Raw genomic sequence first — 115343 nt, 5'->3', positions numbered from 1 at the left:
TAGCGAACAATACAGAAAATCGGGTGAACCATACATTATTCATCCAATTCAAGTTGCAGGTATTTTAGTTGATTTACACATGGATCCAGCTACAGTATCAGCAGGTTTCTTACATGATGTAGTAGAAGATACAGAGATTACATTAGAAGATATTGAACGGGAATTTAATAAAGAAATTGCTATGCTTGTCGATGGTGTGACAAAGCTTGGAAAGATTAAATATAAATCTCATGAGCAACAACAAGCAGAAAACCATCGCAAAATGTTTATTGCAATGGCTCAAGATATTCGAGTTATTTTAATTAAACTAGCTGATCGTCTTCATAACATGCGTACATTGAAACATTTGCCTCAAGAGAAGCAGCGTCGCATTGCGAATGAAACGTTAGAAATCTTTGCACCTTTAGCACATAGACTCGGAATTAGTACTATTAAATGGGAGCTAGAGGATACGTCACTTCGCTACTTAAATCCACAGCAATATTATCGTATTGTAAATTTAATGAAGCGTAAACGTGCAGAACGTGAAGAGTATTTAGAGGAAGTAATGACTGGTATTCGTGAGAAATTAGATGAAGTTGCAATTCAACCTGAAATTTCTGGAAGACCAAAACATATTTACAGCATTTATCGTAAAATGGCACTGCAAAATAAACAGTTCAATGAAATTTACGATTTATTAGCTGTACGTGTCGTTGTAAATAGTATTAAAGATTGCTATGCAGTACTTGGAATTATTCATACGTGCTGGAAGCCGATGCCAGGTCGTTTTAAAGATTATATTGCAATGCCGAAAGCAAACCTATATCAATCTCTTCATACGACTGTAATTGGGCCGAAAGGTGATCCGCTTGAAGTACAAATTCGTACGAAAGAAATGCATGAGATCGCAGAATTCGGGATCGCGGCACACTGGGCGTATAAAGAAGGAAAAACAGCAGAAACAGCAGGTACATTAGAGAAGAAACTTACATGGTTCCGTCAAATATTAGAATGGCAAAATGAAGCTTCTAATGCAGAAGAGTTTATGGAGTCATTAAAAATTGATTTATTCTCTGACATGGTATTCGTCTTTACACCGAAAGGCGATGTAATGGAATTACCACTTGGATCTGTTCCAATTGACTTTGCATATCGTGTGCATTCAGAAATTGGAAATAAAACAATTGGTGCAAAAGTAAACGGGAAAATGGTGACGCTTGATTATAAATTAAAAACAGGTGACATCATTGAGATTTTAACATCGAAGCATTCGTATGGACCAAGTCAAGATTGGGTGAAACTTGCTCAAACATCTCATGCAAAAAACAAAATACGTCAGTTCTTTAAGAAACAACGTAGAGATGAAAATATTGAAAAAGGCCGTGAACTTGTTGAGAAAGAAGTGCGTAGCCTAGAGTATGAGATGAAAGAAGTGTTAGCTCCTGACAATTTAAAACGAGTTGCTGAAAAATTCAACTTTGCAAATGAAGAAGATATGTTTGCGGCAGTTGGATATAATGGCATCACTGCATCGCAAATTGTTACGCGACTAACGGACAAGTTCCGTAAGCAACGTGAAGAAGAAGAGATTGTTGAAGTTAAAGAAGTTCGTAAACCGATGAAAATTCGAAAATGGGACTCTGGCGTTAAAGTAAGTGGTGCAGATAATTTATTAATTCGTTTATCAAAATGCTGTAACCCAGTTCCTGGCGATGATATCGTTGGATATATTACGAAAGGCCGAGGCGTATCGATTCACCGTCGTGACTGTGTAAATGTTCATACAGAAGAAGCTATAGAACGTTTATTAGAAGTAGAGTGGGAAGGTAGCCCTGAAAAAGAAATTGAGTATAACGTTGATATTGAAATTTCAGGTTACGATCGTCGTGGTTTATTAAACGAAGTATTACAAGCTGTTACAGAGACGAAAACGTACATTTCGGCAGTTTCTGGTAGAAGTGACCGTAATAAGATGGCAACAATTAATATGTCAATCTCTATTCGTAACTTACAGCACTTGAAAAAAGTAGTAGAACGCATTAAACGTGTTCCAGAAATTTATGCAGTACGACGCATGATGCATTAATAGGGAGTGTAGAAAAGATGAGAGTTGTTTTACAACGATCAAAGGAAGCGTCTGTCACAGTAGACGGTGAGATCGTAGGACAAATTCCGTTCGGTTTAACATTACTAGTTGGCATTACGCATGAAGATACAGAAAAAGATGCAACTTACATTGCAGAAAAAATTGCGAACTTACGTATTTTTGAAGATGAGAGCGGAAAGATGAACCATTCTGTACTTGATGTAGAAGGACAAGTTCTATCCATTTCGCAATTCACATTATACGGAGATTGCCGCAAGGGAAGACGTCCAAACTTTATGGATGCAGCTAAACCTGACTATGCAGAGCGTTTATATGATTTCTTTAATGAAGAAGTACGTAAGCAAGGATTGCATGTAGAAACAGGGAAGTTCGGAGCAATGATGGATGTTTCTTTAATCAATGATGGTCCGGTGACCTTAATTGTGGAAAGTAAATAGTGTTGCTGAAGAAGAGAGGGGATGAGCCCCTCTCTTCTTTTGTGGTTTTTAATGGTATATTTTGTTAGTTATTGTTATGATAGTTAAGAAAATAAACGATATAATCGGGGGATTATGGGAGGTAAATCTTATGGAAACATTTGTACTCGTTCATGGAGCATGGGATGGCGGTTATGTTTGGACAAAACTAGCTAAACTTTTAAGGGAAGAGGGTCATAGTGTATATACTCCTACATTAACTGGACTTGGGGAACGAACACATCTTATGCAACCTAATATAGGGCTGAAAATATTTATTCAAGACATTGTTAATACTATTAAATATGAGGGTCTAAGAGATGTAATTTTAGTAGGGCATAGTTATTCTGGTATGGTAATTACAGGTGTAGCAGAAGAGATTCCCGAGTTTATTAAAGAGCTAGTATACGTGGATGCAATGCTTCCGGAAAATGGTGATTCTGTTATGGATATTTCTGGGCCGGAAATGGCCGCACATTTTATAGAAGAAGTAAAAGTATACGGGGAAGGATGGCGTGTTCTTCCTAGAAATACAATAGATGAAAAAAAATCAGCGATGTCATTGTTGGCTTTTACACAATCGGTTGAAATAAAAAACTCTAAAGCGCAACTTATACCCCATATATACGTAGAAGTAAAGGATAATCCAGAATATTGGCCAATGACGCCTATCTTTTTAGAATCAGCAAAAAAAGCAAGGGATAGAAAATGGGAAGTTTTTTCTATTGAAGTTGGTGGGCATTGGGTAATGGAAACTAATCCAGAGACGTTGGTTCGTATATTGAATCAGTGTGTAGAAGTAGTTTAATGTATGCTGTATTTCCTGTGGAAGAAAGGGAAGTGCAAGGTATATTACATGTAATGTTAGAAATGATCGTATTTGGGCTAGGTATTGCAGTGTTGTTATATTCATTTGAAGCATCATATGCTAGCGAGTGGACTGGCCAATTATTATAAATACAATACTAATGTTTATTTTGAGTCAATAGCTTTTTCGTTTATGTATAACTCTCTAATTAATATGGAACAATAAAAAGTAAAACATCCATATTGAATGTGAGGGATATATGTATGCGTATGAATGAAAAAGGGCATTCTGTTACAAATGGTGCAAATCAACTGTTTAACGTAAATTTTCATGATTTTATTTCAAAAGAGCAAAACAATACTTCGATGGAGCTTGCTTCTGAGTTTGGCATTTCTCTTCAAGATGTAAAGCGCCTAAAGAAGCAGATTGAACGCTCTTAGAGCACTTGACAATCCTACTGAACAAACGTATAGTAATTTTATATTTACATATGAATATAACCGTTGATAGAGAAGAGTAAATGAGACACACATGGAAAGAGAAGAAATGTCTTAGGCTGAAAACATTTCTACATGATGACTAATTGAATGACACTCTAGAGGTTTCAACTTGAACGGCATATACGCTTAGTAGGGATGAACGCACATTTAAGCGTTATTAAAAAAGTGGAAGCATACGTGCTTCAATTAGGGTGGCACCACGGGTATAATACTCTCGTCCCTACTGTTCAAACAGTAGAGGCGGGAGTTTTTTTATTTTTATTAAGATTAAAACAATTTGAGGAGGAACTGAATATGTCTATTCAAATCCCACGCGGAACGCAAGATATTCTTCCAGGCACTGTTGAGTTATGGCAGTATATCGAAGGGCAAGCACGCGAAATTTGCCGTCGTTACAATTATAAAGAAATTCGTACACCAATTTTTGAACACACGGAGCTATTTTTACGTGGTGTTGGTGATACGACAGATATCGTACAAAAAGAAATGTACTCATTCCAAGATCGTGGAGAGCGTAGTTTAACATTGCGTCCAGAAGGTACTGCACCTGTTGTACGTTCTTACGTTGAAAATAAAATGTTCGGTGACGCAACACAACCAACGAAATTATATTATATCGGTCAAATGTTCCGTTACGAAAGACCGCAAGCAGGTCGCTATCGTCAATTCGTCCAATTTGGTATTGAAGCAATCGGTAGTAACGACCCTGCAATTGATGCAGAAGTCATTGCACTTGCTGTAGAGTTTTACCGCGGCATGGGCTTGAAAAATATTAAAGTTGTATTAAACAGTTTAGGTGACGCAGCAAGCCGTCAAGCACACCGTGATGCATTAATCGCACACTTTGAGCCACGTATCGGCGAATTCTGTTCTGACTGTCAATCTCGTTTAGAAAAGAACCCTCTTCGTATTTTAGATTGTAAGAAGGACCGTAACCATGAATTAATGGGAACAGCACCATCTATTACAGAATACTTAAACGAAGATTCAGCAGTATACTACGAAAAAGTTCAAGAACTATTAACGATGATGGATGTTCCATTTGAAAAAGATCCGAACTTAGTACGTGGTTTAGACTACTACCAACACACTGTATTTGAAATTATGAGTGAGGCAGAAGGTTTTGGTGCTATTACTACATTAAGCGGTGGTGGACGTTACAACGGACTTGTACAAGAAATCGGTGGACCAGAAATGCCAGGTATCGGTTTTGCGATGAGTATTGAACGTTTAATTATGGCACTAAAAGCTGAAAACATTGAATTGCCAATCGAACATAGTATTGATTGTTACGTTGTGGCGCTTGGTGAAAAAGCGAAAGACCATGCTGCAAAAGTTGCGTTTGATCTTCGTAAAGCTGGATTATCAGTTGAAAAAGATTATTTAGACCGCAAAATGAAAGCACAATTTAAATCAGCAGATCGTCTAAAAGCGAAATTTGTAGCTGTATTAGGGGAAGATGAGCTAGATAAAGGCATCATTAACTTAAAAGATATGGCAACAGGCGAACAAGAAGAAGTGGCGTTAGATGTATTTGCTTCATACGTAGCAGAGAAATTAATATAGGGGGAACTTACAGTGGCTGAAAGAACACATGCATGTGGAAAAGTAACAGTAGAAGCAGTTGGACAAACAGTTCAATTAAAAGGTTGGGTACAAAAACGCCGTGATTTAGGTGGGTTAATCTTTATCGACTTACGTGACCGTACAGGTATTGTACAAGTTGTATTTAACCCAGAAACATCAAAAGAAGCGCTAGAAGTAGCAGAAACAATTCGTAGCGAATACGTATTACACGTAGAAGGTACAGTTGTTGAGCGTGGTGAAGGCGCAATTAATGACAATATGGCAACTGGTCGTATTGAAGTACAAGCAACAAAGGTAAACGTATTAAACGCAGCGAAAACAACGCCAATCATTATTGCTGATGATACAGATGCATCAGAAGATGTACGTTTAAAATATCGTTATTTAGACTTACGTCGTCCTGTAATGTTCAATACATTCAAAATGCGTCATGACGTAACAAAAACAATTCGTAATTTCTTAGATACAGAAGAGTTCTTAGAAGTAGAAACACCAATTTTAACGAAGAGCACGCCAGAAGGGGCTCGTGACTATTTAGTACCAAGCCGTGTACATGACGGTGAATTCTATGCGTTACCACAGTCTCCACAGCTATTTAAACAGCTTCTTATGGTCGGCGGATTTGAGCGTTACTATCAAGTAGCACGCTGTTTCCGTGACGAAGATTTACGTGCGGACCGTCAGCCAGAATTTACGCAAATCGATATTGAAGCTTCATTCTTAACACAAGAAGAAATTTTAGATATGATGGAGCGCATGATGACGAAAGTTATGAAGGATGCGAAAGGTGTAGAGATTAGTGCACCATTCCCTCGTATGACTTACGCTGATGCAATGGCTCGTTACGGTTCTGATAAGCCAGATACACGCTTTGAAATGGAACTAACAGACTTATCTGAGTTTGCAGCAGGTTGTGGATTTAAAGTGTTTACAAGTGCTGTAGAAAGCGGCGGACAAGTAAAAGCAATTAATGCAAAAGGTGCTGCGAGCAAGTACTCTCGTAAAGACATCGATGCATTAACTGAATTTGTAAAAGTATACGGTGCAAAAGGTTTAGCTTGGCTTAAAGTGGAAGAAGACGGCTTAAAAGGACCGATCGCGAAATTCTTCGGTGAAGAAGATGCAAACGTGTTAATGACTACATTAGAAGCTACTGCTGGTGATTTATTACTATTCGTAGCAGATAAGAAGAGCGTTGTTGCAGATAGCTTAGGTGCACTTCGTTTACGTCTAGGTAAAGAGCTTGAGTTAATTGACGAAAGTAAATATAACTTCCTATGGGTAACGGATTGGCCGCTTCTTGAGTATGATGAAGATGCAGATCGTTACTTCGCAGCTCACCACCCATTCACAATGCCATTCCGTGAAGATGTTGAGCTATTAGAAACAGCACCAGAAAAAGCACGTGCACAAGCATATGACCTTGTATTAAACGGTTACGAGCTTGGTGGTGGATCACTTCGTATTTACGAGCGTGACGTACAAGAAAAAATGTTCAAAGCACTTGGATTCTCACAAGAAGAAGCGCAAGAGCAATTCGGATTCTTATTAGAAGCATTCGAATACGGTACTCCACCACACGGTGGTATTGCATTAGGTTTAGACCGTCTTGTTATGTTACTTGCAGGTCGTACAAACCTTCGTGATACAATTGCATTCCCAAAAACAGCAAGCGCAAGCTGCTTATTAACAGAAGCTCCAAGCCCAGTTGCAGAAGCACAGCTTGAAGAACTGAACTTAAAGTTGAACGTGAAAGAAGAGAAGTAAGAAAAAAGTCTAGATGGTTATACTATAGCCGTCTAGACTTTTTTTGAGAGGTTGTTTAAAAAGTCCGGTTCAGATGGCTGTCGCATCTCGTCGTTACGTATGCTAGTCCGGTGCTCGAGTAGTAACGCTACACTGCGCTCCTCCTGGCTTCAGTGCCTCGATCTGTTCGGCTCTCTGAATCCTCCTTTTTAAACGTGTATTTAGGAAGAAACAAAATCCCGGTTTACACTATGTTTTTATTTTCGAAATATGTATTTTTAGGAATTCTATAACTTTTTCTATACAAATAGTCGGAAAAACGCTAGAATACATGGTAGACCATTTTTGTAATAGGAGTGTAGAGCTGAATGTTACATCAATTTTCACGTAATGAATTAGCCTTCGGTAAAGAAGGACTTGAAATATTAAAAAATAGTACAGTCGGTATTTTAGGAATTGGCGGCGTAGGTTCTTTTGCAGCTGAAGCGTTAGCACGTTCTGGAGTTGGGCGTCTCGTATTAGTAGATAAAGATGTTGTAGATATTACAAACGTAAACCGTCAAATTCACGCTTTAGTATCTACTGTAGGACGTTCAAAAGTAGAATTAATGAAAGAGCGTATTGCAGACATTAACCCAGAGTGTGAAGTAATTGGACTAGAAATGTTTTATACAGATGAAACATATGAAGAGTTCTTTAAACACGGTTTAGACTTTGTAGTGGATGCATCTGATACGATTACGTTCAAAATTCATTTAATTAAACAATGTTTACGTCGTAAAATTAAAATTATCTCAAGTATGGGTGCAGCAAATAAAATGGACCCAACTCGTTTCCGTATTGCGGACATCTCTAAAACACATACAGATCCAATTGCGAAAGTCATTCGTACGAAGCTTCGTAAAGAGGGTATTAAAAAAGGTGTAAAAGTTGTCTTCTCTGACGAAAACCCAATCGTAATTCGTGAAGAAGTACGTAAAGAAATCGTACCAGACGAAAATGCAAAAATTCGTAAAGCGAAATTACCACCTTCATCAAACGCATTCGTACCATCTGTGGCAGGCTTAATTATGGCAAGTCACGTTGTACGTGAACGCATTAAAAACGTAGAAGTGAAACGTGTAGGGCAAGAATAAAAGAAAAGCATATATCCATTTCGGATATATGCTTTTTTATATGTGCTAAAAAAATAGGGGTATTTGCATTGCTACTAGTTCAAATGTAAGCAAGGCCAGTAAGTAATAATCATATTTGTCTGATTTATAACCTGAGGTCTTTTTTAAACTATGAATCGTAAAAAGGCCTAACGTTAGAACGAGAATACCGAGTGTTATTTTGAAGGCTACTAATGAAATGGCAATCAGCTCCTTTCAATCGTATATGTTTATAGTAACATTTAAGTAAAAAATATCCAGTTAATTCAAGGAGTTCTTTGTATAGCAGGTCTACTTATTTTGTAAATATTTGTCGGTAAATCGATATTCCTTGTCGAATAGTCGATATAATTAAAAAATCGTTGATATATTGTAAGTTACGATAGATATATTCGAAAAATCGCCGATATAATTTCATTTACCAATACGCTATCCATCGAAGAAACAAAAAAAGGATGTCACTTAGCCGGAAAATAGGGCTAGGTGACATCTTTTTTAATTCTCTGCAGAATAAATAATATCTAAATTTCCGTTTTGATCTGTCTTGAAAATGGGAGCGATCTGCTCTTCTTGTTCTTCAACTGAAACGAGTTTTCGAGCGCGGTCCATAATTCTAACGAGCATCGCATAATCTTCTTCGATTGCTTGTTGTTTTTTTGTGAGTACAGCTAATTTAGTTTCGAGCTCATCATTCGTTTTTTGCAAGGAAGTGAGCTGAGTTTGTAATACTTCATTTTCAGTTTGTAACTTTGCGAGTGAAGGATTATTGTGCTCCAAGTTTTGCAAAAACGAGATGACATTTTGCATTGTAAGTTCTTGTTTACTTGGTACAATATCTTCTGAAAACTCAGCATCGATTACGAGTTGTTTCGTTTTTGTGAACTGATCTTTTTCTATTTTAGCTTCAGAGCGCTTTAATTCTTTACGTTGTTTTTTCGCAAGCTGTACCGCATCTTCATAATTCGGTCTTACTTCAGCGTTCCATCTAAAACCGCAAGCTGCGGAAGTGCGGTTTAAAACATCGCCGACTTCATCGAATGCTTTTATTTGTGTACTGCCGCTGCGAATATGTTGTAAAACAGTTTCTGCTAAAAGGAGATCGTCTTCTTTTGTCCATGCATCTTGACGTGTTTTCATAAGCGAAGCCTCCATAATGGTGACGTTTTTGCTTATGTTACCCTTTATTTTTCGTTTTATTCGAACTTTGTAATCTTTCATATACAGTAGAAAGTGCTTGTTCAAATTTCCCTGTCATTTTCGGTTTATAATATTGTTTGTTTTTTATTTTATCAGGTAAGTATTGCTGCTGTACCCAACCATTTGGATGGTCGTGTGGATATAAGTAGCCAATGCCTCTTCCAAGTGCCTCTGCGCCTTTGTAATGACTATCTTTTAAATGACTTGGGATGTCACCTGTTTGCCCGTTCCGTAAATCGTGTAAGGCAGCGTCAAGTGCTTTATAAGCTGAGTTTGATTTTGGTGATAGGCAAAGCTCAATAACGGCATTTGCAAGTGGTATGCGCGCCTCTGGGAATCCAACGCGTTCAGCTGATTCTATAGCTGCTAGCGTACGCGGTCCAGCTTGCGGGCTAGCAAGTCCAATATCTTCATATGCCATAATAAGAAGACGTCTACCGATGCTTTGCAGATCACCAGCTTCAATAAGACGTGCTAAATAGTGAAGTGCTGCGTTTACATCACTTCCGCGCACTGATTTTTGAAATGCTGATAATACGTCATAATGAGCATCTCCGCCTTTATCGTGAACGAAGCTCTTTTTTTGTAAGCATTCTTCGGCGATTTCCAGCGTAATTTCCGCAGCTTTGTCATCAGTTGTAAAGCTAGATAAAACAGCTAGCTCCAGTGCATTATAAGCGGAACGCATATCTCCACCTGATGCATTTGCGAAGTGATGTAATGCTTCAGGTGTAACAGTTACATCATATTCCCCAAGACCTTTTTCTTTATCTTCAAGTGCTCGTTTTAAGCCAATTAAAAGATCATCTTCTGTTAATGCGTGTAATTCGAAGATTTGACACCGACTTCGAATAGCAGAATTAATAGCATGGAACGGATTACTCGTCGTCGCACCAATTAAGGTAAGGAGTCCACTTTCTAAATGAGGTAATAGAAAATCCTGTTTTGCTTTATCTAGACGGTGTACTTCATCTAAAATTAAAACGAGGTGTCGATGCATCTTTGCCTCTTGTACGACAACTTCCATATCTTTTTTATTGTGAGTAACAGCGTTTAATAGGCGAAAAGGGGTTCCGGTACTTCCTGCAATTGCGCTCGCGATGGATGTTTTTCCAGTGCCTGGAGGACCATATAAAATCATAGATTGAAAATGATTTGCTTGGACCATTCGCCATAAAATTTTTCCTTCACCAACTAAATGTTGTTGTCCGATAATTTCTTGAATATTTGTAGGGCGCATTCGATGTGCGAGTGGTTGTTTCATTTTTACCGTCTCCCTTAATATATAATCTCTTTCTATCGTATCATTTTTTTTAGTGGAATTTGAAATAGGATGCTGTTTTGTGGGAAAAATGAATATGAATATTTTCATTTTTCTTTCAATTGTAATAATTTCCGAGTTTTTCAATGTGATTTTATGTTATCATTTTGATACACAAGTTGAAATTTCTTATAATACTATATTATGCTATAATTTCATAGGATTTTAAATTGTGTTCTTTTATAAATAAGATATAACCAATAGAAGTGAAAATTTGAAAAGAGGTGCAAAATAGATGAAGATTTCAACGAAAGGCCGTTACGGCTTAACAATTATGATCGATCTTGCAAAAAAGTTTGGTGAAGGTCCAATTTCCTTAAAATCAATTGCGCAGGCACATGATTTATCGGAACATTACTTAGAGCAATTAATTTCACCACTTCGTAACGCGCGTCTAGTAAAGAGTACACGCGGAGCATATGGCGGGTATGTATTATCAGATCAGCCAGCTAACATTACAGCTGGGGATGTAATCCGTGTATTAGAGGGTCCGATTAGTGTTGTAGAAATGATAGAAGAAGAAGAACCAGCACAACGCCAATTATGGATGCGTGTTCGTGATGCGGTGCAAGAAGTGTTAGATAGTACAACGTTAGAAGATTTAGTACGTTATGAGGAAGAAAATCACGGGGGCTATATGTTTTACATTTAATTCCTTGTGAAACGATTTGGAAAGAAGGAGATTTAATGGAACGCATTTATTTAGATCATGCTGCGACATCTCCGACTCACCCGGAAGTGGTCGAAAAGATGATTCCATATATGACAGAAACATTCGGAAATCCGTCTAGTATTCACTTTTATGGACGTCAAACGCGCCATGCAGTAGATGAGGCGAGACGCGCATGTGCACGTAGCATTCATGCGAATCCGAATGAAATTATATTTACGAGCGGTGGTACGGAAGCTGATAATTTAGCGCTTATCGGTGTAGCGCGTGCGAACCGTCATAAAGGTAACCATATTATAACGACACAAATTGAACATCATGCAATTTTGCATACGTGTGAATTGTTAGAGCGTGAAGGATTTGAAGTGACATATTTACCTGTTGATGAAACAGGACGCGTTCAAGTTTCTGACATACAAAAGGCATTAACAGAAGAGACAATTCTTGTATCTATTATGTTTGGGAATAATGAAGTTGGGACGATGCAACCAATTGCGGAAATAGGTAAGCTGCTAAAAGAGCATCAAGCTTATTTCCATACAGATGCGGTACAAGCTTACGGTTTAGTAGAAATTGATGTGAAAGAGTTTGGTATTGATTTATTATCAATTTCGGCTCATAAAATTAACGGGCCAAAAGGTGTCGGGTTCCTATACGCTAGTGCAGACGTGAAATTTGAACCGTTATTAATAGGTGGGGAGCAAGAAAGAAAACGCCGTGCTGGTACTGAAAATGTGCCGAGCATCGTTGGGTTGCAACATGCAATTTTGCTAGCTGAAAAAACTCGTGAGCAAAAAAATGCCCAATATGAAGAGTTTAAAGATATAATGGTATCTGTCTTCAAAAATGAAGACATTACTTTCGAGGTAAACGGAAACTTAGAATATCGATTACCACATGTGCTTAATATTAGTTTTACAGGAATGAACATTGAACCGTTTCTTGTGAACTTAGACTTAGCTGGCATTGCAGTATCAAGTGGTTCGGCTTGTACAGCTGGTTCGATTGATCCATCACATGTATTGGTGGCGATGTTCGGAAAAGACTCCGATCAAATACGTTCATCCGTACGTTTTAGTTTCGGACTTGGAAATACGAAAGAGCAAGTTGAGAAAGCGGCGTACGAAACAGTGAAAATCGTGAAGCGATTAACACAAAATTAGCATGGGAGGTGACATGATGAACAAACTACCTCACGAAACACGCGTTGTCATCGGGATGTCCGGTGGCGTCGATTCATCTGTAGCGGCTCTTTTATTAAAAGAGCAAGGTTATGATGTAATCGGAATTTTTATGAAAAACTGGGATGATACAGATGAGAATGGTGTCTGCACAGCAACAGAAGATTACAATGATGTAATTGAAGTGTGTAACCAAATTGGTATTCCGTATTATGCAGTAAACTTTGAAAAACAATACTGGGATAAAGTATTTACGTACTTCTTAGATGAATACCGAGCTGGTCGTACACCAAACCCAGATGTAATGTGTAATAAAGAAATTAAATTTAAAGCATTTTTAGAGCATGCCATTGCGCTCGGAGCTGATTATGTAGCAACAGGTCATTATGCACGCGTTGCTTATATGGACGGCGAATATAAAATGCTTCGCGGCGTTGATGACAATAAAGACCAAACGTATTTCTTAAATCAATTAAGCCAAGAGCAATTATCAAAAACAATGTTCCCGCTTGGTGAACTGAAGAAACCACAAATTCGTGAAATGGCGAAAGAAGCTGGTTTAGCGACAGCGGCGAAGAAAGATAGTACTGGTATTTGCTTCATTGGTGAGCGTAACTTTAAAGATTTCTTAAGTAACTATTTACCAGCACAACCAGGTGTGATGCAAACATTATCTGGCGAAGTGAAAGGAAAGCATGACGGTTTAATGTACTACACAATTGGACAACGTCATGGCCTTGGTATTGGTGGTAACGGTGATCCGTGGTTTGCTGTTGGGAAAAACTTGAAAGAAAACATTTTATATGTTGATCAAGGATTCCATAACGAACTTCTATATGGCGACGAAGTTATTGCTACAAATGTTGGCTGGGTAAGTAATAAAGCGAAAGAGAAAGAATTTAAGTGCACAGCGAAATTCCGTTATCGTCAAGAAGATAATAAAGTAACGGTTCAAATCGTTGATGAAAATACAGTTCGTATTCTTTGTGACGAGCCAATTCGTGCAATTACACCAGGACAAGCAGTTGTTTTCTATGATGGAGATGAGTGTTTAGGCGGTGCTACAATTGATGAAGTGTACCGTAGCGGTAAGAAATTGGATTATTTAGGATAAAACGAGAAGCCTCTACCGATTCGCGGTTAGAGGTTTCTTTTACATAAGGCGAATTTTCGTTCGCTTGGAAAATACATTCTTTGTTATAATTTGTTGTAGAGGTGAAGGACATGTCAAACAAACTTGAAACAGGTATTCAATATATGCAAGAAGGAAACTGGGAAGAAGCTGCTAAAAATTTCAAAGAAGCAATCGAAGAAAATCCGAAAGATGCGCTTGGATATATTAATTTTGCAAACTTATTAGATGTACTAGGTGATAGTGAGAGAGCAATTTTATTTTATAAACGTGCATTAGAGTTAGATGATAAATCTGCGGCTGCTTATTATGGATTAGGAAACGTATATTACGGTCAAGAGCAATTTGCAGAGGCTAAAGCTGTATTTGAACAAGCGATGCAAGCTGGATTACAATCAGCTGATGTAACGTTTATGTTAGGTATTACACATGTGCAACTTGGAAATGATCGTCTTGCACTGCCGTTTTTACAAAGAGCAACAGAATTAGATGAAAACGATGTAGAAGCTTTGTTCCAGTGCGGACTTTGCTTTGCGCGACTAGAACATATTCAAGAGGCGAAACCTTATTTTGAAAAGGTATTAGAAATGGATGAAGAGCATGCAGATGCGTATTATAATTTAGGTGTTGCCTACGTATTTGAGGAAAAAAATGAGAAGGCTCTCGCTTTATTTAAGAAAGCAACTGAAATTCAGCCAGATCACTTTTTAGCGGGTAATGGTGTTCGTTTATTAGAGCAAGAAGCTGAATAAGAAAAATGTAGTTTAATGGGTAGTTATCCCTCATCTAAATAGGTGGGGGATGTACTGCTCATTAAAGTGAAGCGAAACCGGAAAGGAGAGGAAAGATGGGAAATCAACATGCAATGGATTTGTTTGAGGAAGAGAAAAAGTTTATAAAAGCGCAAGTTCTTCATACCATTTTCCACAACGAAGAAAACCTCTATTCCGTTGTCAGTATGAAAGTCATTGAAACGAATGAAACGTACGACGAAAAAAAAGTGATGATAAACGGTCATTTTCCCCGCATGCATGAAGATGAAGTGTTTACGTTGACAGGGCATTTTAAAGACCATCCGAAGTATGGGAAACAATATTTAGTTGAAACGTTTAAGAAAGAATTGCCGCAAACAAAAGCAGGTATGGTGCAATATTTAGCGAGTGATTTATTTAAAGGGATAGGAAAGCGTACAGCTGAAAAAATTGTGGACCATCTAGGGGAACATGCTATTTCTAAAATTATGGATGATCCTGAGGCTTTAAATGGTGTTGTAAACAAGCAAAAAGCGCAAGAAATATATGAGACAATTGTTGAACATCAAGGATTAGAGAAAGTAATGAGTTTTTTAAATGGTTACGGTTTTGGAACGAAGCTTTCTATCAAGATTTACCAGCAATATAAAGAGATGACATTAGAAGTGATTCGTAATAATCCATATCAGCTTATTGAAGAAGTGGATGGAATTGGATTTGGAAGAGCGGATGATATAGGACGTGCGTTAGGGATATCGGGTAATCATGATGATCGTGTACGTGCGGGATGTTTTTATACGTTAGAGAATGTATCATTACAACTTGGTCACGTTTATATGAGAAAAGATCAACTTGTAAGAGAAACGATGTCACTTTTAAATAATCAAGAAGGAAGAGTGACGGAGGAAGACATTGTAGGTTGTATTGAAATGATGCAAAGTGAAGGGAAAGTTATTATTGAAGAAGAACGAGTGTATTTGGCATCGTTATTCTACTCTGAAAAAGGTGTTGTAAAGTCTATTCGCAGGCTCATGAATCAGGAGGAAACACCTTCATTCCCTGAAGCAGAAGTGTTAAAGACGTTAGGTGAAATTGAAGAACAACTGAGCGTACAGTATGCACCACTTCAGCAAGAAGCAATTCAAACGGCACTTCATAAACCGATGATGTTATTGACAGGTGGACCAGGAACAGGAAAAACAACAGTTATTAAAGGAATTGTTGAAATGTATGCGTCACTTCACGGGCTATCGTTAAATCCGAATGAATACAGTGATGATAATCCATTTCCGATATTATTAACGGCTCCAACAGGAAGGGCAGCGAAGCGAATGAGTGAATCGACAGGACTTCCAGCTTGTACAATTCACCGTTTACTTGGCTGGACGCCAGAAGGGTCTTTCCAGCGTAATGAAACAGATCCGGTACAAGGGAAGTTGCTTATTATTGATGAATTTTCAATGGTTGATATTTGGCTTGCAAATCAGCTGTTTAAGTCATTGCCGACGAACATTCAAGTTATCGTTGTAGGTGATGAAGATCAATTACCATCTGTAGGACCTGGACAAGTATTGAAAGATTTATTGAATGCAGGTGCAGTTCCAACTGTAAAGCTTACTGAAATTTATCGTCAAGCGGAAGGTTCATCAGTAATTCAACTTGCTCATGCGATAAAAAATGGAACACTCCCACCAGATTTAGCGCAAAATCAAAAAGATCGTTCATTTATCGGCTGCACAGGAGCTCAAATTGTTGAGGTTGTTAAGAAGGTTTGTGAAAATGCTAAGACAAAAGGTTTTAGCGCAAGAGATGTACAAGTATTGGCCCCGATGTATCGTGGACCGGCCGGTATTAATGTACTAAACGAAGCGTTGCAAGAAGTATTTAATCCGAAAAGGGAAAAGAGTAAAGAAATTGCTTATGGCGATGTTGTATATCGAAGAGGCGATAAAGTTTTGCAACTCGTTAATCAGCCGGAGAGTCAAGTGTTTAATGGTGATATCGGAGAAATTGTTTCGGTGTTTTATGCGAAAGAAAACGTTGAGCAACAAGATATGATTATCGTTTCATTTGATGGAATTGAGGTAACATATACAAAACCAGATTTAAATCAAATTACACATGCCTATTGCTGTTCCATTCATAAATCGCAAGGTAGTGAGTTTCCGATTGTAATTATGCCGATAGTAAAAAGTTATAATCGTATGTTACGTCGTAATTTAATTTATACTGGTATTACAAGAAGTAAGAAGTTCCTTATTATTTGCGGGGAGGAAGCTGCTTTCCAGTCTGGTGTAAACCGCCTTGATGATGCAATGCGTCAAACGACTTTAGCGAGTCGATTGCAGGAATCGCAAGGAGAAGTACAGATGGTAACAGTGAATGGCGAAGAAATGGACGTGGAAAACATTTCACCGTATGATTTCATGTAAAAAGGTGAAATTATATAGTGAAACTTTCAAACGTATAACGTTGAAAGGCTCCAGCAATGTATAAATGAATGCAGTTTGGAAATAATGGCGAATAGAATCCGGGAGACTGTAAGGAGATGAACGCCATATGTTTATTTGTCCAAATTGCAAAGGAAAAGACATTGGGAAAATAGGTGTCAACCAATTTTATTGCTGGAATTGTTATATCGAATTATCGGTTTCAAAGGGGAAAATCCATACGCATCAAGTAGAAGAAGATGGTTCGTTAAGTTCTCTTGATGATTTATTTGATGAGAATGAAAGAACGATCGGATAACGAAAAGGGGGATTTACTTTGAATCTACGCAATTCATTAATCGCATTAGGTGTTGGAGCGGCAGCATATCAATATGCTCGCAAACAAGATGTCTTTTCAAAACGCAATATGAAAAAAGCACGTAAGATGATTAAATCTTATTTATAAGCGTAAAAAACTCCCTTCATCAACAAGGGAGTTTTTTTATGCATTTGTATGCAAATATAAAAGTCCAATTTCAGAGAAGAGATAAGATAGGCCGTAACATCCAACGCCAAGCATTCCGTAATGAAATAAATGCTTCGCTCTTTCTTTTCGTGAGGAACGAATAAAGAAACCTTTCCAAATACCAAACCCGATACAAATCCATTCAAGAATCATAAAAAGTGCTGATAATACGAGCATAAATAAAACCATTATGAGCCCTCCTGATTAAATTGTTTCACGCTGCGTTCTCAGGGGTGGTTGTCCTTGTTATGTATATATATGTGCGTCTTTACAAAACAGTATGGTCTGCACAAAAAGATTTTAAAACTTTTGCACATAACCTACCCTATTTATTTTCACAATAAAGGTGGAGGAGGTTTTTCGTGTGAAGAATCTTAAAATCATTTGGATATACCGTTTAGGATTATTGTTACTTGTCTTTCTTTGTTTGCTCGTCTTTTTAAAAATTAAGCCGCTATGGGCACCGATTATTTTTGTATGTAAAGTGGCCATTACACCGTTTCTTATCGCGTGTTTTATTGCGTATTTATTGCATCCTTTAATTGAAAAAATTCATAAAGAAGGGATGCCGCGCACACTCGCTATTTTGCTCATTTACATCCTTTTCTTTGGCGGAATTGGTTATGGAATTTATAAAGGAACGCCGGTTGTGATTAAGCAATTACAAGAAATCAATGAACAATTCCCGCAGTTTACAAAAATGTATGATTCTTGGATGGATGGTGTTACAGAACAAACAGCGAACTTCCCGTCATTTATTCATGAAAAGGTGAAACAAATTTTTGTTGGAGTAGAGACGAAGATACAAGCACTTTTAAATAAAGTGATGAGCACAGCTCGCGGTGTACTGGATTCGTTACTCATTATTTTCTTAATTCCGTTCATTGTATTTTACATATTAAAAGATTACGGCGAGTTTTATCATATTTTTTGGAAACTAGTTCCGAGTAAGTGGCGTAGTACGGGGCAAATGCTGGCGAAAGAAATTGATAAATCACTTGGAAGTTATATTCGAGGACAGTTATTTGTTTGTTTAGTATTAGGGGGCGTATCTGCTCTTTCCTTTTGGTTTATCGGTATGAAATATCCATTGTTACTCGGTATTATTATTGGGGTGACGGATATAATACCGTACTTTGGCCCTATTTTAGGGGCGATTCCGACATTAATGATTGCGGCAACGGTATCAACAAGTTTACTCATTAAAGCGGGGATTGCGATTGCTATTTTGCAATTCGTAGAAAGTAACATTTTATCCCCTTATATCGTTGGTAAGTCCCTTCGCATGCATCCTGTCATTATTATGCTTGCACTACTAGTTGGGGGAGAAGTGGGAGGAATTGTAGGGTTATTAATATCAGTTCCTATTTTAGCGGTTATTCGTACAGTAATCGTTCATGTAAGGCCTCTTTGGAAAAAAGAAGATGTGTAAAATGATTATCTACATTGACAAACTTAAGAGAATTCTATTATATTTAGTCATATAATACATTAAATCAATGACGGAACAAGTACGTTACAGTCCATTTATAGAGAGAAGCTTCCATATGGCTGAAAGAAGCTTTAAATGAAGGGTAACAGAAAGCTAATCCTGAGAGCAGCTAATCACTGCCGTTTTGCCACGTTACGGCACCATGAGGTGATGAATTGATTCATATAGTAATCAATTCATAATTAGGGTGGTATCGCGAGTTAACTCTCGTCCCTTTTATAGGGGCGGGAGTTTTTTATATTTAAGGAGGAAAATACAATGAAACAACTAACAGGCGCACAAATTCGTCAAATGTTTTTAGACTTTTTCCAAGAAAAAGGACATGCAGTAGAACCTAGTGCATCACTAGTTCCACATGAGGATCCATCTCTTTTATGGATTAACAGTGGTGTAGCAACATTAAAAAAATATTTTGATGGACGTGTAATCCCGCAAAATCCACGTATTACAAATGCTCAAAAATCAATTCGTACAAACGATATTGAAAACGTAGGGAAAACAGCTCGTCACCATACATTCTTTGAAATGTTAGGGAACTTCTCAATCGGCGATTACTTCAAAGAAGAGGCAATTACTTGGGCTTGGGAATTCTTAACGAGCGACAAATGGATCGGATTCGATAAAGAATTATTATCCGTTACAATCCATCCAGAAGATGAAGAAGCATTCACAATTTGGAATGAGAAAATGGGTGTTCCAAAAGAGCGTATCATCCGCTTAGAAGAAAACTTCTGGGACATCGGTGAAGGACCAAGTGGACCGAATACAGAGATTTTCTATGACCGCGGAGAAGCTTACGGTAATGACTTTAGTGACCCAGAATTATATCCAGGAGGAGAAAACGAGCGTTACTTAGAAGTATGGAACCTTGTATTCTCTCAATTTAACCATAATCCAGATGGTTCATATACACCACTTCCTAAGAAAAACATCGATACAGGGATGGGTCTAGAGCGTATGACATCTATCGTTCAAGATGTACCTACAAACTTTGACACGGACTTATTCATGCCGATGATTGGTGCAACAGAAACAATCTCTGGCGAGAAATATCGTAATGGTGACTTAGAAAAAGATATGGCGTTTAAAGTAATCGCTGACCATATCCGTACAGTAACATTCGCTGTTGGTGACGGCGCTCTTCCATCTAACGAAGGCCGTGGTTATGTATTACGTCGTTTATTACGCCGTGCTGTTCGTTACTCTAAGAAATTAAACATTAACCGTCCGTTCATGTTTGAATTAGTACCGGTTGTTGGAGAAGTAATGAAAGACTTCTATCCAGAAGTACTTGAAAAGAAAGATTTCATTGCAAAAGTTGTGAAAAATGAAGAAGAGCGTTTCCACGAAACACTTCATGATGGTGAAGCAATTTTAGCTGAAGTTATTGCAAAAGCGAAAGAAGAAAAAACAACTGTTATTTCTGGAGTAGATGCGTTCCGTCTATATGACACATACGGTTTCCCAATTGAATTAACAGAAGAATATGCAGAAGAAGCTGGTATGACAGTTGATCATGAAGGCTTTGAAAATGAAATGGAAAAACAACGTGAGCGCGCACGTGCTGCTCGTCAAGACGTTGATTCTATGCAAGTTCAAGGCGGTGTCCTTGGAGAAGTGAAAGTAGCGAGCGAGTTCGTTGGTTACGGTACGGTTGCAACAGAAAGTAACGTTGTTGCACTTGTGAAAAACGGTGAATACGCAGACAGCTTGCAAGCAGGTGAAGAAGGACAATTAATGCTTGATGTAACACCATTCTATGCTGAGAGCGGCGGACAAATTGCAGACCGTGGTTACCTTCTTGCTGATGGTGTGAAAGTTCTTGTAAAAGACGTACAAAAAGCACCAAACGGCCAAAACTTGCACAAAGTTGTAGTTGAAGAAGGTACATTAACGAAAGATGCGGCTGTAAAAGCTATTATCGATACGAAAAACCGTAGTAGTGTTGTGAAGAACCATACAGCAACTCACTTACTACACCAAGCGTTAAAAGACGTACTTGGAACGCACGTTAACCAAGCGGGTTCTCTTGTAACTTCTGAACGTTTACGCTTTGACTTCTCTCACTTTGGTCAAGTACAAGCTGACGAATTAGAAAAAATTGAGCGTATCGTAAACGAGAAAATTTGGGAAAGTATTGATGTTGAGATTTCTCAAAAAGCAATCGAAGAAGCGAAAGAAATGGGCGCAATGGCATTATTCGGTGAAAAATACGGTGATGTTGTACGCGTCGTACAAGTTGGCGACTATAGCTTAGAGCTTTGCGGTGGTTGTCACGTTGATAACACAGCTTCTATCGGTATTTTCAAAATCGTTGCTGAGTCTGGTATCGGTGCAGGAACTCGTCGTATTGAAGCAGTAACTGGTAAGTCTGCTTATGAATTAATGAACGATCAAGTAGGTTTATTAAAAGAAGCAGCTGGAAAAATGAAAACAAATCCAAAAGACATTTTAACAAGAGTAGATGGTTTATTTGCTGAAGTAAAACAACTTCAAAAAGAAAACGAATCTCTTGCAGCAAAATTAAGCAATATTGAAGCTGGAAACTTAACTGATTCAGTAATGACAGTTGATGGCGTGAACGTATTAGCGGCAAAAGTAAATGTTGCAGACATGAACAACTTACGTACGATGATGGATGACCTAAAAAATAAATTACAATCTGCAGTTGTCGTATTAGCGTCTGTAAATGATGATAAAGTAAACATCTTAGCTGGCGTAACGAAAGATTTAATTAGCCAAGGATACCATGCTGGTAAACTTGTGAAAGAAGTAGCTTCTCGTTGTGGCGGTGGCGGTGGTGGCCGTCCTGATATGGCACAAGCGGGCGGTAAAAACCCAGCGCAAGTTGAGGAAGCTTTAGCATTTGTACAAGAGTACGTTAAATCTGTTTCAAAATAAAGAGATAGTAGTGTACAATGGTAGGGAGAGGAGAAGTTCTTCTCCCTATACTTACTATATAAGTGAGGTGCTTGAAATGGACGGTTTTGATAAAACAATGAAGTTTAGCATTCAAGATGAAAAACAGAGTGTCCATGTAAATGATGTACTTTTAACTGTGTATGATGCACTTCAAGAAAAAGGCTATAATCCGATTAACCAAATCGTCGGTTATTTATTAAGTGGAGACCCAGCATACATACCTCGCCATAAAGATGCGCGAAGCATCATTCGCAAGCTTGAACGTGATGAATTAATTGAAGAGCTTGTGAAGTCTTACTTGAAACATCATCGTGAGGAGTAATTTATGCGGATATTAGGTTTAGATGTAGGTACAAAAACAGTCGGAGTTGCAATTAGTGACGAAATGGGCTGGACAGCGCAAGGGCTTGAAACAATCAAGATTAACGAAGAACGAGGTCAATTTGGTTTTGACCGCATTTCTGAGTTAGTAAAACAGTATGATGTGGACAAGATAGTAGTAGGTTTACCTAAAAATATGAATGGTACAATTGGCCCGCGTGGTGAAGCATGCCAACAATTTGCAGAAAACCTACGAGAGCTGTTACAATTAGACGTTGTAATGTGGGACGAGCGTTTGTCAACGATGGCAGCGGAACGTCTACTCATTTCAGCCGATGTAAGTCGTAAGAAGCGAAAGCAAGTAATCGATAAGATGGCTGCAGTCGTAATCTTACAAGGATTTTTAGATAGTAAATAAGAGGTGACCAAAATGGAAGAACGTCAAATTACAATTGTAGACGAAAAAGGTAACGAACATTTATGTGAAATTATTTTCACTTTTGATGCTGAAAAATTTGGTAAAAAATCATACGTAATCTTCTCTCCAATCGGTGAAGTAGATGAAGATGGAGACCCAATTTATGATGCAATGGCTTATGAGCAAAATGAAGAAGAGGGCGGAGTATTACTTCCAATCGAATCTGAAGAAGAGTGGGAAATGGTACAAGAAACATTTAACACTATTGCTGATGAGCAAGAAGCTGAATAATAAGTACTGAAAAGGTGGACGGTATATCGTCCGCCTTTTTTATATGTAAAATGAAAGATTTTTTGTCGAAACTGCGTAATCCTTTGTAGTATAATGAGACGGATTGTAGAAAATAAAGTATCTGTCAAAAATGATAGGTAAATGTATTGTGATTTTTCATCGTGTTGTATAGAAAGATGTACATATGGCCTACAATTGAATAAGGAGGAAGAGTTTTGGTAGAGAATCAAGTGAAAAAGAAGCGTAGACGCATTTTTTTATTCTCGATAATTGCACTGCTTTTAGTTTGTGGTTCAGTCTATGCGTATATTTCATCCGCATTAGGACCGGTTGATAGCGGGAATAAAAAAGAGATTGAAGTAGAAATTCCAAAGGGATCATCTACTAGTAAAATTGGTGAGATTTTAGAAGGAAAAGGTGCTGTGAAAAACGGTACAGTTTTTAGTTTTTATACAAAGGCTAAATCTAAAAATTTACAAGCGGGTACATATTTATTAAATCCTTCAATGAGTGCAAAAGATGTTATTGAGCAAATGTCATCTGGTAATGTACATCGTCCAGCTCTTTATAAAGTGACGGTAAAAGAAGGGGCGCAAGTAACTGAAATTGCAGAAACGGTTGCAAACGAATTAAAGTGGAATAAAGATGATGTTGTACGTCAATTAAACGATAAAGCATTTATTCAAAAAATGCAGCAAAAGTATCCCAAGCTGTTGACGGATAAAATTTTTGATAGCAATATTAAATATCCATTAGAAGGTTATTTATATCCTGCGACGTACTCTTTCTATAAAAAGGATACGACGTTAGAAGAAATTGTCATTCCAATGCTTGAGAAAACGAATGCAATCATTGTTCAAAACGAAGCAAAAATGAAAGCGAAAAACTGGGATGTTCATCAGCTTTTAACATTGTCTTCACTTATTGAAGAAGAGGCAACAGGCTTTACAGATCGTCAAAAGATCTCTAGTGTCTTTTATAATCGTTTAGCAAAAGGTATGCCGTTGCAAACGGATCCAACGGTATTATATGCACTTGGAAAGCATAAACAACGTGTATTATACGAAGATTTAAAGATAAACTCACCGTACAATACGTACGTTGTGAAAGGATTGCCGGTGGGCCCGATTGCAAACTCTGGTAAACATTCAGTGGAAGCAGCGCTAGAGCCTGCGCAAACAGATTATTATTATTTCTTAGCTGCACCAACTGGTGAAGTGTACTATGCGAAAACATTGGAAGAGCATAATGCACTAAAGCAAAAATATATTACGAAAAAACAGTGAAATGGGGAGGGATAGCGAAAAAGGTCGCACATCCCTCTTTTTTGTGGTAAAATATATCGGGTTAAAAACTGGCAGAAGAATCGTTTTTAATATCAAAACGGGACGTACAAGCTAAGGGTAAAGCTGGCTTGTATTTTTATTGCATTCTATGTGTGAAAAGACGTCATAGAGGCACTTCTCCATGTAAATAAGGAGGACCATTATGGAGGATGCAGTTAACGAGTACCTATTATCATTTATTGATCCGAAAGATAAATTAATTCTTGAAATGGAAGACTATGCGAAAGAAAATCATGTGCCAATTATGGATCGACTTGGAATGGAATTTATGTTGCAATTTTTACGTTTAATTGGACCGAAGAGCATTTTAGAGCTAGGTACAGCAATTGGCTATTCTAGTATTCGTATGATGCAAGCTATTCCAAATTCTCGCATTGTGACAGTTGAGCGCAATCGCGATCGATATGAAAAAGCACTTGAATATATAGAACGTTCACCAGTTAAAGAGCGTATTTCCGTTATTTACGGTGATGCGTTAGAAACAGGCGAGCAAGTAGAAGAACATGGAACATTTGACGTTATTTTTATTGACGCAGCAAAAGGACAATATCGTCGCTTTTTTGACTTATATGAACCGTTATTAAATCCTGGTGGCGTAATTATTTCAGATAATGTTATGTACCATGGCCTTGTAACGACGAAAGAGAAAATTGAAAACAGACGTACACGTGGTTTAATCCGTCGTATTAAGACGTACAATGAATGGCTTATGAACCATGAAGGCTATGATACAACGATTTTCCCAATTGGTGATGGAGTAGCTGTTAGTAAAAAGAAAGGGTGACCAAGGTATGAAGAAACCAGAATTGTTAGTAACACCAAAAGCAGTGGCGGATATCGAACCTCTTGCGAAAGCAGGAGCAGATGCGGTAATGATCGGTGAGCAAAAGTTTGGTTTACGTTTAGCAGGGGAATTTTCACGTGAAGATGTGAAACAAGCTGTGAAGATTGCACATGAAAATGGTGTAAAAGTATACGTAGCAATGAACGCTATGTTCCACAACGATAAAGTAGAAGAATTAACAGACTATGTTGCATTTTTAAACGAAGTACATGTAGATGCAATTGTTTTCGGAGATCCAGCAGTATTAATGGCGGTTCGCGAAGTAGCGCCAAATATGCAATTGCACTGGAATACAGAAACAACAGCAACAAACTGGTTTACTTGTAACTACTGGGGACAAAGAGGAGCAAAACGTGCTGTATTAGCTCGCGAGCTTAGCTTAGATGAAATTGTTGAATTAAAAGAAAATGCTGAAGTAGAACTTGAAGTGCAAATTCACGGTATGACTTGTATGTTCCAATCGAAGCGTTCGTTAGTAGGAAACTACTTTGAGTATCAAGGACGTCATCTTGACATCGAAAAGAAAAAATATGAAGAGAATATGTTCTTATATGACCCAGAGCGTAACAATAAATATCCAATTTATGAAGATGAAAATGGTACTCACATTATGAGTCCAAATGATATTTGTTTCATCGATGAGTTAGAAGAGCTAATTGATGCTGAAATTGATAGCTTAAAAGTTGATGGTGTACTAAAAAGCTCTGCATACATTATTGAGGTAACGAAGAAATATCGTAAAGCAATTGATTTATGTGTAGAAGATCGTGATGCGTATTACGACGTGAAAGACGACTTATATAAAGAGATAGAAGAAATGCAACCGGTGAATCGTCCGTTAGATACAGGATTCTTCTTTAAAGAGACGGTTTACTAAACGAGGAGGGTGTAGGAAATGACTGTACAAGAAATTTCACGAGTGATCGATGGCAAACGCGTTATTGTGAAGAAACCTGAACTGTTAATCCCTGCGGGTAACTTAGAAAAATTAAAAGTAGCTATCCATTACGGGGCAGATGCTGTATATTTAGGTGGACAAGAATTTGGTCTTCGTTCGAATGCAGGTAACTTTACACTGGAAGAAATGGCAGAAGGTGTGGAATTTGCAAAGAAATATGGAGCAAAAATATATGTAACAACAAATATCTTTGCACATAATGAAAATATGGACGGGCTAGAGGAATATTTAAAAGGGATTGAAAAAGCTGGCGTAACGGGAATTATCGTTGCTGATCCGCTTATCATTGAGACTTGTAAACGTGTAGCGCCTTCTGTTGAGGTGCATTTAAGCACACAGCAATCACTATCCAACTGGAAAGCAGCACAGTATTGGAAAGAAGAAGGTTTACATCGTCTTGTATTAGCTCGTGAAGCAAGCTATGAAGAAATGAAAGAGATTAAAGAAAAAGTGGATATTGAAATTGAAGCATTCGTCCATGGTGCAATGTGTATCGCATATTCAGGAAGATGTACGCTAAGTAACCATATGACAGCGCGTGACTCTAACCGTGGTGGTTGTTGTCAATCTTGTCGCTGGGATTATGATTTAGTTCAAACAGTATCACAACATAAAGATGCAAAAGAGCTTCCTCTATTCCAAGAAGAAGATGCTCACTTTGCAATGAGTCCAAAAGACTTAAATTTAATTTTATCAATTCCGAAAATGATTGAAATTGGAATTGATAGCTTAAAAGTTGAAGGACGTATGAAATCAATCCATTACGTAGCGACTGTAGCGACAGTATACCGTAAAGTAATTGATGCATATTGTGCGGATCCTGATAACTTTGAGTTTAAACAAGAATGGTTAGATGAGCTTGATAAATGTGCAAATCGTGATACAGCTCCTGCATTCTTTGAAGGGGTTCCAGGACATCAAGAGCAAATGTTTGGAAATCATAGTAAGAAAACAACGTATGATTTCGCTGGTTTAGTGTTAGATTATAATGAAGAAACGGGCATCGTAACGATTGAGCAACGTAATCATTTCAAACCAGGACATGAAGTGGAGTTCTTTGGGCCAGAAATAGAAAACTTTACGCAAACGGTGGAGAAAATTTGGGATGAGGATGGAAACGAATTAGATGCAGCGAGACATCCGTTGCAAATCGTGAAATTCAAAGTGGATCAACCAGTGTATGTGAATAATATGATGCGCAAAAGCATACTTCAATAAGAAAGAGTGATAGTCGAATGGGGACGAATAAGCCTGTTGTAATTGGAATTGCTGGTGGTTCAGGGTCAGGTAAGACAAGTGTAACGAAAGCGATTTTTGACCATTTTAAAGGTCATTCCATTTTAATCTTAGAGCAAGATTATTATTACAAAGATCAAAGCCATTTACCAATGGAAGAGCGTTTAAAAACAAATTATGATCATCCATTAGCGTTTGATAATGATTTGTTAATTGAACATTTGCAGCAGTTGCTTGCATATAAACAAGTAGAGAAACCTGTATATGACTATACATTGCATACGCGTTCAGATGAAATTATTCCAGTTGAGCCGAAAGATGTAATCATTTTAGAAGGAATTCTTATTTTAGAAGACCCACGTCTTTGTGAGTTAATGGACATTAAGTTATTCGTTGATACAGATGCTGACCTTCGTATTTTACGCCGCATGCAGCGTGATATTAAAGAACGTGGTCGTACGATGGATTCAGTTATTGATCAATATGTAAATGTTGTACGTCCAATGCACAATCAATTTATTGAGCCTTCTAAGAAATTTGCGGATATTATTATCCCTGAAGGTGGACAAAACCACGTTGCAATTGATATTATGGTTACAAAAATTGCAACAATTCTTGAACAAAAAGTAAATTTGTAATAGCATAGTAAAAGATATACGATAGGAAGGGATTTTTTCCCTTCCTATCGAATACAATGAAACATGCAACCTCATCTATATATAGGTGAGGGCATATTTATATCAACTTTCCATACATATCTTCTTTATATAAAGAAGAATTGGGAATACGGGGTTGTATGTGACAACTCCGCTAGTACAGGCGTGCTAGAAACCTCCGCTTTACATATAAGCGGGGGAGTTTTCATATGGAACTCCTCTTTTTTTCGGGGGATTGGTATATAAAAGGAGTGGAAAATATGGCAACAGAAAAAACATACCCTATGACGCAAGAGGGTAAGCAAAAGCTAGAGAACGAACTTGAGGATTTAAAAACGGTAAAACGTAAAGAAGTTGTAGAGCGCATTAAGATTGCACGTAGCTTCGGAGATCTTTCTGAGAACTCTGAGTATGATGCAGCGAAAGATGAGCAAGCGTTCGTAGAAGGACGTATTACACAATTAGAAAACATGATTCGTAACGCAGTTATCATCACAGATAACGGTGAAGAATCTACAGTTGTTACATTAGGTAAAACAGTAACATTTAAAGAACTACCAGATGGAGATGAAGAAGCTTACACAATCGTAGGTAGCGCAGAAGCAGATCCATTTGAAGGAAGAATTTCTAACGATTCTCCAATCGCAAAAAGCTTATTAGGTAAGCAAATTGGCGAAAAGGTAGCAATCCAAACTCCAGGTGGAGAAATGCAAGTAGAGATTATCTCTGTAAAATAATTAAAAATCACTCGTGTAAAAGCGAGTGATTTTTTTATCCCGCATTAACGGGCAGTAAGACCCCCACCTCAAAAATCAGCGAAAGTAAAGAAGTTAGGTGGGGGTCGGGCTGCTTAAAGTTTCACTTTATTTGTATAAAAAATGAAACACTCCGTCCAAACTATAGTAGACGAGGTGTTTTTTTTATGAAAATAAAACAGAGAATTACAATTGTTTTAATTTGTTTTATATGTGTCATGTTTATGTTGCTTTGTCGTTTAATTCAAATACAAATTATAGATACGGAATCATTTACGGATCGTAAGATTAACTTAATTGAAAAAAGTGTTACACAACGGACGCAATCCATTACAGTAGATGATAGACGCGGCCATTTTATAGATCGTAATGGTAAGGAGATAGGTGAGAAAAAGTATCCTGTTTTAATTGTTTTTCCATTTCTACAATTAAAAAATGACATGTTGGAGAAAATTGCGCATATCATTGGTATGTCGAGACAAGAGATTGAAAGTCAAATGAAACATAAGAAAAGTGCATTTATCCTGCAAAGAGGAAATGAACCACTTCGCTTGGGACGAGAGCAGATGGAGAAGGTGAATCAATTAAATGTATTAGGCATTGTAGCAGCTGAAGTTCGTTTACGGCAAACTAGCGTGATGAATCATTTAATTGGCAATGTGGGTGAGAATGAACGAGAATTTCAAAAACGATACGGAGAAGTTAGAAAAATTTCAAAACAAACACCGATTGGCATTTCAGGATTGCAGCAATCATTTGATGAATTTCTTTTGACCGATGGAGAGGCAAAAGTATTGTATCAAGTGGATCGGCAAGGAGAACCGATATTTGGAAAACAAGCGAAATATACATCGCCTGGAAATCCGTTTTATCCAGTGACGATTCAAACTACTTTACATAACGAGTTACAGAAAAAAGCAGAAGAAGTAGTTGAAGCAAGTGAGATTAAGAAGGGAGGAGTAGTGCTACTTGATGTAAAGAAAAATGAAATTTTAGCAATGGTTAGCAAACCATCTGTACAGGTGAAAGATGAGAGTTTATATAAAACTACACTTGAAAATCAAATGTTAACACCACACTTTCCCGGTTCTGTTTTTAAAACAATAATTGCGGCGGCAGCGATTGATCAAAATGAAAATGTTTTTAATCGCGTATTTAATTGTAATAAAGATTTATATGGTGAAGATCACCCACAAGTTAGGATGGGGACACTTAGTTTTAAAGAGAGCTTTGCTAGAAGCTGTAACAGGACATTCTCAGAGTTAGGAAATGAGCTAATACAAAAGGATAAGATGGTGTTAGAAACTTATGTAGCGGCTTTAGGAGGCGCTGAGAAGGTTGGATGGAGAGGTTCTGTATTTCATACAACTCATTTTGAGCAAATGCCAGAGGAGAAAAGTGTTACGATTTGGGGGAGTGAAGGAAATAAGAATAGTAAAAAAGCGGTAGCGCAAACAGCAATTGGACAGAAAGATGTACGTATGTCACCTCTAGCGATTGCAAATATGATGGCGACGATTGCTAGAGGGGGAGAAAAGATGGAAGTGAAAGCTGTTGAAAAAATAATGTATAAAAATGGAACGGATTTTTATACATTTGAAGACCATACATTAGGTGGAAAACAGCTTTCATATGAAACAGTGAAAACATTACAACAGTTATTAAGGAGCGTTGTAACAACGGAAAAAGGCACAGGATCAGCATTCAAGTCGTTACCACTAAGTGTCGCTGGAAAATCTGGGACAGCACAAACAGGAAAAGGAACGAAAGAGAATCGATGGTTTGCAGGTTATTTTCCATATGAAAATCCAAGGTATGCTTTAGTTGTCGTGGATATAGAAACGAATAGCGATGTAAATAAAGTTACACCTATTTTCAAATCTATCGTAGAATCAATCTATCGATTAGAGAATGAAAAGTAATCTTGCAATTTATAGTAAAATGTTTTCATTTCATGAAAATATTATTGTAAATGTTCAACCTTTCTAGATTTAATGTTACAATAGCAAGTATGAAAAACTGCATGGAGGTTTGAAGAATGGCAGGAGGATCTAGATTCCAACAGAAACAACAAAAACGTCGTCAAAACGGTGTTTTAAATATTGCAATCGCTATTGTACTAGTAGCAGTAGCTATTGTAGCATATCAATTGTTTGTTCCTGACACGAAAGAGCAAGCGTCTTCTAGCGATAAAAAGGTAGCTCAGCAAACAACGAAAGAGAATAAGTCTGAGAAAGCTAAAGGCAAAGAAGAGACGAAGAAGAATGAACAAGAGAAAACAGAGGCTAAGAAGAAAGAAGAAGAAGAGAAGCTAAAGGCTGAAGAAGAACAGAAAAAAGCTGAAGAAGAAGCGAAAGCTAACGAGAAAGTACCAGCTGAAAAAACACAGCCAAAGGCAACTGACGCTTATACGAAACCTTCTTGGAAGCCAGTAGGCACAGAGCAAGGTGCAACACCTGCGATGACGTTTAAAAAAGGTACAGCAGATTGGAATGAGATGAATCAAGCGATTTCAGCTGCAATTGACGTTCCAGTAGAGCAATTAATTATTCATCGAATCGGAAATAACGGTAAGAATAAAGCTTACGGTAACGTACAAGATAAACAAACAGGTAAAAGATATTATGTAAATATTGATTGGGTAGACAATGAAGGCTGGAAACCAGTACTTGTTCAAACTCTAAACTAAAAAAGAGAAGCTCCTAAGGAGCTTCTCTTTTTTAGTTAGCGTAATTTCTTTAATTTAAAATGAACAACCGCGCTATAATATGGTCTTTTACTTTCAGGATCCATAACCATTTGATGCGAGATGTGATGAACTTCAAGCATAAGTGCTTTATTATTATCGATTTGTTCACTGATTTTTCGTTCTAAAGAAGCTAAGTCTCCCGCTTCAAAAAATTCTACTTTATCTTCTAACATTTCAAAGGTAAATGACATGAAGACGGCCCCTCTCCTATGTAATCAACTATAGTGTAACAAAGAAAAGAAGGAAATACCATGTACATTTCAATTGACATTTTTAGAAAGAGGGAATATCATACTGATAAAACCGATAAGAAAAAGGGGAATTTTTATGGGTACAGAATTTAATGGTTTATTTGATGAGTGGGCTCATACGTACGACTCATTTGTACAAGGCGAAGATATACAATATAAAGAAGTTTTCGCCCATTATGAGGACATTCTAGAGGATGTAGTTAACAAGTCATTTGGTAACGTATTAGAATTTGGTGTCGGTACAGGTAATTTAACAAATAAATTATTACTTGCTGGCCGCACAGTTTACGGTATAGAACCGTCACGTGAAATGCGCATGATTGCAAAAGAGAAATTGCCAAAAGAGTTTTCCATTACAGAAGGTGATTTTCTTTCGTTTGAAGTCCCGAATTCCATTGATACCATAGTAAGCACCTATGCATTTCATCATTTAACAGATGATGAAAAAAATGTAGCGATTGCGAAGTATAGTCAATTGCTAAACAAAGGTGGTAAAATAGTGTTTGCTGATACGATATTTGCAGATCAAGATGCATATGATAAAACTGTTGAAGCAGCAAAACAAAGAGGTTTTCATGAGTTAGCAAATGATTTGCAAACAGAATACTATACACGTATTCCAATTATGCAGACTATTTTTGAAAACAATGGCTTCCATGTAACGTTTACGAGATTAAATCATTTCGTTTGGGTAATGGAGGCAACTAAGCAATAGAAAGAGGGATTAGATTGAGAATTGCTGTAATTGGAGCAATGGAAGAAGAAGTACGTATTTTACGTGATAAATTAGAACAAGCAGAAACAGAAACGGTTGCGGGTTGTGAATTTACGAAAGGACAATTAGCAGGACATGAAGTAATCTTGTTAAAGTCTGGTATTGGTAAAGTAAATGCAGCGATGTCAACGACAATTTTATTAGAAAGATATAAGCCTGAAAAAGTCATTAATACTGGTTCAGCTGGTGGATTCCATCATTCTCTAAATGTTGGGGATGTCGTTATTTCAACAGAAGTTCGTCACCATGATGTAGATGTAACAGCATTTAACTATGAGTATGGGCAAGTACCAGGAATGCCGCCTGGATTTAAAGCTGATGAAGCATTAGTTGCATTAGCTGAAAAATGTATGCAGGCAGAAGAAAATATTCAAGTTGTAAAAGGTATGATTGCAACAGGTGATTCATTTATGAGTGATCCGAACCGAGTTGCAGCCATTCGTGATAAATTTGAAAACCTTTATGCAGTAGAAATGGAAGCAGCAGCTGTTGCACAAGTATGCCACCAATATGAAGTTCCGTTTGTTATCATTCGTGCACTTTCTGATATTGCTGGTAAAGAATCAAATGTTTCATTTGATCAATTTTTAGATCAAGCAGCTCTTCATTCTACAAACTTTATCGTAAAAGTACTAGAAGAGTTAAAGTAATGTAACAAAAAGGCAACTGTCTCATATAAAGAAAATACATACAGTTGCCTTTTCTTTATTGGCAAATAAGGGGGAGAACACGATGAATGTATATCGTGGAGTTCATGAGTTAATTGGTCATACACCAATTGTGGAAATTACTCGTTTTTCACTTCCAGAAGGGGTCCGTTTATTTGCAAAGCTGGAATTTTATAACCCAGGCGGAAGCGTTAAGGACCGATTAGGAAGAGAATTAATCGAAGATGCGCTAGAAAAAGGGCTTGTTACAGAGGGCGGAACAATTATTGAACCGACAGCTGGAAATACTGGTATTGGACTGGCACTCGCAGCGTTACAACATGATTTACACGTTATCGTTTGTGTACCAGAGAAATTTAGCATTGAAAAACAAGAATTAATGAAAGCACTAGGCGCAACGGTTGTGCATACGCCGACTGAGCAAGGAATGACCGGTGCAATTGCAAAAGCAAAAGAGTTAGTAAATGAAATACCGAATTCATACTCTCCAAGTCAGTTCGCAAATGAGGCGAATCCTCGTGCATATTTTAAAACATTAGGACCTGAACTGTGGGACGCATTGAATGGAGAGATTAACATATTTGTTGCTGGAGCAGGAACTGGCGGTACGTTTATGGGGACTGCATCTTACTTGAAAGAAAAAAATATAGATATTAAAACAGTTATCGTAGAGCCAGAAGGATCTATTTTAAATGGTGGTAAGGCTGGTTCACATGAGACCGAAGGAATTGGACTGGAATTTATCCCGCCATTTTTGAAGACATCTTATTTTGATGAAATTCATACGATTTCTGATCGAAATGCATTTTTACGAGTGAAAGAATTAGCGCAAAAAGAAGGACTTCTTGTTGGGAGCTCTTCAGGAGCAGCATTTCATGCAAGTTTACTTGAAGCAGAGAAAGCGGCGCCAGGTACAAATATTGTAACGATTTTTCCTGATAGTAGTGAGCGCTATTTAAGTAAAGACATATACAAAGGATGGGAATAAAAAATGAGAGCAAAGACAAAGTTAATTCATGGTATTCGCATAGGAGAACCTTCAACTGGATCTGTAAATGTACCGATTTATCAAACGAGTACGTACAAACAAGAAGCAGTTGGTAAGCATCAAGGATATGAATATTCACGTACAGGAAACCCAACACGTGCAGCTTTAGAAGAAATGATTGCGGTATTAGAAAACGGCCATGCTGGTTTCGCATTTGGTTCAGGAATGGCGGCTATTACAGCTACGATTATGTTGTTCTCAAAAGGTGACCACGTTATTTTAACAGATGATGTGTATGGCGGAACGTACCGCGTGATTACGAAAGTATTAAACCGCTTCGGTATTGAGCATACATTTGTAGATACAACAAACTTAGAGGAAGTTGAAGAAGCGATTCGTCCAAATACGAAAGCGATTTATGTAGAAACACCAACGAATCCGTTACTAAAAATTACTGATATTAAAAAAATATCTACTCTTGCTAAAGAGAAAGATTTATTAACAATTATTGATAACACATTCATGACGCCATATTGGCAGTCGCCGATTTCTTTAGGAGGAGACATTGTACTTCATAGTGCAACGAAATATTTAGGAGGTCATAGTGACGTAGTTGCAGGTCTAGTAGTTGTAAATAGCCCGCAATTAGCAGAAGACCTTCACTTTGTACAAAACTCAACAGGCGGCATTCTTGGCCCGCAAGATAGTTTCTTACTACTTCGTGGTTTAAAAACATTAGGAATTCGAATGGAAGAGCATGAAACGAATTCACGTGCAATTGCTGAGTTTTTAAATAACCACCCAAAAGTAAATAAAGTATATTACCCAGGCCTTGAGTCACATCAAAACCATGAACTGGCAACAGAACAAGCAAATGGATTTGGTGCTATTATCTCATTTGATGTAGATAGCGAAGAAACATTAAATAAAGTGCTTGAGAAATTACAATACTTTACGCTGGCTGAAAGTTTAGGAGCAGTAGAAAGTTTAATTTCTATCCCCTCTCAAATGACGCATGCATCAATCCCAGCAGATCGTCGCAAAGAATTAGGAATTACAGATACATTAATTCGAATTTCTGTCGGTATTGAAGACGGAGAAGATTTAATTGAAGATTTAGCACAAGCGTTAGCGTAGTAAAGATGCACTGCTAGTATAGGCAGTGCATTTTTACTACATTATTTTGTGAAATATTTCACAAAATAGACATACACAAATAAAATGATTTCATGTATATTGAATTCATGAAGTGTTACTCACGAACAAACTTGTGAAATGTTTCGCAAACAATGAAGTTCATGTAGGAAAGCAATTCTATTTTTTTACGCTAATCGGGACTAATTATGACCTATAGGGCCTTATTTAGTCCAAGATAGCAGAATAGGAGGAATTTACATGGTAGTCAAAGAGAAAATTGTAAATGAAATGCAGGAAGTAAAAGAGATGATTGATACGTTAGTGAATAACGGTCGAAAGGCTTTACAAGCATTAGAAAGTTTTACACAAGAGCAAATTGACAACATTGTTCATGAAATGGCATTAGCAGGTGTTGATCAACATATGCCACTTGCGAAGTTGGCTGTTGAAGAAACAGGTCGTGGTGTATACGAAGATAAATGTATTAAAAATATTTTTGCTACTGAATATATTTGGCATAGCATAAAGAAAGATAAAACAGTAGGGATTATTCACGAAGATCCTCATGAAGAAATAATAGAAATTGCGGAGCCTGTCGGTGTAGTAGCTGGGGTAACACCAGTAACGAATCCAACATCGACAACAATGTTTAAAGCATTAATTGCGATAAAAACGAGAAATCCAATTATTTTCGCATTTCATCCTTCCGCACAAAACTGTTCTATTGCAGCTGCGAAAACAGTATACGATGCAGCGGTGAAGGCGGGGGCACCAAAATATTGTATTCAGTGGATTGAAAAGCCTTCTGTCGAAGCAACGAAACAATTAATGAACCATGAAGGTGTTGCGCTTGTTTTGGCAACTGGAGGGGCTGGTATGGTGAAATCAGCTTATTCTACTGGAAAACCAGCGCTAGGTGTAGGTCCTGGTAATGTACCATGTTATATAGAGAAATCAGCGCATATAAAACGAGCGGTTAATGATTTGATTTTATCTAAAACATTTGATAATGGTATGATTTGCGCATCAGAACAAGCAATTATTGTAGACAAGGAAATTTATGATGATGTGAAAACAGAAATGATTGCAAATGATTGTTATTTTGTAACCGAGGAAGAGAGAAGTAAATTAGAAAAGCTTGTTATTAATGAAAATACATGTGCAGTAAATAGTGATATTGTAGGGAAATCCGCACAGTATATTGCCAAATTAGTTGGAATTACTGTACCTAAAAATACAAAAATGCTTGTAGCTGAAATACAAGGCATCGGAGCCGCATATCCACTATCTCGTGAGAAGTTAAGTCCAGTATTAGCTTGTGTAAAAGCAAATTCATTAGAAGAAGGATTTACATATTGTGAAGAAATGTTAAACCTCGGTGGTTTAGGACATTCAGCAGTTATCCATTCTGTAAATAAAGAAGTGCAAAAGCAATTTGGATTACGTATGAAAGCTTGCCGCCTTATTGTAAATGCCCCTTCATCACAAGGTGGAATCGGTGACATATATAATGGATTTATTCCATCACTTACGCTTGGCTGCGGTTCCTACGGGAAAAACTCGATTTCTCAAAACGTAACAGCGACGCATTTATTAAATATAAAAAGGTTGGCAAATAGAAAAAAGAATATGCAATGGTTCAAATTACCACCAAAAATTTATTTTGAAAAACATGCGACAGCATATTTAGCAAATATGCCTAACATTTCACGTGCATTTATTGTAACGGATCCAGGAATGGTTGAGCACGGATATGTAGATACGGTCACGCATTATTTACGTAAACATGTAAATGATGTGAAAGTTGAAGTTTTCTTTGAGGTTGAGCCGGATCCATCAGATGAAACTGTGTTTAAAGGTGCAGAAATGATGAGAAGTTTTCAGCCAGATGTAATTATCGCACTTGGTGGTGGTTCAGCGATGGATGCTGCGAAAGGGATGTGGCTTTTCTATGAGCATCCAGAAACAACATTCTATGGAATTAAACAGAAGTTTTTAGATATAAGAAAACGAACATGTAAATATCCGGAATTAGGAAGTAAGGCGCAGTTTGTTGCCATTCCAACAACATCTGGAACAGGATCAGAAGTGACACCATTTGCGGTTATTACAGATAAGAAAAATAATATAAAGTATCCACTCGCGGATTATGAATTAACGCCAGATGTAGCAATTGTTGATCCACAATTTGTAATGACAGTACCACCACATGTAACAGCAGACACTGGCATGGACGTATTAACGCATGCAATCGAGGCGTATGTGTCTGTTTTAGCGAATGACTATACAGATGGATTAGCATTAAAGGCCATTGATCTCGTATTTAAATATTTACCAAGAGCATTTAAAGATGGAAATGATGAAGAAGCACGAGAAAAAATGCACAATGCTTCTGCAATCGCAGGAATGGCATTTGCAAATGCCTTTCTAGGTATTAATCACAGCTTAGCACATAAAATTGGACCAGAATTTCATATTCCACATGGGCGTGCGAATGCAATTCTTATGCCGCACGTAGTTCGCTATAATGCTATTAAGCCAAGAAAACACGCATTGTTCCCAAAATATGAGCACTTTGTAGCCGATGAACGCTATGCACATATTGCGAGAATGCTCGGGCTTCCAGCAAGTTCGACTGCAGAAGGTGTGGAATCACTTGTCAAAGCAATTATTGAGCTCGGAAAAAGTTTAAATATAAATATGAGTATTGCAGGACAAGGAGTTGCTAAAGACCAATTTGAAGAGGTTGTTGGATTATTGGCAGAAAGAGCTTTTGAAGATCAATGTACAACAGCTAACCCAAAATTACCTCTCATTTCAGAGCTGAAAGAAATTTATATGAAAGCATATAAAGGTGAGTAATGATTATGAAAGAGTCGCCATAAAGCGGCTCTTTTTCTTTTGGAAAACATCTCCCAGAATGGCTGTATTTACTTGTCTTTCAGTTTAATAGAATATGATACAGTGAGATGGAGGAGTGAGAATATAATGAAGGAATTACAAGAAAAGATAGAAGATTATACTCGGTTCGGACAAATTCTTCTCGCTGTCAGTACATTGTTAATGGTTGGCTTATTGATTCCGACTGGAGCAAAAGAAACGATACAATTTTTTGTTATGATGGGGAGCATCGTTATATTTTTAAGTTTATCTTTCTTTTTCTTTCAGCGTGTGAAAGTGATGCGAGACAAGTTAGAGGGAAACGAATGCGAATAATATTGATAAATAGTGCGTTACAAAAAGAAGGAATCTTTTTTGTAACGCTTTTTGTTTTTTTCTAGAAAATGTATGTGTTTTATATTGACAATGATAATCCTTATCAATTAAAGTAGAATAGTAGTTAATGATTATCATTATCAATTAGAGGTGGAAGAATGAAAAAATCTATTACGCTATTTACAGCGATTTTATCTGTTTTTTTCTTATTAATAGGTTGCAGTGCAAAAGGAGACGAAAAAGCAGCGGCAACAAAAACAGAAAAAGGAAAAGAGAAAATAGAAGTTACCGACCTGTCAGGGAGAAAGGTAACATTCGATAAAGTGCCAGAGAGTTTTGCAACATTAAGTATGGGAGACATGAATATTATTCATGCTTTAGGCGGAAAAATAGTGGGTCGTCCGGATGCAAAAATAACTCTTCCAGAGGATATAAAGAAAGTACAAGTAATCGGGAATGCACATCAGCCGAATTTTGAGCAAATTGCTAGCTTAAAGCCCGATGTACTTATTGCTAATAATGGGTTCCAAAAGAATGTTCCAACGGTTGAAGGGCAAGGAACGAAAGTAATGATTTCTTCTGCGAATTCTGTACAAGATATTCAAAAGAATATTGAACTATACGGAACGATAATGAAGAAAGAAGATAAAGCGAAAGAACTTAACCAAAAAATTACGAATCAAATGAAGACATATGAGAAAAAGAGTGATGTGAAAGCATTGCTAGTGTATGGAGCACCTGGTACTTATTTAGCAGCATTACCAACCTCTTTATCAGGTGATATTTTAGAAAAAACAGGTGGGAAAAATATTGCAGCTGATTTTCCAGAAATGAAGGAATATCCGCAATATGCACAGCTAAGTGTAGAACGCATTATTGAAGCGAATCCTGATGTAATTTATTTAATTACACATGGAGATCCAAATAGCGTTAAAAAAGCATTTGAAGGCGAAATGATGAAAAATGAAGCGTGGAAAAATTTAGATGCAGTAAAACAAAATCGCGTAGTTATTTTGCCACCAGACTTATTTGGATCAAATCCTGGAACAAAAGTTACAGAAGCGATGGACTTTATGTATAAAAGTATACAAGATGTAAGGAAATGATAAGTATGGAAAGTAGTGAAGTAGTAAGGGAAAAGGAACATCCTTTTGCGAAAAAAAGAGGGGGAATAGCAGTTACTTTAGTTGTATTAACGGTTTTATGTCTTTTTTACGGTCTTTTCGCAGGAAGCCTATCCTTTTCTTTACGAGATATTGTAACAGGGATACAAGATGAGGGTTCGACAGTTCATCGAATTGTATGGGACCTTCGTATACCGAGAGTGCTCGTTGGATTTATAGTAGGAACATGTTTAGCTGCATCTGGTGCACTGCTGCAAGGAGTGATGAGAAATCCTCTTGCAGACCCTGGTATTATCGGGGTGTCATCTGGAGCAGGCCTTGTCGCAATTGTAATTATGATTTTATTCCCTCAGCATATGGCGTTTTTACCACTTGGTGCGTTTTTAGGAGCTTTCATAACGGCGATGATCATTTATGCTTTATCATGGCAAAAAGGGGCACCACCTTCAAGAATTGTCTTAGTAGGTGTGTCAATTAATGCATTAATAGGTGCAGCGACGTCAGCATTAATGTTATTACATAGTGACAAAGTACAATCCGTGTTACCGTGGTTAGCGGGTGGTATTGGCGGTGTAAGTTGGGCACATTTAAACATGATTATTTATTATGCAATATTCGCTATTATATTGGCCTTCTTCGGTATCAAGCATATTCGAGTATTAATGCTTGGAGATGAAATGGCGAAATTATTAGGTCATAACGTGGAGAGAAGCCGTTTTTATTTAATAGTAGTAAGCACATTATTAGCTGGAATAGCAGTTAGTGTTTCTGGTCTTATTGGATTTGTCGGCCTTGTTGTACCACATATGTTACGTTTATTAGTTGGAAATGACTATAAATATTTACTGCCATTATCATGCCTTGGTGGAGGGATATTACTTGTTTTCGCGGATGCGATAGCTCGAAGTTGGTTTGATCCAATTGAATTGCCTGTCGGTATTTTATTATCCTTCTTAGGCGGTCCGTTCTTCTTATATTTAATTCATAGAGGGGGGAAACAGCGTGATTTCCGTTAATAAAGTGTTTTACGCACATCCTGAAAGATTTCAAATGCAAAATATGAATGTACATATTAAAGCTGGAGAGGTCGTTAGTTTAATTGGACCGAATGGATCTGGGAAATCTACTTTGCTTCGTTTAATAGCAAGACTACTTAAACAAAGCGAAGGGGATATCGTTTTAGATGGAAAAAGTATTCATACGATGAAAAGTGCCGATGTAGCGAAGCAATTAGCGATGTTACCACAAATGCATGATCATCAATTAGATTTAACAGTGAAAGAATTAATTGAATTTGGAAGAGGCCCTCATAAATCATGGAGAGATCGCTTAAATAAAGAAGATGAAGAAATTGTTGATTGGGCATTGTCTGTTACAAATCTTGAAGGGTATGAATATCGTCTTTTACAATCTTTATCAGGAGGGGAAAGACAACGTGCTTGGATTGCAATGACGCTAGCACAACGTACGAACGTCTTATTATTAGATGAGCCAACAACTTTTTTAGATATCGTTCATCAGTTGGAAGTAATGGAACTTGTGAAACGATTAAACGAGGAATTTGGCATGACAATTATAATGGTTTTACATGATATTAACCAAGCGGCTCAATATAGTGATCGTTTACTCGTATTAAAGCGAGGGAAGCTTCAGTATGACGGTATACCAGAAGAAGTGTTATGTCATGAAATGTTTCAACATGTATTTGGCATAGATGTAGATATTTTTCAAGGAAGCGACAAGCCATTTTTTACACCGAAGCGAATTTCTAAAAAAGGAGGAGCAAGATGCGAACAGAAGAACGTATTACCACTGAGTTAGTAAGGGAATTTGTTATGGCAGCTCACGGAGATTTAGAAAAAGTACAAGAACTGTTGGCTGAATCGCCAAGTTTACTTCATGCCTCTTACAATTGGGGCGGATCAGATTGGGAAAGTGCGTTAGGAGCAGCGGCACATGTAGGGCGTAAAGATATTGCTCTTTATTTATTAGAAAAGGGTGCTCGAATGGATATTTTCGCGGCCGCTATGCTTGGAGAATTAGAAGTTGTACAAGCTATTTTAGTAGCACAACCAGAAGCATTACGTGCATCTGGCCCTCATGGTATTTCTCTTCTTCAACATGCACGAATGGGTGGAGAAAAAGCACAGCGTGTATTTGACTACTTAATGGTGCTTTCTTAATGATCGCTAAAGTTCTTATGTGCGGTAAACTTTTCACTTTCATATAATTGGAAAGTTTACCGCCCGTTAGAACGGGATAAGTATCTAGTATATTTGAAAAGCCTACACCCCCCTCAATTGTAGTTTTCTTTATGCTAGTTATGATATGGAGGCAGTAGACAATATTTGTCTACTGCCTTTTTTAAATTATTTAGAGATTGAATATTCTGTATTTCGCCTTTGGTTCCTTTATAATAGATAGTAACATTAAGTATATATCCAAAACATGATCGTGTAGGTAAGTACAAATTCGTGGGAAGGAGTGCAGAAATGTTTCATACAGATCGTTTACAAATTCGTAAATATACAATGGATGATTTACAGTTCTACGCTTCATTATGGGGAAATGAGAAGGTAATGCGCTATATTGGAAATGGGACGTTAAAAACATATATGCAGTGTAAAAAAAGTTTGGAAGAGTGGGTGATTCCTAGCTATAAAAACGGTCTCGGTTTATTTGTATTGATTGAAAAGGAAACGGGAATACGAATTGGTCATGCAGGATTAGTAAAGCAGCAAATAGATGGAAAAGAGGAAATTGAAATTGGTTATTGGTTATTACCTCGGTATTGGGGAAAAGGGTATGCGAAAGAAGCAGCGGCAGCATTTCGAGATTATGGCTTCCAAGCGTTACGAATGAATAAATTAATTTCTCTTATTAATCCGGATCACCCCGCCTCAATCTTTGTTGCTAGAAAAACGGGGCTTAGTTATGAGAAAACAACTTCATTTCATGGGATGGATGTTCTCGTTTATTCCATTAGGCGCATTGAATGAAAAAAGGTTAATTGCATCTTTTGAAGAATGGTATATAAAAATAAAGGGGGGATTACATGTACATTTATCATAATGGACTTATTATTCGTGAGGGAACGAATGGTGTACCTGCATATGCAATTAAAACTTTATTCGAAGATGCCGGTTGGAGCAATGATAATATCCCTTCTTGGCAAATTGAAAAATTCACGATAGCATTTGAAAATTCAACATGGGCATTCACAATTTGGGATGAAGAAGAGATGATTGCGATGGTTAGAGTCATTTCTGATGGAATCATGGTCGCCAACATAGTAAATTTAGTTGTGAAATGTGAATATAGAGGGAAGGGATTAGGTAAGAAACTTGTTGCTCTTTGTTTGCAAAAATTGCCACATGGTGACTGGTTTGCGCATACTTCTGCGAGTAATTTTGATTTTTATAGAAGTTGTGGTTTTGAGGTGAGAGAATTATCGAGAAATGGAACATGTGCGTACTATGGATACCAAGCTGCAAAAAGAGATGGGCATCGGTAAAGGAGCGAAAAGTAAGGAAATAGTACAGCTATAAGTATTTTTCGTTCTTTTTATAATAGAAAATGAATTGAGACTCATTTTATGATAAAATGAAAGAAAATTCTGTTTATTATTAGAGGGATAAAAATGAGTATAAAAGTTGGGGATGTATTTAAATATGAAAGAAGATTTACTGAGGAAGAGGTTTTTGAATTTGCAAATATTACAGGGGATAAAGGCAGGCATCATATGGAATATGATGAAAATGGACGTTTAATGGTTCATGGTTTATTGACTGCTAGTATTGGAACGAAAGTAGGCGAAGAATTACATTACATAGCAAGAGAATTAGTAAGTGAGTTTATTAGACCAGTTTTTACAGGAGATACGATCACTTGTGAATTAACTTTAACAAATATTGAACAAATGGAAGGATACAAAAAGGTTTCAATCGAGTCAGTTTATCGCAATCAACACGAAAAGACTGTACTAGTTGGGACAAGCTATGGAGTTATAAGAGGATAAAAAGAAGCCTGATTTACAGGCTTCTTTTTGTTTAATAAACACGTTTTCGATTTTCTGCATGACTAGAGATGAGTAATAATGCAGTTTCTTCTCCTATATTACGAACGATATGAGGAACACATGCATTCCAGGAGAAAGAATCTCCTTCTTCTACAATTGCAACATCTTCTCCATGTTGAACTTCTAGTTTTCCACGTAATACAAGGTGACATTCTTCCCCTTCATGGGCATTTGGTGTGTTTTCTTTCGGAAACCCAGCAGGAATTTCTACGAGATTTAGGCGAAGGCCACCTTGCTCTGCAACATGCTCAATTCTTTGTTCATCTTTTCCGTATACACTATATTTACGTTCTACCTTTTTGACAACTTTCAATCGATCTTTTTGTTCTAACAATAAATAGGGAAGAGGAACGTTTAAAAAATTGGAGATCGTTTCTAAAGTTGAGATAGATGGTGATGTTTTATTATTTTCAACCTGACTCATAAACCCTTTAGAAAGACCTGTTCCTTCACAAATTTGCGCGATTGTTATGCCTCTACGCTGACGAATTTCACGTATTGCAGAACCAATATTCATAAAATCAAGCTCCTTTTTATAAACAACTATTTGTATCATAGCAAAAAAAATATATATTTTCCCAGTGAAAATGAATTGACGAATAAAAAAAATTAGTGTATGTTTTGTAATGTAAATAAAAGTTTTGTATAAGAAAACTATAAAGGAGAGAAAGAAATGAATCAACATATTGGTAACTTAATTATTCGTATCGTGTTAGGGGTAACGTTCTTTATGCACGGTTTAACAAAATTCCAATCAGGGATTGACAATATTGCAGGGTGGTTCACAAGCATTGGTTTACCAGGAGGACTTGCATACGGTGTAGCAACAGTTGAATTAGTTGGCGGTCTATTATTAATTCTAGGTTTAGGTGTAAGATATATTGGATTATTATTTGCACTAGTTATGGTTGGAGCAATTGTAAAAGTAAAATGGTCAGCTGGTTTATTAGGAGATGGAAAAAATCCTGGCTTCGAATTAGAGCTTGCATTGTTAGCAATGGGTGCTTACTTATTTGTTGCGAAAGTGGATGGTTTTGTAGATAATTTCTTAAAAGAGAAAATGTCAAAGAAGAACTAATTTAAATGGGAGGCTAACAAGATGAGTTTTCAACTTCATCCCGATACAACACTTGATGTTGTTCATTTATATGTATCAAATATAAAGAAATCACTAGAGTTTTATACAGAAGTACTAAGTATGAAAATACTAAAAGAAGATGAAATGGTCGTTACATTTGGGAATGAAAATAACGAACCACTCCTGATCATTGAAGAAAAGAAAGAAGCCTTACCAAAGCAAAGAGGGAGAACGGGTTTATATCATTACGCAATTTTATTACCGAGCAGACAGGATTTAGCGAATATCCTTCGTCATCTTGTAGAAATGGTATATCCACTGCACGGCGGAGCTGACCATTACTTTAGTGAGGCCCTTTATTTAGCTGATCCAGATGGAAACGGGATTGAAATTTATCATGATCGTCAAAAAGAAGTTTGGCGTGATGAGAATGGAGAGCTACCATTTGTTAGTAACCCGTTAGCTGGTGAAGAATTATTGCAGCAAGGAAGTACATGGAACGGATTTCCAGATGGTACTGTGATGGGACATATTCATTTCCATGTAGCTGATTTGGAAGAAGCGAAACGTTTCTATGTGGATGGTCTTGGTTTTGAAGTAACGATCCCAGCTCGTAATGGGGCGCTCTTTGTATCGGCAGGTGGCTACCATCACCATATCGGTTTAAATACGTGGCAAGGTGAAGGAATACTACCGCAAATGCCAAATTCCGTTGGCTTGAAATATTTCACAATTGTATTAGCAAATGAAAAACAAAAAGAGCAAGTATGTGAAAGCTTAAAAAATATTGGCAAGATTGCTACGTACAAAGATGGAATATTACAAGTAGAGGATCCATTTGGACATTGTATCCATTTCAAAATAAAAGGAAAAGCCTAATAAAGGCTTCTCCTTTTTACTTTCTTATAATGGCTTTTTCATTTTGGACAAATAGCTCATCAAATTGCTTCGCAAGCTCAAAATCGAGTTTCGTTAAACCTTTTGCATTCCAAGATGACAAAGTAATAATGACTGCTTTATACTGGATAAGGATAAATGGGTGGTGATTATGTTCTTCTGATAGTTTGGCGGCTTCAGAGACAAATTCGACTCCTTTTAAGTAGTCGGAAAACATATATTTTCTTTCAATCCATTTTTCATCTTTTACTACCCATTTATCTAACTTCAATAATTCCTCTTGAACTTCTTCTTCAGTTAATCGTAGCATCATTTTTCACATCCTTTACTGGAAGTAGCGTAAGACCATTGTTAATAAGACGTGTCACAGCTTCATCAGTTGTGAAAGTAGAAAGTTGTTGTAATAATGCTTCTGATGTTTCATGCCCTTTGTTATGTTCTAAAAGCAATTCTAATATTTCAAGGCGAAGTAACCATTCTTTCGGATACAATTTATTTAATACCTCTTGAATTGCTACTAATTGCTCGATATGCGCGTCGTGTAAAATACCTTCATTTCGAATGTCACGAACGGTTTGATACATACGTTCAAGTTCATTCAGTACAAGTGGAGCAGGTATTTTTTGAACTTCTTCATCCGTTGGGAAAAATGCTGCAGCATCTGCGGCACCTGGGAATACCGAAGTAATTGTTGAACCAACAGCCATATCAAATGCGCCCCATGAAGCATCAAATAAAACGCGGTCGTTATAAGTAACTGTGCAACTGATAAAGGAAATAAGCGCAATTTTTTTATCGTTTTTTACAATATCAGTCACTGTTCCTTTTACATGAATACCACTTGCAAAAGTAAACTCAGCAACATTTCCAATTGTAATTCCTAATGATTGTAATTGTTCATCTGTACAATTTTCTAATGCAATATTTTCAGTGAGTAATCCAATTGGTGTTCCAAACCCGTCACTGTGTACAGACGTAGAATGATTCGCTAGCTGTTTATTGTGAATTGCTAATGCTGTTGGCGAACTCGTTCGCATGTAGATCAATTCACCTGCATCGTTTTCAATTGTCTCGGTAAATGTGCCTGTAATTTGTAATCCGTTATTTAATTCAGCAGTTGCATGATTTTCAGAGCGAATTGCTTTTTCTAATCCTTCTTTACCACCTGTTTTAAAGGCCATCGTTTCAGAGAATTTCTCAAGTGCTTCTGTTAATTCTTCAAATGATTCGCAAACAAATAGTTGTGGTTGCATTTTTGTTACGTCATAAGTTGTACTTGTACATGCCTCTATAGAGAATGGAACCTTTTCTACAGCGTCTGTTAAGCAATGTTTGCTTTCGCCAACAGAAGAAAGGAGACCAGCACCATATATTTTTGGAGCATCTATATTTCCGATTAATCCATATTCTACTGTCCACCAGAAAAGACGTGAAATTTGTTCCGCTTCTGATAAGCCAGAAACTAACTTTTGTTTTTCAAGTACATTATTCTCAGCAGCTGTAACTTCATCAGGAGTAGAAGTAGGGCTTTCTTTTACAATTGTTAATGTACGAACAGCTTCGAATGCATCATGTTCTTCTTTTGTTGAGAAAGCTTTTGCACCAATTTGTCCAAATCGTTTCACATATTTTGCATATGTAGGATCAAGTAAAATAGGTGCGTGTCCTGCTGCTTCGTGTACAATATCTGGAGCTGGTGTATACTCGATATTCTCTACCTTGCGAATATCTGTTGCGATTGGTAATAATCCGTGTCCTTGAAAATCGAAGAAGGCTACGCCAGGAATAAGCCCGTCAATCGTTACAGCACCCCAGCCGCTTGGTGCTAAACACTCATTCATTTCTTCTACCTTTGGAATTGCATCTATATTAATACCAGATGATTGTAATCCGTTCACATAGGCTGGATGAGCAACGTCTTTTAAGAAACTATGATTTTGTCTCATAATGTAACGCCACACAGCGTGATTCACCGGTGTATATTGATCATAATGCTGTGTGGATACGAATGGTTTTAAATGCGATGGAATTTCTGTTTTCTTTGTCATTTAGACATCCTCCTTTTTTTAAATAAAATTAAGTATCGGTTTCGTATAGCTTGTATCACCCCCTTTCAAAATTGTAAGCGCTTATAAAATTTTATCATAAGATTCGGAATTATTTAACATTTGTTTCTGTGAGAAATAGAAAAAGCCCCTATCGGAAAATCCGATAGGGGCGAAAGAATCGCGGTACCACCCTATTTGTAAGTGAAAATATACTTACATCTCAATTAATGATAACGGAAAAACTCCGTCTTTTCCTTCATGCCTATAAGCACTACGAAAAAGAAGCTCCAGAATTGTAATTCATACTTATATATGTGCTAATTTCCACCGACCATTAGCTCTCTGTAACAGGGATATAAGATACTACTGCGATTCTTTCAACGCGTATATTATGAAATTATGTAAAAGGATGGACGCAAAAAAGTCCCTATCGGAAAATCCGATAGGGACGATAAAAATCGCGGTACCACCCTATTTGTAAACAAGTAATTGTTTACCACTCACTTTAAGATAACGGAAAGATCCGTCTTTCTCTTCATGCATAAAAAGCATTACGGGAAAGAAGCTCCAGAATTGTAATTCACGCTTGTATATGTACTGATTTGCACCAACCATCAGTTCTCTGAGACAGGGATATAAGTCGCTACTAGTATTCCTTCAAAGCCGATATATAATTCGTTCAACTAAACTATGTTTTGTATTATAAAACTATATTAAAAAAATTGTCAACAATAATTTTTTATTTCACATCTAAATCAACATTTAAATTAGATGTATTTCCAGCTGCATCAGTTGCTACAATATGAATTGTATTCTTTCCTTCTTGTAATTGACTACGATCGAAATAAATGCTGTAATTTTTCTCCCAAGGATTTAGGAACACACTTTCCCATACACCATTTCCGTTGATTTCATATTGCATTCTCACTGGAATACCAGGTGCTACCCAACCAGATTCTGTCATCCAATCTAGCAGGATATCATCCACTTTTCCTGTAATTACAAGGTTTTCTTGGTCAACTTCGTATGTTAACTTAGGTGCAGTTCGATCAAGAAATACAGCAGCTGTTTGTTTCGTTTCCCCACCAGAATTAGAGGCAACTGCTTCGATTTGGTATAGACCGTCAGCTAACGGAGTACCATCTGTTTTTGTACCATTCCATTTGAAAGGTTTGTATCCAGCTGTTTCATTTTTAGCTTGATGGATAATCCCTTGGTACGTTACACGTTCTTTTGTAACTAAATTTGCATGCAATGTTACATCATCTACAGGTGCAACTAAATAGTAGTTGATGAGATTATCGTCTAATATTTGGTCACCATTTGGACTAAAAGTAGAATTAATAATTTCGAGTCCATCTATACGTTTGTAATCTTTAGGATCGATACTAAATGTAAATGGAATGCGAGTTTCTTCATTCTTACCTTGTTCTTTTACATACACATTTCCAGTATATACACCTTGGGGTAGCGAACTATCGACAGTGATAGTAAATGGTTTTTCGGTACTACTATTCGGCTGTATGCTAATCGATGAAGGTACAGAAGTTTTTACTTTTGTTTTTGTGTTTGCATCTAGCAATTCCACACGAGTTGAAAAACTTTTCTTTTTACTAGATAGATTTTGTAACGTAATATTTTGCGTCAGTTTTACTTTACCACTGTTTGGCTTAATAAGACCGAAGCTCACATTGTTAGGTTTGACTAATACATCTGTTTGAGCTGCTTTCGGGATGTTAATTAAACCAGATCCTTGCGCCATGACAGGATATGTATTTTCATTTACATCTTTTAAAGTTTTTGCTGTATTGGAAAGAGATGCTTTCAATTGTTCTGGCGTCCAATCAGGGTGCATTTGACGTAATAAAGCAACAGCTCCAGCTACTTGAGGGGCAGCCATACTGGTTCCGTTGTGAGACTCATAGCCACCTCTAGGTACAGTACTCGTAATTTGTACTCCTGGTGCAACGATATCTGGTTTTATAAGCCAACTACCTTGTGATGGTCCTCTAGAACTAAAGTTACCAATTAATTCAGTTGGAACTGGTTGTCCAATTTTTATATTTTTCTTGCGCTTTGTAATTAAGTTTTTTAGCTCTTCACCATTTGAATTTGATAATTGCATAACTGGAAGAGCTAGATTTTCTCGTGCAAAGTATTCAGGCATAATATTGATTTCTTTTTCGTTAGAAATTAATAGTACACCAATTGCACCAGCTTGTTTCGCTTGTTCAGCTTTTACTAACGTACTTGAAGTACTTTGTAAAACAAGTGCAAACTTTCCTTTCACATCTTGTTTTGCATAATCGCTTGGATTACCATAGCCAACATATACAAGTGGAGAATCATTACCTATTGGGAAATCCGATCTTGATAACGGTAATCCTTGATATGTTTTGGTAGAACCAGCTACTTGGAATGTTGGAAACGGGATAGAAACTGTAGATGCTCCAACTGATATAACACTACTTGCATTGGCGGGGGCATCAACAGACCACGGTTTTGGGCCATCATTTCCATTTGAAACGACTGCAGTAACCCCAAGCTTTGCTGCACGTTCTAACGTTAAAGTTACAGGTTGATCAGGTACATTTAAATCTTGTCCAAGAGACAGATTTAACACATCAGCACCATCTTGAATTGCTCGTTCAATACCTTGAATAATATCGTCTGTTGTACCAGTTCCACCGTCATTCATGACACGATAGGCTAAAATAGAAGCGTTTGGAGCAACGCCCTTAATTTTTCCATTACCAGCAATAATTCCTGCTACATGAGTACCATGTACGTTACCATCCATAGGATCATTATCTTCATCGACTGTGTCATATCCACCAATATAATTTGCTTTTAAGTCAGGATGTGTATAGTCTACGCCAGAATCGATAATTGCTACTTTCATCCCTTTTCCATCAAGAGGTTTGCCAGATGGGTCTTTTAAATTCCACGCTTCAGTTGCACCAATTGTCGGTCCGCCGATGTTTGGTGCTTCTTCATTAGTAGTACTTTTTGATGTTTCATGTAGTTTATATGTTAAGTTCGGATAGACTGCTTTTACTTCAGGTAAAGAAGCAAGAGCAGTAATTTGATCTCCAGGAACTGAAATAGAGAATCCGGAAAATAACGTATTATACACTTCTTTAATTTTTGCACCAGGTGCTTTTTCTTTTATTTTCTTAGTCGTATCTTCTTGTGCTTTTTTTAGCTCGGCATGATAAGACTGTGCATGATTACTTTGTAAATCTGGAGCATGCTGAATATTACCTTGTGCTGCGAGAGGTGCATGTTGCAATTCTACAATGACTGAAATTTCTTTTGCAGTTTTTGTTTCAACATTTTGCGCAATTTTATTTTCTCCCCACTGTTCAATCGTTGTTTTTAGTTGTGGACTAAATTGCTTCTCCTTTTGCAGTGATTCAGCATGTGCGCTTAAAGCTCCAAAACTGGAAAAGACGAGCGCCATACTTAATAGTGTAGATGTAGTTTTTTTCATTGAAACTCCCCCTAATAAAAAGTGCTAATATTCCGAAAAATAATCTTGCAAATTTATCCGACTTTAATGGGCAGTAAGACCCCCACCTCAAAATGCAGCGAAAGCAAAGAAGTTAGGTGGGGGCCGGGCTGCCCATAAAAGTCCGATTGGTTCAACTAATAATCAGTGGGGGATGAAGAAAACCCCCACTGATTAAAGTTTCACTTTATCCCGAATTACATAATCGGATGTTAGCTAAACTATATTTTCGACATAATTCATACCAATCCTCTATGAATTTGAAATTTCTTGGGAAATTTTTTCTGATTATGTCGAATAGGTATTTTTTACATATTGTAGGTGGACATTGAGGAATGCTAGGAAGGAAATGGAGGGGTGTTATGAAAAAGGTTATAGTAAGTGCCATCGTAGTATTATTTATATTTTTAAGTTCAATTACTATTATTAAAGCAGAAAATAGTGGTGTGAAAATTGCTTTTGTTCGTCATCATGACCTTTGGATTAAAATTGATGGAAAGGAAAAACAAATAACAAAAGGTGAATACATAATAGGGCCGAAATGGTCTCATGATGGAGAATGGATTGCCTATGTTAAAGGGAAGAAACAAAACACCTTGGAATTGTACCGACTGGAAGATGGAAAAAAAGTTAGGCCATTGCAATCTGAAGTATCAAATTATCAATGGTCACCGAAAGAGAATACAATTGCATTTGTATTTGCGAATACGTTAAATACGTTTGATGTTCAAAAAAAGAATGTGGATTTTGAAAATGTATCGGCAGGTGTAGGAGATTATGCATGGTATCCTGATGGAAAGAAGTTTTTTGTATCCTCTGAAGCACACTTACTTCCAACAGGATGGACAGGAGCACAGCTATATGAAGTGCAAAAAGATGCCCATATGAACCCTCATAAAATGAAACATTTGTATGCATTGCCAAATGAACATGATGATTTCCTAGCGCTAGTTGCAAGTGGCTTTAAGTGGTCACCAGATCAAAAGTGGATTTCATTTTTAGCAGTACCGACAGCTTCATGGTCAGCTGATAGTAATACGCTTTGCTTAGTTCGTGCAGATGGCAGTCGGTTTGAAAAAGTAGATCAAATGTTATTAAACGCACAATGGTTTCAATGGTCACCATCAAAAAATATATTAGCTTATATTGAAGGGAGCGGAAGAGTTGCGTTAGAGAATAAACATTTAAAAGTAAAAGAACTGCCGGCACTTCAGCAAAATACTTTTACGCCGAAAGGATATGTCGATTGGGATTTTGCATGGAAGAACGATAACATAATTATCGTCTCTCGAGCAAAAGAGGGAGGATTTGAAACATTGCCAGAAAAAAGGCCACTACCATCTTTATATGAGGTTGATAGTACAAGCAATGTACAGCATCGAATCACAAAGCCACCTCATAAGCAGGGTGATTATCATCCAATCTTTATGAAGAAGAGCAATCAATTAATATGGATACGTTCAGACCGTAAGAAAGCAGATGTATGGCTTGCTCATAGAGATGGAAAGCATGAAATGAAGTGGATTGAAAATATAGATGTACCAGAGTGGTATTATGAGAAATGGAATTGGGGAAATGTTATCTCGGTAAAAGAAGAATAAAAAATGTGCCTAAAAGATAATTTTAGGCACATTTTTTATTGGTTATTTATGCGTTTTATTTGGCTTTTTTTTCGCTGGGTTGCCGTTTCCCTGACGCTTTCTGTTCTGTTCATCTTTTGCTTGTTTTTCATGCAGTGTATCTAAAAAATCATTCGAGTTACTCATTTTTCTATCGCTCCTTTCATTTCGTCCTAATTACTATAACCATTTAGGAGGATAATCATGAGATGAAAGTTAAGCACTTAGTTTTCTTCGATAGTATACGTAAAATATACCATACGTAATAAATAGCATAAATAAAATTTGTAATTCTACATTTTCTTTTAAAATAGTTGCGATAGAAGATGGTAAGTAAGGTGATGTATCGCTCGTTCCTGCACCTAACCATTTGTTTAAGAGGTTAATGGTACAAAACATAAAAACACCAGACCAGCTTGCAATAATTGCTTTCTGTTTAATTTTTGTTTCCCGTTCATCATCTGTAATCCAAGGATTAGCAGTTTTATCACTGCTGAAAAATCCGTTTATATATCCCCATATAATCATGCCAATTAAGATGGTTATCCATTTCATATGTATGCTTCTCCTCTCCCCTGTAAAAAGTATTTGACATATACAATTGTAATGTTTTCCAATTATTTATGTCAAATATTTTTTACATATCGGTTTTGTATATAGCAGGAATAAAGGATCAAATAGGGAAGAAATATGTGAGAGAATTTCATAGTGAGAGGAGGATGGGCATGAAACTCGTCTTTGTTCGGCACGGTGAAGGAGAACATACAAAAGATTTGCCGGTAAGTTTACAAAGGTTGAATCCATCATTAACAGATGAGGGAAGGAATCAAGCTAAATTACTTCAATGCAATGTACCCTTGCAAGAAACGGATATATTAATCGCTAGCCCTACACTTAGAACTTTGCAAACGGCGGCGATATGGAGTGAGAAGGTAGCTTGTCAAAAAATTGTCCATCCATATGTATCCCCGCGTATTTTTCCTTATCGAGAAGGAGCGAAAACATTACCATGTGATCACATAGTAGATCAGGGAATAATAACAAATTCATTTCCACATTTTTCGATAGAGAAAAACACAAATCAGCAGTTATGGACGGAAGGTATAAATACTATTTCAGAACATAGCTTTCAGCAAATAGTAGATGAATTTCTTCTTTTATGTTATGAGCTCGGTGCGGAAAGAGTTTGCATTGTATCTCACGACGGGACAATTACAGCATATAGGAAATATTTACAGAAGGTCGTTTTAACTAGAGCTGATTTTTTGCAAGAAACGGGTATATATGAAATGGATGTATCCTTTAAAAGTTGGATTGAGGAGATCTAATGATAGGATGGAGGGTGTATGTTGAATGTTGCACTAGTAGTTGGCTTTAATTCGGATTTAGAGGCGCAATCAATCAGAGCATCACTTGAATATTTTGGGGCGAAAGTTATAACGTACTGGATCGGTAGACCGAAAGAGTTCGTCGATATTCTTTCTGGAAACGGTTTATATAATGATATCGATTATGTTGTCTTTTGCTTCCATGGTGAGGAAGGAAAATTTGTCATGGAAGAGTTAGGTGAAGATATATATGAACAAGATGAACCGCGGGGATACTTTGGTGCAGCAGAAATTTATAAATATGCAAAATTGCATAATGTAAATATTGTAAATAGTGGGTGTACGTTAGGGGAGCGAAAATTAGCAGAATCTTTCTTACGTAGTGGCGCAAAATCGTATATTGGATCAATAGATTATGTAGATGGGAATGCAGCACTTATGTTTACAATACGCTTATTTTACGGGCTTATTAACCATGAAAAAACGTTAGGAGAGGCTTTTGAAGAAGCACGGTTAATTGATAAAGAGACACATACATTTCAATTATATAAGTAGTGTGAAACACGTTTATTCTATATTCGAATAAACGTGTTTCACATTTAACTCACATTTTTTTTACATTTTCTTCAATGAAAACCATTATCACTTATGGTATGATATGTTCAAGTTTTTACAGGTAATAAAAGTTACTATATAAACGTTAGTTTTTAATGTTTTATACACATGTCACGGATTATTCATAATTAACGTTTGAAAAATAAGTAACTAATGTTATTATATTATCTGTAACTAACTTAATTACAACTTTAGGAGGAAGATATGGTTATTCAATTTTTAAGAGGAAACAAAGCAGTTTCTTTTGTGTTAGCGGTAATTCGAGTGTATCTTGGTTACACATGGTTAATGGCTGGAATCGGTAAACTACAAGGAAAAGGATTCGATGCAACTGGTTATTTACAAGGTGCAATTGAAAAATCTAAAGGAGCACAACCGGCTGTTCAATCTTGGTGGGCATCATTTTTACAAGATTTCGCAATTCCAAACGTTGATCTATTTAATACACTTGTAACGTGGGGAGAAATTTTAGTCGGAATTGGTTTAATTGTAGGCTGTTTAACAAAAACAGCGGTCTTTTTCGGTCTTGTAATGAACTTTTCCTATATGTTTAGTGGGTCAATTGGTGTGAATCCTGAAATGGTTATTTTATCAATGTTCGTTCTAGTTTCTGGTATGAATGCTGGTAAATTTGGAATAGATGGTTTCGTTATTCCGAAAGTATTAGGTTCAAAAACTCAAAAACGCCAAAAGCAAGCTGCTTAATATATGAAAGCGGGTATCTCAAAATGAGATACCCGCTTATTTTTCAGCTATTATAGGGTTTTTGTCAAAGAAGTCTTTCACATACCCTACAAACTCTTGTGGTTCCTGACGAAATGGTGCGTGATAACCTTTTTCGATAATATGGAAAGTACTATTTTTTAAAAATTGATGATACGTTTCTCCCTCTTTCCAAGAAACGCTACTATCATTTCTTCCCCATATAATTAAGGTTGGCTGTTTTATTTCATCTGCATTAATTTGAAGACGTCTCGGCCATAATTTCATTTTATTGTAATGCTCTTCATCATTACGTTTAAATTTCACTTTGCTCTCATCATAATCTGTAATAGCAGAAACGGTATTTAAATCAGTCGACAACTGTGGTCTTGGTGATCCTTGTTTATTAACGAGTGTATGAGGACCGCCTGTAGCATCAGTTAAAATAAGGTGGGTAACGGCTTCTGGATATAAATATGTTAAATTAAGAGAAATTTCTCCACCCATTGAGTGGCCCAGTATTGCAAACGAATCGTAACCTAGTTTTTTCATTAATTTATAATACAAATTTGCATGGGTTGGGAAAGAATAATAAAAATCCATTGGCTTTGATGAGCGTCCGAAGCCTAAAGCATCTACAGAAATAATTGTATGATTTTTTGCTAAGTCTGAGTAAATCTTTTGAAAACCATCTGATGATCCCCCAAATCCATGGATCATAAGTAAAGGTGGTTTTTCATTACCAATCTTTTTGAAGTAAATGGTTTGACCATCTATTTCTATCATTTTTTCCTCGGTAGCTAGTTTTGCTGTAAGTGTATTTTTAACTTGTTTTACTTGTTCTACTGGTTTTTCTGCTGCACTACATCCTACTAATAGTGTAAGAGTAAGACAACCTACCATAAAATAGCTAAATCGCCTCAATTAGGTGTCCCCTTTCTAACATAACGCTGTATCTATCATAGCAAATAGCATATTACGATTTCCAGGAAGTTGGCTACCATTTTTGATCATAAGAGGTGAAAGGAGCGTTTCTTGGAAATTTTCTGTTTGAAGCAATTTGCGAAATGAAAATTGTGAATGTGGGACATCAATCCTTACTGTGCCATTCCAACATTCACATATCTTTTGTAGTAATTGAATAGCATCTTCTTCTCGTTTGGCGATAAGTGGATTGATACATAATATATTACCTTTTTGTATGCATAAGGAAAAAGCTTCTATACAGTTATGTCTCTCAATTTTAAAAGAGTGACTTGTTCTTGGTAATAGTAATGAATACAGTAAAGAACGATCGGCACCAGTTGTACTTTGATCGAGAGAAATAAGCGATATAATGTCTTTTTCTTTTACTTGTTGCGTATGAGTAATATGTGTTTTAGTAGTTTGTTTCTCAAAACGATGAATCGTCGTTACTGTTTGAAATCCGCATGATGTATAAAGAGGCTCACCAGCTTTTGTTGCAATAAGTGCAATTGGTTGTTTTGGGTGAGTGTGTGCTAAGCAATGATTTAGCAATGTTCGCCCGATGCCCTGGCCTTGAAAATCAGGATGGACGATTAACATGCCAATAGTAGAAAAACTATCTTTAAAAGGAAATACTCCTCCAGTTGCAATCAGCTTATTGTCATGCATATAACCGATAAGTGTGCCAAGAGAAAAGTACATTTCAAATTGTTTTTTCATAAATGTTTTCTCTTGTAACCATCCAACAGCTTTACAAAGGTCGAGTAGATCGAAAATAAAAGATTCATCTAGCTGTATTGTTTTCATAAATGCTCACCACATTTCTATTAATTTTTATAAAAGTAGATGGAAAATGTTAAATAAGAGATTTACGTTAAATGAAATCCAACTTGTTTATATTTTGATTGTAAAGGTGAAGATGGTTGATATAAAAAGACAAACTTATACAAATTATAACTGATATTTACATAAGTTAACAAAAAATTTACATATAACTAATTTTCTCTTAATAGTCTTCTATTAAATTTGATAGTGGGAAATGAATAACCTAATTAGGGGGACAAGACAGTGAAAAAGTTTGTGAAAAAAGCATGGCCATTTGCAGTTGTGGCATCATTAGCAGTTACTTCGGTAGCAACATGGAATTTTACACGTTCTAATGAAGTGAGTGCAGATGAGAACGGAAGCAATGCAAAGATTAAAAATGTCATTGTATTAATTGGGGATGGTATGGGCCCTTCATATATGACAGCTCACCGTTATATGAAAGATAACCCAAAAACTTTTGAGATGGAATCTACAGAGTTTGATAAGCATCTTGTAGGAACACAAAAGACATATCCAGAAGATGAACATGAAAATATCACAGACTCTGCATCTGCAGCAACAGCTATGTCAGCAGGAATTAAAACATATAATGCGGCAATTGCAGTTGATAATGATAAAGCAGAAGTGAAAACTGTTCTTGAACAAGCGAAAGAAAAGGGGAAATCGACAGGACTCGTTGCTACTTCTGAAATTACACATGCTACACCAGCTGCTTTCGGTGCGCATGACATTAGTCGTAAAAATATGGACGCAATTGCAAATGATTATTTTGATGAGAAAATCAAAGGGAAGCATAAAGTAGATGTTATGCTTGGCGGCGGCGTAAAAAACTTTGTTAGAAAAGATCGCAATCTTACAGAAGAGTTTAAGAAATCTGGTTATAGCTACGTAACAGATCGAGATCAATTGTTAAATGATAAAAATGATCAAATCCTTGGTTTATTTGCACCAGGCGGTTTAGATAAAATGATTGATCGCACTGATAAAACACCTTCATTAGAAGAAATGACAAATGCAGCAATTGAGCGTTTGAACAAAAATAAAAAAGGTTTCTTCTTAATGGTTGAAGGAAGTCAAATTGACTGGGCAGGACATGATAATGATATCGTTGGCGCAATGAGTGAAATGGAAGACTTTGAAAAAGCATTTAAAGCAGCGATTGAGTTTGCGAAAAAAGATAAAAATACGTTAGTCGTTGCAACGGCAGACCACGCTACTGGTGGATTATCTTTAGGTGCAAATGGTGAGTATAACTTTAAAGTAGATCCAATTAAAGCTGCAAAACGCACACCAGACTTTATGGCAAATGAGATTGCAAACGGTGCAAATGTAGAAGAAACATTGAAAAAGTATATTGATTTACAATTAACACCGGAAGAAATTAAAGCGGTAAATGATATTGCTCCTTCAAAAGATGTAACAAAGATTGATAATGCGATTGAAGATATTTTCAATAAGCGTTCGGTTACAGGATGGACAACAGGTGGACATACAGGAGAAGATGTAAACGTATATGCATTTGGCCCTGGTAAATACTTGTTCTCTGGCGTTCAAGAGAATACAAATATCGCTAAACGTGTCTTTGATATTGTTGGCGGTGGCGATCCGAATAAAGGAAGACGCTAATTATAAACGAAAGTGAGGCGAAATGCCTCACTTTTCTTTTTAGGAGATGGGAAGATGAGAGCTTTTTTCATAGGGATATTATCCTTTCTAATAGGTGTATTATTGCTAGTTGGATGTCAATCCAAAGAGAATCAGATAGAACAAAAAGCTACTACTACAAAAGCTGAAGGAAAGGTACAAATAACGAAAGAAGAAGAGAAAACGATTCAAGGTGTGATAGAGAAATTTGTACGGACGACAAATGAAAAAAATCTTACTGAACATATGGAGTTATTTTCAAAGAACATGCCTAGTGCTGAAGACTTAAAAACGCAAAAAGAAGCAGCTTTTCAAAAGGGAAATAAAAAAATTGAATTGGAACATATAGACATAAAAGCTAGTAAAGCAGGATATGTTGTTGTTGAAACAAAAGAAAAGGAAATAGAAGGAGAGGTCACTATTCAGAAGAAAGTACAGTATGCACTTGGAAAAGAAGAGGATGGCTGGAAAATTGAAGAGGTTCGCACGATAGAGAAGAAATAAAGTGAAACTTTCCGTAAATAGCGCAAAAAAGGTTCTCATTGGCGAGAACCTTTTTTTATAGTGGTAACATAATTTGATCTGAGCATGCCTCGATATCATCAATATCTTGGCGAATGGTTGCCATTTTATTATCAAGATCTTCAGCTTTCATTGCGGCATCATGTAGTTCATCTTTTAAATACTCAGGTATTTTCCCTTCATATTTATAATAAAGTTTATGTTCTAAACTTGCCCAAAAGTCCATTGCGAGCGTACGTAACTGAATTTCTGCAAAGACTTCTTTTGTACCAGAATTCAGTGATAAAGGATATTTAATAATCATGTGTAAACTTTTATATCCATTTTGTTTTGGATTAGCGATATAATCTTTTACCTCTATGATTTCCATATCTTCACGCTTTTGAATAACTTCTTTCAAATGATAGATATCTTCTACGAAGCAACATGTAATACGAATGCCGATGATGTCTTGTAAATGCGTTTGCGCATTTTCAACTGTCGGTAATAAATTTTTACGTTCAAGCTTTTTAATAATACTTTCAGGTTGTTTTAATCTTGTTTTTATATGTTCAAACGGGTTGTAATCCTCTAAAAATTGGGCTTCCCGGTTCATAATTTCAAATTTAGTTTTTAACTCTTCTAAAGCAAATGTATATGGTAGTACAAAAGCTTTCCAGTAGTTAACTGTTGATTGATTATATTCCATTTATATACACACCTTTTCCTATTTACAAGTGAGGTTGTTATTATACTAAACACCAAATCATGTAGGCGCAAGCAGCAAATGATGAGATCATAAAACGATATTTAGTTTTCATACTTTCAACTCCTTTCAAATAAAATTTTATATAAATAAACGTGATTGTTAATAAGTTCACTATGTACAATTTCTATAGTAATAGATTCGTGTGAATTTCGTATGAACTAATTGTTTCAGCTTTTTGTCTTTTTTTTGCAAATCATCATTATTCTCCATAATTTAAAGTGTTTTTATTTGATTTATTCATTTGTATAAATTAATGTATATTTGAATTTATAGTTATTAAGGAGGCTATACGGTGAACTTTGAAGAATTAGCAATTGCTAGACGTTCTGCAATGAAATTTGTACAAGGAATAGAAATCCCAGATGAGGACTTTAAAAAAATATTTGAGCTCACAAAGCTTTCTCCATCTTGTTACAATTTGCAACATACACATTATGTTGTAATTCGTGATCAAGAGCGCAAAGAAAGATTAAAAGAGTTAGCCTTCGGACAATATAAAGTATCGAGTGCATCTGCGGTAATACTTGTTTGTGGTGACAAGAGAGCATACCAAAATGTCGAAAATATTTATTTCGGTATGAAGGTTTTAAAGATGATTGATGAATGTGAGTATGAAGATACAATTAGGCAAACGAAAGGGCTATATGAAGGAAAAGGAGAACGCTTCATGGAAGAGGAAGCGATAAGAAATGCTTCGTTAAGTGCGATGACTTTTATGTACGCAGCTAAGTATTATGGATATGATACGTGTCCAATGATCGGTTTTGATGAAAAAGCAGTACAAGGTGAATTGAATATGCCAGAGCATGTAGTACCTGTTTTAATGATTACGATAGGAAAAAGTGATACTACTAAAATTCGTCCACGAGGATATAGAAAACCAATTAGTGAGTTTGTTACATATGAGACATTTTAATAAAAAGTATAAAGTACTAAAAATAAAAGGGGGCTGTCCCATAAGTCTCTTTCGAAGTAAGATCACATGAAATTGAAAAGGCAGAAACGTTATAAAATCAACATTTCTGCCTTTCACTTTTTATACGATGTTGGCTAAAAAGCACCTTTTGGGACAGCCTCTTTTTGTTTTGCAATTGACAAATAGAATGAAGTTATATATTATTTAAATCGTAATCATTACGTTTTAGTTTGCGATCTTTAAAAGAAAGGAGAATTACATATGCGTGTAAATATTACATTAGCTTGTACAGAGTGCGGTGATCGTAATTATATTTCTAAAAAAAATAAACGAAACAATCCAGAGCGCATCGAACTAAAAAAATATTGTCCACGATTAAAGCGAGTAACGTTACATCGTGAAACGAAGTAGAAGACTAGAGATATCTCTAGTCTTTTTTCGTTTATCCCGCTATTTGCAGGACAGTAAGACTCTTACCTCAAAATTCAGCGAAAGCAAAGAAGGTAGGTGGGGGTCTTACTGCCAGTAAAATCCCGATTGGTGAGGGCTGATTAAAGTTTCACTTTATATTTCTTTTGTTTGTTATAATTACCTTAAATTGTAATAAAGGGAGCGGTATGATGAATCAAAAAGATAAAGAAAGAAAAGAGCAAGTGGCTCATATTATTGACATTCCAGATGATTATAGGCTTGTTGTAGATGATCAAGAAGGTGTGGATGACCCATATCATCTATTATGGTGGGAACATAAAGGGGATGGGGAGAGAACAATACAGATTACGTTGAATAGACATACTGGTAATTTAATTGACTTTAGGATAGAGGATGAAAAAGCTTTTTCGAGCGGTAAGGAAGCGATAGAAGAGAATAAAGCAAGAGAGGTTGCAAATACATTCTTAAAAAAATATACAAAAGAAGGATATGAATTTTATACATATGTAACTGTTAAGGATGATTGGCGCGGTTGGAAAGAAGTAAATTATATGCAAGAAGTGAATGGCTATCCATTGCCGAATACGGGGTGTGTTGTGCTAGTACATCCATTAGGTGATGTGATGCATTTTCATTATAATGGACAAAAAGCTATCGAGAAAAAACCGTTATGGCCAAGTGATATTGTTGAGGAGAACGTCGTCTTAGAAAATTTGAAGGCTAGACAAGATATGAGACTTGCATTTGTAGATTTAACACACTCCTCATGTGAGTATGAAAATGGAGAAGAAGTAAAAGGGTACCATCTTGTATATGAACCAGATCCAAGTCATGCGTTTATTGATGCGCATACTGGGGAGAAATTTTGGAGTAAATAAACTTTTAAATAGGGAAAAAGGTCTTCGAGAGAAGACCTTTTTTTAGAAAGAACGATTATTCTTCGTATGTATCAATTTTATATAACCACTTCTGTACACTAGCAGGCGGTCCTTCTGTTCTCCACTTTATTGTACACATTCCACAAGAACAGTGAACTTTTCCTTTTGCAAAAATACCGGCAATTTCAGGAGTATATCCCCATGCGTGTTTTGCAATATTCATTTTTCGACGCATTGTACGTTGACGTTGGTGTCTTGTATAAGCACGTGTTCTTTCAAATTTCATATTTGTAATCCCTCCTTGTAGTACAAGTAGCTTGCAAGAGCGTACAAGGAGTTCATCTCTTACAAGCTACTCGTGTACAAGAGGGAAATGAAATATTTCATATTCCACTCTCCAATCTTTTGTTTAAGTATACGTAGTGAAGCTTTATGAGACAATTATTATGCTTAAAAACATATGGGAATGATATCGTACAGACACAAACAACCTCACGCCCACATACACTTAGTAAAGACCACTATTTTGGCGGAGGTGAAAGGTTTGAGTCTATTCGCCGCAATTGGATATATGGTTCGAGAAGTGTTTGTTTTTGTTTCTTATGTGAAGAACAATGCGTTTCCGCAGCCGTTATCATCAGACGATGAGAGAAAGTACTTAGAGTTAATGGAGCAAGGTGATGCTCAAGCGAGGAATCTGTTAATTGAACATAATTTACGGCTTGTAGCTCATATCGTTAAAAAATTTGAAAACACAGGGGAAGATGCAGAAGATTTAATTTCAATTGGTACAATCGGGCTCATTAAAGCAATCGAGAGCTATTCAGCAGGAAAAGGCACAAAACTTGCGACATATGCAGCACGCTGTATTGAAAATGAAATTTTGATGCATTTACGTGTACTAAAGAAAACGAAAAAGGACGTTTCACTTCATGATCCAATCGGGCAAGATAAAGAGGGGAATGAAATATCGCTTATTGATATATTAAAATCAGAGTCTGAAGATGTAATTGATATGATCCAGCTGAGTATGGAGTTAGAAAAGATTAAAGAGTATATCGATATTTTAGACGAACGAGAGAAAGAAGTTATCGTGAAGCGTTTTGGACTGGGGCTTGATAAGGAGAAAACACAACGAGAGATTGCAAAGGCGCTTGGTATTTCCAGAAGCTACGTATCAAGAATTGAAAAGCGCGCTTTAATGAAAATGTTCCATGAATTTGTAAGAGCAGAGAAAGAGAAAAAAGCAAAAGAATAATGTACATTGCAAGCAGCCGTATTTTAAAATGGGCTGCTTTTCTTTTTGTAAATAAGGAAAGAAAAAGAGTTGTGTTCAGAAGAAATCCATGTTCACTGTTGAAAATGACGGATTCTATCTGTAATATTAGAAGGTGCTAAACAATTTAAGAATAATACCATACTTAGCTTTCTGCATCTATACTGAAACAGTTCTATATGATATGTGGGAATAAGAACCAATTTTACATATGATATAGGAGGAAAAGAAGGGAAAGCTAAAGTTATAGACTAATTAGGAGGTTCCGCAATTTGCGACGTACATTATATCGACTTATGATCGAACTTACAAATGGTCGTTTTACTTCTTATATATTACGTAAATTTGCACAATCTCGTTTAAGCTCTATCATTATTCCATCGTATGCGAAAGTGTTTCAAATTAATCAAGATGAGATGGAAAAGGGTTTGAAGGAATATAGAACATTGCATGAATTATTTACGCGTAAGCTAAAAGAAGGAAAGCGTAGTATTGATACAGATGCATCGAGTATTGTTAGTCCTGTTGATGGTGTTTTTGCTGATCACGGTCCTATTGAGGAGACAAAAACATTTGATATTAAAGGCAAGCGTTATTCGATTGTGGATATGCTAGGTAATGAAGAACGTGCACAGCGATATGCAGGTGGTACATACATGGTTATTTATTTAAGCCCAAGTCATTATCATCGTATTCATAGTCCGCTTTCTGGTTCTGTGACTGAAAGATTTGTACTCGGTAGAAAATCATATCCGGTAAATGCAGCTGGTATGGAATACGGGAAAGAACCATTGTCAAAAAATTATCGTTCTGTTACAGAAGTGAATAGTGACGGTGAACATATGGCGCTTGTAAAAGTAGGAGCTATGTTTGTAAATAGTATTGAGCTGCTGCATGAAAGAGACACTGTTCAAAAAGGTGAAGAAATGGCATACTTTACATTCGGCTCAACGGTTGTGTTATTGTTTGAAAAAGATATGATAGAAGTAGCGCAAGAATTGAAGAGTGGACAAGAACTTCGCCTTGGTGAAAAAATTGCTACTCGATTGGCTCATAAGTAAAAAAGATTTTATAACTGTAAGCAAGATTTATGGACAAAGATGCGTAATGATGAAATTCCCTAGATGGGAGTACTTGTTTATTCGAGAGCCATCGCAGGATGGCTCTTTTTACAAGTTAGTTACTTAAAATTTCACTTTATATGTAATCAAGACGATTTGACGAGCTTGTCCTCTAATGAGCGTCTAATAATTTCTTGTTTTATAAGTAAAATGAAGTCGGGATTTAATTTTAGTTCTTTTGCTTTATAATAAGACTCAGTGAGTAACTCAGTAGATAACTGTTCCATATGTTTTGTTTTCAAGGTGAGTCACCTCCTAATAATATAAGGATTGATTCGTTGTTGCATTTAATGTACCAAAAAAATATGACAGTCACAAACGAGTGGTTATCCACATACCTAGGTGGATAAAATGTGTATAGATTGTTAGTAAATTCCAAATTAACTGAAAAATTAATGTGGAAAATGTGTACAATTTTATCCACAGGCCATATATCGAAATATGTTGTCGAAAAATTTTTATGAAAACTCCTCAAAGAGGTGAAAGAAATTGAAACTATTTTTACCAAATGAATATGTGAAAAATGTATATCATGTTCAACCAGAAGATTTGAAAAAACGTGGAATTAAAGGTGTTATTACTGATTTAGATAACACTTTAATTGAATGGGATCGTCCAAATGCAACGCCACAACTTGAAGAATGGTTTTTGAAAATGAAAGAGCAAGGCATTCAAGTAACGGTCGTTTCAAATAATAATGAGCAACGAGTGAAAGACTTTGCTGATCCATTAGGCATTCCATTTATTCATAGTGCACGTAAGCCATTTGTCCGTGCGTTTAAGCGTGCGATACAAGACATGCAGTTGCAGCCAGATGAAGTTGTAGTAATTGGAGATCAATTACTAACGGATGTGCTAGGTGGAAACCGAGTTGGACTTCATACAATTTTAGTTGTACCAGTAGCACAAACGGACGGATTAGTAACGCGCTTTAATCGAAAAATTGAACGAAGAATCATGAGAAACATGAAGAAAAAAGGTTTAATTAACTGGGAGGAATAAAGTTTGACTGAAACAATTAAATGTATTGGTTGCGGTGTAGAAATTCAAACAGAAGATAAAAATGAAGTGGGATATGCTCCTGCCTCATCTTTAGAAAAAGAACAAGTCATTTGTCAACGTTGTTTTCGATTGAAACATTATAACGAAATTCAAGATGTATCATTAACAGATGATGATTTCCTACGTATTCTAAACGGTATTGGAAAATCAGATGCGTTAGTAGTTAAGATTGTAGATATTTTTGATTTTAATGGTAGCTGGTTACCTGGCTTACATCGTTTCGTGGGAAATAATAAAGTATTACTTGTTGGGAATAAAGCTGATTTAATTCCTAAGTCAGTAAAACATGATAAAGTAAAGCATTGGATGCGCTATAGTGCAAAGCAGCTAGGATTAAAGCCAGAAGATGTCTTTTTAATTAGTGCAGCAAAGGGACAAGGGATTGCTGAGCTGGCAGATGCGATTGAGTATTACCGCGGCGGAAAAGATGTTTACGTTGTTGGATGTACAAATGTAGGGAAATCAACATTTATTAATCGTATGATTAAAGAATTTAGTGATGAGACTGAAAATGTAATTACAACATCTCATTTCCCAGGAACAACGCTTGATTTAATTGATATCCCGTTAGACGAAGAATCTTCTTTATATGATACGCCAGGTATTATTAACCACCATCAAATGGCTCATTATGTTGGAAAACAAAGCTTAAAGCTTATTACACCAACAAAAGAAATTAAGCCGATGGTATTCCAATTAAATGAAGAACAAACATTGTTCTTTAGCGGACTGGCACGTTTTGATTACGTAAGTGGCGGTCGTCGCGCATTTACTTGTCACTTCTCAAATCGTTTAACAATCCATCGTACGAAGCTTGAGAAAGCAGATGAATTGTATAAAAATCATGCAGGGGATTTACTAAGCCCGCCAACACCAGAAGAATTAGAAAATATGCCAGAGCTAGTGAAATACGAGTTTAATATTCGTGAACCAAAAACGGATGTTGTATTCTCTGGATTAGGATGGGTTACTGTGAACGAACCGGGAGCAAAAATTGTTGCACACGTACCAAAAGGAGTAAGTGTTTCATTGCGTAAATCTTTAATTTAATATGGAGAGGGATTTATGAAACAATTATATGGTGTAATCGGAAATCCAATTGGACATTCATTATCACCCGTTATGCATAACGATGCATTTGAACACTTGAATATGGATGCCCATTATCATGCCTTTCTTGTTAAAGAGGAAGTGCTAGGGGAAGCAGTAAGAGGTTTAAAAGCGTTAGGTATTTCAGGATTTAATGTAACAACTCCGCACAAAGTTGCGATTATGGATTATTTGGATGAGATTGACCCGCTAGCAAAACAAATTGGTGCAGTAAATACGGTGGTTCATAAGGATGGGAAATTGATTGGCTACAATACAGATGGAATTGGTTTTGTCCGAGCACTGCAATCCATTAGTAGTGAACCACTTCAAGAGAAACGTATTTTATTACTTGGCGCAGGCGGTGCTAGTCGAGCTATTTATTTTTCACTTGCTGATGTAGGTGTGAAAGAGATTGATGTAGCGAATCGTACGGTAGATAAGGCGAAGGAACTTATTACTGCATGTAAGGCTACTGTCCATTCTGTTGCTTTATCGCTAGAGAAAGCAACAGAAGAACAAGGGAATTATGATATTATCATTCAGACGACAACAATAGGTATGCATCCACGCGTCGAACATACGCCGTTACAAATTTCTTCGTTGAATAAGGGAACGATTGTATCAGATATAATTTATAATCCATTTGAAACGAAAATTTTATGTGAGGCGAAAGAGCAAGGTGCAATGATTCAAAATGGTATTGATATGTTTGTTTATCAAGGAGCGCTTGCATTTGAAATGTGGACAGGGCGTACGCCAAATATCGAACGAATGAAACAATTAGTTATAAGAAAGCTTGGAGGCTAACATATATGTTAACAGGAAAACAAAAAAGATTTTTACGTGCACAGGCACATCATTTAACACCAATTTTTCAAGTAGGAAAAGGCGGAGTAAATGAAAATATGATTAAACAAATCGCAGATACTTTAGAAGCTCGTGAGCTATTTAAAGTAAGTGTGCTACAAAACTGTGAATTCGATCGCCGTGAAGTTGCAGAAGAACTTGCAAAAGGTGCACGTGCTGAAATCGTTCAAGTAATTGGAAGCACAATCGTTTTATACAAAGAGTCAAGAGAAAATAAACAAATTAAGCTTCCTCGATAAAAAGATTAGCATGCGCTATTTTTATCGTTGATGCGTAATGATGTAGAGAGCGAAACCAATTGAACTTTTATTAATAGCAACTCTCTTCTGTTAGGAATGAAGAGAGTTGCTGTACGTAAAAGGAAGGGGCGTTTCTTTTGAGGAAAATTGGCATCATTGGCGGTACATTTGATCCGCCACATTATGGACATTTGCTCATTGCAAATGAAGTATATCATGCTTTGAATTTAGAAGAAGTATGGTTCTTACCGAACCAAATTCCGCCGCATAAACAAGGGCGGAATATTACAAGTGTAGAAAGTCGTTTGCAAATGTTAGAGCTTGCGACTGAGGAAGAGGAACATTTTTCTATTTGTTTAGAAGAGCTAAGCAGGAAGGGCCCATCTTATACGTATGACACTATGCTACAATTGACGAAGAAGCATCCGGATGTGCAGTTTCATTTTATTATTGGTGGAGATATGGTTGAGTATTTGCCGAAGTGGTATAACATTGAAATGTTACTTGATCTTGTAACGTTTGTTGGGGTTGCAAGACCTGGGTATACATTGCATACACCTTATCCTATCACTACTGTGGAAATTCCGGAGTTTGCTGTTTCTTCATCTTTATTACGTGAGAGATATAAAGAGAAGAAAACATGTAAATATTTACTTCCTGAAAAAGTACAGGTATATATCGAGAGGAATGGGTTGTATGAATCGTGAGAAAGCACTTCATATTGTGAAACAACAAATGCATGAAAAACGTTATATACACACAATTGGTGTAATGGAAACAGCAATTGAACTTGCTAAGTTATACGGTGTGGATGAAAAAAAAGCTGAAGTTGCAGCTATATTTCATGATTATGCGAAGTGTAGAGCGATTTCAGAGATGGAAGAGATCATTAAAAGTGAAGATTTGCCGAAAGATTTACTTTGTTATAACAAAGAGTTATGGCATGCACCTGTTGGGGCATACTTAGTAGAAAAAGAAGTAGGTATTACAGATCCTGAAATCCTGCAAGCTATTACATATCATACAAGTGGTCATGAGAAAATGACGATGTTAGATAAAGTAATTTATGTAGCTGATTACATTGAGCCTGGGCGAAAGTTTCCAGGGGTGGAGGAAGCTCGTAAACTTGCATATACGGATATAGATCAAGCTTTATTATTTGCGCTAAAGAGAACAATTCAATTTTTAATGGAAAAAGATCAAACGATTTATCCATTAACATTCCAAACATACAATGCAGTTATCAAGGAGGAAATGAGTAAATGAAAGATAAAGATTTATTAGTATTAGCAGCAAAAGCAGCTGATGATAAGAGAGCGGAAGATATGGTTGTCCTAAATATGCAAGGTATTTCACCAATTGCAGATTATTTCATTATTTGTCACGGTAACTCAGATAAGCAAGTGCAAGCAATTGCGCGTGAAATTAAAGCGAAAGCACACGAGTTCCAAATCGACGTACAACGTATGGAAGGTTTTGACGAAGCTCGCTGGGTATTAGTTGACCTTGGAGATGTAGTTGCTCATGTATTCCATAAAGATGAGCGTAATCACTATAATTTAGAGCGTCTATGGGGCGATGTGCCACGTGAAGATATTACAGAAGAGTTAGGCCAATGAACTACGAGCAATTTGCGTTGCTGTACGATGAACTAATGAATGATGTCCCCTATGATAAATGGGTGGAATTCACAGAGGAAAGCTTACAGCAAGCGGATGTGAAAGAGGCGAAGATTCTTGATGTAGCATGCGGTACTGGTAATGTAGCGCTTCCGCTTGTACAAAAGGGTTACGATGTAATCGGTGTCGATCTTTCGGAAGAAATGTTAGCAGTCGCACAGCAAAAACTAGGCGAGGCAGGATATTTTATTCCTTTTTACCAACAAGACATGCGAGAGCTTGATGTTCCAGGTGAGTTTGACTGTGTAACGATCTTTTGTGATTCATTAAACTATGTATTGCAAGAAGATGGAGTGCAAGAAACATTCCGAAGAGTGTTTCATCATTTACGTCAAGATGGTTTGTTTTTATTTGATGTACATTCTTTATATAAAATACATCATGTATTTCAAAATGAAACATACACAGTGAATGGAGAAGAAATATCTCTTATTTGGAATTGCTTCCCTGGTGAAGATTCAAACAGTGTAGAACATGATTTAACATTCTTTGTTCAAGACCCAGAAGAAGATGTGTACCATCGTTTTGACGAATGTCACGTACAACGTGCATATCCGGTTGAAGAGTTAACGAAATGGCTTGAAGAAGCTGGTTTTACAGTGCTTCGTGTAACTGGTGACTTTGAGCGACTTGAAGTTACAGAACAAACAGAGCGTATTTTCTTCATGGCGAAGAAAAACGGATAAAACAAAAGCAACCGAGAAGGTTGCTTTTGTTTTGTAAAGAAGCTGTAATTTTAGTTCTAGGATAATAAGAAGATGATATACGTAAAGTGTAAAAATGCTAGTTTAAGTGAAAGTGTAATGTAAAAAATTAAGTATTTATAAAAAGGATTTGGAATGACGATGACGTATTTATTATGTGTGTTTATTGAATTGCTGATCAACGCATTTTAAATCTTCATCAAATTTCTCGTGTGTCCGCTCGATTAATTTATGAAACATATCCCCAACATGTTCTTCTAAAACCCGAATGCCTTCTCCTGTAACGCCGCCTTTCACACATACTTTTTCTTGTAAAGTAGGCAATGTGAAAATCCCTTTTTCGAGTAGTTTCCCCATTCCGACGACCATTTCACTTACTAAAGTAGTGGCTTCCTCATGTGTAATATTTGTTTTATCTACAGCAGCATTAATGAAACATTGTAATAAATAACTAAAGAATGCAGGGCCGCAGCTTGCTATATCAGATGAAACGCGCGTTATATCTTTTTCTATTACAAGGGGAGTAGAAATGTTTTTGAATAAGCGAAATAGTTTTTGTTGCCATTCTTCAGAGCAGTTACTTCCAAATGTAAATAGTGATGCGCCGGATAGGGCGCGGTTTGTAATGCTCGGAATAATACGAGCAACATGGCAAGGTACAAGTGTCTCTAATTGTGATGGAGATATTGGACTTGTGATAGAAACTAAGCACTTTTCATCAGAAAAATGTTCAGCGTATTTTTGTAAGATTGGGTATATATCTATCGGCTTTACACAAATAAAAATAAGATGTGATCGTTCGATTGCCTCATCAATAGTTTTGGCTATATGAACAGAAGGGTATTTTTCCTTTATATGATATGCTTTGGCGGGCGTTCGATTAATGATCGTAAGGCACGAAGGTTTGACAGCACGGGTTTCTAAAAATGCATCGATTAGTATATTCCCCATGTTTCCTGTCCCTATAATTCCTATGTTCAATGTTTCATCCCTCCTTCGTAACAGCTTTCTCCTAAACAATATGAATGATGTTATAAATTTATGATTAGAGGTGAAAAATGATGTGGGGTTTTCCAAAGAAATGGTTAGGATTAGCAGCTATTATTGGAACTGTGCTTTTTCTTATTTTCTGGAAAACGAACGAGCATACAGAGCGATCAGCTATTGCAACGGATGTTCAAGCGAAAGATATGGAGAAGAAAAGTAAACCGAAAATATCGGATACAAAGCAGCAGAAAAAAATAATTGTAATTGATATGAAAGGGGCTGTTGTTAAAGAAGGGGTGTATGAAATGAAAGAAGGGGACCGGGTCAAGGATGCCATTGAAAAAGCAGGTGGTTTTTTGCCTGAGGCAGATAGGATGAAGGTAAATTTAGCGCAAATGGTACAAGACCAAATGCTTCTTTATGTACCGAATAAAAACGAACAAGTGCAAGAAATAGCTGCTGTTTCAAAGGGAGAGGGAAAAGTTCAAATAAATGCAGCTTCTAAAGAACAACTTGAAAAAATTACAGGTATTGGTTCTCGGAAAGCAGAAAGTATTTTGAAATATCGAGAGGAACATGGTCCGTTTCAAAAAATAGAAGATTTGTTAGAGATTGATGGGATTGGTGTGAAGTCTTTGGAGAAAATAAAAGATCAAATTATTATTCCGTAAAAGATTGACGAAGTTTTTCTTCATTCGCTACACTACAAGTAGACAAAAAAGTAGGTGAAGAATATGGAACGAATTTCATGGGATCAATATTTTATGACGCAAAGCCATTTGTTATCTTTACGTAGTACATGTACAAGGCTTGCAGTAGGAGCGACAATTGTTCGTGATAAACGAATTATTGCTGGTGGATATAATGGTTCAATTAAAGGTGGCGTACATTGTATAGATGATGGATGCTACGTTATTGATAATCATTGTGTTCGTACAATTCATGCAGAAATGAATGCTTTATTACAGTGTGCAAAATTTGGCGTGAAAACGGAGGAAGCGGAAATTTATGTTACGCATTTTCCTTGTTTACAATGTTGTAAGGCGATTATTCAAAGTGGTATTACAGCAGTTTATTATGCACAGGATTATAAAAATCATCCGTATGCTGTAGAGTTATTTGAAAAAGCGAATGTAACGGTGAAACACGTTCCACTAGAATATGATATTGCAGCATTAGAGGATCAAAAGCGTCATATGGAGTTAAAAGAACTATTTGCATCTTTAGAAAAAGAGAACTTATCAATGGAAGAATTACAGCATGTATTCACGAAAGCAAAAATGATGCTATAAGGAGTGAGTATGAGTTGCAAGGACAATGGGGCTATGTTGCAATCTCATTTATAATAGGGATTGCAATTGCCTTCTCTTCTTCAGTTGTATGGCTGACTTGTTGTCTCGTTCTAAATGTTTTCTTTTGTTTGTATCGTACTCCGCGTAAAACTTTCTTTTATTGTATGGTAGCGTGTTTAAGTGGCGCTATGTACACCACGTATGTTCAAGGGCAAAACAAGCCTCTGGGAGAGTCCTACGAAGCTACAAGAGGAGTGATACATAATACACCTCTTATTAACGGAGATCGCCTCTCATTTCAAGTTGAAGATCAGAATAAAAATATAGTGCAGTTAAGTTACAAAATGAAATCAGCCTTGGAAAAGAAACAAATGCGACAATTACATGCAGGAGTATCATGTGTATTCGAAGGTGAGAGGAAAGAACCGCAAATAGCTCGGAATTTCCATGGGTTTAATTATCGTGATTATTTATATAAGCAAAATATTCATTTCATATTGGACGCTACATATATTTCTGAATGCCATAAAACATCGTTGTCACTCGTGCAATGGATTCTTCTCTTGAGGCAACAAGCAATCTCAGAAGTTGCAGAAATGTTTCCAGAGCAATCAGGCGCTTTTATGAATGCGTTAGTATTTGGTGATAGACAACAAATGACATTTGAAGTTGAAGAGCAATATCAACAATTCGGTCTCGTGCATTTATTGGCGATTTCAGGATCGCATATCGTATTGTTAATGGTAATCGTGTATTTTATTTTGCTAAGAAGTGGTGTGACAAGGGAGGTAGCAACGGTATGTCTTATCTTCTGTATTCCTCTGTATATGATTTTAGCAGGAGCGTCACCATCTGTTATAAGAGCTTCTATAACAGGAGTTTTTATGTTAATTGCTTTTATGTGTTCTATTCGTTTATCTAGCTTAGATGCTTTAAGTATAACAGCTATATGTATGCTTATATTTGATCCATATCTCGTGTTTAATATTGGCTTTCAGTTTTCTTTCGTCGGTAGTTTTGCTTTACTTTTATCTGCCCCGCTTTTACTAGAGAGTGGTAATGGAGTAATTCGAAATTCTATTTATATTTCTTTCATTTCACAGCTCGTTAGTACTCCGATTTTGTTATATCACTTCGGTTATTTTTCTCCATATAGTATTTTCTTAAATATCCTATACGTTCCGTTTTTATCTCTCGTTGTATTGCCGTGCAGTATTGTTATTTTGATATGTATACCGGTCATCCCGTTTCTTGCAAAAAGGCTTGCGAATGTACTATCAATAGGTTTGAATCTTTCTAATGATTTTTTAAGTTATTGTGAAAACTTACCATTTACCCGTCTTAATTTCGGACAAACGTCTATACTTCTTGTGGTCTTATATTGCGTGAGTATTATTAGTATATTGATGGTTTGGGAAAGGCGAATGGCGAAGGGAATTCTGTTTATATCTGCAGGCGTATTTCTTTTTATCAGTACATGCCATTATGTATATCCGTATTTTCGAGAAAGTGGGAGTGTTACCTTTCTCGATGTTGGACAGGGAGATGCAATATTAATTCGCCTTCCGTATGATCAAGAGATTTACCTTATTGATACTGGTGGAACAATTCGGCCAAACAAGGAAGAATGGCAACGGAAAAAGCATGAATTTTCTGTCGGAAATGATATTTTGATTCCTTATTTACAAAAGGAAGGTATTAAAAAGATCGATAAATTAATTATAACGCATGGAGATGCGGATCATATAGGTGCTGCGCAACAGTTATTATCAAATATAACCGTAAAAGAAGTTGTATTTGGTCGAAAGGAACAAGATGCGGAATTAGAAAAAATAGTAAAGAAACAGGCTTTAGAAAAGAAAGTGAAAATAAGAGAAGTGAGAGAAGGAGAAAGTTGGAGCATAAATGGAGCGGAATTTTTCGTATTAGCGCCAACAGGAAAGGAGAGCAGTGAAAATAACGCTTCAATTGTAATGTTGGCAAAATTAGGAGGACTAACGTGGTTGTTTACAGGTGATTTAGAAGAAGAAGGCGAGAAGTTTTTAGTAGCTACGTATCCAGAGTTGCGAGCGGATGTTTTAAAGGTTGCTCATCATGGAAGTAATACGTCATCTACAACGCCTTTTCTGAGCGTCGTACAGCCTAATATAGCGGTTATTTCTGTCGGTGAGCGTAATAGGTATGGGCACCCTCATAAGGACGTTATAGAGCGTTTTGAGAAGAGGGGGATTGAAATATGGCGTACGGATAAGCAAGGGGCTATCTCCTATGTTTTTAAAGGGGAAAACGGAACCTTTCGCAGCAAAATCACATATGATGAAACACATAATAGATAAAAAAGACTGCCAGTAAGCAGCAGTCTTTAAGAACCGATAAATTTAATAACAGTTGCAATGATGAAAAGTGTTGCGAAAAAACCAAATGAGACGATAAATCCTACCCCTGAATCAATAGCGTCATTGCGTTTACTTTGAACGTTTTGTTCAAAATCATTCATTTAGAATCCCTCCCCAACATTCCACTTTAGTATAAAATATTGTCAGAAAAAAATCTACAATTTCCATATGAAGAGAAATATAGCGTTTTTACTACTTTTAGATCATGAAGTAATGTGAATTTTTGTTTCCAAGCATGTTAACAGTTGGCACTTATACTCGAATTTTTATTGCGAATAATAAAGGGAAGGTGATTACCGCACACCAATAAGAAACCCGGGGCTTATTGCGTGGCGTTTAATATAAATAAAGGGACGGGTTATATTGCCTGTTCCTTTGTACTTGTAAAACAAAAGCTAGGGCATTAGTATAAATATATATTGCCAAGTTAGGGAGTAGGAAAAAGTATGAGTGATATACATAAAAAGATTAAAAAGAAGCAGTTTGCTCCGTTATATTTACTATATGGAACAGAAGCGTTTTTTATAAATGAAACGATAAAGCTTATTACAACAGAAGCGCTTGAAGAGGAAGATCGCGAGTTTAATGTTGTGACATATGATTTAGAAGAAGCATATTTAGAAGATGTGGTTGAGGATGCACGTACACTTCCTTTTTTCGGAGAACGTAAAGTGTTATTAATAAAATCACCACTCTTTTTAACTTCACAAAAAGAAAAGTTAGAACAAAATATAAAAATTTTAGAAGAATATATTGGGGAACCTTCTCCCTTTTCTATTCTTGTTTTTGTTGCGCCTTACGAAAAGCTGGATGAACGAAAAAAAATTACAAAACTATTAAAGAAAACAGCGGATGTAGTAGAAGCGAATGCAATGCAAGTGCAGGATGTTCAGAAGTGGATTGTTGCTCGGGCAGATGAAGTGCATGTGCATATTGATCATGCGGCTGTTAGTTTGTTGTTAGAGCTTGTGGGAAGTAATGTAACGATGTTGGCGAAGGAAATGGACAAGTTAACGTTATATGTCGGTATGGGCGGAGATATTACACCGAAACTCGTTGCAGAGCTTGTGCCAAAATCAGTTGAACAAAATGTGTTTGCTTTGACAGAAAAAGTGGTGAAAAAAGATATCGCGGGTGCGATGCAAATTTTGGATGGATTATTTACGCAGCAGGAGGAACCTATTAAATTGCTTGCGTTATTAGTAAGTCAATTCCGTTTACTGCATCAAGTGAAAGAGTTACAGCAGCGTGGTTACGGTCAAAATCAAATCGCGTCTCATATTGGTGTGCATCCATATCGTGTAAAATTAGCGATGAATCAAACGAAGTTTTTCTCTTTTGAAGAATTAAAAAAAGTGATAATGGAATTAGCGGAAGCTGATTATAGTATGAAAACGGGAAAAATGGATAAGAAACTTGTGCTCGAGTTTTTCTTAATGCGGTTAAATCATATGTGATGAAACAAAAAAAGTTCACGTGCTAAGAGCGTGAACTTTTTTGTATATAAAAAAACGATCCGAATGGATCGTTTTTTAAACGCCTTACGCGTTTACTTGTTTCGCTAAGCGAGATTTTTGACGAGCTGCAGCGTTTTGGTGGATAAGACCTTTACGAGCTGCTTTGTCAAGTTTTTTAGAAGCAGTTTTGAAAGCTTCTTTAGCATTTTCAAGATCGTTATTAGTAACTAAAGCTTCTACAGTTTTAACAGCAGAACGCATGTCAGACTTGATAGAAGCGTTATGTGCACGACGCTCTTCGCTAAGTTTAGCGCGTTTGATAGCAGATTTGATGTTTGCCATACTTTTCACCTCCCTGGTGCAATCGAATGACTCGATTCTTAACATAGAACAAGTGATATTCTATCAAACGGTGAAGAGAATTGCAATAGTATATCTATGAAATTTCACGTAAAGGAAAGAATGACCTTATATAACTTTGGGAAATCTAACGATATTTACTATGAATGACGGAGGAGATACGATGAAAGAACCATTAGATTTAAGTAAATATAGTGTTAGAACGGACCTTGCTGTAGAGGCGCATCAAATGCTGCAAGAGCGTCAAGAAGAGCAAAAAGGGATAGAAGGCGTTATTGTAAAAGAGAGGGAAGAAGAAGGTATTACCGTTACAAAAGTTACAATTGATGAAGCTGCCTCTGACTCGATGGGTAAAAAACCTGGAAATTATTTAACGCTTGAAGTACAAGGTATACGTCAACAAGATACGGAGCTGCAACAAAAAGTAGAGCGTATTTTTGCAAAAGAATTTTCTTATTTCTTAGAAGAGGTTGGCGTTACGAAAGAAGCGAGTTGTTTAATTGTTGGTCTTGGAAATTGGAATGTAACGCCGGATGCGCTTGGACCGATAGTTGTAGAAAATGTATTGGTAACGAGACATTTGTTTCAATTGCAGCCTGAAAGTGTAGAAGAAGGGTTTAGGCCTGTTAGTGCAATTCGGCCGGGGGTAATGGGAATTACAGGGATTGAAACGAGCGATGTTATTTATGGAATCATTGAGAAGACAAAACCAGACTTTGTCATTGCAATTGATGCATTAGCTGCTCGTTCTATTGAAAGGGTAAATAGTACGATACAAATTTCTGATACAGGAATTCATCCTGGGTCGGGTGTTGGGAATAAACGTAAGGAACTCAGTAAAGAAACATTAGGTATTCCTGTTATCGCAATTGGTGTTCCGACTGTGGTGGATGCCGTTTCGATTACAAGCGATACAATTGATTTTATTTTGAAACATTTTGGCCGGGAGATGAAAGAAGGAAATAAACCTTCCCGATCTTTGTTGCCGGCTGGTTTTACATTTGGAGAAAAGAAAAAATTAACAGAAGAGGATATGCCGGATGAAAAGAGCCGGAATATGTTTTTAGGTGCTGTAGGTACACTGGGAGATGAAGAGAAGAGAAAATTAATTTATGAAGTGTTATCTCCTCTTGGTCATAATTTAATGGTGACTCCGAAAGAAGTAGATGCCTTCATAGAGGATATGGCAAATGTAATAGCAAGTGGTTTAAATGCAGCGCTGCATCATCAAATTGACCAAGATAATACAGGAGCATATACACATTGATGGGAAGTGACGATAATCATGTAAGTCGCTTTTCGCTTTTATGTATATGTAGTGTGGCTATATGCTTACTTATGGTAATAGCAGGGGTGGCACTTGCAAATCATGGGTTGAAAAGTATGAAAGGTTATCAGCAAATGTCGTATGAACAAATCGCTCATATGACAGGAACAAAAGGTGAGGCCACTGAATCAGAAACTTTGGAGAGTTCGTTTTCCGCTACTGAAAAACAAAAACAATTAGAAAGCTTAAAAAGTTTTAATATTGTAGAAGGAATGGGTATGGCGATAGCAAGCGTTGCCTATGAAATAACAAAGTTTGGAACAGATATAGTTGTTGGGAAAGTAAAAGGGATTTTTAGTTAAGAGTCAAACGGAGGACGGTTGTTTTACAGGTTTGTAAGACAGCCGTTCTTTAATTTGAAAAAGGTTTGTCTCTTATGGTTTGTTCGCATAAGATATAAATAGAATGATTTGTATCGTAAGCAGCACGAGTTTTCATTGAATCTTTGCTGCTCTATTGATATAATCAGTGCTAGTGTATATTGGCGAGACTATTAGGAGTTGAGAACATAGATGAACAAAGAAGAAAGAGCAAAAAGACAGTCCAAAATTCGTAATTTCTCTATCATTGCTCATATTGACCACGGAAAGTCAACGTTAGCAGACCGTATTTTAGAGAAAACAAACGCGTTAACACAACGTGAAATGAAAGCTCAGTTGCTTGACTCTATGGATTTAGAGCGTGAGCGTGGTATTACAATTAAATTAAACGCAGTACAATTAAACTATAAAGCAAAAGACGGCGAAGAATATATTCTTCACTTAATTGATACACCAGGACACGTCGACTTTACGTACGAAGTATCTCGTAGTTTAGCGGCTTGTGAAGGTGCAATTCTTGTAGTAGATGCAGCGCAAGGTATTGAAGCGCAAACGTTAGCGAACGTATACTTAGCGCTTGATAACAATTTAGAAATTTTACCGGTTATTAATAAAATCGACTTACCAAGTGCAGACCCAGAGCGTGTACGCCAAGAGGTGGAAGATGTAATTGGGTTAGATGCATCAGAAGCTGTACTTGCTTCGGCAAAAGCTGGGATTGGTATCGAAGAGATTCTAGAACAAATCGTTGAAAAAGTGCCAGCACCAACAGGTGATTCAGAAGAACCGTTACAATGTATGATCTTTGACTCTTTATATGATCCATACCGCGGTGTAATTGCGTATATCCGTGTTGTAAATGGAACGGTAAAAGTTGGCGATAAAGTACGTATGATGGCAACTGGAAAAGAATTTGAAGTAACAGAAGTAGGTGTGTTTACACCGAAAACTACGCAACGTGATGAGTTAACAGTAGGTGATGTAGGTTTCTTAGCGGCATCGATTAAAAATGTTGGTGACACACGCGTTGGTGATACGATTACACATGCGAAACGTCCAGCAGCTGAGCCATTACCTGGTTACCGTAAATTAAATCCAATGGTATTCTGTGGTCTGTATCCGATTGACTCTGCACGTTACAACGACTTACGTGATGCGCTAGAGAAATTAGAATTAAACGATTCTGCTCTTGAGTTTGAGCCAGAAACATCTCAAGCGCTAGGATTTGGTTTCCGTTGTGGATTCTTAGGACTTCTTCATATGGAAATCATTCAAGAGCGTATTGAACGTGAATTTAAAATTGATTTAATTACAACAGCGCCAAGTGTTATTTATAAAGTATTCTTAACGAATGGTGAAGACATGATTGTCGATAACCCGTCCAATATGCCGGATCCACAGACAATTGATCGTGTTGAAGAGCCATTTGTTAAAGTGGCAATTATGGTTCCGAATGACTATGTTGGAGCTGTAATGGAAATTTGCCAAGGTAAACGCGGAACGTTTATTGATATGCAATATTTAGATGAAACGCGTGTTACATTGACATATGAAATCCCATTATCAGAAATCGTATATGACTTCTTCGATCAGTTGAAATCAAATACGAAAGGATATGCATCATTTGATTATGAGTTAATTGGTTACAAACCATCTAAACTTGTGAAAATGGATATTCTTTTAAATTCTGAGCAAGTCGATGCTCTATCATTTATCGTACACCGTGATTCAGCGTATGACCGTGGTAAAGTAATCGTAGAAAAATTAAAAGAATTAATTCCAAGACAGCAGTTCGAAGTGCCAATTCAAGCGACGATCGGAAACAAAGTTGTAGCGCGTTCTACAATTAAGGCGATGCGTAAAAACGTACTTGCGAAATGTTACGGTGGTGACATTTCTCGTAAGCGTAAACTTCTTGATAAGCAAAAAGAAGGTAAAAAACGTATGAAGTCTGTTGGTTCTGTAGAAGTACCGCAAGAAGCATTCATGGCTGTACTGAAAATGGATGACAACTAATAGTTGGAATGAAAAAAGAAGTCGTTTATGCGACTTCTTTTTTACGTATAATTACTTTTTAGACATCTGAGTAGCTCTCATTTACAATAGTGAGAGAGCTTTTTAGTTCATATAGAGTTAGGAGTTTGTTAATGTCTGAAAATATTCGAAAAGATATTCAAGAAAAAATACAAAATGGCAATTTTAATTGTGAAAAGGAATTGACGCTTTCTATTATTAGTGGAAAGTGGAAAGTTGTAATATTATGGCATCTTGGTGTGGAAGGGCCTCATCGTTTTAGTGAATTACAACGATTATTTCCGAGCATTTCTCATAAAGTTTTGTCAAACCAATTAAAAGAGTTAATGGAAGATGGGATTGTTGATCGAACAGTATACCCAGAAATTCCTCCGCGAGTGGAATATTATATGACGGAATTAGGCATGTCGCTTTTACCAATCGTTGAAATGATGTATGATTGGGGAAAAATGCGAATGGAACAAATTCGTAATACGTTAGAGAAGTAAAAGAAGCCTCCCGAGCGCGGAGGTTTTCTTTTTAGAAAGGTAGGAGTTATTTTTGGTGCAAGCTGCATATATTCATATTCCGTTTTGTCAGCATATTTGTCACTATTGTGATTTTAATAAAGTGTTTATTGAACGCCAGCCGGTCGATCAATATTTAGAGTATTTAGAGAAAGAAATAATAAATACAGTTCAAAAGGTACCGTTTGATAGTATGAAAACGATTTTTGTTGGCGGGGGAACTCCGACAGCATTAAATATGGAACAGACAAAGAAATTATTAGATATTATAAATCGTCGTTTACGTCCGTTTGCCCCGAATTGTGAATTAACATTTGAAGCGAATCCAGGTGATTTGCCGAAAGAGAAATTAAATGTATTGCTAGAAGGTGGAGTGAACCGAATTAGTTTTGGGGTGCAAACATTTCGAGATGAATTGCTTGAGAAAATTGGACGTAAGCATACGAGAGAAGATGCGTTTGTAGCAATTAGAGAAGCGCAGGAAGTAGGCTTTAAAAATATAAATGTAGATATTATTTATGCTCTGCCAGGACAGACGATAGAAGATGTAAAAGAAACATTAGACATTGCTTTTACGCTTGGTGTACAACATTTCTCGGCATATTCATTAATTGTGGAACCGAAAACAGTATTTTATAACTTAATGAATAAAGGGAAATTAAGACTTCCAGGTGAAGACCATGAAGCGAAAATGTACGAAATGGTAATGGATGAAATGGAGAAACATGGCTATACCCAGTATGAAATTAGTAATTTTTCAAAAGGTAATAATGAAAGTAGACATAATCTCACATACTGGAATAATGAAGAGTATTATGGATTTGGAGCTGGAGCGCATAGTTATGTAAATGGAGAACGTATCCAAAATGTAGGGCCGCTCAAGCAATATTTCAATAAGATCGATGAAACCGGATTTCCGTATTTAGATGTTCATGTGGTGACGGAGAAAGAAAAAATGGAAGAAGAGTTGTTCTTAGGACTCCGAAAAACAAAAGGTGTATCTAAAATAGCGTTTCAAAAGAAATTTAATATGGAAATGGATCAAGTTTTCGCGAAGCAGTTACAAAACAACCAAGAACAAGGATTGCTTGAAGAGAGCGATGGATATGTTCGTTTAACGCGAAAAGGAAAATTATTAGGGAATGAAGTATTCCAATCATTTTTGATTGACTAATTAAATGTTCCATTAACGTGAAAAAGTTTCATTATTTCGTGACGTTTCCGTTGACAATTGAATGTCAATTTTGGTAAGTTATTAATAGATTTAGCACTCGAAGACAAAGAGTGCTAACAGAGGTGATGATGAGATGCTTACGGAACGTCAGCTCTTAATTTTACAAACAATTATTGATGACTTTATTGGATCAGCGCAACCTGTTGGGTCAAGGACGTTGGCTAAAAAAGATGAAATTACATTTAGTTCAGCTACTATACGAAATGAAATGGCTGATTTAGAGGAACTAGGATTTATTGAGAAAACGCATAGTTCTTCTGGACGTGTTCCTTCTGAAAAAGGATATCGATTTTATGTAGACCATCTTTTAGCGCCGCAAAATTTACCGAACGATGAAATTGTACAAATTAAAGATTTATTTGCTGAAAGAATTTTTGAAGCGGAAAAGATTGCACAACAATCAGCTCAAATTTTATCAGAGCTTACAAATTATACGGCCATTGTTCTTGGACCGAAGTTAAGCACAAATAAACTTAAAAACGTACAAATTGTTCCGCTTGATCGTCAAACTGCAGTCGCTATTATTGTAACGGATACAGGGCATGTACAAAGCAAAACGATTACCGTTCCGGAATCTGTTGATTTATCAGATTTAGAAAAAATGGTTAATATTTTAAATGAAAAGCTATCGGGCGTACCAATGTCGGAACTCCATAATAAAATCTTTAAGGAGATTGTTACGGTATTGCGTGGGTATGTTCATAATTACGATAGTGCAATAAAAATATTGGATGGTACATTTCAAGTTCCGTTATCGGAAAAGATATACTTTGGAGGGAAGGCAAATATGCTTTCGCAACCAGAGTTTCATGACATTCAAAAAGTTAGATCTTTACTTACCATGATTGATAACGAAGCTGAGTTTTATGATATTTTGCGTCATAAACAAGTTGGTATTCAAGTGAAAATTGGTAGGGAAAACTCTTCAACGGCTATGGAGGATTGCAGTTTAATTTCTGCAACATATTCAATCGGAGAAGAACAGGTTGGAACAATTGCAATTTTAGGTCCAACGAGAATGCAATACTCTCGTGTAATTAGTTTGTTGCAGTTATTTACAAGGCAAATTACAGACGGACTAAAAAAATAAAAAATAAAGAATAAAGAAGAATACATTCGCTCAAGTGATAAGCAATACATCACTGTGTGTAATATATAACTATACTTAGGTAATCATGCTATGCATGATACCTAATACCTTTTAAGGAGGTGAAAATTGTGGAAGAGCGTAACGAACAAGTTGTAGAAGAAGTGAAAGAAGAAGTAAAAGAAGCACAAGTTGAAGAAGCCGTAACATCTGAAGACAGCGAAGAATCTGTTGAAGAAAAAAGTGAGGCTGCTCTTTTACAAGAAAAAGTAGATGAATTGCAAGCGAAACTGACGGAAACGGAAGGCCGTATGCTACGTCTACAAGCTGATTTTGAAAATTATAAGCGTCGTGTTCAAATGGATAAACAGGCTGCTGAAAAATATAGAGCACAAAGTCTTGTTTCAGATATTTTGCCAGCTCTTGATAATTTTGAAAGAGCGATGCAAGTGGAAGCAAATGATGAGCAAATGAAGTCCTTATTACAAGGGATGGAAATGGTATATCGTCAATTGTTAGAAGCGATGACAAAAGAAGGTGTAGAAGCGATTGAAGCTGTTGGTAAACAGTTTGATCCTCATGAACATCAAGCTGTTATGCAAGTAGAAGACAGCGAATTTGAATCAAATGCGGTTGTGGAAGAATTCCAAAAAGGTTATAAATTAAAAGACCGTGTAATTCGCCCATCGATGGTAAAAGTAAATCAATAATTTACATAAAAGTAGGAGGATTCGCCATGAGTAAAATTATCGGTATTGACTTAGGTACAACAAACTCTTGTGTAGCTGTTATGGAAGGTGGAGAACCAAAGGTTATCCCAAATCCAGAAGGAAACCGTACAACACCTTCTGTTGTAGCTTTCAAAAATGAAGAACGTCAAGTTGGGGAAGTAGCAAAGCGTCAAGCAATTACAAACCCAAATACAATCATGTCTGTTAAACGTCATATGGGTACAGACTACAAAGTAGAAATCGAGGGTAAAGAATATACACCTCAAGAAATTTCTGCAATCATTTTACAAAACTTAAAAGCTTCTGCTGAAGCATATTTAGGTGAAACAGTAACGAAAGCTGTTATTACAGTACCTGCATACTTCAACGATGCAGAGCGTCAAGCAACGAAAGATGCTGGTCGTATCGCTGGTTTAGAAGTTGAACGTATCATTAACGAACCAACAGCAGCAGCGCTTGCTTACGGTTTAGAAAAACAAGATGAAGAGCAAAAAATCTTAGTATATGACTTAGGTGGCGGTACATTTGACGTATCTATCCTTGAGTTAGCAGATGGAACATTTGAAGTTATTTCAACTGCTGGTGACAACCGTCTTGGTGGAGATGACTTTGACCAAGTTATCATCGATCACTTAGTAGCTGAGTTCAAAAAAGAAAATAACATTGATTTAAGCCAAGATAAAATGGCACTTCAACGTTTGAAAGATGCAGCTGAAAAAGCGAAAAAAGATCTTTCAGGTGTAACACAAACACAAATTTCATTGCCATTCATTAGTGCTGGAGCTGCTGGTCCATTACACTTAGAATTAACATTAACAAGAGCGAAATTCGAAGAGCTTTCAGCAAACCTTGTTGAAAGAACATTAGAACCAACTCGTCGTGCTTTAAAAGATGCTGGTCTATCTGCAAGTGAATTAGATCGCGTTATCCTTGTAGGTGGTTCTACTCGTATCCCAGCTGTACAAGAAGCTATTAAACGTGAAACTGGTAAAGAACCATATAAAGGTGTAAACCCGGATGAAGTTGTAGCATTAGGTGCTGCAGTTCAAGGTGGCGTACTTACTGGTGATGTAGAAGGCGTACTATTATTAGATGTAACTCCACTTTCTTTAGGTATTGAAACTATGGGTGGTGTGTTCACGAAACTAATCGAGCGTAACACTACAATTCCAACAAGTAAATCACAAGTATTCTCAACAGCTGCTGATAACCAACCAGCAGTAGACATTCACGTATTACAAGGTGAGCGTCCAATGTCAGCTGACAACAAAACGTTAGGACGTTTCCAATTAACGGATATCCCACCAGCACCACGTGGTATTCCACAAATCGAAGTAACATTCGATATTGATGCGAACGGTATCGTTAACGTACGTGCAAAAGATTTAGGAACAAGCAAAGAACAAGCTATTACAATCCAATCTTCTTCAGGTCTTTCTGATGAAGAAGTAGATCGTATGGTAAAAGAAGCAGAAGCAAACGCTGACGCTGACCAAAAACGTAAGGAAGAAGTTGAACTTCGTAACGAAGCTGACCAACTTGTATTCCAAACAGATAAAGTTGTAAAAGATTTAGAAGGTAAAGTAGATGCAGCTGAAGTTGCAAAAGCAACAGAAGCGAAAGAAGCATTACAAGCTGCGATTGAGAAGAACGAGCTTGAGGAAATCCGTGCGAAAAAAGACGCTTTACAAGAAATCGTACAACAACTAACTGTTAAACTATATGAGCAAGCTCAAGCAGCTGCAGGGCAAGCAGAAGGTGCACAAGGAGCACAAGATGCTGGCGCGAAGAAAGACAATGTAGTAGACGCTGAGTTTGAAGAAGTAAAAGAAGACAAGTAATTCAACTGTAAACATAATAAGTAAGATGACAAAAAGTCAAAGTCAAGCGTGCCTTGGCTTTGGCTTTTTTCACGAATGAGAAGGAATGTGTGAGGGTCTTAAGTTTTTTACTTTGCATACTGTAAGTGAGGAAACTTTGTTGCAAAGCACTTTCTTTCGGTGTTAAAATTACGTTTATGTGAAAGATTCGGGGGTTGTAAATTTATGAGTAAACGAGATTATTATGAGGTCCTTGGACTTAGCAAGGGTGCTTCAAAAGATGAAATAAAAAAAGCGTATCGTCGTTTGGCTAAAAAATACCATCCAGACGTAAGTAAAGAAGAAAATGCAATTGAAAAGTTTAAAGAAGTGCAAGAAGCATACGAAGTATTAAGCGACGATCAAAAGCGTGCGCAATATGATCAATTTGGTCATGCTGGTGCTAATCAAAGCTTCGGTGGCTTTGGCGGCGGAGGAGACTTCGGCGGTGGCTTCGGTTTTGAAGATATCTTTAGTTCATTCTTTGGCGGCGGTGGCGGCAGACGTCGTGATCCAAACGCTCCGCGTCAAGGTGCTGACTTACAATATCAAGTTACTTTAGATTTTGAAGAAGCTATTTTTGGTAAAGAGTTAAATGTTGAGATTCCAGTAGAAGATCCATGTGATACTTGTAAAGGTAGCGGGGCAAAACCAGGAACTTCAAAAGAAACATGTAAACATTGCTCAGGATCAGGGCAAGTAAGTGTAGAACAAAATACACCATTTGGTCGTATCGTAAACCGTCAAGCTTGCGGTCATTGTTCAGGAACTGGGCAAATCATTAAAGAAAAATGTACGACATGCCACGGTTCTGGTAAAGTTCGTAAACGTAAAAAAATCAATGTAAAAATTCCAGCAGGTATCGATAATGGTCAACAAATCCGCGTATCTGGAAAAGGGGAAGCGGGCGTAAATGGCGGCCCAGCAGGAGATTTATATGTTGTTGTTCATGTAAGAAATCATGAATTCTTTGAGCGCGAAGGAGATCACATTATTTGCGAAATGCCATTAACATTTGCGCAAATGGCACTTGGTGATGAAGTAGAAGTTCCTACTGTTCATGGTAAAGTGAAGCTGAAAATTCCAGCAGGAACACAAACAGGAACAGAATTCCGCCTAAAAGGAAAGGGTGCTCCGAACGTACGTGGATACGGTCAAGGAGATCAATATGTAGTCGTTCGTGTTGTTGTACCGACGAAATTAACTTCACAGCAAAAAGATTTATTGCGTGAATTTGCAGGACAAGAAGAGCAGGATGATAGTTTATTCGGAAAGCTTAAACGTGCTTTCAAAGGGGAATAATGGAAATAAAAATTGGAGTTGGTAAATTGTGAAATGGTCAGAAATTAGTATTCATACAACAGAAGAAGCAGTAGAAGCTGTCTCTCATATTTTACATGAAGCTGGTGCTAGTGGAGTTGCGATTGAGGATCCGGCAGAGTTGACGAAAGAGCGCGAGCAACAATATGGTGAAATTTATGCATTGAACCCAGATGAGTATCCGGCGGAAGGTGTATTAATAAAAGCATATTTCCCGCAAACGGATTCTTTACATGAAACAATTGCAGGTGTAAAATCATCTATTGATGTGCTTCCATCTTACGACATCGAAATTGGTACTGGAAATATTACCGTTAACGAAGTCAATGAAGAAGATTGGGCTACTGCTTGGAAAAAATATTACCATCCAGTACAAATTTCTGATACATTCACAATTGTGCCGACTTGGGAAGAATATACACCATCTTCTCCGGAAGAAAAAATTATTGAATTAGATCCAGGTATGGCATTTGGAACGGGAACTCATCCGACAACAACGATGTGTATCCGTGCTTTAGAAAAAACAGTACAGCAAGGTGATACGATCATTGATGTAGGAACAGGTTCTGGTGTACTGAGTATTGCAGCAGCAAAATTAGGTGCGTCTTCTGTTCAAGCATATGATTTAGATCCGGTTGCGGTTGAAAGTGCAGAAATGAATGTACGTTTAAATAAAACAGATGATATTGTATCTGTTGGACAAAATAGTCTTTTAGAAGGTATTGAAGGTCCTGTTGATTTAATCGTAGCTAACTTATTAGCAGAAATTATTCTATTATTCCCTGAAGATGCAGCGAGAGTTGTGAAGTCAGGCGGATTATTTATTACATCGGGCATTATTGCTGCGAAGGAAAAAGTAATTTCTGAAGCGTTAGAAAAAGCTGGATTTACAATTGAAGAAGTGTTACGAATGGAAGATTGGGTAGCAATTATTGCACGAAATGCGTAATATAGATTTTAGTCTATAATGAAAAGGGGAGTCTCTCACTATAAGGTGAGGGACTTGCCGTTTGTTATATGAAAAATGATAACGTTTCGTTCTTTTCGTAAGTATTGGCTTACGAAAGGAACGAAACTCTACTAAGGTGATTATATGCAACGTTATTTTGTAGAAGAGAAATATGTAAATGAGACAAGTATTCGCATTGTAGGTGATGACGTCCATCATATCGCAAGAGTAATGCGTATGTCAGCTGGAGATCACATTTATTGCTGTGTAAACGGAAAAACAGCCGTATGTTCAATTGATGAAATTACCAGTGAATTTATTAATACGGCTATTGTAGAATGGGTAGAGGCGTCAAGTGAACTTCCTGTTTTCGTGACGATTGCAAGTGGACTGCCGAAAGGAGACAAGCTAGAGTTAATTTTTCAAAAAGGAACTGAGCTTGGGGCAGCTGCATTCTTACCATTTCAAGCATCTCGCTCTATCGTAAAATGGGATGCAAAAAAAGCTGATAAAAAAGTTGAGCGTTTAAGAAAAATTGTGAAAGAAGCTGCGGAACAATCACATAGAAGTGAAATTCCAGAAGTACACGCCCCAGCATCGTTTAAACAATTGCTGTCAATGAGTGGTGAGTATGATGTTTGCCTTGTTGCTTACGAAGAGGAAGCGAAACAGGGCGAGAAATCTAATTTTGCGAAAGCTTTAACGATGATGAAACCAGGTCAAAAGTTATTGATTGTATTTGGCCCAGAAGGTGGTTTGGCTGAGGAAGAGATTACAGCGCTTCGTGAACATAAATTTGTACCATGTAGTTTAGGACCAAGAATTTTAAGAACAGAAACGGCGCCGTTATATGCGTTAAGTGCTGCTTCGTATCATTTTGAATTGATGGGGTGATGATCAATGTCAACTGTTGCGTTCCATACGTTAGGTTGTAAAGTAAACCACTATGAAACAGAAGCCATTTGGCAATTGTTTAAACAAGGTGGATATGAAAGAACTGAATATGAAAAAAAAGCTGATGTATATGTTATTAATACATGTACAGTAACGAATACGGGGGATAAGAAAAGTCGTCAAGTTATTAGACGTGCTGTTCGTCAAAACCCAGATGCGGTTATTTGTGTAACAGGATGTTATGCACAAACATCTCCAGCGGAAATTATGGCGATTCCAGGTGTAGATATTGTAGTTGGTACACAAGATCGTGAAAAGATGTTAGGATACATCGAAGAATTCCGTAAAGAGCGTCAGCCAATTAATGCTGTGCGTAACATTATGAAAACACGTGTATATGAAGAACTTGATGTACCTTACTTCACGGACCGTACACGGGCATCTTTAAAAATACAAGAAGGTTGTAATAACTTCTGTACATTCTGTATTATTCCTTGGGCGCGTGGTTTAATGCGCTCTCGCGATGGGAAAGAAGTTATTAAACAAGCGCAGCAATTAGTAGATGCAGGCTATAAGGAAATCGTATTAACAGGTATTCATACAGGTGGATACGGTGAGGATATTAAAGATTATAACTTAGCTGGATTACTTCGTGATATGGAAGCGGAAGTAGACGGATTAAAACGTCTTCGTATTTCTTCTATTGAAGCGAGTCAGATTTCAGATGAAGTAATTGAAGTGTTAGATAAGTCTGAAGTAGTTGTACGTCACTTACACATTCCGTTGCAATCTGGATCTAATACTGTATTAAAGCGTATGCGTCGTAAGTATACGATGGAATTTTTCCAAGAGCGCTTAGATCGTTTGAAAGAAGCGTTACCAGGTCTTGCGATTACATCAGACGTAATCGTTGGTTTCCCAGGTGAAACAGAAGAAGAATTCATGGAAACATACAATTTCATTAAAGAGAATCGCTTCTCTGAGTTGCACGTATTCCCGTACTCAAAACGTACAGGAACACCTGCGGCGCGTATGGAAGATCAAGTTCCTGAAGATGTGAAGAACGATCGTGTTCACCGTTTAATTGAACTATCTAATCAATTAGCGAAAGAGTATGCATCACAGTTTGAAGGAGAAGTACTTGAAATTATTCCAGAAGAACAATTTAAAGAGGGCGACCGTGAAGGTCTATATGTGGGTTATACAGATAACTACTTGAAAATTGTATTTGAAGGATCAGAAGAATTAATCGGTAAACTAGTGAAAGTAAAAATCACAAAAGCTGGTTATCCATATAACGAAGCGCAATTTGTTCGTGTCCTTGAAGATGATGTGAAAAAGGAATCAGCAAGCGCATAAAGTGAAACTTTAATGAGCGTGGGATTCATTCCCCGCTCATTATTAGCCCGGACCAATCGGGATAAAAAAGCATGCAAACGGAAACGATTTGCATGCTTTCTTTTTTAGTGGAGAAGTTAAGTACTGAAAATGTATGAAATGAGTAGTTGTTTCGTACGTTCCTGCATGAAAAAAGGTGTAATGATAAAAATATAGTTGCCTTCAGGGGAAAGGATAACAGCTATCTGCATAGTTTTTGAAAAAGGAAGAGCATCTATTCTTCTTTTATTCTGCCAAATAGTTGACCTGAAGTGATAAAATGTATTATAATCGTAAAAGACATGCTGAAGAAGTGTTTCTTTTTGCATGCTGGAGTTAGTATGTAAGTGTGATGTTTCGGAGGGAGGGAAAGAGAATGTCAAAAACAGTCGTTCGTAAAAACGAGTCTTTGGAGGATGCACTTCGCCGTTTTAAAAGATCGGTTTCTAAAACTGGTACACTTGCTGAAGCAAGAAAGCGCGAGTTTTATGAAAAACCAAGTGTAAAACGTAAGAAGAAATCTGAAGCGGCAAGAAAGCGTAAATTCTAAGAGAGGGTGTAAGTTATGAGTCTTCTCGGTCGTTTAAACGATGATATGAAACAAGCGATGAAGAATAAACAAAAAGAAAAATTAACCGTCATTCGTATGGTTAAGGCTGCTTTACAAAATGAAGGTATTAAACTACAGCATACTCTTACTGAAGAAGAGGAACTAACAGTTTTAGCTCGTGAAGTAAAACAGCATAAGGACTCCCTCCTTGAATTTAAAAAAGCTGGTCGTGAAGACCTTGTTAATAAACTGCAAAGTGAAATTCAGATTTTAAGCGCATATTTGCCGGAGCAATTAACGGAAGAAGAGCTAGTTGATATAATCAAGCAAGTTATTTCTGAAGTTGGTGCGACTTCTAAAGCGGATATGGGCAAGGTGATGACTGCTGTTATGCCGAAAGTAAAAGGTAAAACAGATGGATCGCTTGTGAATAAGCTGGTTATCCAGCTATTAGCATAAAAAAACGTCTCATTTCTTATGAGACGTTTTTTTATGCTTTTTTTCAGTTTGGACGTGATATTACAAGCTCTTTTTTCATACATATGGGATGAGAGGGGGTCTTTTGGGATGAAAAAATTAGAACAAATGAAGAATTGGTTAACGAAGCAAATAGACCTACCAGTGGATGTGCTAATGGATCTACCTCGGATCACGCTTGTTGGGCAAGTGCATATCTATATAGAAAATCATCGAGGTTTATTAGTATTTTCAGATAAAGAAGTAAGATTGTTGTTAAAGCATGGTCAGTTATTAATTAAGGGGCAGTCCTTTGTTATTAAAACAATCCTTCCGGAAGAACTTTTGCTTGAAGGGATAATTGAGCAAGTGACGTTTTTAGAAGACGAACAGAAAGAGAAGTAAGGGAAACTTCCGTATGTGAAGTTTTTCTTCTTTATTCTAATGATTTGCCCCTACTATTTAGTTTATCCCGCTTTCATGGGCAGTAAGCCTACGCCTCAAAATTCAGCGAAAGCAAAGAAGTTAGGTGGGGGTCGGGCTGTCCATTAAAGTCCGATTGGTGAGGGCTGATTAAAGTCTCACTTTATCCCGCTATTTATGGAAAATAAAACTCTTTATTTCATTTTCGTACGAGCTATTTTGCTAATTAAAGTGAAAAGTAGTGTGTCTACTTTTGGAAAGGTAGTGAAGGTAGTAGATGAAAAATAAATGGTTTATAAAGTGGCTTGGATATGTAAAGGTACGAATTGAAGGTAGAGGAGCGGAACGGTTCGTTAATGAATGTGTGCGTAGGAAATTATTAGTTTGGGACGTTAAGAAAATTGCCGATGAAACGTTAGTCTTCTGTATGCTATTACGAGATGTGAAAAAAATAAAGCCGATTTATAGAAAAAATGAGTGTAAACTATATTTTATTGGGCGTTACGGTTTTCCTTTTTGGAATAAACGTCTAATTAAAAATAGTGGATTCTTAATTGGTTTTTTAATTTTCTTCTTTGGCATGATTGCATTATCGAATATGGTTTGGAAAATTGAAATTACAGGAGCGAAACCTGAAACAGAATATATATTGATGAAAGAATTGGACAAAATGGGTATTAAAAAAGGAAAATTACAATTCCAAATGCCTAGTGTAGAAGATGTACAACGTCATTTGACGGACAATATTAATGCGATTACTTGGGCAGGACTAGAAGTAAGGGGAACGACGTACCATTTTAAAATTGTTGAAAAAAATGAGCCGAAAAAAGAAAAAGAACAAAGGCCGCAAAATTTAGTGGCAAAAAAAGAAGCGATTGTTACAAAAACATTTGTTGAAGTTGGAAAACCAGTCGTTTTAAAAAATGATCATGTAGAAAAAGGTCAGCTTCTCGTATCAGGGATATACGGTAATGAGGAGAGTCCAACGATTGTTTCGGCGAAAGGTATTGTATATGGAGAAACGTGGTACACATCTGAGGTGAATGTACCACTCAAGACGCAATTTCAAGTATATACTGGTAATACGTATAATGAGCATTACCTTACATTTGGGAGTACGAAAATAAAAATATGGGGATTTCAGCATGATAAGTATAAACGTTCTCGTACGGAAAATGTAAAACATGATGTGAAATTATTTGGTTTTACACTGCCGATTGCATATGAAAAAGATGTAGTGCGAGAAGAGGAAGAGGCGAACCGAGAATATACAGAAAAACAGGCAATGAAAGTAGCGAAAGAAATGGCTGAAAAAGAACTAAAGAAAAAATTGGATGAACATGCTATGATTGTAAGTGATAAGATTTTGAGTAAAGAGGTTGAGGCGGATCAACTAAAAGTCACTTTGCATTATACTGTGATTGAAAATATTGCAGAGCCACAACCAATATCCGAATCCGATATTCAAGGAGACTGAGTAATGGCAGAACAATTAGTAGAAATGAACCAACAATTGGAAAATACTAACGAAGCAATCGCTCTTTTTGGAGTCAATGATGCTCATTTGAAAGTAATTGAACGGGAACTGAATGTATCAATCGTAACTAGAGGTGAAACTGTTCATGCATCTGGAGCAGTTGAAACTGTGACACTCGTAGAAAAAATCTTACAACAACTACTTGTTGTTATTCGAAAAGGTGTGTCAATTACAGAAAGAGATGTTGCGTATGCAATTCAGCTCGCACAACAAGGGAAAATTGCTCAATTTGAAGAGTTATATGAAGAAGAAATCTTTAAAACGGCAAAAGGTAAATCCATTCGTGTAAAAACGATGGGACAAAGAAGATATATTCATGCAATGAAGAAAAATGATATTGTATTTGGAATAGGACCTGCCGGGACTGGGAAAACATACTTAGCTGTAGTAATGGCTGTAAGAGCTTTAAAGCAAGGGTATGTAAAGAAAATCATTTTAACGAGACCGGCTGTAGAAGCTGGAGAAAGTTTAGGATTTTTACCAGGTGATTTGAAAGAGAAGGTAGATCCGTACTTACGTCCATTGTATGATGCTCTGCACGATATTCTTGGACAAGAATATACGCAGCGTATGATGGAGAGAGGTGTAATTGAAATCGCGCCTCTTGCTTATATGAGAGGACGTACGCTCGATGATTCATTTGTTATTTTAGATGAAGCGCAAAATACAACGGGTGCACAAATAAAAATGTTTTTAACAAGATTAGGTTTTAGTTCTAAAATGGTTATTACGGGGGATCCCTCACAAGTAGACTTACCAAAAGGGGTAAAATCAGGGCTTACGCTAGCTGCTAACATTTTATCTGGTGTATCAGGTCTTTCATTCATTACGTTAGAACAAACGGACGTTGTAAGGCATCCACTGGTACAACGTATTATTGAGGCATATGATAAAATGGAATGATCCTATTTGTCAGGATCATTTCTTTTTGTATTAAGGTTGGCGAACGGCATATTTTTTACTATCATAAAAGATAAGAGAAATAAACTATAGGTACTGGTGTATAAAAATGTTACCTAAAAGTATCGTTGGCTAGAAGAAATGAAAGCTATAAATAGTTTCACTTTATTTCTAGAGAGGAGAAGGTATTGAAATCATGTTAAGATCTCAAGAAATTTCTAAGTGGTTTCGTAATTTACAACATTCGAAAAAACTAAGTTGGATTTCTTACGTTTTATTAGGGGCAGTGCTATTTTTTGCACTTATGAATAATGTGAAACCAGAGCAATTAGATGTTGATATGTATTCTATTGCGAAAAAAACAATTCATTCTCCTATTAAAATTGAAGATAAGGTTATAACGGAAAGAAAAAAACAAGAGGCCGCTCAAAAAGTCGGGGATCAATATACATATAGAAGTGAATATAAACAAAATAGAGTAGATATTGTAAATGATGTTTTTGCTAAGGTGAATGAAGTAATTCAGGAGATGAAAGCTGCTGGACCTGAAGAGCAAAAAAAGATGACCGATGCGAATAAATTAGAAAAGTTGAAGAAGAAGTTGCCATCTAATTTAACGAAGGAATTATCGGATGAGAATTTATTATACTTTATTAATGCAGAACCGGATCAATTAGAATTAGCAAAGAATGCGGCTTTAACGTCTGTTAGCGTTATCATGGGTGGAAATATTAAAATGTCCGAAGAAATGGCAGCGAAAGAGCGATTTGTTAATGAAATGAAAAGCCTGAATGTGAATAGCGGATTGAAAGAAGCTGTGAATGCACTAGGATCATATGCGATTACAGCAAATTATTTCTATGATCCTGCTGTAACGAAAGAGAAGAAGAAAGCAGAAGAAGATTTAGTTCCACCTGTTTATATTCTTCAAGGACAAGTTATTGTTAGAGAAGGTGAAACAATTTCAAGTGATATGTATAATCAGTTGAAATTAGTCGGTTTATTAGAGAAGGGTAATAGTTTTCAGCCTTATGTTGGATTAGCTGTGCTCATTGGTGTGTTACTATACTTTATGCATAAGCAGTTTGAAGTATTTTTACAGCGGAAAAGAGAAGACAAACCGTACATTTTAGCGTATATTACAATTTTGTCTATCACGATTGTTTTAATGAAAATTATTAGTTTGTTTCAAAAGCTTGAATATGCAGGAATTGCGTATGTTGTCCCAGTTGCGATGGGAACGATACTTGTAAAACTAATGATTGGCGATCGATTTGTATTTTTAACAAGTATGATTTTTTCTGTGTGCGGAAGTATTATGTTTAATGAAGGAGTAACAAGTACACTAAATTATAGTGTGGGTATTTATGTGTTATTAAGTTCATTATCAGTGAGTATTTTCTTAAGAGAAAAAAATCGTCGTACGATGATTTTACAAGCTGGTATACTCGTATCTATCTTAAATGTAGTCGTCTTGGCGGCGTTATTATTATTACGTAATGGGAATTTTTCACCTCTTGAAATTGGTACGCAATTATTAATGGCTTCCCTTTCAGGAATTATCTCATCCGTTTTGGCTATGGGGATATTACCGTATTTAGAAAGTGGACTTGGAATTGTATCGAGTATGAAGCTTATGGAATTATCAAGTCCGAATCATCCGCTTTTGCGTAGAATTTTATTAGAAGCGCCAGGAACATATCATCACAGTGTAATGGTAGCGAATCTCTCTGAGGCAGCTTGTGAAGCAGTTGGAGCAAATGGTGTATTAGCACGTGTAGGGGCGTATTATCATGATGTAGGAAAAACAGTACAACCGCAATTCTTTATTGAAAACCAGATGGGAATTGAGAATCCACATGATAAATTAGATCCTGTGACGAGTAAAGATATTATCATTGCTCATGTAACCGATGGAGTAAAGATGCTCGAAGAATACCATATTCCGCAAGAAATTATTGATATTGCTGGGCAACACCATGGTACAACGCTTCTTAAATATTTTTATTATAAGGCGATTAAAGAAGATAAAGAAAAATATACAGAAGAGATGTTCCGATATCCGGGATCAAAAGCAACTTCTAAAGAATCGGCAATCGTTGGTATTGCGGATAGTGTTGAGGCGGCGGTACGTTCTATGAATCACCCAACGCCAGAGCAAATTAATAATTTAGTACAAAGTATTATTAAAGATCGCCTGCAAGATGGGCAATTTAGTGAATGTGATTTGACATTTAAGGAACTACAAATCGTTGGAAAAACGTTATGTGAAACGTTAAATGGTATTTTCCATTCGCGTATTACATATCCGGAACCACCGGAAGAAAAGGAGAAAGAATGAGTTTATTAATTGATTTCATTGATGAAACAGAAGAAGTGAAAGAAGAATATGTGAATTTAATTCGTGAGATATTAGGAAAAGCAGCTCAAATGGAAAAAATAGAGGATGGTGCGGAGTTATCAGTGACATTTGTAGATAACGAACGCATTCGCGAGATTAATCGTGATTACCGAGATAAAGATCAGCCTACTGATGTCATTTCCTTTGCCATGGAAGAAATGGGAGAAGGGGAAATGGAAATTGTGGGCGCAGAAATGCCGCGTATGTTAGGTGACCTTATTATTTCTATTCCGAGAGCGAAAGAACAAGCTGAAGAGTATGGACATTCTTTTGATCGTGAACTTGGCTTTTTAGCGTTACATGGCTTTTTACATTTGCTTGGTTATGACCACATGACAGAAGAGGATGAAAAAGAAATGTTTGGAAGACAAAAAGAAATTTTAGAAGCATTTGGATTAGGACGATGAAAAAAGGAAAACTTATAGATAGTTTTGGATATGCTATAGCAGGTGTATTCTTTTGTCTTCGTCATGAACGAAATATGAAAATTCATTATGTAGCCGCAGTCATTGTTATATGCTGCGGCTTTTATTTCCATATTACGAAAGTAGAGTGGATGATATTACTTATTGTAATAGGAATTGTAATGAGCTTAGAGATGGTAAATACGGCTGTGGAAAAAACAGTAGATTTAGCGACTGCTGATATACATCCGTTTGCGAAAGTCGCAAAGGATGTCGCAGCAGGAGCGGTTTTATTGTTTGCGATAATAGCCGTTATAATTGGTGCTATTATCTTTTTACCGTATGTGGTATAGTTGCATTCCAAAGCTTTTATTAAGCTTTGAAGGTGCCGTAAAGGCCTTTAATAAGAGAGTGTATCTATTCACAGCTGGGAACAGGAAGGATGCGGGAATATGAATAGTAAACAATTAATTCAAGAAGCAATCGAAGCGCGTAAACAAGCGTACGTACCATATTCTAAATTTCAAGTAGGTGCAGCATTATTAACGCGCGATGGAAAAGTATATCGTGGATGTAATGTTGAGAATGCATCATATGGTTTATGTAACTGTGCAGAAAGAACAGCTTTATTTAAGGCGGTTTCTGAAGGAGATAAAGAGTTTGTAGCTATCGCAATTGTGGCGGATACGAAGCGTCCAGTACCTCCTTGTGGAGCATGTCGACAAGTTATGGTAGAATTATGTAAACAGGATACGAAAGTATACCTATCAAATTTACATGGTGACGTTCAAGAGACAACAGTCGGAGAATTGTTACCAGGAGCATTTTTAGCGGAGGATTTACATGAATAGAAAAGGTTATAAATCAGGTTTTGTCTCTATTATTGGCAGACCGAATGTTGGGAAATCTACATTTTTAAATCGTATTATTGGTCAAAAAATTGCTATTATGAGTGACAAGCCACAAACAACTCGTAATAAAATTCAAGGCGTATATACAGAAAATGATTCACAAGTAATTTTCATTGATACACCAGGAATACATAAACCTAAACATAAACTAGGCGACTTCATGGTGAAGATGGCGCAAACGACATTAAAAGAAGTTGATATCGTTCTGTTTATGGTGAATGCTGTCGAAGGCTTTGGTCGTGGTGAAGAATTCATCATCGAGAAATTAAAAGAAACGAAACAACCAGTATTTTTAGTTATTAATAAAATTGACCAAGTTCACCCAGAACAATTATTAGAGCTAATTGATCAATATCGCAAATTACATGACTTTGCAGAAATCGTACCAATTTCTGCATTAGACGGTAATAATGTGGAAGCTCTAATTGGAACAATTAAAAAGTATTTACCGGAAGGACCACAATACTACCCGGATAATCAAGTAACGGATCATCCGGAGAGATTTATTATTGCAGAGCTTATTCGTGAAAAAGTACTACATTTAACACGTGAAGAAGTGCCGCATTCTGTGGCTGTTGTTATCGATGCAATTCAAAAACGCGAAGGCGGGGCAGTTTATATCAATGCAACGATTGTTGTTGAACGTCCGTCGCAAAAAGGGATTATTATCGGAAAACAAGGGAAGATGTTAAAAGAAGTCGGTAAGCGAGCTCGTTTTGATATTGAAGCATTACTTGGTTCTAAAGTATTTTTAGAAGTATGGGTAAAAGTGCAAAAAGATTGGCGAAATAAAATGTCTCAGCTTCGTGACCTTGGTTTCCGCGAAGACGAGTATTAAAATAGAGTAAAGCTGTAATCAGCGGATGTTTTGTTCATCCGCTGATTATTGGTTTTTATGAGTTTTGATAAATTAGGAAAAATTTTTCTCACATGAAAATGGACAAAATGGGTCAATTTAATAACAACAAAGGAAATTGGTTTATAGGCTACGCTTATTGAGAAAGGTGGATTCTTATGCTAGATTTTACCTGGAAGTTTTTCTCCAAAACAGGAAGCATTGAGACGTATTTGCTTTTGAAAGAAATGGAAAAAGACGTAAACGATGAGATGGATCAACATGAAGAGGAGCTAGCGCATCTAGACTCTCCAATTTCTTGACCCGTTTTGTTCAAACCTTGGATGGTGACGAACATGTTTCAAAAAGTTGAGGGCATCGTTATCCGTACGACAGATTACGGAGAAACGAACAAGATTGTTACAATATTCTCAAGAGAATTGGGTAAGGTAAGTGCAATGGCAAGAGGAGCGAAAAAACCGAAAAGCCGGTTAGCATCTGTTTCGCAACTTATGACACATGGTCATTTTCTTATTCAAATGGGATCTGGACTTGGAACTTTGCAACAAGGCGAGATTATTTCAACTATGAAAGAAATTCGCGAGGATATATTTTTAACTGCTTATGCATCATTTATTGTTGAGTTAACTGATAAAGCAACAGAAGATAAAAAACATAATCCATATTTATTTGAAATGTTATATCAAACGTTGCATTATATGTGTGAGGGTGTTGATCCAGAAGTATTATCATTAATTTATCAAACGAAAATGCTTCCGGTATTAGGGATGCGCCCGTACTTTGATACATGTGCGATTTGTCATCAAGAAACAGATTTTGTCGCCTTCTCTGTTAGGGAGGGCGGTTTTCTGTGCTCACGTCATGCTGAGCAAGATCAGTATCGTATACCAGTGGGGGAAGCCGTTCATAAATTATTGCGTCTTTTCTACCACTTCGATTTACATAGACTTGGCAATGTATCAGTGAAGGATAGTACAAAAAAACAAATGCGTTTAGTATTGAATACATATTATGATGAATATTGCGGGATTTATTTGAAATCAAGACGTTTCTTAGAACAACTTGATAAGTTTCAAATATAATTTGGGGCCGTATACGGTCCTTTTTACATCCTTTCTTTTTCGAATAGCATATTTAGTATATAATATTTAAGAGATAGTATAACTTTTTTCGTTGTGCATTAAAGGTGGTGATTATCATAGAGCTGAATAAACGGCAAGAACATATCATTCAGATTGTAAAAGATCACGGTCCTATTACAGGGGAGTCAATTGCTGCGCAATTGGGATTAACACGTGCAACGCTAAGACCAGACTTAGCAATTTTAACGATGGCTGGTTATTTAGAAGCACGTCCACGCGTAGGTTATTTTTATACGGGTAAAACTGGGGGGCAGTTATTATCTGAAGCTGTTAAGAAAATTAAAGTACAAGATTATCAATCTAGACCGGTTGTAATTGATAAAAATGTATCGGTATACGATGCGATTTGTACTATGTTTTTAGAGGATGTAGGTACATTATTCGTTGTAGATCAATCGACTCTATTAGTAGGCGTTGTATCTCGTAAAGATTTATTACGAGCTAGCTTAGGGAAGCAGGATTTAACCTCACTTCCGGTTAATATTATCATGACAAGGATGCCAAACATTGCGATGTGTCGTAGAGAAGATTCTTTATATGATATTGCGATGGAATTAATAGAAAGACAGATTGATGCGATGCCAGTTGTAAAAGATACGAAACAAGGTTTAGAAGTGGTTGGACGAATTACAAAAACAAATATTACACGTGCGTTTGTAAACTTAGTAAATAACGAATAAGTGTAATTTGTTTAAAGTGAGGTAATGTAATGGATAATAAAATCGTATATGTCGTATCTGACTCTGTAGGAGAAACGGCTGATTTGGTTGTTCGAGCAGCAATGGGGCAATTCCCATTTGCTCCTGATATTAGACGTGTGCCGTATGTAGAAGATACAGGGACATTAAAAGAAGTGATTTCGATTGCTAAGAGCAATCAAGCACTTATTTGTTTTACGTTAGTAAAGCCTGACATGCGCCAATATTTAGTGACAGAGGCTGCAAAAGAAGGTGTAGAGGCATATGATATTATTGGCCCTCTAATCGATCAAATTGAAGAAATTACCGGGCAAGTGCCTAGATATGAGCCTGGTGTTGTTCGTAGGTTAGATGAAGAATACTTTAAAAAGATTGAAGCGATTGAGTTTGCTGTGAAGTATGATGATGGTAGAGATGCACGTGGTATTTTAAAAGCAGATATCGTGTTAATAGGGATTTCGCGCACATCAAAAACACCACTTTCTCAATATTTAGCTCACAACAAACGTTTGAAAGTTGCCAACGTACCACTAGTACCAGAAGTAGATCCGCCTGAAGAATTATATCAAGTGGCTAAAGAAAAATGCTTCGGTTTGAAAATTACGCCAGAGAAGTTAAATCATATTCGAAAAGAGCGATTGAAATCACTTGGACTAAGTGACGGAGCAACATATGCCAATATTAATCGTATTAAAGAAGAGATTGATCACTTTGAGAATGTAGTTAGTAAAATAAATTGTCAAGTAATTGATGTATCGAACAAAGCGATTGAAGAAACAGCTAACATTATTGTGAATGCAGTGCAAAACCAAAAAATGTTTTAGCACATTTACCAAAGGTGAATGTGCTTTTTTCGCTCGTGAGAAACACAGTGCCTACTGATTTCGTAATAGATGATAGTGAAGTGGTTATACTTATATTCTTCTGTCTTTTTATTATGTTAAAAGTAGGGTTTCGCTATCCTGAAATAGAAGATGAAAAAATAAAGGGATATGTAGCGTAGTTGAAGAAAATATATTATAATAAAAAATTGTGATAAAAACCTATATTTTACGTTTAGACTTTAATTTTTCAGAATAAACTAGGGATAGGATTTAAGAAATGACATGTAATTACGTTAAATCGACAAAATCTATACAAGAAAACGCACATTATGGAAGGATTCGCAGAAGGGATGTAGAATACAGAAATATGCAAAACATCAATATGGTATGAGTTGATGCAGATGCATATACTGTGAAGGCTGACAATTGTGCGAGTTGGAACGAAATTTCATGTCAAAATTTTGTTTGTCACATCGTATGCTCATCGTTTAAGGAAGTAGCGAGGGAATTTGGATCTATGTAGATACTGAATAAGCAAAAGTTGATTTCTTTATATGTATCAACATGCAAAAAACAGATCTCGTGATCACATAGGATATGGTGCTTGCTAGTCTTCTTGTGAAAAAGTGCATATGTATTGTCTCCATGAGGTACATTTGTAATAGATGAGCAAATGGATACAATTTTATATAGTAGGTACGTATCTGCGAAGTTACGCAGAAAAGGGTCTGCAAAATCGCTTGATAACGTGATCGACAACATTTTTTAATAAGTTTAGAAAAAATATTGTCGAATTATAAAGGAATTTTTTAATTTATATCGAATACAAAATACGACACGGAGATGGAGTTATGGGGAACAGAATTCCTGAAGAAGTTGTTGAACAAATTCGGACATCATCCGATATTGTCGAAGTGATTGGTGAATACGTTCAACTTAGAAAACAGGGACGTAACTATTTCGGCCTTTGTCCGTTTCATGGTGAGAATTCTCCTTCATTCTCTGTTTCATCTGACAAGCAAATTTTTCATTGCTTCGGATGTGGAGAAGGTGGAAATGTATTTTCCTTTCTAATGAAAATGGAAGGACTGGCTTTTACCGAAGCTGTTCAAAAGTTAGGTGAAAGAAATGGAATTGCGGTTGCAGAGTATACATCAGGGCAAGGACAACAAGAAGACATATCTGATGACACTGTCATCATGCAACAGGCTCATGAACTTTTAAAAAAGTATTATCATCATTTATTAGTAAATACAGAAGAAGGAAATGAAGCACTTTCGTATTTGTTAAAACGTGGTATTACAAAAGAGATGATTGAGAAGTTTGAAATTGGTTATGCGTCACCTGCTTGGGATGCAGCAACGAAAATTTTACAAAAAAGAGGTTTATCGTTGTCTAGTATGGAACAAGCTGGTCTTCTCATAAGAAGCGAGAAGGATGGTAGTCATTATGATCGCTTCCGTGGAAGAGTTATGTTTCCAATCTATACGTTACAAGGTAAAGTGATAGCGTTTAGTGGAAGGGCGTTAGGAGATGACACTCCGAAATATTTAAATAGCCCAGAAACACCAATTTTTCACAAAAGTAAATTGTTGTATAACTTCCATCAAGCAAGGCCGTTTATTAGAAAACGTGGGCAAGTGGTCCTTTTTGAAGGGTATGCCGACGTACTAGCTGCGGTAAAAAGTGGTGTGGAAGAAGCTGTTGCGACAATGGGAACAGCTTTAACTGAAGAACAAGCAAAACTTCTGCGACGTAACGTTGAAACTGTTGTTCTTTGCTATGATGGTGATAAAGCAGGGCGAGAAGCGACGATGAAAGCAGGGCAATTATTGTTGCAAGTTGGTTGCCAAGTGAAAGTTACATCCTTGCCAGATAAGCTTGATCCTGATGAATATGTGCAACAATATGGGACAACTGCTTTTGAAAATCTTGTGAAATCAAGTATAAGTTTTGTTGGTTTTAAAATAAATCATTTGCGTTTAGGGAAAAATTTGCAAGATGAGTCGGGCAAAGAAGAGTATGTGAAAAGTGTTTTAAAAGAGTTATCGTTGTTACAGGATGCGATGCAGGCAGAATCATATTTGAAGTCATTATCGCAAGAATTTTCGTATTCAATGGAAACACTTTTGAATCAATTGCACCAATATCGCAAAGAACAAAAGGTACAACAAAAACAAGTAAAGCAGGTTTCTAAACCGTCTCAAATTGTTCAAGCAAAACCGAAGTTAACAGGTTTTGAAAGGGCTGAAAGAGAAATTATTTACCATATGTTGCAAAGTCCAGAAGTGGCCGTTCGTATGGAATCCCACATAGAAGATTTTCATACAGAAGAACATAAAGGGATTTTATATGAACTATACGCATATTATGAAAAGGGAAATGAACCTTCAGTCGGAACATTTTTAAGTTGGCTCTCTGATGAAAAGTTGAAAAATATTATTACTGATATTTCGACGGATGAATTTATTAATCCAGAATACACAGAAGAAGTGTTACAAGGCCATTTGGAGACGCTTAGACGTCATCAAGAAAAACTTGAAAAGATGGAAATCATCTTCAAGATAAAACAAATGGAAAAGACAGATCCTGTAGAGGCTGCTAAATATTATGTAGCATATTTACAAAATCAAAAAGCGAGAAAATAGCTTTTTTGATAAATTTTTAGTATAATGAATGTTTGTATCTCGCGTAAGGAGGGGAACAGATGGCTGACAAACCAGCTCGTTCTAAACAAATTGAAACTGAAATGACCCTTGAGCAAGTGAAAGAACAACTCACTGAGCTCGGAAAAAAACGTGGCGTTCTTACATATGAAGAGATTGCAGAACGCATGAATGGATTTGAAATTGAATCCGATCAAATGGATGAATACTATGAATATTTAGGTGAACAAGGGATCGACTTAGTTGGCGACAATGACAACGACGAAGGCCCTAATAATCGCCAAATAGCAAAATCGGAAGAAGAATTCGACCTCAATGATTTAAGCGTACCACCAGGGGTTAAAATCAACGATCCTGTTCGTATGTATTTAAAAGAAATTGGTCGTGTAGATTTACTATCTGCAGAAGAAGAAATTCGACTTGCAACGCGTATTGAAGAAGGCGATGAAGAAGCGAAACGTCGTCTTGCAGAAGCAAACTTACGTCTTGTAGTAAGTATTGCAAAGCGCTACGTGGGCCGTGGTATGCTTTTCTTAGACTTAATTCAAGAAGGGAATATGGGTCTAATTAAAGCGGTTGAAAAGTTCGATTATCGTAAAGGTTTCAAATTTAGTACGTATGCAACTTGGTGGATTCGCCAAGCAATTACACGTGCGATTGCAGACCAAGCAAGAACAATTCGTATCCCAGTTCATATGGTTGAAACGATTAATAAGTTAATTCGTGTACAACGTCAATTATTACAAGATTTAGGACGTGAACCATCTCCTGAAGAGATTGGTGAAGAAATGGATCTTGCTCCAGAAAAAGTACGTGAAATCTTAAAAATTGCACAGGAGCCAGTTTCTCTTGAAACACCGATTGGTGAAGAAGATGACTCCCATTTAGGTGATTTCATTGAAGACCAAGAAGCAACATCGCCTGCGGACCATGCAGCGTATGAATTGCTAAAAGAACAATTAGAAGATGTGTTAGATACACTAACAGATCGTGAAGAAAATGTTCTACGTCTTCGTTTTGGTTTAGATGATGGACGAACTCGTACGCTTGAAGAAGTTGGGAAAGTATTCGGCGTAACGAGAGAACGTATCCGTCAAATTGAAGCAAAAGCACTACGTAAATTGAGACATCCAAGCCGTAGTAAGCGCCTTAAGGATTTCTTAGAATAGGCTACCTTTAAGTTTACTTCACTTTTGTGAAGTAAACTTTTTTATTTTGTTAATTTTTGTTAAACTTTAGCTGTCAGCAACGATTACAATTTCTTGTAATTTATTTTACAGAATTGTCTTTTGATTTGCAAATGCTCATTTTTCGATTTTTCGATTAATTTTGTTTATTCTATACAAAAATATATGTAGAAAAGTGAAAAATATGATGAGAAACGTTAATAATTATCGAAATAATAAGCGATATAACAATAAAAAACAATAAACTGAATTTATGGAATATTTTTAACGATTAGTAGTTTACTCTTTTCTGATAGAGCGTTTTCAAGTACAATGGAAATGACTGAATCATCTAACTATTTAGGGGTATAGAGGGGGGAGAAGAGATATGAAACGTAATCCGCTGATTCCGTTCGCTCTTATTGCAGCATTAGGTATTATCGTTATGTTTGTATTTTCATTTCAGGGGCTAAATAAATCTAAAGAGTTAGCTGATGCAAAAAATGGCGGGAAACCAGCACAAACAGCATCCAAGCCAGAGGATATTGTGAAGCAAAGCTGTACGAGCTGCCACGGTGATCAGTTACAAGGGGCGGTAGGACCTAATTTACAAAAAATTGGTGGGAAACTTTCAAAGGATGAAATTAAAGAAATTCTTTCGAAAGGAAAAGGCAATATGCCTGCCAATATAGTTCCAGCTGATCAAGCCGCTAAAGTAGCTGATTGGTTATCAAAGAAAAAATAAAGTTCCGTATGACAAGCCTTTTGCTTAAGCAAAAGGCTTGTTTTTCTATATTTTCTAAAATACGATGAATGATAGAGAAGTGAATTGTTGTTATAGGCTTGCAACAACTACTATAAATTCATTATCATGGAGACAGACTGACAAGAGAAGGAGTAATGGAAATACATGAATGAAGTAAAGCTTTCAAAACGATTAGAAGAAGTTGTGCGTGAAATACCAGTAGGATCTACAGTTGCTGATATTGGATCGGATCATGCTTATTTACCGTGTTATACAATTATAAATAATATTGCTACTAAAGCAGTTGCTGGAGAGGTTGTAGATGGACCATTTCGCTCTGCGCAGGCAACTGTAGCTGAAAGTGGCTTACAAGATAAAGTAGATGTGCGTAAAGGGAATGGATTAGCTGTTATCGCGCCAGGAGAAGTAGATGTAATTACGGTTGCCGGAATGGGCGGAGCGTTAATTCGTGATATTTTAGAAAGTGGTAAAGAAAAATTAGAAGGTGTAACACGTTTAATTTTACAGCCGAATATTGCAGCGCATCACATTCGTGAATGGTTTATTGAGAATGGATGGGAGCTTATCCATGAAAAAATCGTAAAAGAAGATGGAAAAATTTATGAGATTTTAGTAGGGGAGCGAGGAAATATCACGGTTCCTTACTCTGAAAATAAACAGGCTGAATTATTTATGGGACCATTTTTAATGAAAGAAAAAAGTGAAGCTTTCGTTGAAAAGTGGGAAGGAGAATTAAAAAACTTCCAAAATATTTTAAAGCAGTTAGAACGTGCGGCTGATTCTGAAGAAACAAAAGCGAAGCGTGCGGAAGTAGAAGCGAAAATGAAAATGATAGGGGAGGTTTTATCATGAGTAAAATTCCAAATGGCCATGAAATTATTTCGTTATTTGAAAGTATGTATCCGAAGCATTTGGCGATGGAAGGAGATAAGATTGGGCTGCAGATTGGAGCGCTTAATAAACCCGTGCAGCACGTATTAATTGCGTTAGATGTAACGGAAGAAGTTGTGGATGAAGCAATTCAATTAGGAGCGAATGTCATTATTGCGCATCACCCTTTAATTTTTAACCCGCTAAAAGCGATCCATACAGATAAGGCGTATGGGAAAATTATTGAAAAGTGTATGAAAAATGATATTGCAATCTATGCAGCACATACAAATGTGGATGTTGCTAAGGGCGGGGTAAATGATTTACTTGCTGAGGCGTTAGGATTGCAAAATACAGAAGTTTTGGCACCGACATATGCAGAAGAAATGAAAAAAATTGTTGTGTTTGTGCCTGAAACTCATGCAGAAGAAGTACGAAAAGCATTAGGAGACGCAGGTGCTGGTTATATCGGTAATTATAGTCACTGTACGTTTAATAGCGAGGGTATAGGTACGTTTGTACCTCAAGAGGGGACAAATCCTTATATCGGGGAAACTGGACAGTTAGAGCGCGTAGAAGAAGTGCGAATCGAAACGATTATTCCAGCTTCACTACAACGAAAAGTGATTAAAGCAATGGTAATGGCACATCCATATGAAGAAGTAGCCTATGATGTGTATCCACTTGATAACAAAGGTGAAACGTTAGGGCTTGGAAAAATAGGATATTTACAAGAAGAAATGACACTTGGACAGTTTGCGGAACATGTAAAGCAATCGTTAGATGTAAAGGGTGCGCGAGTTGTTGGGAAATTAGATGATAAAGTGCGCAAAGTAGCTGTACTTGGTGGCGATGGTAACAAATACATCAATCAAGCTAAATTTAAAGGTGCGGATGTATATGTAACAGGTGACATGTATTATCATGTTGCCCATGATGCGATGATGCTCGGTTTAAATATCGTCGACCCAGGACATAACGTTGAAAAGGTAATGAAGCAAGGTGTACAAAAGCAATTACAAGAAAAAGCAGATGCAAAGAAACTGAATGTACATATTCATGCTTCGCAATTACATACAGATCCATTTACATTTGTATAAGAAAAATAAAAACCGTTGCTCATATAGGCAACGGTTTTTATTATTGTTCTTTTTTCACTTTTACACGAGGTAATATTTTTTGTAACGGTACTTTTCGAACTCTTTCCCATGTAGCAGGATTCATTGGGTCATACTGCTCTAAGAAAGCGATAACCTCTTTTGTAATTGGTGTTGGAGTAGAAGCGCCTGCTGTAACAGCTACGTTCTCGACACCTTGTAGCCATTCTAATTTGATTTCACTTACGTCTGCAACGCGGTATGCTTTCGTACCAGCGATTTCTTGTGATACTTGTGCTAAACGGTTTGAGTTATTACTTTTCGGATCACCAACAACAATTGTTAAGTCTGCAACATCAGCTTGTTTGGCAACCGCTTCTTGGCGAACTTGAGTTGCTAAACAAATTTCCTTATGGAATTCTGCTGTTGGGAATTTCTTCTGAATGTCCTCCATTAAATGTTGAACATCCCATTGACTCATCGTTGTTTGATTTGTAACTAAAATTTTATCCGTTGGAATTTCTAATGTCTTTAAATCATCGGCTCTTTCGATAAGATGAACGATATCAGGTGCGATACCAACTGCGCCTTCTGGTTCTGGATGATTTTTTTTGCCGATATAAATGACATGGTAACCTTCAGCTTTCTTTGCTTCAATAAGGTCATGTGTTTTTGTAACATCTGGGCAAGTGGCATCAATTGTTGTTAAACCTTTTTCTTTTGCACGTTGTTTAACTTCTGGAGAAACACCGTGTGCAGTGAAAATAACAGTACCAGAATCGATTTTATCTAAAATGTCTAATCGACTTGGACCATCTAATGTGATGATGCCATCTTCTTCGAATGCATCTGTTACATGTTTGTTGTGAACAATCATACCTAAAATATAAATAGGTCTTGGTAATGATGTATCTAATGCGGCGTTACGTGCAATAACCATCGCGTCCACAACACCGTAGCAATAACCACGAGGGGAAATTTTAACAATTTTCATATGAGTAATCCTCTCCTTCTAAACAAGGGATACTTTTGTGCATAGTCTTTTACATTATAAAGGAGGAGTGGATAGAAAACAAAGGATTGTTACACATATAGTTTTGGTTTTGTTGCTATTTTTTGAACAGGCTCCTCTCGTACTTCTTTTTCTATGACTGGCTCAATCACCATTTTTTTTCTTTTTCTTTTTTTGGATGGAGGATGTGGAGTTGCTACCTCAACCTTTTCTGTTACGTCTTCAGTTTGATCTTCGGTTGGATTTTCTTCCGTACTTTTTCCAGAGGTGAGAATTTTAACAATGCTTGGTAGGTTACGCATAATGGGACCGTACTGTTCGACGACAGGGCTTACAGATTGAACGACTTGTGATACTTTTTCGATATTATTTATCATAGTAGTTGGATTCGAAATTAAATTCGAAAAAAAACTACCGATGCCGCTACTTGATGTGGCTGTAGTTGCTGCACCGCCGCGCGTGTCGTTTGATTCATACATTTGAGGAGGGATCATTTGCTCGGGATGCTGCTGCATGTATGGTTGATATTGCTGTTGATATTGCTGCGGGTATTGGTGTTGGTATTGTTGCTGATATTGCTGCGGGTATTGAGGTGGCGGTTGCTGGTGCATCATTGGCGGTCCTTCCATTTGTCGATAAGGCGGAACCATTTGCATGTAAGGTTCGGTTGGATCGTGTTTTTTAAAGAGTTTAGCAAGAAATCCTTTCTTTTTTTGTGCCATCGGTGGTAGTTGTGGAATTGGATATGGTGTATAAGGTTGCTGCCCTGGATTCGGATACATTTGTCTCATGGGGGATTTTGGAAACATGTGAGAAATCCTCCTTTCTTCAGTTAGGTATATACACATACAATATGCAATAAGAGGAAAGAAGGTTAGTTTTTGAAGTAAAAACCTAAACTAAAGATGGATTTTACTTGTAGATTTCGATATAATGTAGACTTGACTGATTTGTGCGCGCAGTAGAAATTTAGAAAGAAGGTGTAACTTATGACACAACAAACTTTTACACAGTATGATTTTAAACCATTTTTAATAGATGCAGTTCGTGAACTACGCTTTACAGAGCCGACAGGAATTCAACAGAAAATTTTCCCGGTCGTGAAAAAAGGTGTAAGTGTAATTGGACAATCCCAAACAGGTTCTGGGAAAACACATGCATACTTACTTCCTACATTGAACAGAATTAACCCAGGTCGTGAAGAAGTACAACTTGTTATTACAGCGCCTACTCGTGAGTTAGCACAACAAATTTACGAAGAAATCGTGAAATTAACAAAGTTCTGTGCGGAAGATCAAATGATTACAGCACGTTGTTTAATTGGTGGAACTGATAAACAACGATCAATTGAAAAGTTGAAAAAACAACCTCATATTGTAGTTGGAACGCCAGGACGTATTAAAGACTTAGTAGAAGAACAAGCACTGTTTGTTCATAAAGCAAATACAATTATTGTCGATGAAGCAGACTTAATGCTTGATATGGGATTCATTCATGATGTAGACAAGATTGCAGCACGCATGCCTAAAAACTTGCAAATGTTAGTTTTCTCTGCAACAATTCCTCAAAAACTAAAACCGTTTCTGAAGAAATACATGGAGAATCCAGAGCATATTCATATCAATCCAAAACAAGTTGCGGCTGGAAATATTGAGCATTATTTAGTGCCTTCTAAACATCGTAACAAAATCGATTTAGTGAAAAGAATGTTACTACAATTTAAACCGTATTTAGCAGTTGTTTTCACGAATACGAAGAAAATGGCAGATCAAGTTGCTGACGGATTAACGGAACGCGGCTTAAAAGTTGGACGAATTCACGGAGATTTATCACCTCGTGATCGTAAAAAAATGATGAAACAAATTCGTGACCTTGAATTCCAATATATTGTTGCAACTGATTTAGCAGCACGTGGTATTGATATTGAAGGAATTAGTCATGTTATTAATTATGAACTTCCATCAGATTTAGATTTCTTCGTTCACCGTGTTGGAAGAACAGCACGCGCAGGCTATTCAGGTATTGCAGTGACGATTTATGATCCAGCAAACGAAGAAGCGTTAGATAGTTTAGAAAAACAACGTCATATCGAGTTTAAACATGTAGATTTACGCGGAGATGAGTGGGTGGATTTAGGTGAACGTCGTCGTCGTAAGAGCCGTAAAAAACCAAATGATGAACTTGATGTTATGGCAACGAAAGTTGTTAAAAAACCGAAAAAAGTAAAACCAAACTATAAACGTAAACTTGCAACAGAACGTGACAAAGTGAAAAGAAAATATAGCAATAAAAAAAGATAAGGGATTTCCCTTATCTTTTTTTATCCCGCTATTTACGGGGATAATAATCAGTGGAGAATGGAAAAAACAATTCACTACATATTTCTACAAATTATGCTATCATTATATCTATTGTATATTGAAGAGGTGATTGTATGTTAAAGATTGGATCTCATGTTTCTATGAGTGGTAAGAAAATGTTATTAGCAGCAAGTGAAGAGGCTGTTTCATACGGTGCAACGACGTTTATGATTTATACAGGTGCACCGCAAAATACAAGAAGAAAACCAATTGAAGAATTGAACATAGAAGCAGGAAGAAAACATATGGAACAAAACGGTATCGAAGAGATTATCGTACATGCGCCATATATTATTAATGTTGGAAATACGACGAAGCCAGAAACATTCCAATTAGGTGTAGATTTCCTTCGTATGGAAATTGAGAGGACATCAGCATTAGGTGTGGCGAAACAAATCGTTCTTCACCCAGGTGCGCACGTTGGTGCAGGGGCAGACGCTGGTATTCAACAAATTATTAAAGGACTGAATGAAGTATTAACGCCAGATCAGACGGTGAACATTGCGTTAGAAACGATGGCAGGAAAAGGAACAGAATGCGGCCGTAGCTTTGAAGAAATTGCAAAAATTATTGATGGTGTAAAATATAATGAAAAACTATCCGTATGCTTTGATACATGCCATACGCACGATGCAGGATATGACATTGTAAATGACTTTGATGGTGTATTAAACGAATTTGATAAGATTGTTGGTATCGATCGTTTACAAGTACTTCATATTAATGATAGTAAAAATGTACGCGGCGCAGGAAAAGACCGTCATGAAAATATCGGTTTCGGTCATATTGGCTATAAAGCGTTGCATCATATTGTGCATCATCCGCAGTTAACGCACGTACCAAAAATTCTGGAAACGCCATATGTAGGTGAAGATAAAAAAGATAAGAAGCCACCGTATAAATTAGAAATCGAAATGCTGAAAAATGGTACTTTTGATGAAGGACTTCTTGAGAAAATTAAAGCGCAATAAGCAATAAGGAGGGGAATATCCCCTCCTTATTTTAGTAGTTGCTGAAATAAAGTATTTACTTGTTGGGCAGTAGCGGGCGAGGTTACTTGAGCTATTTGTTTTAAGAGCGCTAGTCGTTCGTCATTATCGTAAATGTTAATATTCTTTCCTTTCATAAGTCCAACAATTTGATCAGCTTGTGCAGTCGTAATTGGAACGTCATATTCTTTACTATATTTCAATAATTCCTTTGTAGAAATATGATTTAATTTTTTATTTACAAGTTGTTTAATGAGGTTCATCGAGTTATCCTCCTTCACACGTTCTTCTATCGAAATATATGAGTACGTAGCTTGTACATATTCGTATAGAGTTTCTTTTTTCATGAGAAAAAGAAGCGTATGTTATAATATAAGGACAAAACTATAGAAAAAGAGTATAGGGAGGACTTATGGAGCAAAAGCAACATCGAAAAGAAAGTGTTATCCATCTTATTTATCGTTTAGTTATGATTATTTTTGGGGCAGCATGCGCAGCAGTAGCAATTGAATTATTTTTAATGCCAAATAAAATTATTGACGGTGGAATTATTGGTATTTCTCTTATATTAGATTATCTTACTCCTAATATTTGGTGGTTAAGTTTTTCTACTTTGGTCGTTATTCTCAATATCCCATTTATGTATTCGGGTTATAAGCAAATCGGAAAAACGTTCATGCTATCTTCGGCGTTCGGTATTGTAGCTTTAGCGTTTATTGAATCAACGTTACATGCTGTGCCGCCATTTACAACAGAGCCAATTTTAGCTACAGTGTTTGGTGGTCTTATTTTAGGTCTTGGTGTAGGGCTCGTTATTCGTCATGGTGGATCAATGGACGGAACAGAAATTATGGGTATTTTATTAACGAAGAAATTACCTTTCTCCGTTGGCGAATTTGTAATGTTTGTGAACTTATTTATTTTTGCATGGGCAGCATTTGTATTTGGTGTTGAACAAGCGATGTATTCTGTTATGACGTACTACATTGCATTCAAAACAATTGATACAGTCATTCAAGGTTTAGATGAAACGAAAGCTGTTTTAATTGTATCAGATCAATATGAGGAAGTATCAAATGCGATTTTACATCGTCTTGGTCGTGGAACTACAAAGCTTGTAGCGAAAGGCGGTTACACGGATAAAGAAAAAGAAGTGATTTATGCAGTTGTAACACGTCTAGAAGTGACAAAGCTAAAATCAATTGTGTATGAAATTGATGCGAATGCGTTTGTTACGATTATGAGTACACAAGAGACAAATGGTGGTAAGTTTAAATCAGCCATTCACTAAAAAATTATTTATAATATCTTTTGAAAGCAGAGAATTTTTCTCTGCTTTTTGTTATAATAGTAAGATTTCTTGAAAAAGTAGATATATTTTAGGCAGATTGGTTTACAACTATAATAAGCTGTACTATAATTCAAATAGATATAAATCGGAATCATTCTGAATTAAAATAGGTGAGATGCTATGAATAATATATTAGAAATAGAAGGATTGTCATTTCGATATGAAGATCGAAATGTGTTAGAAGATATAAATTTGCAAGTTCCGAAGGGAGCTTTTTTAGGTTTAGTTGGGCCAAATGGTTCAGGGAAATCAACTTTGCTAAAATGTTTATTAGGCGTTTTAAAGCCAAAACAGGGAAGCATTCGTTTGTTTGGTGTTGATAGTAAGAAGTTTAAAGAATGGAACAAAGTTGGTTATGTGTCGCAAAAGGCAAATAGCTTTAATTCTGGTTTTCCGGCAACTGTGTTTGAAGTTGTGTCAATGGGACTCGTTTCGAAAAAAGGGTTGTTTCGCTTTTTTACGAAAAACGATAAGAAAAAGGTAGAAAAAGCGATTGCTGATGTAGGAATGAGTGAGTTTCAAGGACGTAATATTGGAGAACTTTCTGGTGGACAACAACAGCGCGTATTTATTGCTCGTGCGCTCGTTAGTGATCCTGAATTACTTATTTTGGACGAGCCCACTGTTGGAATCGATGTGAAGAATGTAGAAAGTTTTTATGAGATATTAGAGGATTTAAACAAAAGGCTAGGAATTACATTAATTCTCGTTACGCATGATATGGGAGCTGTTACCGAGAAGGTAACACATGTTGCATGCTTAAACCAACATTTACATTTCCATGGAAATGTAGAAAAGTTCCGAGAGTTAGAAGATGCAGAAATGTCCGTCTTATATGGACATCATGTTCATCGTTTAGAACACGAGCATGAGCATCACGGGAGGATATAATGATACAAGATTTTTTACAATATGACTTTTTACGTAACTCTTTATATGCAGGGATTTTAATAGGACTTGTTGCGCCACTTATCGGTGTATTTGTTGTCATTCGTCGTATGTCGCTTATTGCAGATGCGTTAAGTCACGTGACATTATCAGGTATTGCTGCAAGTTTATTACTAGAAAAAACAATTTTCACAGGAGGATTTTTAAATCCGTTATATATGGGTATGATTTTTTCTATGGGTGGGGCGTTACTTATTGAAAAACTACGTACTGTATATAAACATTATCAAGAATTAGCAATTCCAATTATTCTTTCAGCAGGAATGGGGATTGGCGTTATTTTTATTTCACTTGCAAATGGATTTAACACAGATTTATTTAGTTATTTATTTGGTAGTGTAA

The 115343-nt window shown here is 36.7% G+C and carries 121 protein-coding genes, 2 pseudogenes and 4 other annotated features (2 of these 127 only partly in view); of the genes and pseudogenes, 102 read left to right on the top strand and 21 right to left on the bottom strand.

From position 1 onward, the window contains the following. The 8 genes and pseudogenes from relA to PDQ68_RS03905 all read left to right on the top strand — a co-directional run. Positions 1 to 2068, top strand: partial view of a GTP diphosphokinase gene (gene relA, locus PDQ68_RS03940; RefSeq protein WP_001262814.1) — the 3' portion only. Its footprint begins 116 nt before the window's first position; only the last 2068 of its 2184 coding nucleotides appear in the window; the start codon falls outside the window, past its left edge; the stop codon is at positions 2066 to 2068. Positions 2069 to 2085: 17 nt separating this feature from the next. Beyond that, on the top strand, positions 2086 to 2526 hold the full coding sequence (locus PDQ68_RS03935; RefSeq protein ID WP_001266956.1) for a D-tyrosyl-tRNA(Tyr) deacylase: 441 nt from the start codon (positions 2086 to 2088) through the stop codon (positions 2524 to 2526). 130 nt (positions 2527 to 2656) lie between these two features. Beyond that, entirely contained in the window at positions 2657 to 3352 is a 696-nt protein-coding gene (locus tag PDQ68_RS03930) for an alpha/beta fold hydrolase (RefSeq protein WP_061184101.1), read from the top strand. 23 nt (positions 3353 to 3375) lie between these two features. Next, a pseudogene (locus tag PDQ68_RS03925) lies at positions 3376 to 3533 on the top strand (YrdB family protein); the annotation flags it as partial. An 82-nt stretch (positions 3534 to 3615) separates the two neighbouring features. After that, positions 3616 to 3792: a hypothetical protein gene (locus PDQ68_RS03920; protein WP_001242605.1), complete on the top strand. Its 177-nt coding sequence runs from the start codon at positions 3616 to 3618 to the stop codon at positions 3790 to 3792. A 54-nt stretch (positions 3793 to 3846) separates the two neighbouring features. Then, positions 3847 to 4077: a binding site (T-box leader), on the top strand. A gap of 69 nt (positions 4078 to 4146) precedes the next feature. Then, complete coding sequence (hisS, locus tag PDQ68_RS03915; protein ID WP_000027087.1) at positions 4147 to 5418, top strand: histidine--tRNA ligase; 1272 nt, start codon at positions 4147 to 4149, stop codon at positions 5416 to 5418. 12 nt (positions 5419 to 5430) lie between these two features. Beyond that, a complete protein-coding gene (gene aspS / locus PDQ68_RS03910; RefSeq protein WP_016718525.1) occupies positions 5431 to 7206 on the top strand; it encodes an aspartate--tRNA ligase in 1776 nt (591 codons plus the stop codon). Between the two features lie 347 nt (positions 7207 to 7553). Next, a complete protein-coding gene (locus PDQ68_RS03905) occupies positions 7554 to 8321 on the top strand; it encodes a tRNA threonylcarbamoyladenosine dehydratase (RefSeq protein ID WP_000903177.1) in 768 nt (255 codons plus the stop codon). 513 nt (positions 8322 to 8834) lie between these two features. Here PDQ68_RS03905 and PDQ68_RS03900 read toward each other — a convergent pair. After that, positions 8835 to 9476, bottom strand: a complete 642-nt coding sequence (locus tag PDQ68_RS03900) for an RsfA family transcriptional regulator (protein ID WP_061184099.1) — start codon at positions 9474 to 9476, stop codon at positions 8835 to 8837. Positions 9477 to 9513: 37 nt separating this feature from the next. Next, positions 9514 to 10800 carry a replication-associated recombination protein A gene (locus PDQ68_RS03895; protein ID WP_000812932.1) on the bottom strand — a complete coding sequence of 429 codons (1287 nt, stop codon included), beginning with the start codon at positions 10798 to 10800 and terminating at the stop codon, positions 9514 to 9516. A gap of 292 nt (positions 10801 to 11092) precedes the next feature. On the opposite strand from PDQ68_RS03895, the gene cymR reads away from it, so the two are divergent. The 7 genes from cymR to PDQ68_RS03860 all read left to right on the top strand — a co-directional run bounded on the left by cymR (position 11093) and on the right by PDQ68_RS03860 (position 17487). Beyond that, entirely contained in the window at positions 11093 to 11509 is a 417-nt protein-coding gene (gene cymR / locus PDQ68_RS03890; protein WP_000704116.1) for a cysteine metabolism transcriptional regulator CymR, read from the top strand. A 35-nt stretch (positions 11510 to 11544) separates the two neighbouring features. Next, positions 11545 to 12690: a cysteine desulfurase family protein gene (locus PDQ68_RS03885; protein WP_000439905.1), complete on the top strand. Its 1146-nt coding sequence runs from the start codon at positions 11545 to 11547 to the stop codon at positions 12688 to 12690. 16 nt (positions 12691 to 12706) lie between these two features. Next, positions 12707 to 13822, top strand: coding sequence for a tRNA 2-thiouridine(34) synthase MnmA (gene mnmA, locus PDQ68_RS03880; protein WP_001038008.1), 1116 nt, complete (start codon positions 12707 to 12709; stop codon positions 13820 to 13822). Positions 13823 to 13932: 110 nt separating this feature from the next. Continuing rightward, positions 13933 to 14592: a tetratricopeptide repeat protein gene (locus PDQ68_RS03875; protein ID WP_061184098.1), complete on the top strand. Its 660-nt coding sequence runs from the start codon at positions 13933 to 13935 to the stop codon at positions 14590 to 14592. A gap of 95 nt (positions 14593 to 14687) precedes the next feature. Continuing rightward, complete coding sequence (recD2, locus tag PDQ68_RS03870; RefSeq protein ID WP_061184097.1) at positions 14688 to 17024, top strand: SF1B family DNA helicase RecD2; 2337 nt, start codon at positions 14688 to 14690, stop codon at positions 17022 to 17024. A gap of 127 nt (positions 17025 to 17151) precedes the next feature. Continuing rightward, positions 17152 to 17340, top strand: coding sequence for a hypothetical protein (locus tag PDQ68_RS03865; protein WP_000469281.1), 189 nt, complete (start codon positions 17152 to 17154; stop codon positions 17338 to 17340). An 18-nt stretch (positions 17341 to 17358) separates the two neighbouring features. Continuing rightward, positions 17359 to 17487, top strand: a complete 129-nt coding sequence (locus PDQ68_RS03860) for a YrzQ family protein (protein WP_001053553.1) — start codon at positions 17359 to 17361, stop codon at positions 17485 to 17487. 36 nt (positions 17488 to 17523) lie between these two features. Here PDQ68_RS03860 and PDQ68_RS03855 read toward each other — a convergent pair whose 3' ends face one another. Further along, on the bottom strand, positions 17524 to 17736 hold the full coding sequence (locus PDQ68_RS03855; protein WP_000242550.1) for a hypothetical protein: 213 nt from the start codon (positions 17734 to 17736) through the stop codon (positions 17524 to 17526). 175 nt (positions 17737 to 17911) lie between these two features. Between PDQ68_RS03855 and PDQ68_RS03850 the strand changes: the two genes are divergently transcribed. The 13 genes from PDQ68_RS03850 to PDQ68_RS03790 all read left to right on the top strand — a co-directional run bounded on the left by PDQ68_RS03850 (position 17912) and on the right by PDQ68_RS03790 (position 31475). Then, the gene (locus tag PDQ68_RS03850) at positions 17912 to 18979 is read left to right on the top strand and encodes an AI-2E family transporter (RefSeq protein WP_016718519.1); all 1068 of its coding nucleotides are present in this window, start codon (positions 17912 to 17914) and stop codon (positions 18977 to 18979) included. Positions 18980 to 19037: 58 nt separating this feature from the next. Beyond that, positions 19038 to 19257: a binding site (T-box leader), on the top strand. Positions 19258 to 19297: 40 nt separating this feature from the next. After that, positions 19298 to 21940 carry an alanine--tRNA ligase gene (alaS, locus tag PDQ68_RS03845; protein ID WP_000811832.1) on the top strand — a complete coding sequence of 881 codons (2643 nt, stop codon included), beginning with the start codon at positions 19298 to 19300 and terminating at the stop codon, positions 21938 to 21940. Between the two features lie 76 nt (positions 21941 to 22016). Further along, entirely contained in the window at positions 22017 to 22283 is a 267-nt protein-coding gene (locus PDQ68_RS03840; protein ID WP_000348590.1) for an IreB family regulatory phosphoprotein, read from the top strand. Positions 22284 to 22286: 3 nt separating this feature from the next. Beyond that, entirely contained in the window at positions 22287 to 22700 is a 414-nt protein-coding gene (gene ruvX / locus PDQ68_RS03835) for a Holliday junction resolvase RuvX (protein WP_001221197.1), read from the top strand. Between the two features lie 12 nt (positions 22701 to 22712). Further along, on the top strand, positions 22713 to 22991 hold the full coding sequence (locus PDQ68_RS03830; protein WP_000392731.1) for a DUF1292 domain-containing protein: 279 nt from the start codon (positions 22713 to 22715) through the stop codon (positions 22989 to 22991). Between the two features lie 215 nt (positions 22992 to 23206). Next, positions 23207 to 24277, top strand: a complete 1071-nt coding sequence (mltG, locus tag PDQ68_RS03825; protein WP_000230089.1) for an endolytic transglycosylase MltG — start codon at positions 23207 to 23209, stop codon at positions 24275 to 24277. Positions 24278 to 24479: 202 nt separating this feature from the next. Beyond that, on the top strand, positions 24480 to 25121 hold the full coding sequence (locus PDQ68_RS03820) for an O-methyltransferase (protein ID WP_000389089.1): 642 nt from the start codon (positions 24480 to 24482) through the stop codon (positions 25119 to 25121). A gap of 7 nt (positions 25122 to 25128) precedes the next feature. After that, the gene (locus PDQ68_RS03815; protein ID WP_000742781.1) at positions 25129 to 26058 is read left to right on the top strand and encodes a peptidase U32 family protein; all 930 of its coding nucleotides are present in this window, start codon (positions 25129 to 25131) and stop codon (positions 26056 to 26058) included. 18 nt (positions 26059 to 26076) lie between these two features. Beyond that, complete coding sequence (locus PDQ68_RS03810; RefSeq protein WP_000217969.1) at positions 26077 to 27357, top strand: peptidase U32 family protein; 1281 nt, start codon at positions 26077 to 26079, stop codon at positions 27355 to 27357. Between the two features lie 17 nt (positions 27358 to 27374). Further along, on the top strand, positions 27375 to 28013 hold the full coding sequence (gene udk / locus PDQ68_RS03805; RefSeq protein WP_000537087.1) for a uridine kinase: 639 nt from the start codon (positions 27375 to 27377) through the stop codon (positions 28011 to 28013). Positions 28014 to 28291: 278 nt separating this feature from the next. Then, entirely contained in the window at positions 28292 to 28768 is a 477-nt protein-coding gene (gene greA, locus PDQ68_RS03800) for a transcription elongation factor GreA (protein ID WP_000179963.1), read from the top strand. Positions 28769 to 28953: 185 nt separating this feature from the next. Beyond that, a complete protein-coding gene (locus tag PDQ68_RS03795) occupies positions 28954 to 30708 on the top strand; it encodes a peptidoglycan D,D-transpeptidase FtsI family protein (RefSeq protein WP_061184096.1) in 1755 nt (584 codons plus the stop codon). 116 nt (positions 30709 to 30824) lie between these two features. Then, entirely contained in the window at positions 30825 to 31475 is a 651-nt protein-coding gene (locus PDQ68_RS03790) for a YrrS family protein (RefSeq protein WP_000897107.1), read from the top strand. A 35-nt stretch (positions 31476 to 31510) separates the two neighbouring features. Here the strand turns inward: PDQ68_RS03790 and PDQ68_RS03785 are convergent, their stop codons facing one another. Beyond that, positions 31511 to 31726 (bottom strand): YrzA family protein, encoded by a 216-nt coding sequence (locus tag PDQ68_RS03785; RefSeq protein ID WP_000010984.1) that lies wholly within the window; start codon positions 31724 to 31726, stop codon positions 31511 to 31513. 136 nt (positions 31727 to 31862) lie between these two features. On the opposite strand from PDQ68_RS03785, the gene PDQ68_RS03780 reads away from it, so the two are divergent. The 13 genes from PDQ68_RS03780 (at position 31863) to PDQ68_RS03720 (ending at position 43712) form a co-directional block, all read left to right on the top strand. After that, a complete protein-coding gene (locus PDQ68_RS03780) occupies positions 31863 to 32501 on the top strand; it encodes a class I SAM-dependent methyltransferase (protein WP_000536318.1) in 639 nt (212 codons plus the stop codon). A 14-nt stretch (positions 32502 to 32515) separates the two neighbouring features. Next, complete coding sequence (mtnN, locus tag PDQ68_RS03775; RefSeq protein WP_001217039.1) at positions 32516 to 33211, top strand: 5'-methylthioadenosine/S-adenosylhomocysteine nucleosidase; 696 nt, start codon at positions 32516 to 32518, stop codon at positions 33209 to 33211. Between the two features lie 82 nt (positions 33212 to 33293). Then, on the top strand, positions 33294 to 34217 hold the full coding sequence (locus PDQ68_RS03770; protein ID WP_001103854.1) for an O-acetylserine dependent cystathionine beta-synthase: 924 nt from the start codon (positions 33294 to 33296) through the stop codon (positions 34215 to 34217). Between the two features lie 3 nt (positions 34218 to 34220). Beyond that, the gene (locus PDQ68_RS03765) at positions 34221 to 35354 is read left to right on the top strand and encodes a bifunctional cystathionine gamma-lyase/homocysteine desulfhydrase (protein WP_061184095.1); all 1134 of its coding nucleotides are present in this window, start codon (positions 34221 to 34223) and stop codon (positions 35352 to 35354) included. Between the two features lie 258 nt (positions 35355 to 35612). Next, positions 35613 to 38216 carry a bifunctional acetaldehyde-CoA/alcohol dehydrogenase gene (adhE, locus tag PDQ68_RS03760; protein WP_000260443.1) on the top strand — a complete coding sequence of 868 codons (2604 nt, stop codon included), beginning with the start codon at positions 35613 to 35615 and terminating at the stop codon, positions 38214 to 38216. 126 nt (positions 38217 to 38342) lie between these two features. After that, positions 38343 to 38570 carry a YrhC family protein gene (locus PDQ68_RS03755; RefSeq protein WP_000661450.1) on the top strand — a complete coding sequence of 76 codons (228 nt, stop codon included), beginning with the start codon at positions 38343 to 38345 and terminating at the stop codon, positions 38568 to 38570. 158 nt (positions 38571 to 38728) lie between these two features. Beyond that, the gene (locus tag PDQ68_RS03750; RefSeq protein WP_000748489.1) at positions 38729 to 39676 is read left to right on the top strand and encodes a helical backbone metal receptor; all 948 of its coding nucleotides are present in this window, start codon (positions 38729 to 38731) and stop codon (positions 39674 to 39676) included. A 5-nt stretch (positions 39677 to 39681) separates the two neighbouring features. Next, entirely contained in the window at positions 39682 to 40710 is a 1029-nt protein-coding gene (locus PDQ68_RS03745; RefSeq protein ID WP_016718516.1) for a FecCD family ABC transporter permease, read from the top strand. After that, the gene (locus PDQ68_RS03740; RefSeq protein ID WP_016718515.1) at positions 40697 to 41515 is read left to right on the top strand and encodes an ABC transporter ATP-binding protein; all 819 of its coding nucleotides are present in this window, start codon (positions 40697 to 40699) and stop codon (positions 41513 to 41515) included. The genes PDQ68_RS03745 and PDQ68_RS03740 overlap by 14 nt, the downstream gene beginning before the upstream one ends. Further along, complete coding sequence (locus PDQ68_RS03735) at positions 41482 to 41877, top strand: ankyrin repeat domain-containing protein (RefSeq protein WP_001258459.1); 396 nt, start codon at positions 41482 to 41484, stop codon at positions 41875 to 41877. The genes PDQ68_RS03740 and PDQ68_RS03735 overlap by 34 nt, the downstream gene beginning before the upstream one ends. 309 nt (positions 41878 to 42186) lie before the next feature. Then, on the top strand, positions 42187 to 42693 hold the full coding sequence (locus tag PDQ68_RS03730; RefSeq protein ID WP_061184094.1) for a GNAT family N-acetyltransferase: 507 nt from the start codon (positions 42187 to 42189) through the stop codon (positions 42691 to 42693). Positions 42694 to 42749: 56 nt separating this feature from the next. Continuing rightward, entirely contained in the window at positions 42750 to 43208 is a 459-nt protein-coding gene (locus tag PDQ68_RS03725; RefSeq protein ID WP_000276115.1) for a GNAT family N-acetyltransferase, read from the top strand. Positions 43209 to 43334: 126 nt separating this feature from the next. After that, positions 43335 to 43712 carry a hotdog family protein gene (locus PDQ68_RS03720; RefSeq protein WP_000025009.1) on the top strand — a complete coding sequence of 126 codons (378 nt, stop codon included), beginning with the start codon at positions 43335 to 43337 and terminating at the stop codon, positions 43710 to 43712. 31 nt (positions 43713 to 43743) lie between these two features. On the opposite strand, the gene PDQ68_RS03715 is transcribed toward PDQ68_RS03720, so the two are convergent. Then, on the bottom strand, positions 43744 to 44289 hold the full coding sequence (locus tag PDQ68_RS03715) for a helix-turn-helix domain-containing protein (RefSeq protein WP_001020702.1): 546 nt from the start codon (positions 44287 to 44289) through the stop codon (positions 43744 to 43746). A 156-nt stretch (positions 44290 to 44445) separates the two neighbouring features. Between PDQ68_RS03715 and PDQ68_RS03710 the strand changes: the two genes are divergently transcribed. Further along, positions 44446 to 44850, top strand: coding sequence for a DoxX family protein (locus tag PDQ68_RS03710; protein WP_001071559.1), 405 nt, complete (start codon positions 44446 to 44448; stop codon positions 44848 to 44850). A gap of 21 nt (positions 44851 to 44871) precedes the next feature. Beyond that, positions 44872 to 45729: a VOC family protein gene (locus PDQ68_RS03705; protein ID WP_061184093.1), complete on the top strand. Its 858-nt coding sequence runs from the start codon at positions 44872 to 44874 to the stop codon at positions 45727 to 45729. 16 nt (positions 45730 to 45745) lie between these two features. Here PDQ68_RS03705 and PDQ68_RS03700 read toward each other — a convergent pair whose 3' ends face one another. The 3 genes from PDQ68_RS03700 to PDQ68_RS03690 all read right to left on the bottom strand — a co-directional run bounded on the left by PDQ68_RS03700 (position 45746) and on the right by PDQ68_RS03690 (position 51288). Continuing rightward, positions 45746 to 46060: a 4a-hydroxytetrahydrobiopterin dehydratase gene (locus PDQ68_RS03700; protein ID WP_000979541.1), complete on the bottom strand. Its 315-nt coding sequence runs from the start codon at positions 46058 to 46060 to the stop codon at positions 45746 to 45748. Further along, entirely contained in the window at positions 46041 to 47795 is a 1755-nt protein-coding gene (locus tag PDQ68_RS03695; RefSeq protein ID WP_061184092.1) for an aromatic amino acid hydroxylase, read from the bottom strand. The genes PDQ68_RS03700 and PDQ68_RS03695 overlap by 20 nt, the downstream gene beginning before the upstream one ends. A gap of 162 nt (positions 47796 to 47957) precedes the next feature. Next, positions 47958 to 48185: a binding site (T-box leader), on the bottom strand. 51 nt (positions 48186 to 48236) lie between these two features. Beyond that, positions 48237 to 48465, bottom strand: a binding site (T-box leader). Between the two features lie 69 nt (positions 48466 to 48534). Continuing rightward, positions 48535 to 51288, bottom strand: coding sequence for a S8 family serine peptidase (locus PDQ68_RS03690; protein ID WP_270786581.1), 2754 nt, complete (start codon positions 51286 to 51288; stop codon positions 48535 to 48537). Between the two features lie 380 nt (positions 51289 to 51668). Between PDQ68_RS03690 and PDQ68_RS03685 the strand changes: the two genes are divergently transcribed. Further along, the gene (locus tag PDQ68_RS03685) at positions 51669 to 52907 is read left to right on the top strand and encodes an eIF2A-related protein (RefSeq protein WP_000756046.1); all 1239 of its coding nucleotides are present in this window, start codon (positions 51669 to 51671) and stop codon (positions 52905 to 52907) included. Positions 52908 to 52949: 42 nt separating this feature from the next. Here the strand turns inward: PDQ68_RS03685 and PDQ68_RS03680 are convergent, their stop codons facing one another. Both PDQ68_RS03680 and PDQ68_RS03675 read right to left on the bottom strand, forming a co-directional pair. Next, on the bottom strand, positions 52950 to 53072 hold the full coding sequence (locus tag PDQ68_RS03680; protein WP_000071861.1) for a DUF4023 domain-containing protein: 123 nt from the start codon (positions 53070 to 53072) through the stop codon (positions 52950 to 52952). 69 nt (positions 53073 to 53141) lie between these two features. Continuing rightward, on the bottom strand, positions 53142 to 53480 hold the full coding sequence (locus tag PDQ68_RS03675) for a hypothetical protein (RefSeq protein ID WP_014893505.1): 339 nt from the start codon (positions 53478 to 53480) through the stop codon (positions 53142 to 53144). A gap of 68 nt (positions 53481 to 53548) precedes the next feature. Between PDQ68_RS03675 and PDQ68_RS03670 the strand changes: the two genes are divergently transcribed. From PDQ68_RS03670 to PDQ68_RS03660, 3 genes are all read left to right on the top strand, one after another. Then, entirely contained in the window at positions 53549 to 54253 is a 705-nt protein-coding gene (locus tag PDQ68_RS03670; RefSeq protein WP_153016957.1) for a histidine phosphatase family protein, read from the top strand. Positions 54254 to 54271: 18 nt separating this feature from the next. Continuing rightward, positions 54272 to 54808: a hypothetical protein gene (locus PDQ68_RS03665; RefSeq protein WP_000935628.1), complete on the top strand. Its 537-nt coding sequence runs from the start codon at positions 54272 to 54274 to the stop codon at positions 54806 to 54808. Between the two features lie 264 nt (positions 54809 to 55072). After that, positions 55073 to 55573, top strand: a complete 501-nt coding sequence (locus PDQ68_RS03660; protein ID WP_061184089.1) for a DoxX family protein — start codon at positions 55073 to 55075, stop codon at positions 55571 to 55573. 36 nt (positions 55574 to 55609) lie between these two features. Here PDQ68_RS03660 and PDQ68_RS03655 read toward each other — a convergent pair whose 3' ends face one another. Next, on the bottom strand, positions 55610 to 56494 hold the full coding sequence (locus PDQ68_RS03655) for an alpha/beta fold hydrolase (RefSeq protein WP_062821262.1): 885 nt from the start codon (positions 56492 to 56494) through the stop codon (positions 55610 to 55612). A gap of 15 nt (positions 56495 to 56509) precedes the next feature. Beyond that, positions 56510 to 57343, bottom strand: coding sequence for a GNAT family N-acetyltransferase (locus tag PDQ68_RS03650; protein WP_016718508.1), 834 nt, complete (start codon positions 57341 to 57343; stop codon positions 56510 to 56512). A 261-nt stretch (positions 57344 to 57604) separates the two neighbouring features. On the opposite strand from PDQ68_RS03650, the gene PDQ68_RS03645 reads away from it, so the two are divergent. Together PDQ68_RS03645 and PDQ68_RS03640 are read left to right on the top strand one after the other, a co-directional pair. Further along, on the top strand, positions 57605 to 58990 hold the full coding sequence (locus tag PDQ68_RS03645) for an alkaline phosphatase (RefSeq protein ID WP_061184087.1): 1386 nt from the start codon (positions 57605 to 57607) through the stop codon (positions 58988 to 58990). Between the two features lie 54 nt (positions 58991 to 59044). Then, positions 59045 to 59512: a hypothetical protein gene (locus PDQ68_RS03640; RefSeq protein WP_001201006.1), complete on the top strand. Its 468-nt coding sequence runs from the start codon at positions 59045 to 59047 to the stop codon at positions 59510 to 59512. Positions 59513 to 59567: 55 nt separating this feature from the next. Here PDQ68_RS03640 and PDQ68_RS03635 read toward each other — a convergent pair whose 3' ends face one another. Further along, positions 59568 to 60218, bottom strand: coding sequence for a GTP pyrophosphokinase (locus PDQ68_RS03635; RefSeq protein WP_000456217.1), 651 nt, complete (start codon positions 60216 to 60218; stop codon positions 59568 to 59570). A gap of 352 nt (positions 60219 to 60570) precedes the next feature. Between PDQ68_RS03635 and PDQ68_RS03630 the strand changes: the two genes are divergently transcribed. The 3 genes and pseudogenes from PDQ68_RS03630 to PDQ68_RS03620 form a co-directional block, all read left to right on the top strand. Next, entirely contained in the window at positions 60571 to 61194 is a 624-nt protein-coding gene (locus tag PDQ68_RS03630) for a nitroreductase family protein (RefSeq protein ID WP_061184086.1), read from the top strand. Between the two features lie 261 nt (positions 61195 to 61455). Next, positions 61456 to 61605 carry a 50S ribosomal protein L33 gene (gene rpmG / locus PDQ68_RS03625; RefSeq protein ID WP_001265617.1) on the top strand — a complete coding sequence of 50 codons (150 nt, stop codon included), beginning with the start codon at positions 61456 to 61458 and terminating at the stop codon, positions 61603 to 61605. 209 nt (positions 61606 to 61814) lie between these two features. Next, positions 61815 to 62486 (top strand): annotated as a pseudogene (locus PDQ68_RS03620) (YcdB/YcdC domain-containing protein); the annotation flags it as partial. Between the two features lie 73 nt (positions 62487 to 62559). Here the strand turns inward: PDQ68_RS03620 and PDQ68_RS03615 are convergent. Beyond that, entirely contained in the window at positions 62560 to 62790 is a 231-nt protein-coding gene (locus tag PDQ68_RS03615; RefSeq protein WP_000667453.1) for a hypothetical protein, read from the bottom strand. Between the two features lie 258 nt (positions 62791 to 63048). Here PDQ68_RS03615 and sigK point away from each other — a divergent pair, with 258 nt between their 5' ends. Both sigK and PDQ68_RS03605 read left to right on the top strand, forming a co-directional pair. After that, positions 63049 to 63762, top strand: a complete 714-nt coding sequence (gene sigK / locus PDQ68_RS03610) for an RNA polymerase sporulation sigma factor SigK (RefSeq protein WP_000051382.1) — start codon at positions 63049 to 63051, stop codon at positions 63760 to 63762. A 290-nt stretch (positions 63763 to 64052) separates the two neighbouring features. Further along, the gene (locus tag PDQ68_RS03605) at positions 64053 to 64841 is read left to right on the top strand and encodes a phosphatidylserine decarboxylase (protein WP_061184084.1); all 789 of its coding nucleotides are present in this window, start codon (positions 64053 to 64055) and stop codon (positions 64839 to 64841) included. 146 nt (positions 64842 to 64987) lie between these two features. Here PDQ68_RS03605 and sda read toward each other — a convergent pair whose 3' ends face one another. Then, entirely contained in the window at positions 64988 to 65143 is a 156-nt protein-coding gene (gene sda, locus PDQ68_RS03600) for a sporulation histidine kinase inhibitor Sda (RefSeq protein ID WP_000850094.1), read from the bottom strand. 247 nt (positions 65144 to 65390) lie between these two features. Between sda and PDQ68_RS03595 the strand changes: the two genes are divergently transcribed. The 8 genes from PDQ68_RS03595 to PDQ68_RS03560 all read left to right on the top strand — a co-directional run bounded on the left by PDQ68_RS03595 (position 65391) and on the right by PDQ68_RS03560 (position 70526). Continuing rightward, positions 65391 to 65903, top strand: coding sequence for a YqeG family HAD IIIA-type phosphatase (locus tag PDQ68_RS03595; protein ID WP_000765306.1), 513 nt, complete (start codon positions 65391 to 65393; stop codon positions 65901 to 65903). Between the two features lie 3 nt (positions 65904 to 65906). Then, a complete protein-coding gene (gene yqeH / locus PDQ68_RS03590; protein WP_000140795.1) occupies positions 65907 to 67013 on the top strand; it encodes a ribosome biogenesis GTPase YqeH in 1107 nt (368 codons plus the stop codon). Positions 67014 to 67028: 15 nt separating this feature from the next. Beyond that, positions 67029 to 67862, top strand: a complete 834-nt coding sequence (gene aroE, locus PDQ68_RS03585; RefSeq protein ID WP_000812093.1) for a shikimate dehydrogenase — start codon at positions 67029 to 67031, stop codon at positions 67860 to 67862. Positions 67863 to 67867: 5 nt separating this feature from the next. Continuing rightward, a complete protein-coding gene (gene yhbY / locus PDQ68_RS03580) occupies positions 67868 to 68161 on the top strand; it encodes a ribosome assembly RNA-binding protein YhbY (protein WP_000955224.1) in 294 nt (97 codons plus the stop codon). 137 nt (positions 68162 to 68298) lie between these two features. Continuing rightward, positions 68299 to 68868, top strand: a complete 570-nt coding sequence (gene nadD / locus PDQ68_RS03575; protein ID WP_061184083.1) for a nicotinate-nucleotide adenylyltransferase — start codon at positions 68299 to 68301, stop codon at positions 68866 to 68868. Continuing rightward, a complete protein-coding gene (gene yqeK, locus PDQ68_RS03570; RefSeq protein WP_001078362.1) occupies positions 68858 to 69427 on the top strand; it encodes a bis(5'-nucleosyl)-tetraphosphatase (symmetrical) YqeK in 570 nt (189 codons plus the stop codon). Before nadD ends, yqeK begins: the two co-directional genes overlap by 11 nt. Then, entirely contained in the window at positions 69424 to 69780 is a 357-nt protein-coding gene (gene rsfS / locus PDQ68_RS03565; protein WP_000653200.1) for a ribosome silencing factor, read from the top strand. The genes yqeK and rsfS overlap by 4 nt, the downstream gene beginning before the upstream one ends. After that, on the top strand, positions 69777 to 70526 hold the full coding sequence (locus PDQ68_RS03560) for a class I SAM-dependent DNA methyltransferase (RefSeq protein ID WP_061184082.1): 750 nt from the start codon (positions 69777 to 69779) through the stop codon (positions 70524 to 70526). Before rsfS ends, PDQ68_RS03560 begins: the two co-directional genes overlap by 4 nt. Before the next feature lie 171 nt (positions 70527 to 70697). Here PDQ68_RS03560 and comER read toward each other — a convergent pair whose 3' ends face one another. Beyond that, positions 70698 to 71525 carry a late competence protein ComER gene (gene comER, locus PDQ68_RS03555; RefSeq protein ID WP_061184081.1) on the bottom strand — a complete coding sequence of 276 codons (828 nt, stop codon included), beginning with the start codon at positions 71523 to 71525 and terminating at the stop codon, positions 70698 to 70700. 77 nt (positions 71526 to 71602) lie between these two features. Here comER and PDQ68_RS03550 point away from each other — a divergent pair, with 77 nt between their 5' ends. The 3 genes from PDQ68_RS03550 (at position 71603) to PDQ68_RS03540 (ending at position 75159) form a co-directional block, all read left to right on the top strand. Beyond that, complete coding sequence (locus PDQ68_RS03550; RefSeq protein ID WP_270786580.1) at positions 71603 to 72202, top strand: helix-hairpin-helix domain-containing protein; 600 nt, start codon at positions 71603 to 71605, stop codon at positions 72200 to 72202. Positions 72203 to 72265: 63 nt separating this feature from the next. Further along, positions 72266 to 72823: a ComE operon protein 2 gene (locus PDQ68_RS03545; protein WP_000439783.1), complete on the top strand. Its 558-nt coding sequence runs from the start codon at positions 72266 to 72268 to the stop codon at positions 72821 to 72823. A gap of 14 nt (positions 72824 to 72837) precedes the next feature. Next, a complete protein-coding gene (locus tag PDQ68_RS03540; RefSeq protein WP_061184079.1) occupies positions 72838 to 75159 on the top strand; it encodes a DNA internalization-related competence protein ComEC/Rec2 in 2322 nt (773 codons plus the stop codon). Between the two features lie 26 nt (positions 75160 to 75185). Here the strand turns inward: PDQ68_RS03540 and PDQ68_RS03535 are convergent, their stop codons facing one another. Beyond that, complete coding sequence (locus PDQ68_RS03535; RefSeq protein ID WP_000997609.1) at positions 75186 to 75320, bottom strand: YqzM family protein; 135 nt, start codon at positions 75318 to 75320, stop codon at positions 75186 to 75188. A gap of 345 nt (positions 75321 to 75665) precedes the next feature. Between PDQ68_RS03535 and holA the strand changes: the two genes are divergently transcribed. Continuing rightward, complete coding sequence (gene holA, locus PDQ68_RS03530) at positions 75666 to 76676, top strand: DNA polymerase III subunit delta (protein WP_001279918.1); 1011 nt, start codon at positions 75666 to 75668, stop codon at positions 76674 to 76676. 84 nt (positions 76677 to 76760) lie between these two features. Here holA and rpsT read toward each other — a convergent pair whose 3' ends face one another. After that, on the bottom strand, positions 76761 to 77018 hold the full coding sequence (rpsT, locus tag PDQ68_RS03525) for a 30S ribosomal protein S20 (RefSeq protein ID WP_001274011.1): 258 nt from the start codon (positions 77016 to 77018) through the stop codon (positions 76761 to 76763). A gap of 181 nt (positions 77019 to 77199) precedes the next feature. Here rpsT and gpr point away from each other — a divergent pair, with 181 nt between their 5' ends. The 31 genes from gpr to PDQ68_RS03370 all read left to right on the top strand — a co-directional run bounded on the left by gpr (position 77200) and on the right by PDQ68_RS03370 (position 108344). Then, positions 77200 to 78303 (top strand): GPR endopeptidase, encoded by a 1104-nt coding sequence (gene gpr / locus PDQ68_RS03520; RefSeq protein ID WP_000662630.1) that lies wholly within the window; start codon positions 77200 to 77202, stop codon positions 78301 to 78303. Further along, the gene (locus tag PDQ68_RS03515; RefSeq protein ID WP_016718499.1) at positions 78303 to 78665 is read left to right on the top strand and encodes a YqxA family protein; all 363 of its coding nucleotides are present in this window, start codon (positions 78303 to 78305) and stop codon (positions 78663 to 78665) included. Before gpr ends, PDQ68_RS03515 begins: the two co-directional genes overlap by 1 nt. 210 nt (positions 78666 to 78875) lie before the next feature. Further along, positions 78876 to 80699: an elongation factor 4 gene (lepA, locus tag PDQ68_RS03510; RefSeq protein ID WP_061184078.1), complete on the top strand. Its 1824-nt coding sequence runs from the start codon at positions 78876 to 78878 to the stop codon at positions 80697 to 80699. 131 nt (positions 80700 to 80830) lie between these two features. After that, positions 80831 to 81205, top strand: a complete 375-nt coding sequence (locus PDQ68_RS03505; RefSeq protein WP_001293546.1) for a winged helix-turn-helix transcriptional regulator — start codon at positions 80831 to 80833, stop codon at positions 81203 to 81205. A gap of 52 nt (positions 81206 to 81257) precedes the next feature. After that, complete coding sequence (gene hemW, locus PDQ68_RS03500) at positions 81258 to 82397, top strand: radical SAM family heme chaperone HemW (RefSeq protein ID WP_016718498.1); 1140 nt, start codon at positions 81258 to 81260, stop codon at positions 82395 to 82397. A gap of 133 nt (positions 82398 to 82530) precedes the next feature. Next, a complete protein-coding gene (gene hrcA / locus PDQ68_RS03495; RefSeq protein WP_000954951.1) occupies positions 82531 to 83547 on the top strand; it encodes a heat-inducible transcriptional repressor HrcA in 1017 nt (338 codons plus the stop codon). Positions 83548 to 83675: 128 nt separating this feature from the next. After that, on the top strand, positions 83676 to 84254 hold the full coding sequence (grpE, locus tag PDQ68_RS03490) for a nucleotide exchange factor GrpE (protein ID WP_000392719.1): 579 nt from the start codon (positions 83676 to 83678) through the stop codon (positions 84252 to 84254). Positions 84255 to 84280: 26 nt separating this feature from the next. Further along, positions 84281 to 86116 carry a chaperone protein DnaK gene (dnaK, locus tag PDQ68_RS03485; protein WP_000034690.1) on the top strand — a complete coding sequence of 612 codons (1836 nt, stop codon included), beginning with the start codon at positions 84281 to 84283 and terminating at the stop codon, positions 86114 to 86116. A gap of 204 nt (positions 86117 to 86320) precedes the next feature. After that, positions 86321 to 87436, top strand: coding sequence for a chaperone protein DnaJ (gene dnaJ / locus PDQ68_RS03480; protein WP_061184077.1), 1116 nt, complete (start codon positions 86321 to 86323; stop codon positions 87434 to 87436). A gap of 28 nt (positions 87437 to 87464) precedes the next feature. Further along, positions 87465 to 88403: a 50S ribosomal protein L11 methyltransferase gene (gene prmA / locus PDQ68_RS03475; RefSeq protein ID WP_000872110.1), complete on the top strand. Its 939-nt coding sequence runs from the start codon at positions 87465 to 87467 to the stop codon at positions 88401 to 88403. A 144-nt stretch (positions 88404 to 88547) separates the two neighbouring features. Further along, positions 88548 to 89297 (top strand): 16S rRNA (uracil(1498)-N(3))-methyltransferase, encoded by a 750-nt coding sequence (locus PDQ68_RS03470; RefSeq protein ID WP_001190157.1) that lies wholly within the window; start codon positions 88548 to 88550, stop codon positions 89295 to 89297. 6 nt (positions 89298 to 89303) lie between these two features. After that, complete coding sequence (gene mtaB / locus PDQ68_RS03465; RefSeq protein WP_000108677.1) at positions 89304 to 90656, top strand: tRNA (N(6)-L-threonylcarbamoyladenosine(37)-C(2))-methylthiotransferase MtaB; 1353 nt, start codon at positions 89304 to 89306, stop codon at positions 90654 to 90656. Between the two features lie 394 nt (positions 90657 to 91050). Next, entirely contained in the window at positions 91051 to 91224 is a 174-nt protein-coding gene (gene rpsU, locus PDQ68_RS03460) for a 30S ribosomal protein S21 (RefSeq protein WP_000048061.1), read from the top strand. 15 nt (positions 91225 to 91239) lie between these two features. Continuing rightward, the gene (locus PDQ68_RS03455) at positions 91240 to 91683 is read left to right on the top strand and encodes a GatB/YqeY domain-containing protein (RefSeq protein ID WP_000054571.1); all 444 of its coding nucleotides are present in this window, start codon (positions 91240 to 91242) and stop codon (positions 91681 to 91683) included. 108 nt (positions 91684 to 91791) lie between these two features. Continuing rightward, entirely contained in the window at positions 91792 to 92085 is a 294-nt protein-coding gene (gene yqfC, locus PDQ68_RS03450; protein WP_000732266.1) for a sporulation protein YqfC, read from the top strand. Positions 92086 to 92380: 295 nt separating this feature from the next. Further along, positions 92381 to 93580: a sporulation protein YqfD gene (gene yqfD, locus PDQ68_RS03445; protein WP_016718497.1), complete on the top strand. Its 1200-nt coding sequence runs from the start codon at positions 92381 to 92383 to the stop codon at positions 93578 to 93580. A 3-nt stretch (positions 93581 to 93583) separates the two neighbouring features. Continuing rightward, on the top strand, positions 93584 to 94543 hold the full coding sequence (locus tag PDQ68_RS03440) for a PhoH family protein (protein ID WP_000840516.1): 960 nt from the start codon (positions 93584 to 93586) through the stop codon (positions 94541 to 94543). Between the two features lie 193 nt (positions 94544 to 94736). Then, positions 94737 to 96881, top strand: a complete 2145-nt coding sequence (locus PDQ68_RS03435; protein WP_016718495.1) for an HD family phosphohydrolase — start codon at positions 94737 to 94739, stop codon at positions 96879 to 96881. After that, positions 96878 to 97348 carry an rRNA maturation RNase YbeY gene (gene ybeY / locus PDQ68_RS03430; RefSeq protein WP_000054691.1) on the top strand — a complete coding sequence of 157 codons (471 nt, stop codon included), beginning with the start codon at positions 96878 to 96880 and terminating at the stop codon, positions 97346 to 97348. The genes PDQ68_RS03435 and ybeY overlap by 4 nt, the downstream gene beginning before the upstream one ends. Then, on the top strand, positions 97345 to 97698 hold the full coding sequence (locus tag PDQ68_RS03425; protein ID WP_000715476.1) for a diacylglycerol kinase family protein: 354 nt from the start codon (positions 97345 to 97347) through the stop codon (positions 97696 to 97698). Before ybeY ends, PDQ68_RS03425 begins: the two co-directional genes overlap by 4 nt. Positions 97699 to 97797: 99 nt before the next feature. Then, positions 97798 to 98196, top strand: coding sequence for a cytidine deaminase (locus PDQ68_RS03420; RefSeq protein WP_001086296.1), 399 nt, complete (start codon positions 97798 to 97800; stop codon positions 98194 to 98196). After that, positions 98189 to 99094: a GTPase Era gene (era, locus tag PDQ68_RS03415; protein ID WP_001080241.1), complete on the top strand. Its 906-nt coding sequence runs from the start codon at positions 98189 to 98191 to the stop codon at positions 99092 to 99094. Before PDQ68_RS03420 ends, era begins: the two co-directional genes overlap by 8 nt. 176 nt (positions 99095 to 99270) lie before the next feature. Further along, the gene (locus tag PDQ68_RS03410; protein ID WP_000883924.1) at positions 99271 to 99414 is read left to right on the top strand and encodes a YqzL family protein; all 144 of its coding nucleotides are present in this window, start codon (positions 99271 to 99273) and stop codon (positions 99412 to 99414) included. 33 nt (positions 99415 to 99447) lie between these two features. Next, the gene (gene recO / locus PDQ68_RS03405; RefSeq protein ID WP_000487010.1) at positions 99448 to 100194 is read left to right on the top strand and encodes a DNA repair protein RecO; all 747 of its coding nucleotides are present in this window, start codon (positions 99448 to 99450) and stop codon (positions 100192 to 100194) included. Positions 100195 to 100301: 107 nt separating this feature from the next. Next, positions 100302 to 100934, top strand: a complete 633-nt coding sequence (locus tag PDQ68_RS03400; RefSeq protein WP_000583759.1) for a transcriptional regulator CcpN — start codon at positions 100302 to 100304, stop codon at positions 100932 to 100934. A gap of 29 nt (positions 100935 to 100963) precedes the next feature. Further along, positions 100964 to 101776 carry a pyruvate, water dikinase regulatory protein gene (locus tag PDQ68_RS03395; RefSeq protein ID WP_000368943.1) on the top strand — a complete coding sequence of 271 codons (813 nt, stop codon included), beginning with the start codon at positions 100964 to 100966 and terminating at the stop codon, positions 101774 to 101776. Positions 101777 to 102627: 851 nt separating this feature from the next. Then, positions 102628 to 104424, top strand: coding sequence for a DNA primase (dnaG, locus tag PDQ68_RS03390; protein WP_000528214.1), 1797 nt, complete (start codon positions 102628 to 102630; stop codon positions 104422 to 104424). 59 nt (positions 104425 to 104483) lie between these two features. Beyond that, a complete protein-coding gene (gene rpoD / locus PDQ68_RS03385; protein ID WP_000764060.1) occupies positions 104484 to 105611 on the top strand; it encodes an RNA polymerase sigma factor RpoD in 1128 nt (375 codons plus the stop codon). A 385-nt stretch (positions 105612 to 105996) separates the two neighbouring features. Beyond that, positions 105997 to 106353 (top strand): cytochrome c550, encoded by a 357-nt coding sequence (gene cccA / locus PDQ68_RS03380; RefSeq protein ID WP_000828141.1) that lies wholly within the window; start codon positions 105997 to 105999, stop codon positions 106351 to 106353. A 165-nt stretch (positions 106354 to 106518) separates the two neighbouring features. Continuing rightward, positions 106519 to 107226 carry a tRNA (adenine(22)-N(1))-methyltransferase gene (locus PDQ68_RS03375; RefSeq protein ID WP_001006540.1) on the top strand — a complete coding sequence of 236 codons (708 nt, stop codon included), beginning with the start codon at positions 106519 to 106521 and terminating at the stop codon, positions 107224 to 107226. Beyond that, positions 107223 to 108344: a Nif3-like dinuclear metal center hexameric protein gene (locus tag PDQ68_RS03370; RefSeq protein ID WP_016718494.1), complete on the top strand. Its 1122-nt coding sequence runs from the start codon at positions 107223 to 107225 to the stop codon at positions 108342 to 108344. Before PDQ68_RS03375 ends, PDQ68_RS03370 begins: the two co-directional genes overlap by 4 nt. A gap of 40 nt (positions 108345 to 108384) precedes the next feature. Here PDQ68_RS03370 and PDQ68_RS03365 read toward each other — a convergent pair whose 3' ends face one another. Further along, on the bottom strand, positions 108385 to 109335 hold the full coding sequence (locus PDQ68_RS03365) for a 4-hydroxy-3-methylbut-2-enyl diphosphate reductase (RefSeq protein WP_000706669.1): 951 nt from the start codon (positions 109333 to 109335) through the stop codon (positions 108385 to 108387). 89 nt (positions 109336 to 109424) lie between these two features. After that, positions 109425 to 110162 carry a VrrA/YqfQ family protein gene (gene vrrA, locus PDQ68_RS03360; RefSeq protein WP_016718493.1) on the bottom strand — a complete coding sequence of 246 codons (738 nt, stop codon included), beginning with the start codon at positions 110160 to 110162 and terminating at the stop codon, positions 109425 to 109427. A 180-nt stretch (positions 110163 to 110342) separates the two neighbouring features. Between vrrA and PDQ68_RS03355 the strand changes: the two genes are divergently transcribed. Together PDQ68_RS03355 and PDQ68_RS03350 are read left to right on the top strand one after the other, a co-directional pair. Then, positions 110343 to 111653, top strand: coding sequence for a DEAD/DEAH box helicase (locus PDQ68_RS03355; RefSeq protein ID WP_000194029.1), 1311 nt, complete (start codon positions 110343 to 110345; stop codon positions 111651 to 111653). A 134-nt stretch (positions 111654 to 111787) separates the two neighbouring features. Beyond that, positions 111788 to 112684: a deoxyribonuclease IV gene (locus PDQ68_RS03350; protein WP_000912466.1), complete on the top strand. Its 897-nt coding sequence runs from the start codon at positions 111788 to 111790 to the stop codon at positions 112682 to 112684. Between the two features lie 26 nt (positions 112685 to 112710). Here PDQ68_RS03350 and PDQ68_RS03345 read toward each other — a convergent pair whose 3' ends face one another. After that, on the bottom strand, positions 112711 to 112965 hold the full coding sequence (locus PDQ68_RS03345; protein WP_001048963.1) for a DUF2624 domain-containing protein: 255 nt from the start codon (positions 112963 to 112965) through the stop codon (positions 112711 to 112713). A gap of 149 nt (positions 112966 to 113114) precedes the next feature. On the opposite strand from PDQ68_RS03345, the gene PDQ68_RS03340 reads away from it, so the two are divergent. From PDQ68_RS03340 to PDQ68_RS03330, 3 genes are all read left to right on the top strand, one after another. After that, positions 113115 to 113993 (top strand): YitT family protein, encoded by an 879-nt coding sequence (locus tag PDQ68_RS03340; RefSeq protein ID WP_000435958.1) that lies wholly within the window; start codon positions 113115 to 113117, stop codon positions 113991 to 113993. 180 nt (positions 113994 to 114173) lie between these two features. Next, positions 114174 to 114944, top strand: coding sequence for a metal ABC transporter ATP-binding protein (locus PDQ68_RS03335; RefSeq protein ID WP_001059653.1), 771 nt, complete (start codon positions 114174 to 114176; stop codon positions 114942 to 114944). After that, a protein-coding gene (locus PDQ68_RS03330) for a metal ABC transporter permease (protein ID WP_000613827.1) crosses the window boundary here: on the top strand, positions 114944 to 115343 show its beginning. The gene runs 434 nt beyond the window's last position; only the first 400 of its 834 coding nucleotides appear in the window; it begins with the start codon at positions 114944 to 114946; its stop codon lies beyond the right edge, outside the window. The genes PDQ68_RS03335 and PDQ68_RS03330 overlap by 1 nt, the downstream gene beginning before the upstream one ends.

Source organism: Bacillus cereus group sp. Bc010 (genome assembly GCF_027716745.1).
Classification (GTDB): Bacteria; Bacillota; Bacilli; order Bacillales; family Bacillaceae_G; genus Bacillus_A; species Bacillus_A pacificus.
This window is presented reverse-complemented; position numbering and strand designations above follow the sequence as displayed.

What these genes read in the sequence shown, in the direction of transcription:
- PDQ68_RS03690 (WP_270786581.1), bottom strand. Translation starts at nt 51,288, where the DNA reads ATGAAAAAAACTACATCTACACTATTAAGTATGGCGCTCGTCTTTTCC.
- PDQ68_RS03900 (WP_061184099.1), bottom strand. Translation starts at nt 9,476, where the DNA reads ATGAAAACACGTCAAGATGCATGGACAAAAGAAGACGATCTCCTTTTA.
- PDQ68_RS03615 (WP_000667453.1), bottom strand. Translation starts at nt 62,790, where the DNA reads ATGAAATTTGAAAGAACACGTGCTTATACAAGACACCAACGTCAACGT.
- aroE (WP_000812093.1), top strand. Translation starts at nt 67,029, where the DNA reads ATGAAACAATTATATGGTGTAATCGGAAATCCAATTGGACATTCATTA.
- PDQ68_RS03695 (WP_061184092.1), bottom strand. Translation starts at nt 47,795, where the DNA reads ATGACAAAGAAAACAGAAATTCCATCGCATTTAAAACCATTCGTATCC.
- PDQ68_RS03895 (WP_000812932.1), bottom strand. Translation starts at nt 10,800, where the DNA reads ATGAAACAACCACTCGCACATCGAATGCGCCCTACAAATATTCAAGAA.
- PDQ68_RS03665 (WP_000935628.1), top strand. Translation starts at nt 54,272, where the DNA reads ATGTTGAATGTTGCACTAGTAGTTGGCTTTAATTCGGATTTAGAGGCG.
- greA (WP_000179963.1), top strand. Translation starts at nt 28,292, where the DNA reads ATGGCAACAGAAAAAACATACCCTATGACGCAAGAGGGTAAGCAAAAG.
- PDQ68_RS03640 (WP_001201006.1), top strand. Translation starts at nt 59,045, where the DNA reads ATGAGAGCTTTTTTCATAGGGATATTATCCTTTCTAATAGGTGTATTA.
- PDQ68_RS03370 (WP_016718494.1), top strand. Translation starts at nt 107,223, where the DNA reads ATGAGTAAAATTCCAAATGGCCATGAAATTATTTCGTTATTTGAAAGT.
- PDQ68_RS03660 (WP_061184089.1), top strand. Translation starts at nt 55,073, where the DNA reads ATGGTTATTCAATTTTTAAGAGGAAACAAAGCAGTTTCTTTTGTGTTA.
- ybeY (WP_000054691.1), top strand. Translation starts at nt 96,878, where the DNA reads ATGAGTTTATTAATTGATTTCATTGATGAAACAGAAGAAGTGAAAGAA.
- PDQ68_RS03440 (WP_000840516.1), top strand. Translation starts at nt 93,584, where the DNA reads ATGGCAGAACAATTAGTAGAAATGAACCAACAATTGGAAAATACTAAC.
- udk (WP_000537087.1), top strand. Translation starts at nt 27,375, where the DNA reads ATGGGGACGAATAAGCCTGTTGTAATTGGAATTGCTGGTGGTTCAGGG.
- PDQ68_RS03455 (WP_000054571.1), top strand. Translation starts at nt 91,240, where the DNA reads ATGAGTCTTCTCGGTCGTTTAAACGATGATATGAAACAAGCGATGAAG.
- era (WP_001080241.1), top strand. Translation starts at nt 98,189, where the DNA reads ATGAATAGAAAAGGTTATAAATCAGGTTTTGTCTCTATTATTGGCAGA.
- PDQ68_RS03560 (WP_061184082.1), top strand. Translation starts at nt 69,777, where the DNA reads ATGAACTACGAGCAATTTGCGTTGCTGTACGATGAACTAATGAATGAT.
- cccA (WP_000828141.1), top strand. Translation starts at nt 105,997, where the DNA reads ATGAAACGTAATCCGCTGATTCCGTTCGCTCTTATTGCAGCATTAGGT.
- PDQ68_RS03680 (WP_000071861.1), bottom strand. Translation starts at nt 53,072, where the DNA reads ATGAGTAACTCGAATGATTTTTTAGATACACTGCATGAAAAACAAGCA.
- PDQ68_RS03770 (WP_001103854.1), top strand. Translation starts at nt 33,294, where the DNA reads ATGAATGTATATCGTGGAGTTCATGAGTTAATTGGTCATACACCAATT.
- PDQ68_RS03550 (WP_270786580.1), top strand. Translation starts at nt 71,603, where the DNA reads ATGATGTGGGGTTTTCCAAAGAAATGGTTAGGATTAGCAGCTATTATT.
- yqfC (WP_000732266.1), top strand. Translation starts at nt 91,792, where the DNA reads ATGAAAAAATTAGAACAAATGAAGAATTGGTTAACGAAGCAAATAGAC.
- PDQ68_RS03505 (WP_001293546.1), top strand. Translation starts at nt 80,831, where the DNA reads ATGTCTGAAAATATTCGAAAAGATATTCAAGAAAAAATACAAAATGGC.
- PDQ68_RS03785 (WP_000010984.1), bottom strand. Translation starts at nt 31,726, where the DNA reads ATGTCATTTACCTTTGAAATGTTAGAAGATAAAGTAGAATTTTTTGAA.
- PDQ68_RS03810 (WP_000217969.1), top strand. Translation starts at nt 26,077, where the DNA reads ATGACTGTACAAGAAATTTCACGAGTGATCGATGGCAAACGCGTTATT.
- PDQ68_RS03715 (WP_001020702.1), bottom strand. Translation starts at nt 44,289, where the DNA reads ATGAATATTGGTTCTGCAATACGTGAAATTCGTCAGCGTAGAGGCATA.
- PDQ68_RS03815 (WP_000742781.1), top strand. Translation starts at nt 25,129, where the DNA reads ATGAAGAAACCAGAATTGTTAGTAACACCAAAAGCAGTGGCGGATATC.
- mtaB (WP_000108677.1), top strand. Translation starts at nt 89,304, where the DNA reads ATGTCAACTGTTGCGTTCCATACGTTAGGTTGTAAAGTAAACCACTAT.
- gpr (WP_000662630.1), top strand. Translation starts at nt 77,200, where the DNA reads ATGAAAGAACCATTAGATTTAAGTAAATATAGTGTTAGAACGGACCTT.
- PDQ68_RS03745 (WP_016718516.1), top strand. Translation starts at nt 39,682, where the DNA reads ATGGAAAGTAGTGAAGTAGTAAGGGAAAAGGAACATCCTTTTGCGAAA.
- PDQ68_RS03875 (WP_061184098.1), top strand. Translation starts at nt 13,933, where the DNA reads ATGTCAAACAAACTTGAAACAGGTATTCAATATATGCAAGAAGGAAAC.
- PDQ68_RS03710 (WP_001071559.1), top strand. Translation starts at nt 44,446, where the DNA reads ATGAATCAACATATTGGTAACTTAATTATTCGTATCGTGTTAGGGGTA.
- PDQ68_RS03765 (WP_061184095.1), top strand. Translation starts at nt 34,221, where the DNA reads ATGAGAGCAAAGACAAAGTTAATTCATGGTATTCGCATAGGAGAACCT.
- PDQ68_RS03685 (WP_000756046.1), top strand. Translation starts at nt 51,669, where the DNA reads ATGAAAAAGGTTATAGTAAGTGCCATCGTAGTATTATTTATATTTTTA.
- PDQ68_RS03470 (WP_001190157.1), top strand. Translation starts at nt 88,548, where the DNA reads ATGCAACGTTATTTTGTAGAAGAGAAATATGTAAATGAGACAAGTATT.
- dnaK (WP_000034690.1), top strand. Translation starts at nt 84,281, where the DNA reads ATGAGTAAAATTATCGGTATTGACTTAGGTACAACAAACTCTTGTGTA.
- PDQ68_RS03735 (WP_001258459.1), top strand. Translation starts at nt 41,482, where the DNA reads ATGCGAACAGAAGAACGTATTACCACTGAGTTAGTAAGGGAATTTGTT.
- PDQ68_RS03345 (WP_001048963.1), bottom strand. Translation starts at nt 112,965, where the DNA reads ATGAACCTCATTAAACAACTTGTAAATAAAAAATTAAATCATATTTCT.
- PDQ68_RS03425 (WP_000715476.1), top strand. Translation starts at nt 97,345, where the DNA reads ATGAAAAAAGGAAAACTTATAGATAGTTTTGGATATGCTATAGCAGGT.
- rpsU (WP_000048061.1), top strand. Translation starts at nt 91,051, where the DNA reads ATGTCAAAAACAGTCGTTCGTAAAAACGAGTCTTTGGAGGATGCACTT.
- PDQ68_RS03830 (WP_000392731.1), top strand. Translation starts at nt 22,713, where the DNA reads ATGGAAGAACGTCAAATTACAATTGTAGACGAAAAAGGTAACGAACAT.
- hisS (WP_000027087.1), top strand. Translation starts at nt 4,147, where the DNA reads ATGTCTATTCAAATCCCACGCGGAACGCAAGATATTCTTCCAGGCACT.
- PDQ68_RS03705 (WP_061184093.1), top strand. Translation starts at nt 44,872, where the DNA reads ATGAGTTTTCAACTTCATCCCGATACAACACTTGATGTTGTTCATTTA.
- PDQ68_RS03420 (WP_001086296.1), top strand. Translation starts at nt 97,798, where the DNA reads ATGAATAGTAAACAATTAATTCAAGAAGCAATCGAAGCGCGTAAACAA.
- adhE (WP_000260443.1), top strand. Translation starts at nt 35,613, where the DNA reads ATGGTAGTCAAAGAGAAAATTGTAAATGAAATGCAGGAAGTAAAAGAG.
- PDQ68_RS03375 (WP_001006540.1), top strand. Translation starts at nt 106,519, where the DNA reads ATGAATGAAGTAAAGCTTTCAAAACGATTAGAAGAAGTTGTGCGTGAA.
- PDQ68_RS03730 (WP_061184094.1), top strand. Translation starts at nt 42,187, where the DNA reads ATGTTTCATACAGATCGTTTACAAATTCGTAAATATACAATGGATGAT.
- holA (WP_001279918.1), top strand. Translation starts at nt 75,666, where the DNA reads ATGAGTGATATACATAAAAAGATTAAAAAGAAGCAGTTTGCTCCGTTA.
- PDQ68_RS03410 (WP_000883924.1), top strand. Translation starts at nt 99,271, where the DNA reads ATGCTAGATTTTACCTGGAAGTTTTTCTCCAAAACAGGAAGCATTGAG.
- PDQ68_RS03435 (WP_016718495.1), top strand. Translation starts at nt 94,737, where the DNA reads ATGTTAAGATCTCAAGAAATTTCTAAGTGGTTTCGTAATTTACAACAT.
- recO (WP_000487010.1), top strand. Translation starts at nt 99,448, where the DNA reads ATGTTTCAAAAAGTTGAGGGCATCGTTATCCGTACGACAGATTACGGA.
- PDQ68_RS03340 (WP_000435958.1), top strand. Translation starts at nt 113,115, where the DNA reads ATGGAGCAAAAGCAACATCGAAAAGAAAGTGTTATCCATCTTATTTAT.
- cymR (WP_000704116.1), top strand. Translation starts at nt 11,093, where the DNA reads ATGAAGATTTCAACGAAAGGCCGTTACGGCTTAACAATTATGATCGAT.
- PDQ68_RS03855 (WP_000242550.1), bottom strand. Translation starts at nt 17,736, where the DNA reads ATGGTTTTATTTATGCTCGTATTATCAGCACTTTTTATGATTCTTGAA.
- PDQ68_RS03365 (WP_000706669.1), bottom strand. Translation starts at nt 109,335, where the DNA reads ATGAAAATTGTTAAAATTTCCCCTCGTGGTTATTGCTACGGTGTTGTG.
- PDQ68_RS03650 (WP_016718508.1), bottom strand. Translation starts at nt 57,343, where the DNA reads ATGAAAACAATACAGCTAGATGAATCTTTTATTTTCGATCTACTCGAC.
- PDQ68_RS03355 (WP_000194029.1), top strand. Translation starts at nt 110,343, where the DNA reads ATGACACAACAAACTTTTACACAGTATGATTTTAAACCATTTTTAATA.
- PDQ68_RS03725 (WP_000276115.1), top strand. Translation starts at nt 42,750, where the DNA reads ATGTACATTTATCATAATGGACTTATTATTCGTGAGGGAACGAATGGT.
- PDQ68_RS03635 (WP_000456217.1), bottom strand. Translation starts at nt 60,218, where the DNA reads ATGGAATATAATCAATCAACAGTTAACTACTGGAAAGCTTTTGTACTA.
- ruvX (WP_001221197.1), top strand. Translation starts at nt 22,287, where the DNA reads ATGCGGATATTAGGTTTAGATGTAGGTACAAAAACAGTCGGAGTTGCA.
- PDQ68_RS03350 (WP_000912466.1), top strand. Translation starts at nt 111,788, where the DNA reads ATGTTAAAGATTGGATCTCATGTTTCTATGAGTGGTAAGAAAATGTTA.
- PDQ68_RS03790 (WP_000897107.1), top strand. Translation starts at nt 30,825, where the DNA reads ATGGCAGGAGGATCTAGATTCCAACAGAAACAACAAAAACGTCGTCAA.
- PDQ68_RS03930 (WP_061184101.1), top strand. Translation starts at nt 2,657, where the DNA reads ATGGAAACATTTGTACTCGTTCATGGAGCATGGGATGGCGGTTATGTT.
- recD2 (WP_061184097.1), top strand. Translation starts at nt 14,688, where the DNA reads ATGGGAAATCAACATGCAATGGATTTGTTTGAGGAAGAGAAAAAGTTT.
- alaS (WP_000811832.1), top strand. Translation starts at nt 19,298, where the DNA reads ATGAAACAACTAACAGGCGCACAAATTCGTCAAATGTTTTTAGACTTT.
- PDQ68_RS03545 (WP_000439783.1), top strand. Translation starts at nt 72,266, where the DNA reads ATGGAACGAATTTCATGGGATCAATATTTTATGACGCAAAGCCATTTG.
- PDQ68_RS03935 (WP_001266956.1), top strand. Translation starts at nt 2,086, where the DNA reads ATGAGAGTTGTTTTACAACGATCAAAGGAAGCGTCTGTCACAGTAGAC.
- rpoD (WP_000764060.1), top strand. Translation starts at nt 104,484, where the DNA reads ATGGCTGACAAACCAGCTCGTTCTAAACAAATTGAAACTGAAATGACC.
- PDQ68_RS03670 (WP_153016957.1), top strand. Translation starts at nt 53,549, where the DNA reads ATGTCAAATATTTTTTACATATCGGTTTTGTATATAGCAGGAATAAAG.
- PDQ68_RS03395 (WP_000368943.1), top strand. Translation starts at nt 100,964, where the DNA reads ATGGATAATAAAATCGTATATGTCGTATCTGACTCTGTAGGAGAAACG.
- PDQ68_RS03675 (WP_014893505.1), bottom strand. Translation starts at nt 53,480, where the DNA reads ATGAAATGGATAACCATCTTAATTGGCATGATTATATGGGGATATATA.
- PDQ68_RS03515 (WP_016718499.1), top strand. Translation starts at nt 78,303, where the DNA reads ATGGGAAGTGACGATAATCATGTAAGTCGCTTTTCGCTTTTATGTATA.
- PDQ68_RS03905 (WP_000903177.1), top strand. Translation starts at nt 7,554, where the DNA reads ATGTTACATCAATTTTCACGTAATGAATTAGCCTTCGGTAAAGAAGGA.
- PDQ68_RS03720 (WP_000025009.1), top strand. Translation starts at nt 43,335, where the DNA reads ATGAGTATAAAAGTTGGGGATGTATTTAAATATGAAAGAAGATTTACT.
- dnaG (WP_000528214.1), top strand. Translation starts at nt 102,628, where the DNA reads ATGGGGAACAGAATTCCTGAAGAAGTTGTTGAACAAATTCGGACATCA.
- PDQ68_RS03750 (WP_000748489.1), top strand. Translation starts at nt 38,729, where the DNA reads ATGAAAAAATCTATTACGCTATTTACAGCGATTTTATCTGTTTTTTTC.
- lepA (WP_061184078.1), top strand. Translation starts at nt 78,876, where the DNA reads ATGAACAAAGAAGAAAGAGCAAAAAGACAGTCCAAAATTCGTAATTTC.
- yqfD (WP_016718497.1), top strand. Translation starts at nt 92,381, where the DNA reads ATGAAAAATAAATGGTTTATAAAGTGGCTTGGATATGTAAAGGTACGA.
- vrrA (WP_016718493.1), bottom strand. Translation starts at nt 110,162, where the DNA reads ATGTTTCCAAAATCCCCCATGAGACAAATGTATCCGAATCCAGGGCAG.
- mnmA (WP_001038008.1), top strand. Translation starts at nt 12,707, where the DNA reads ATGAACAAACTACCTCACGAAACACGCGTTGTCATCGGGATGTCCGGT.
- PDQ68_RS03780 (WP_000536318.1), top strand. Translation starts at nt 31,863, where the DNA reads ATGGGTACAGAATTTAATGGTTTATTTGATGAGTGGGCTCATACGTAC.
- PDQ68_RS03755 (WP_000661450.1), top strand. Translation starts at nt 38,343, where the DNA reads ATGAAGGAATTACAAGAAAAGATAGAAGATTATACTCGGTTCGGACAA.
- yhbY (WP_000955224.1), top strand. Translation starts at nt 67,868, where the DNA reads ATGTTAACAGGAAAACAAAAAAGATTTTTACGTGCACAGGCACATCAT.
- rpsT (WP_001274011.1), bottom strand. Translation starts at nt 77,018, where the DNA reads ATGGCAAACATCAAATCTGCTATCAAACGCGCTAAACTTAGCGAAGAG.
- PDQ68_RS03885 (WP_000439905.1), top strand. Translation starts at nt 11,545, where the DNA reads ATGGAACGCATTTATTTAGATCATGCTGCGACATCTCCGACTCACCCG.
- yqeK (WP_001078362.1), top strand. Translation starts at nt 68,858, where the DNA reads ATGAATCGTGAGAAAGCACTTCATATTGTGAAACAACAAATGCATGAA.
- rpmG (WP_001265617.1), top strand. Translation starts at nt 61,456, where the DNA reads ATGCGTGTAAATATTACATTAGCTTGTACAGAGTGCGGTGATCGTAAT.
- PDQ68_RS03865 (WP_000469281.1), top strand. Translation starts at nt 17,152, where the DNA reads ATGTTTATTTGTCCAAATTGCAAAGGAAAAGACATTGGGAAAATAGGT.
- PDQ68_RS03700 (WP_000979541.1), bottom strand. Translation starts at nt 46,060, where the DNA reads ATGATGCTACGATTAACTGAAGAAGAAGTTCAAGAGGAATTATTGAAG.
- hrcA (WP_000954951.1), top strand. Translation starts at nt 82,531, where the DNA reads ATGCTTACGGAACGTCAGCTCTTAATTTTACAAACAATTATTGATGAC.
- PDQ68_RS03920 (WP_001242605.1), top strand. Translation starts at nt 3,616, where the DNA reads ATGCGTATGAATGAAAAAGGGCATTCTGTTACAAATGGTGCAAATCAA.
- PDQ68_RS03535 (WP_000997609.1), bottom strand. Translation starts at nt 75,320, where the DNA reads ATGAATGATTTTGAACAAAACGTTCAAAGTAAACGCAATGACGCTATT.
- PDQ68_RS03335 (WP_001059653.1), top strand. Translation starts at nt 114,174, where the DNA reads ATGAATAATATATTAGAAATAGAAGGATTGTCATTTCGATATGAAGAT.
- PDQ68_RS03795 (WP_061184096.1), top strand. Translation starts at nt 28,954, where the DNA reads ATGAAAATAAAACAGAGAATTACAATTGTTTTAATTTGTTTTATATGT.
- rsfS (WP_000653200.1), top strand. Translation starts at nt 69,424, where the DNA reads ATGAAAGATAAAGATTTATTAGTATTAGCAGCAAAAGCAGCTGATGAT.
- PDQ68_RS03820 (WP_000389089.1), top strand. Translation starts at nt 24,480, where the DNA reads ATGGAGGATGCAGTTAACGAGTACCTATTATCATTTATTGATCCGAAA.
- dnaJ (WP_061184077.1), top strand. Translation starts at nt 86,321, where the DNA reads ATGAGTAAACGAGATTATTATGAGGTCCTTGGACTTAGCAAGGGTGCT.
- PDQ68_RS03840 (WP_000348590.1), top strand. Translation starts at nt 22,017, where the DNA reads ATGGACGGTTTTGATAAAACAATGAAGTTTAGCATTCAAGATGAAAAA.